At 56.1% G+C, this 115,343-nt stretch carries 99 protein-coding genes and 1 other annotated feature (1 of these 100 running past the window's edge); of the genes, 57 read left to right on the top strand and 42 right to left on the bottom strand.

Annotated features, from left to right (window positions below):
• Together ligD and NCHU2750_RS28490 are read left to right on the top strand one after the other, a co-directional pair.
• On the top strand, nt 1-1,032 hold the 3' portion of the coding sequence (ligD, locus tag NCHU2750_RS28495; RefSeq protein WP_045231743.1) for a non-homologous end-joining DNA ligase. 30 nt of this gene lie to the left of the window's left edge; the window shows 1,032 of its 1,062 coding nt (coding positions 31-1,062); its start codon lies beyond the left edge, outside the window; it ends in the stop codon at nt 1,030-1,032.
• A gap of 55 nt (nt 1,033-1,087) precedes the next feature.
• Nucleotides 1,088-1,861, top strand: coding sequence for an SOS response-associated peptidase family protein (locus tag NCHU2750_RS28490; protein WP_045231744.1), 774 nt, complete (start codon nt 1,088-1,090; stop codon nt 1,859-1,861).
• Between the two features lie 257 nt (nt 1,862-2,118).
• Here the strand turns inward: NCHU2750_RS28490 and NCHU2750_RS28485 are convergent, their stop codons facing one another.
• The 12 genes from NCHU2750_RS28485 to NCHU2750_RS28430 all read right to left on the bottom strand — a co-directional run bounded on the left by NCHU2750_RS28485 (nt 2,119) and on the right by NCHU2750_RS28430 (nt 15,790).
• A complete protein-coding gene (locus NCHU2750_RS28485) occupies nt 2,119-2,526 on the bottom strand; it encodes a VOC family protein (RefSeq protein ID WP_045231745.1) in 408 nt (135 codons plus the stop codon).
• Nucleotides 2,527-3,012: 486 nt separating this feature from the next.
• A complete protein-coding gene (locus NCHU2750_RS28480) occupies nt 3,013-3,507 on the bottom strand; it encodes a cupin domain-containing protein (RefSeq protein WP_012654853.1) in 495 nt (164 codons plus the stop codon).
• 13 nt (nt 3,508-3,520) lie between these two features.
• Nucleotides 3,521-5,122 carry a rhodanese-related sulfurtransferase gene (locus NCHU2750_RS28475; protein ID WP_045231747.1) on the bottom strand — a complete coding sequence of 534 codons (1,602 nt, stop codon included), beginning with the start codon at nt 5,120-5,122 and terminating at the stop codon, nt 3,521-3,523.
• Between the two features lie 31 nt (nt 5,123-5,153).
• Nucleotides 5,154-6,101, bottom strand: a complete 948-nt coding sequence (locus tag NCHU2750_RS28470; protein ID WP_045231748.1) for a LysR family transcriptional regulator — start codon at nt 6,099-6,101, stop codon at nt 5,154-5,156.
• Nucleotides 6,098-6,877 carry an ABC transporter ATP-binding protein gene (locus tag NCHU2750_RS28465; RefSeq protein WP_045231765.1) on the bottom strand — a complete coding sequence of 260 codons (780 nt, stop codon included), beginning with the start codon at nt 6,875-6,877 and terminating at the stop codon, nt 6,098-6,100. The genes NCHU2750_RS28470 and NCHU2750_RS28465 overlap by 4 nt, the downstream gene beginning before the upstream one ends.
• 48 nt (nt 6,878-6,925) lie before the next feature.
• Nucleotides 6,926-7,726: an aliphatic sulfonate ABC transporter permease SsuC gene (ssuC, locus tag NCHU2750_RS28460; RefSeq protein ID WP_045231749.1), complete on the bottom strand. Its 801-nt coding sequence runs from the start codon at nt 7,724-7,726 to the stop codon at nt 6,926-6,928.
• An 18-nt stretch (nt 7,727-7,744) separates the two neighbouring features.
• On the bottom strand, nt 7,745-8,677 hold the full coding sequence (locus tag NCHU2750_RS28455; protein WP_045231750.1) for an aliphatic sulfonate ABC transporter substrate-binding protein: 933 nt from the start codon (nt 8,675-8,677) through the stop codon (nt 7,745-7,747).
• Nucleotides 8,678-8,699: 22 nt separating this feature from the next.
• Nucleotides 8,700-10,052 carry an LLM class flavin-dependent oxidoreductase gene (locus NCHU2750_RS28450; protein WP_045231751.1) on the bottom strand — a complete coding sequence of 451 codons (1,353 nt, stop codon included), beginning with the start codon at nt 10,050-10,052 and terminating at the stop codon, nt 8,700-8,702.
• Between the two features lie 350 nt (nt 10,053-10,402).
• A complete protein-coding gene (locus NCHU2750_RS28445) occupies nt 10,403-12,913 on the bottom strand; it encodes a S8 family peptidase (protein ID WP_045231752.1) in 2,511 nt (836 codons plus the stop codon).
• 3 nt (nt 12,914-12,916) lie between these two features.
• Entirely contained in the window at nt 12,917-13,903 is a 987-nt protein-coding gene (locus NCHU2750_RS28440; protein WP_045231753.1) for an AAA family ATPase, read from the bottom strand.
• Nucleotides 13,904-14,152: 249 nt separating this feature from the next.
• Entirely contained in the window at nt 14,153-14,746 is a 594-nt protein-coding gene (locus NCHU2750_RS28435) for a DUF6088 family protein (protein WP_045231754.1), read from the bottom strand.
• Nucleotides 14,747-14,827: 81 nt separating this feature from the next.
• Complete coding sequence (locus tag NCHU2750_RS28430) at nt 14,828-15,790, bottom strand: LysR family transcriptional regulator (RefSeq protein ID WP_010974803.1); 963 nt, start codon at nt 15,788-15,790, stop codon at nt 14,828-14,830.
• A 171-nt stretch (nt 15,791-15,961) separates the two neighbouring features.
• Here NCHU2750_RS28430 and NCHU2750_RS28425 point away from each other — a divergent pair, with 171 nt between their 5' ends.
• The 16 genes from NCHU2750_RS28425 (at nt 15,962) to NCHU2750_RS28350 (ending at nt 35,159) form a co-directional block, all read left to right on the top strand.
• The gene (locus NCHU2750_RS28425) at nt 15,962-17,254 is read left to right on the top strand and encodes an NtaA/DmoA family FMN-dependent monooxygenase (protein WP_010974866.1); all 1,293 of its coding nucleotides are present in this window, start codon (nt 15,962-15,964) and stop codon (nt 17,252-17,254) included.
• Nucleotides 17,251-18,477 carry an LLM class flavin-dependent oxidoreductase gene (locus NCHU2750_RS28420; RefSeq protein ID WP_010974865.1) on the top strand — a complete coding sequence of 409 codons (1,227 nt, stop codon included), beginning with the start codon at nt 17,251-17,253 and terminating at the stop codon, nt 18,475-18,477. The genes NCHU2750_RS28425 and NCHU2750_RS28420 overlap by 4 nt, the downstream gene beginning before the upstream one ends.
• Nucleotides 18,478-18,487: 10 nt before the next feature.
• Complete coding sequence (locus tag NCHU2750_RS28415; protein ID WP_012655011.1) at nt 18,488-19,975, top strand: SidA/IucD/PvdA family monooxygenase; 1,488 nt, start codon at nt 18,488-18,490, stop codon at nt 19,973-19,975.
• Nucleotides 19,972-20,958, top strand: coding sequence for an ABC transporter permease (locus tag NCHU2750_RS28410; RefSeq protein ID WP_045023439.1), 987 nt, complete (start codon nt 19,972-19,974; stop codon nt 20,956-20,958). Before NCHU2750_RS28415 ends, NCHU2750_RS28410 begins: the two co-directional genes overlap by 4 nt.
• Nucleotides 20,958-21,899, top strand: a complete 942-nt coding sequence (locus NCHU2750_RS28405; RefSeq protein WP_010974806.1) for an ABC transporter permease — start codon at nt 20,958-20,960, stop codon at nt 21,897-21,899. Before NCHU2750_RS28410 ends, NCHU2750_RS28405 begins: the two co-directional genes overlap by 1 nt.
• The gene (locus NCHU2750_RS28400; RefSeq protein WP_045023436.1) at nt 21,896-23,566 is read left to right on the top strand and encodes a dipeptide ABC transporter ATP-binding protein; all 1,671 of its coding nucleotides are present in this window, start codon (nt 21,896-21,898) and stop codon (nt 23,564-23,566) included. Before NCHU2750_RS28405 ends, NCHU2750_RS28400 begins: the two co-directional genes overlap by 4 nt.
• Before the next feature lie 57 nt (nt 23,567-23,623).
• A complete protein-coding gene (locus NCHU2750_RS28395) occupies nt 23,624-25,219 on the top strand; it encodes an ABC transporter substrate-binding protein (protein ID WP_010974864.1) in 1,596 nt (531 codons plus the stop codon).
• Between the two features lie 88 nt (nt 25,220-25,307).
• The gene (locus NCHU2750_RS28390) at nt 25,308-26,522 is read left to right on the top strand and encodes an acyl-CoA dehydrogenase family protein (RefSeq protein WP_010974863.1); all 1,215 of its coding nucleotides are present in this window, start codon (nt 25,308-25,310) and stop codon (nt 26,520-26,522) included.
• A 79-nt stretch (nt 26,523-26,601) separates the two neighbouring features.
• A complete protein-coding gene (gene aiiB / locus NCHU2750_RS28385) occupies nt 26,602-27,432 on the top strand; it encodes a quorum-quenching N-acyl homoserine lactonase AiiB (RefSeq protein WP_045023430.1) in 831 nt (276 codons plus the stop codon).
• Between the two features lie 291 nt (nt 27,433-27,723).
• The gene (locus NCHU2750_RS28380) at nt 27,724-28,872 is read left to right on the top strand and encodes a sugar ABC transporter substrate-binding protein (RefSeq protein ID WP_234907590.1); all 1,149 of its coding nucleotides are present in this window, start codon (nt 27,724-27,726) and stop codon (nt 28,870-28,872) included.
• Between the two features lie 2 nt (nt 28,873-28,874).
• Nucleotides 28,875-30,455 carry a sugar ABC transporter ATP-binding protein gene (locus tag NCHU2750_RS28375; protein ID WP_233278969.1) on the top strand — a complete coding sequence of 527 codons (1,581 nt, stop codon included), beginning with the start codon at nt 28,875-28,877 and terminating at the stop codon, nt 30,453-30,455.
• Nucleotides 30,456-30,465: 10 nt separating this feature from the next.
• Entirely contained in the window at nt 30,466-31,500 is a 1,035-nt protein-coding gene (locus NCHU2750_RS28370) for an ABC transporter permease (RefSeq protein WP_010974859.1), read from the top strand.
• Nucleotides 31,501-31,656: 156 nt separating this feature from the next.
• Nucleotides 31,657-32,226, top strand: coding sequence for a peroxidase-related enzyme (locus NCHU2750_RS28365; RefSeq protein ID WP_010974858.1), 570 nt, complete (start codon nt 31,657-31,659; stop codon nt 32,224-32,226).
• Between the two features lie 53 nt (nt 32,227-32,279).
• On the top strand, nt 32,280-33,485 hold the full coding sequence (locus NCHU2750_RS28360) for an acyl-CoA dehydrogenase family protein (protein ID WP_010974857.1): 1,206 nt from the start codon (nt 32,280-32,282) through the stop codon (nt 33,483-33,485).
• Nucleotides 33,486-33,624: 139 nt separating this feature from the next.
• A complete protein-coding gene (locus NCHU2750_RS28355) occupies nt 33,625-34,248 on the top strand; it encodes a peroxidase-related enzyme (RefSeq protein WP_052816127.1) in 624 nt (207 codons plus the stop codon).
• Nucleotides 34,249-34,262: 14 nt separating this feature from the next.
• Nucleotides 34,263-35,159, top strand: coding sequence for a haloalkane dehalogenase (locus tag NCHU2750_RS28350; protein ID WP_049783284.1), 897 nt, complete (start codon nt 34,263-34,265; stop codon nt 35,157-35,159).
• A 134-nt stretch (nt 35,160-35,293) separates the two neighbouring features.
• On the opposite strand, the gene NCHU2750_RS28345 is transcribed toward NCHU2750_RS28350, so the two are convergent.
• The 9 genes from NCHU2750_RS28345 to NCHU2750_RS28305 form a co-directional block, all read right to left on the bottom strand.
• Nucleotides 35,294-36,919, bottom strand: coding sequence for a GMC family oxidoreductase (locus NCHU2750_RS28345; protein WP_010974855.1), 1,626 nt, complete (start codon nt 36,917-36,919; stop codon nt 35,294-35,296).
• Between the two features lie 159 nt (nt 36,920-37,078).
• Nucleotides 37,079-37,849 (bottom strand): SDR family NAD(P)-dependent oxidoreductase, encoded by a 771-nt coding sequence (locus tag NCHU2750_RS28340; RefSeq protein WP_012654998.1) that lies wholly within the window; start codon nt 37,847-37,849, stop codon nt 37,079-37,081.
• On the bottom strand, nt 37,846-37,998 hold the full coding sequence (locus tag NCHU2750_RS30735; RefSeq protein WP_154965369.1) for a hypothetical protein: 153 nt from the start codon (nt 37,996-37,998) through the stop codon (nt 37,846-37,848). The genes NCHU2750_RS28340 and NCHU2750_RS30735 overlap by 4 nt, the downstream gene beginning before the upstream one ends.
• Complete coding sequence (locus tag NCHU2750_RS28335; RefSeq protein ID WP_045231679.1) at nt 37,995-39,242, bottom strand: LLM class flavin-dependent oxidoreductase; 1,248 nt, start codon at nt 39,240-39,242, stop codon at nt 37,995-37,997. Before NCHU2750_RS28335 ends, NCHU2750_RS30735 begins: the two co-directional genes overlap by 4 nt.
• Entirely contained in the window at nt 39,239-40,114 is an 876-nt protein-coding gene (locus NCHU2750_RS28330; RefSeq protein ID WP_080803237.1) for an LLM class flavin-dependent oxidoreductase, read from the bottom strand. Before NCHU2750_RS28330 ends, NCHU2750_RS28335 begins: the two co-directional genes overlap by 4 nt.
• A 209-nt stretch (nt 40,115-40,323) precedes the next feature.
• Nucleotides 40,324-41,283: an aliphatic sulfonate ABC transporter substrate-binding protein gene (locus NCHU2750_RS28325; protein WP_045231682.1), complete on the bottom strand. Its 960-nt coding sequence runs from the start codon at nt 41,281-41,283 to the stop codon at nt 40,324-40,326.
• A 26-nt stretch (nt 41,284-41,309) separates the two neighbouring features.
• Nucleotides 41,310-42,113 (bottom strand): ABC transporter ATP-binding protein, encoded by an 804-nt coding sequence (locus NCHU2750_RS28320; protein ID WP_080803206.1) that lies wholly within the window; start codon nt 42,111-42,113, stop codon nt 41,310-41,312.
• On the bottom strand, nt 42,110-42,934 hold the full coding sequence (locus NCHU2750_RS28315) for an ABC transporter permease (RefSeq protein ID WP_233278968.1): 825 nt from the start codon (nt 42,932-42,934) through the stop codon (nt 42,110-42,112). The genes NCHU2750_RS28320 and NCHU2750_RS28315 overlap by 4 nt, the downstream gene beginning before the upstream one ends.
• Nucleotides 42,935-43,488: 554 nt before the next feature.
• Nucleotides 43,489-44,361: a PhzF family phenazine biosynthesis protein gene (locus tag NCHU2750_RS28305; protein ID WP_045231683.1), complete on the bottom strand. Its 873-nt coding sequence runs from the start codon at nt 44,359-44,361 to the stop codon at nt 43,489-43,491.
• Nucleotides 44,362-44,478: 117 nt separating this feature from the next.
• Here NCHU2750_RS28305 and NCHU2750_RS28300 point away from each other — a divergent pair, with 117 nt between their 5' ends.
• From NCHU2750_RS28300 to NCHU2750_RS28290, 3 genes are read left to right on the top strand one after another with little or no spacing between them, the layout of a single operon-like run.
• The gene (locus tag NCHU2750_RS28300; RefSeq protein WP_045023424.1) at nt 44,479-45,375 is read left to right on the top strand and encodes a LysR substrate-binding domain-containing protein; all 897 of its coding nucleotides are present in this window, start codon (nt 44,479-44,481) and stop codon (nt 45,373-45,375) included.
• A 25-nt stretch (nt 45,376-45,400) separates the two neighbouring features.
• Entirely contained in the window at nt 45,401-45,694 is a 294-nt protein-coding gene (locus tag NCHU2750_RS28295; protein WP_045231684.1) for a hypothetical protein, read from the top strand.
• Between the two features lie 3 nt (nt 45,695-45,697).
• On the top strand, nt 45,698-46,090 hold the full coding sequence (locus NCHU2750_RS28290; RefSeq protein WP_045231685.1) for a hypothetical protein: 393 nt from the start codon (nt 45,698-45,700) through the stop codon (nt 46,088-46,090).
• A 28-nt stretch (nt 46,091-46,118) separates the two neighbouring features.
• Here the strand turns inward: NCHU2750_RS28290 and NCHU2750_RS28285 are convergent, their stop codons facing one another.
• From NCHU2750_RS28285 to NCHU2750_RS28270, 4 genes are all read right to left on the bottom strand, one after another.
• Nucleotides 46,119-46,520 (bottom strand): hypothetical protein, encoded by a 402-nt coding sequence (locus NCHU2750_RS28285; RefSeq protein ID WP_012654983.1) that lies wholly within the window; start codon nt 46,518-46,520, stop codon nt 46,119-46,121.
• A 97-nt stretch (nt 46,521-46,617) separates the two neighbouring features.
• Nucleotides 46,618-47,445, bottom strand: a complete 828-nt coding sequence (locus NCHU2750_RS28280; protein WP_080803240.1) for a hypothetical protein — start codon at nt 47,443-47,445, stop codon at nt 46,618-46,620.
• Between the two features lie 167 nt (nt 47,446-47,612).
• The gene (locus tag NCHU2750_RS28275) at nt 47,613-48,113 is read right to left on the bottom strand and encodes an RES family NAD+ phosphorylase (RefSeq protein ID WP_234903667.1); all 501 of its coding nucleotides are present in this window, start codon (nt 48,111-48,113) and stop codon (nt 47,613-47,615) included.
• A gap of 92 nt (nt 48,114-48,205) precedes the next feature.
• Nucleotides 48,206-48,922 (bottom strand): antitoxin Xre/MbcA/ParS-like domain-containing protein, encoded by a 717-nt coding sequence (locus NCHU2750_RS28270; protein ID WP_045023415.1) that lies wholly within the window; start codon nt 48,920-48,922, stop codon nt 48,206-48,208.
• Between the two features lie 233 nt (nt 48,923-49,155).
• Here NCHU2750_RS28270 and NCHU2750_RS28265 point away from each other — a divergent pair, with 233 nt between their 5' ends.
• Both NCHU2750_RS28265 and NCHU2750_RS28260 read left to right on the top strand, forming a co-directional pair.
• Nucleotides 49,156-50,343, top strand: coding sequence for a phage exclusion protein Lit family protein (locus tag NCHU2750_RS28265; protein WP_045023413.1), 1,188 nt, complete (start codon nt 49,156-49,158; stop codon nt 50,341-50,343).
• A 202-nt stretch (nt 50,344-50,545) separates the two neighbouring features.
• The gene (locus NCHU2750_RS28260; protein ID WP_045023411.1) at nt 50,546-53,056 is read left to right on the top strand and encodes a DEAD/DEAH box helicase; all 2,511 of its coding nucleotides are present in this window, start codon (nt 50,546-50,548) and stop codon (nt 53,054-53,056) included.
• A 180-nt stretch (nt 53,057-53,236) separates the two neighbouring features.
• Here the strand turns inward: NCHU2750_RS28260 and NCHU2750_RS28255 are convergent, their stop codons facing one another.
• A complete protein-coding gene (locus tag NCHU2750_RS28255) occupies nt 53,237-54,346 on the bottom strand; it encodes an RHE_PE00001 family protein (RefSeq protein ID WP_045231687.1) in 1,110 nt (369 codons plus the stop codon).
• Between the two features lie 282 nt (nt 54,347-54,628).
• Here NCHU2750_RS28255 and NCHU2750_RS28250 point away from each other — a divergent pair, with 282 nt between their 5' ends.
• Nucleotides 54,629-55,570, top strand: coding sequence for a recombinase family protein (locus tag NCHU2750_RS28250; protein ID WP_045231688.1), 942 nt, complete (start codon nt 54,629-54,631; stop codon nt 55,568-55,570).
• Nucleotides 55,571-55,578: 8 nt separating this feature from the next.
• Here NCHU2750_RS28250 and repC read toward each other — a convergent pair whose 3' ends face one another.
• The 3 genes from repC to repA form a co-directional block, all read right to left on the bottom strand.
• Entirely contained in the window at nt 55,579-56,898 is a 1,320-nt protein-coding gene (gene repC / locus NCHU2750_RS28245) for a plasmid replication protein RepC (RefSeq protein ID WP_012654975.1), read from the bottom strand.
• Between the two features lie 214 nt (nt 56,899-57,112).
• On the bottom strand, nt 57,113-58,123 hold the full coding sequence (gene repB / locus NCHU2750_RS28240) for a plasmid partitioning protein RepB (protein ID WP_012654974.1): 1,011 nt from the start codon (nt 58,121-58,123) through the stop codon (nt 57,113-57,115).
• Nucleotides 58,124-58,352: 229 nt separating this feature from the next.
• On the bottom strand, nt 58,353-59,570 hold the full coding sequence (repA, locus tag NCHU2750_RS28235; RefSeq protein WP_041724029.1) for a plasmid partitioning protein RepA: 1,218 nt from the start codon (nt 59,568-59,570) through the stop codon (nt 58,353-58,355).
• Nucleotides 59,571-59,933: 363 nt separating this feature from the next.
• On the opposite strand from repA, the gene traI reads away from it, so the two are divergent.
• The 12 genes from traI to trbI are packed head-to-tail and all read left to right on the top strand — an operon-like array spanning nt 59,934 to nt 70,239.
• A complete protein-coding gene (gene traI, locus NCHU2750_RS28230) occupies nt 59,934-60,569 on the top strand; it encodes an acyl-homoserine-lactone synthase (protein ID WP_041723972.1) in 636 nt (211 codons plus the stop codon).
• Nucleotides 60,566-61,537 carry a P-type conjugative transfer ATPase TrbB gene (gene trbB / locus NCHU2750_RS28225; protein WP_012654971.1) on the top strand — a complete coding sequence of 324 codons (972 nt, stop codon included), beginning with the start codon at nt 60,566-60,568 and terminating at the stop codon, nt 61,535-61,537. The genes traI and trbB overlap by 4 nt, the downstream gene beginning before the upstream one ends.
• Nucleotides 61,527-61,934, top strand: coding sequence for a conjugal transfer pilin TrbC (gene trbC / locus NCHU2750_RS28220; protein WP_012654970.1), 408 nt, complete (start codon nt 61,527-61,529; stop codon nt 61,932-61,934). The genes trbB and trbC overlap by 11 nt, the downstream gene beginning before the upstream one ends.
• Nucleotides 61,927-62,226 (top strand): conjugal transfer protein TrbD, encoded by a 300-nt coding sequence (locus NCHU2750_RS28215; protein WP_012654969.1) that lies wholly within the window; start codon nt 61,927-61,929, stop codon nt 62,224-62,226. The genes trbC and NCHU2750_RS28215 overlap by 8 nt, the downstream gene beginning before the upstream one ends.
• Before the next feature lie 10 nt (nt 62,227-62,236).
• Nucleotides 62,237-64,705: a conjugal transfer protein TrbE gene (locus NCHU2750_RS28210; RefSeq protein WP_012654968.1), complete on the top strand. Its 2,469-nt coding sequence runs from the start codon at nt 62,237-62,239 to the stop codon at nt 64,703-64,705.
• Nucleotides 64,677-65,486 carry a P-type conjugative transfer protein TrbJ gene (gene trbJ / locus NCHU2750_RS28205; protein ID WP_012654967.1) on the top strand — a complete coding sequence of 270 codons (810 nt, stop codon included), beginning with the start codon at nt 64,677-64,679 and terminating at the stop codon, nt 65,484-65,486. The genes NCHU2750_RS28210 and trbJ overlap by 29 nt, the downstream gene beginning before the upstream one ends.
• Complete coding sequence (trbK, locus tag NCHU2750_RS28200) at nt 65,483-65,701, top strand: entry exclusion protein TrbK (protein WP_012654966.1); 219 nt, start codon at nt 65,483-65,485, stop codon at nt 65,699-65,701. Before trbJ ends, trbK begins: the two co-directional genes overlap by 4 nt.
• A complete protein-coding gene (gene trbL / locus NCHU2750_RS28195) occupies nt 65,695-66,891 on the top strand; it encodes a P-type conjugative transfer protein TrbL (protein WP_012654965.1) in 1,197 nt (398 codons plus the stop codon). Before trbK ends, trbL begins: the two co-directional genes overlap by 7 nt.
• Nucleotides 66,892-66,905: 14 nt before the next feature.
• Nucleotides 66,906-67,568, top strand: coding sequence for a conjugal transfer protein TrbF (locus NCHU2750_RS28190; RefSeq protein WP_012654964.1), 663 nt, complete (start codon nt 66,906-66,908; stop codon nt 67,566-67,568).
• Nucleotides 67,569-67,585: 17 nt separating this feature from the next.
• Nucleotides 67,586-68,440 carry a P-type conjugative transfer protein TrbG gene (gene trbG / locus NCHU2750_RS28185; RefSeq protein WP_041724026.1) on the top strand — a complete coding sequence of 285 codons (855 nt, stop codon included), beginning with the start codon at nt 67,586-67,588 and terminating at the stop codon, nt 68,438-68,440.
• The gene (trbH, locus tag NCHU2750_RS28180) at nt 68,440-68,916 is read left to right on the top strand and encodes a conjugal transfer protein TrbH (RefSeq protein WP_012654962.1); all 477 of its coding nucleotides are present in this window, start codon (nt 68,440-68,442) and stop codon (nt 68,914-68,916) included. Before trbG ends, trbH begins: the two co-directional genes overlap by 1 nt.
• Nucleotides 68,917-68,928: 12 nt before the next feature.
• Nucleotides 68,929-70,239 carry an IncP-type conjugal transfer protein TrbI gene (trbI, locus tag NCHU2750_RS28175; protein ID WP_012654961.1) on the top strand — a complete coding sequence of 437 codons (1,311 nt, stop codon included), beginning with the start codon at nt 68,929-68,931 and terminating at the stop codon, nt 70,237-70,239.
• Between the two features lie 231 nt (nt 70,240-70,470).
• On the opposite strand, the gene NCHU2750_RS28170 is transcribed toward trbI, so the two are convergent.
• Nucleotides 70,471-71,373: a LysR family transcriptional regulator gene (locus tag NCHU2750_RS28170; RefSeq protein ID WP_041723969.1), complete on the bottom strand. Its 903-nt coding sequence runs from the start codon at nt 71,371-71,373 to the stop codon at nt 70,471-70,473.
• A 253-nt stretch (nt 71,374-71,626) separates the two neighbouring features.
• Here NCHU2750_RS28170 and nocP point away from each other — a divergent pair, with 253 nt between their 5' ends.
• The 5 genes from nocP to NCHU2750_RS28145 all read left to right on the top strand — a co-directional run bounded on the left by nocP (nt 71,627) and on the right by NCHU2750_RS28145 (nt 75,862).
• Entirely contained in the window at nt 71,627-72,400 is a 774-nt protein-coding gene (nocP, locus tag NCHU2750_RS28165; protein ID WP_012654959.1) for a nopaline ABC transporter ATP-binding protein NocP, read from the top strand.
• Between the two features lie 65 nt (nt 72,401-72,465).
• Entirely contained in the window at nt 72,466-73,317 is an 852-nt protein-coding gene (gene nocT, locus NCHU2750_RS28160; protein ID WP_012654958.1) for a nopaline ABC transporter substrate-binding protein NocT, read from the top strand.
• Between the two features lie 72 nt (nt 73,318-73,389).
• On the top strand, nt 73,390-74,100 hold the full coding sequence (gene nocQ, locus NCHU2750_RS28155; protein ID WP_012654957.1) for a nopaline ABC transporter permease NocQ: 711 nt from the start codon (nt 73,390-73,392) through the stop codon (nt 74,098-74,100).
• A gap of 1 nt (nt 74,101) precedes the next feature.
• Nucleotides 74,102-74,827, top strand: a complete 726-nt coding sequence (nocM, locus tag NCHU2750_RS28150) for a nopaline ABC transporter permease NocM (RefSeq protein WP_012654956.1) — start codon at nt 74,102-74,104, stop codon at nt 74,825-74,827.
• A gap of 114 nt (nt 74,828-74,941) precedes the next feature.
• Nucleotides 74,942-75,862: a LysR family transcriptional regulator gene (locus NCHU2750_RS28145; RefSeq protein ID WP_012654955.1), complete on the top strand. Its 921-nt coding sequence runs from the start codon at nt 74,942-74,944 to the stop codon at nt 75,860-75,862.
• Nucleotides 75,863-75,980: 118 nt separating this feature from the next.
• Here the strand turns inward: NCHU2750_RS28145 and NCHU2750_RS28140 are convergent, their stop codons facing one another.
• Both NCHU2750_RS28140 and NCHU2750_RS28135 read right to left on the bottom strand, forming a co-directional pair.
• The gene (locus NCHU2750_RS28140) at nt 75,981-77,936 is read right to left on the bottom strand and encodes a hydantoinase B/oxoprolinase family protein (protein WP_012654954.1); all 1,956 of its coding nucleotides are present in this window, start codon (nt 77,934-77,936) and stop codon (nt 75,981-75,983) included.
• Nucleotides 77,937-77,939: 3 nt separating this feature from the next.
• Nucleotides 77,940-79,976, bottom strand: coding sequence for a hydantoinase/oxoprolinase family protein (locus NCHU2750_RS28135; RefSeq protein WP_045231689.1), 2,037 nt, complete (start codon nt 79,974-79,976; stop codon nt 77,940-77,942).
• A gap of 602 nt (nt 79,977-80,578) precedes the next feature.
• On the opposite strand from NCHU2750_RS28135, the gene NCHU2750_RS28130 reads away from it, so the two are divergent.
• The 7 genes from NCHU2750_RS28130 (at nt 80,579) to nos (ending at nt 88,420) form a co-directional block, all read left to right on the top strand.
• The gene (locus NCHU2750_RS28130) at nt 80,579-81,697 is read left to right on the top strand and encodes an NAD(P)/FAD-dependent oxidoreductase (RefSeq protein ID WP_045231690.1); all 1,119 of its coding nucleotides are present in this window, start codon (nt 80,579-80,581) and stop codon (nt 81,695-81,697) included.
• Nucleotides 81,694-81,987, top strand: a complete 294-nt coding sequence (locus tag NCHU2750_RS28125; RefSeq protein WP_045231691.1) for a (2Fe-2S)-binding protein — start codon at nt 81,694-81,696, stop codon at nt 81,985-81,987. Before NCHU2750_RS28130 ends, NCHU2750_RS28125 begins: the two co-directional genes overlap by 4 nt.
• Nucleotides 81,984-83,402: an FAD/NAD(P)-dependent oxidoreductase gene (locus NCHU2750_RS28120; RefSeq protein WP_045231692.1), complete on the top strand. Its 1,419-nt coding sequence runs from the start codon at nt 81,984-81,986 to the stop codon at nt 83,400-83,402. The genes NCHU2750_RS28125 and NCHU2750_RS28120 overlap by 4 nt, the downstream gene beginning before the upstream one ends.
• A gap of 47 nt (nt 83,403-83,449) precedes the next feature.
• Complete coding sequence (gene rocF, locus NCHU2750_RS28115) at nt 83,450-84,406, top strand: arginase (protein WP_080803215.1); 957 nt, start codon at nt 83,450-83,452, stop codon at nt 84,404-84,406.
• A gap of 75 nt (nt 84,407-84,481) precedes the next feature.
• Nucleotides 84,482-85,564, top strand: a complete 1,083-nt coding sequence (locus NCHU2750_RS28110) for an NAD/NADP octopine/nopaline dehydrogenase family protein (RefSeq protein ID WP_045231693.1) — start codon at nt 84,482-84,484, stop codon at nt 85,562-85,564.
• A 47-nt stretch (nt 85,565-85,611) separates the two neighbouring features.
• Nucleotides 85,612-86,676, top strand: coding sequence for an ornithine cyclodeaminase (gene ocd, locus NCHU2750_RS28105; protein WP_045231694.1), 1,065 nt, complete (start codon nt 85,612-85,614; stop codon nt 86,674-86,676).
• A 505-nt stretch (nt 86,677-87,181) separates the two neighbouring features.
• A complete protein-coding gene (nos, locus tag NCHU2750_RS28100) occupies nt 87,182-88,420 on the top strand; it encodes a D-nopaline dehydrogenase (protein WP_045231695.1) in 1,239 nt (412 codons plus the stop codon).
• Between the two features lie 424 nt (nt 88,421-88,844).
• On the opposite strand, the gene NCHU2750_RS31340 is transcribed toward nos, so the two are convergent.
• Nucleotides 88,845-89,522: a RolB family protein gene (locus NCHU2750_RS31340; protein ID WP_369809636.1), complete on the bottom strand. Its 678-nt coding sequence runs from the start codon at nt 89,520-89,522 to the stop codon at nt 88,845-88,847.
• A gap of 205 nt (nt 89,523-89,727) precedes the next feature.
• Between NCHU2750_RS31340 and NCHU2750_RS28090 the strand changes: the two genes are divergently transcribed.
• Both NCHU2750_RS28090 and NCHU2750_RS28085 read left to right on the top strand, forming a co-directional pair.
• Nucleotides 89,728-90,917 (top strand): IS3 family transposase gene (locus NCHU2750_RS28090; RefSeq protein ID WP_119945098.1). Its coding sequence is split into 2 segments (ribosomal slippage): nt 89,728-89,977 and nt 89,977-90,917, totalling 1,191 coding nucleotides; the frame shifts between segments, so codons are not numbered across the junction.
• Between the two features lie 336 nt (nt 90,918-91,253).
• A complete protein-coding gene (locus NCHU2750_RS28085; protein ID WP_119945097.1) occupies nt 91,254-91,892 on the top strand; it encodes a RolB family protein in 639 nt (212 codons plus the stop codon).
• A gap of 499 nt (nt 91,893-92,391) precedes the next feature.
• Here NCHU2750_RS28085 and ipt read toward each other — a convergent pair whose 3' ends face one another.
• Complete coding sequence (ipt, locus tag NCHU2750_RS28080) at nt 92,392-93,111, bottom strand: adenylate dimethylallyltransferase Ipt (RefSeq protein WP_032489582.1); 720 nt, start codon at nt 93,109-93,111, stop codon at nt 92,392-92,394.
• A gap of 702 nt (nt 93,112-93,813) precedes the next feature.
• Complete coding sequence (locus NCHU2750_RS28075) at nt 93,814-96,081, bottom strand: FAD-dependent oxidoreductase (protein WP_045231697.1); 2,268 nt, start codon at nt 96,079-96,081, stop codon at nt 93,814-93,816.
• Between the two features lie 339 nt (nt 96,082-96,420).
• Between NCHU2750_RS28075 and iaaH the strand changes: the two genes are divergently transcribed.
• Nucleotides 96,421-97,824, top strand: a complete 1,404-nt coding sequence (iaaH, locus tag NCHU2750_RS28070) for an indoleacetamide hydrolase (RefSeq protein ID WP_045231698.1) — start codon at nt 96,421-96,423, stop codon at nt 97,822-97,824.
• A gap of 508 nt (nt 97,825-98,332) precedes the next feature.
• Here iaaH and NCHU2750_RS28065 read toward each other — a convergent pair.
• The 3 genes from NCHU2750_RS28065 to NCHU2750_RS28055 all read right to left on the bottom strand — a co-directional run bounded on the left by NCHU2750_RS28065 (nt 98,333) and on the right by NCHU2750_RS28055 (nt 100,341).
• On the bottom strand, nt 98,333-98,803 hold the full coding sequence (locus NCHU2750_RS28065) for a RolB family protein (protein WP_247644996.1): 471 nt from the start codon (nt 98,801-98,803) through the stop codon (nt 98,333-98,335).
• A gap of 10 nt (nt 98,804-98,813) precedes the next feature.
• Nucleotides 98,814-100,042 (bottom strand): IS3 family transposase gene (locus NCHU2750_RS28060; RefSeq protein WP_119945096.1). Its coding sequence is split into 2 segments (ribosomal slippage): nt 98,814-99,748 and nt 99,748-100,042, totalling 1,230 coding nucleotides; the frame shifts between segments, so codons are not numbered across the junction.
• Nucleotides 99,645-99,761, bottom strand: a sequence feature (AL1L pseudoknot). (Overlaps the previous gene by 117 nt.)
• Nucleotides 100,043-100,092: 50 nt before the next feature.
• The gene (locus NCHU2750_RS28055; RefSeq protein ID WP_234887912.1) at nt 100,093-100,341 is read right to left on the bottom strand and encodes a RolB family protein; all 249 of its coding nucleotides are present in this window, start codon (nt 100,339-100,341) and stop codon (nt 100,093-100,095) included.
• Nucleotides 100,342-100,955: 614 nt separating this feature from the next.
• Here NCHU2750_RS28055 and NCHU2750_RS28050 point away from each other — a divergent pair.
• Entirely contained in the window at nt 100,956-102,212 is a 1,257-nt protein-coding gene (locus NCHU2750_RS28050) for a glycerophosphodiester phosphodiesterase family protein (RefSeq protein WP_065687546.1), read from the top strand.
• A 396-nt stretch (nt 102,213-102,608) separates the two neighbouring features.
• Nucleotides 102,609-103,379, top strand: coding sequence for an SDR family NAD(P)-dependent oxidoreductase (locus NCHU2750_RS28045; RefSeq protein ID WP_236762012.1), 771 nt, complete (start codon nt 102,609-102,611; stop codon nt 103,377-103,379).
• Between the two features lie 814 nt (nt 103,380-104,193).
• Here the strand turns inward: NCHU2750_RS28045 and NCHU2750_RS28040 are convergent.
• The gene (locus NCHU2750_RS28040; protein WP_256377721.1) at nt 104,194-105,135 is read right to left on the bottom strand and encodes a RolB family protein; all 942 of its coding nucleotides are present in this window, start codon (nt 105,133-105,135) and stop codon (nt 104,194-104,196) included.
• Between the two features lie 481 nt (nt 105,136-105,616).
• The gene (locus tag NCHU2750_RS28035) at nt 105,617-106,312 is read right to left on the bottom strand and encodes a RolB family protein (RefSeq protein WP_010974818.1); all 696 of its coding nucleotides are present in this window, start codon (nt 106,310-106,312) and stop codon (nt 105,617-105,619) included.
• A 238-nt stretch (nt 106,313-106,550) separates the two neighbouring features.
• Here NCHU2750_RS28035 and NCHU2750_RS28030 point away from each other — a divergent pair, with 238 nt between their 5' ends.
• Entirely contained in the window at nt 106,551-107,750 is a 1,200-nt protein-coding gene (locus NCHU2750_RS28030) for an IS256 family transposase (RefSeq protein ID WP_042477839.1), read from the top strand.
• Nucleotides 107,751-108,456: 706 nt separating this feature from the next.
• Here the strand turns inward: NCHU2750_RS28030 and NCHU2750_RS28020 are convergent.
• On the bottom strand, nt 108,457-109,173 hold the full coding sequence (locus tag NCHU2750_RS28020) for a RolB family protein (RefSeq protein WP_045231701.1): 717 nt from the start codon (nt 109,171-109,173) through the stop codon (nt 108,457-108,459).
• Nucleotides 109,174-110,227: 1,054 nt separating this feature from the next.
• On the opposite strand from NCHU2750_RS28020, the gene NCHU2750_RS28015 reads away from it, so the two are divergent.
• Nucleotides 110,228-111,799 (top strand): hypothetical protein, encoded by a 1,572-nt coding sequence (locus tag NCHU2750_RS28015; RefSeq protein WP_045231702.1) that lies wholly within the window; start codon nt 110,228-110,230, stop codon nt 111,797-111,799.
• A 455-nt stretch (nt 111,800-112,254) separates the two neighbouring features.
• Here the strand turns inward: NCHU2750_RS28015 and NCHU2750_RS28010 are convergent, their stop codons facing one another.
• Entirely contained in the window at nt 112,255-112,920 is a 666-nt protein-coding gene (locus NCHU2750_RS28010) for a RolB family protein (RefSeq protein WP_233283094.1), read from the bottom strand.
• Nucleotides 112,921-113,841: 921 nt separating this feature from the next.
• On the opposite strand from NCHU2750_RS28010, the gene NCHU2750_RS31025 reads away from it, so the two are divergent.
• Nucleotides 113,842-114,225, top strand: coding sequence for a glycerophosphodiester phosphodiesterase family protein (locus NCHU2750_RS31025; RefSeq protein ID WP_234903674.1), 384 nt, complete (start codon nt 113,842-113,844; stop codon nt 114,223-114,225).
• 30 nt (nt 114,226-114,255) lie between these two features.
• Nucleotides 114,256-114,957, top strand: a complete 702-nt coding sequence (locus NCHU2750_RS31020) for a hypothetical protein (protein WP_234887914.1) — start codon at nt 114,256-114,258, stop codon at nt 114,955-114,957.
• The last annotated feature ends 386 nt before the right edge of the window (nt 114,958-115,343 follow it).

The raw sequence follows: 115,343 nt of genomic DNA, 5'->3' as shown, positions 1-115,343 counted from the left end.
CTTCGCGACACCGAGCCGCCGATCCGCTCAAAGCCGCGCAGGAAGCGTAATCCAGCTCAACCACAGCTCCTCTTCGATCCCATACCTGATCGCGTCGAGCCGGCGCTGGCCCTATTGAAGGCTAAGCCTCCCACCGGAAACGAATGGAGTTGGGAGCTGAAATGGGATGGCTATCGCCTTGCGGTCCATATCGAGCCCCAGCGGATCCGGATCCTTACTCGCGGCGGCCACGACTGGACACATCGGTTTCCGGCCATAGAGCAGGCCGCCCGAGCGCTGGGGCCGGCGACGATGATTATCGATGGGGAAGCCGTCGTGCTCGACGATGAGGGGCGGCCGGATTTCGGGCTGCTGCAGCAATCGCTGGGTGCATTCGGCAAACAAGCTGGCAGGCGCGCCTCCCACGCCGTTCTTTACGCTTTCGATCTTGTTTATCTGGATGGGCACGATCTGCGCGGTGTTGAATACCGTTCGCGCCGACACCTTCTCGAGGACACGATAAACGGCCCAACGAATGAAGCCAGCGCCATTCGGATATCAGAAACATTCGATGCCGAGCCAGCTGTCCTGCTTGAGCATGTCTGCCGCCTCGGCCTGGAAGGCATCGTCGGCAAGCGCCTCGATCAGCCCTATCGTTCGGGCCGGACCGGGGATTGGGTAAAAGTCAAATGCATCCAGAGCGAGGCTTTCTTCATCGTCGGCTATGAGAGGTCCGCATCGTACCCAGCCGGCTTCGGCTCGTTAGCGCTCGCCGCCTACCGCGATGGCGATCTCGTCCACGTCGGAAGCGTCGGCACGGGCTTCAAGGGAGCCGAGATCATCCGGTTGCGGAAGATACTGGACACGCTGCGATGGAAGCGAAAGCAGCCGCCCCTGCCCCATTCCGGAACTGCCGACATTGTCTGGGTCCAGCCTACCCTGATCGCCGAGATCGAGTTTCGCGCCTGGACATCGGACGGGAAACTCCGTCATCCGTCGTACAAGGGCCTGCGGGAACGGCAAGACAATGCCGACGTTTACCAGCTCGACTAGCGAAACAAGCGACATGCGCTAGAGTAGCCGTATTTGGTCGAGCGGAGGGGGTCGCATGTGTAATCTCTATCGGATGGAGGACAAGGACTGGGTTTCAAAATGGGCTCAGGACGCCGAGAGCCTCATCAACCTCATGCCAGCCTATCAAATGAACCCCGATCAGATGGGACCGATTGTCCGCAACACCGCTGATGGGAGGAAACAATTGGCACATGCGCGATGGGGTCTTCCCTCGCCGCGGTTCACCTTGGAAAAGGCCGCCAAAGCCAAGGCCGAAAAACTGAAAGCCAAAGGGAAGCCCGCCGATCTTGAAGAGCTCATCCGCATGGAGGCGGACCGCGGCACGACCAACGTCCGCAAGCTCACCTTCCCACACTGGAAACGATGGTTTGGTGTTGAGCACCGATGCCTCGTCCCGGTCACCAGCTTCGCCGAACCCGATCCCGCCAGCCAGCAATCCGGGGGGAACGTGCCGAACGCCTGGTTTGCACGGGACGAGGAAAAGTCGCTGATGTTCTTCGCCGGCATCCATGTCCCGCAATGGCAGAGCGTCCGCAAGGTGAAGGATGGGCCGACGACCGACGACCTCTATGGGTTTTTGACCACTGATCCCAACAATCTCGTGAAGCCTATCCATGAGAAGGCGATGCCTGTTCTTCTCCTGACCGAAGAGGAGACCGAGGTGTGGATGCAGGCGCCATGGGACGAAGCCAAAGATCTGGCACGGCCTTTGCCAGATGATGCGTTGATCATTTCGTCGCGCGAACCATACGGATCTTCGATCGTCTCGAAATCGGGCGACCCACTAGAGCACAAACTGCTGCTTTAGCTGGGCCGACCCATCGCTGAAGCAGACGGGGTGCCCTCGCAAGCACAAGAGCGGCTGAAGCGAAATTTTACACCCGCCGCCACGACTCTCAAACGCACCCGCGAAAGGCTGTCTGGCAGTACGTATCCGTCCGGTTCTCACACGTCGGACGTAGCGTTGTGACTGAGCGCCAATATCTTCTGTATTCCGCCGATTGGATTGGCCTGGTGGATGACCAGCATGACCGGATCGGTACCGACTTCGATCCGGTCGTGACCTCACTCCGACTTCTGACACACGGCCTCGACGTTGACCCCGTCCGGATCGATCACGAACGCCGCATAATAGGCTGGATGATAGTGGGGCCTGATGCCGGGCGCACCATTGTCACGGCCGCCTTGCGCCATCACCGCCGCGTAAAAGGCATCGACCGTTGCTCTACTTTCGGCTTCGAACGCGATGTGGATGCCCGTCCCGCGCGGACCATCCGGGACGGCATGGCGGCTGTCGCTGGACAGCCAGAAGAAAGGCTTTCGACCAGTTCCATAGCCTATGCCGTGATAGCCGCCGGTCTGTCCGGGCTTCACTTCCATCACGGTCGTAATGCCGAGCGGCTTGAGTGCAGCATCGTAAAATTGCCGTGCGCTTTCGATGTCCGGGGGGCTGATGCCCATATGGTCAATCATAACTATGCCCTCTATGGCTATGTTCTTCCTGGCTTGTATCAGGTCTGGCTGAAGATCGGGTTGCGTTATATCAAGGCGTCGAGGCGACGACGGCAATGCTTCGCTCCGCCCGCCGGACGTCGGCCGCGGCGCGATAATTGAGCCCCTAGTTCCACGGCAGCAGTTCGCCGAGTCGGTTTGCCGGATGGACGGTATCCAACAAAATCAAACGAATTTCTGACACCAACCGTCGCCCGCAGCCGGAGTCTCGTAGAGTTAGAATGATCGCGACGCATCTGGAAAAATTGAACGGAGAGTCAACGCGCCGCAGTCCAACATGGGGGCGGACTGCCCGATGGAGCAATCGGCGGTCCGCTTTTGATCATCGCCGGCCGGTTTACGGCCAAGGAAACCTTCCCTGTCGACTTGTTCACGGCCGTCAACACCGAAGCGTCGCTGGACGAGGTCCGGCATGCGAGCAGCCCATGGTGGGCCGGTTTCTCTCTGTCAATCCGGATGGCGGTGTATTGGATCAACCCAATAAACCTCTTCCGGCTTCTCTACAGGATCGACATCCGTGATGTTGACGACGACTGCCTCGTTGTCCGATCGCACCAGGACGCACTCGAGCACGTTGTCAGGATCGGCATTGATTTCCTGGTGCGGTACGTAAGGCGGCACGAAGATGAAGTCGCCTGGTCCCGCCTCCGCGACATATTCCAAATGATCCCCCCAGCGCATACGGGCCTTGCCACGGATCACGAAAATAACGCTTTCGAGCGCACCGTGGTGGTGGACCCCGGTCTTGGCGTTCGGCTCGATTGCGACGGTGCCTGCCCAGATTTTCTGTGCGCCGACGCGGGCATGATTGACGGCTGCCTGCCGGAACATGCCAGGCGTCTGGGCCGTGTTGGAATCGAGCTGGTCGCCCTTGATGACACGGATCCCGTTGTGCTTCCAATGGTCCGAGTGATGGTGGTCGTGGTGATGGTCGTCGCTCATGGTGCGGTCCTGCTCAGATGACGTTGAAGAAGTGCGTGCCGTCGCGATCGAGCTGCGCGACCAGTCCGTATTCCCAGTCGAGATAGGCCTGCATAGCCTCCACGGGGGCGTCCGTGCCTTCGTAGGGCCGACGATAGCGATCGATGCGGGGTGATGCGAGGTGGGACTCATCGGTTTCCAGGATTCGACCGGCAGCCTTCCAGGCAGCGTTGCCGCCCTCAAAAACGAGGACTGGAACATCGACCAGTTTCTTAAGGTCGACGGCGGCATAAATGGCGAGCGCGCTTGTGCCGCATGTGACGACGTAGGTTTTTGCGGGAGGCGCGCGCTTGATCGCTTCCGGGAGCTGGGAGCGTAGCGCGAACCACGCACCCGGGATGTGCCCCTTTAGGTAGTTCGCGCTGGTCGTGAAATCGAGCACGACGATATCGGAATTCGGATTGGAGATCGCGGAAGAAAGATCGCGGACGCAGATCGTCGGGGTCGGCTCGACTTCGGGCGATATGCTCTTGAAGGATCCTTGTTCGCTGATGGCATCACTCGGAGCCTGTTCTACGACATAGACTTCCCAACCCATCTGCGCGAGCCACGACGCTGCCATATTGGCACGCGTTGTCTCGTCGTCGCTTAGTACGATACGCGCACCACGGACAGGCGCGTAGTGATCAGTCTCCTGTACAAGCTGTCCGCCTGGCACGTGCATGAAGCCCGGCAGGTGGCCTTCGAGGTATTCTGGTTCGGTGCGGACGTCGATCAGATAAGTCGTTCGGTCCGGGGTTTGAAGGCTGCCGATGTCCGACAGAGCAATGCTCCGAACACCCGCGCGCGCGGCGACGGCTGCAGCGGATTTTTGCGCCTCCGAGCGGTCCCTGGCTTCGACGTCAGCGAAGCTCCTGCTCGCTCCATGTTCCAGTGTCTGACCTGCCAAAGTCCATCCAATTGTTCCGTTGCGAAGACCGACGACCTTGTTCGGTATCCCGGCATTGATGAGAGACTGCGTTCCGATGATGCTGCGTGTGCGGCCAGCACAGTTGACGATCACAAGGGTCTCGGGATCGGGAGCAAGGTCCCGTGCGCGCAGGACGAGTTCACCACCGGGAACGTTGATACCCTTTGGAATGCTCATCGTTTGATATTCGTCAAAACGGCGTGCATCGAAAACGACCGCGTTGGCTCCTTCATCTAGAAGCGCCTTTACCTTGGTCGCGTCCCAGAGCGGCGTGTGCCTTTTCGCTTCGACCAGTTCACCGAATGACTTGCTCGGCACGTTGACGTCAATGAACAGTTCGCCGCCGTCGGCCTTCCACGCTTCCAATCCCCCTTCGAGGATATGGACATTCGTGTAGCCGAGCGATTTCAGTTTCTCGACGGCGATGGGAGCGAGGTCTCGTATGCCATCGTGACCATACAGAACGATCAGCGTATCGCGTTGTGGGATCCTGCGCCATGCATCCAGTTCAAGCCGGGCAATGGGAAAGTTGGCTGCCCAGAGGGGATGCCCTTGCGCGAAAGGATCTTCTTCGCGGACGTCGGCGAGAAGGATTTCCGAGCGGGCCAGAAGATGCTGCCGCACTTCGTCGTACCTGAGGCTGTGCTTCGTTGTCGGGGCTGACATATTTTCTCCTGCTATCGATCTCGTGAGCTATTCACGAGGTGATGGTCTGGTTGGCAGCTTCAAAGTCGACCAGCCTGCTCGGAGCTGCCGCCCCCTGAAACAGCGTTGCGGCTCTCGCTCCAAAAGCGCTGATGGGTGGTTCGAGAGCACCGAGAGTCGGCGCGTGACAGAGCCAGAGTTCTGCGCGCAACGAAAAGTCGCTGACCGTGATGATCTCCAGTTTGGTACGGTGGGGGCTCATCTCCAGAAGGGGCACGGGAACGAGTCCAAGTCCGAGACCTGCGGCAACCATCTCCAACTGCGTCTCTCGAGCAAAGGTGTCGAGATTGACTTTGAACGGAAGATTGAGCGCCGCATGCGCCCGCTGCAGTTCCGCCCGGAAACCGCATCCGTCGGGGTTCAGAATCCACCCGGATTTGTGAAGGGTGCCAAGGCGTTGGGCACGGTCTCCGCCCGATCCGAGCGGCCCCACGATCGCCATCTCGACCTGCGCCAGCGAAACGGCGGTCACTTTGTGCGGAAAGATTTTCCGTGTGGGCATCAATACGATCGCAGCATCGATCTGGCCGTCGACGAGCTTTTCAACAATCTGGTTCGCCCAGCCTGTGGTGGCACGTATAGACAGTTCCGGCCATCGCTCCCGTTGCAGATGGACTATGTCGGCAAGAATCACATCGCAGACCGCCTGGGTCAGTCCCAAGCGCGCACCACCCGTCAGGTTCGAGCGGGCACTCAACGTCAAGCGGAGCTTGTCGACTTCCTTGAGGATATTGAGGCACTGCTCGTGGACGCCGAGACCTACGGTGGTTGGAACGGGTGGCTTGACGCTTCTGTCGAGCAGGGTAACACCGAGGTCCTTCTCGAGGTTCTGGATGCGCTTCGAGATCGCCGACTGGGTCAACGAAAGAATAGCCGCCGCTTGGCTGAGCGACCTGGCTCCGACCACGGCGATGAAAGCTTCGATGTCGTCGAGGTTCATTTGCAATCGTCTCCGCTTGGTGCATTTCTGGAGTTCAGTACCCTGGAAAGAACCTTCTCCTCAATTGACGTGAACGCCTGCGAACTGCGCACACGAGGATGCGCAAGCTCGATATCCAGCTCGAGAACGATCTCGCCTTTCTCCATCAAGATGACGCGATCGCCAAGAGCAATGGCCTCCTCGACGTCGTGTGTGACGAGAAGGACAGTGAATCCGTGGCGCGCACGGATGCTTTCGATGAGGTTCTGCATTTCAAGTCTCGTCAGTGCATCCAGTGCGCCGAGCGGTTCGTCAAGCAGCAGGAGACGCGGCCGGTGTATAAGGGCACGGGCAAGGGCAACGCGCTGCCTCTGTCCACCTGATAATTGGGACGGCCATTTGTCAGCGTGTTCGGAAAGACCAACCTCGGCAAGCGCCTTGCGTGCGCGGTTCTGCCATGGATTGGGCAGGCCGATCCCGATGTTTTGGAGAACGGTTCTCCAGGGCAAGAGGCGCGCGTCCTGGAACATCATCCGCACCTCACCGGAGATTTCGGACAGGGGATTTCCGTCGATCTGGATTGTCCCGCCATCGATAGTTTCGAGGTCCGCGATCAGCCGCAGTAGAGTGGACTTCCCACAGCCCGAGCGGCCGACAATCGAAAGAAACTGACCGGCGGGTACGTTGAGCGAAAGGCCCTTGAGAACCTCCGTCCCGTCAAAGCCCTTCCACAGGCCGAGGATGTCCAGCGCGGCTCCGCCCGCGGAGGTGTTGCTTAACGAAACCTCTTTTGCCACGTTCGGCCGCGTCGATTTCAAGGAGACTAAAGTCACCAGAGACCTCTCTTACTTCTGATAGGATGGATGCCAGCGTAGCCAACGGTTCTCCGCGAGCCGCGCCAGCCAGTCTGTCAGCTTGCCGAGAAGCGCGTACAGGATGATCGAGAGCACCACGACATCGGCCTGAAGGAATTCGCGCGCGTTCGTAGCGAGAAGGCCGATACCCGAACTCGCTGCGATCGTCTCGGCGACGATCAGCACGATCCAGGCCACCCCGAGCGCGTACCGCACACCAACGAGAATAGACGACATGGCTCCAGGCAGTATGATGTCACGTAGAAGACCGGTTCGTGTCAGTCCGTAGTTCCGCCCCATCTCGATCAGACCCTGATCGACTGATTTGATGCCGTGGAAGGTGTTGAGGTAGATCGGAAACATGGTGGCGAACGCTACGAGGAAAATCTTGGCTTCCTCGCCGATTCCGAACCACATGATGACGAGCGGCACCATGGCGAGCGATGGAATGTTGCGGAGCATCTGAAGCGAGCTGTCGAAGAGCGTTTCCCCGGTTCGCCAAAGGCCGTTCACAAAACCGAAGAACAGCCCCAGAGCCGCACCTATACCGAAGCCGACGGCCGCTCGCCAAAAACTGGCTGCCATATGCTGCACAAGCTCGCCGCTTGCCGCCAGAGACCAGGCGGCCTCCAGGACGGCGAGCGGCGAGGGTAGAATGCCTTGGGAGAGCAGTCCTCCCGATGAGGCGATCTGCCAGAGAATGACGACGATTACAGGAAACGCCCACGGAGCAAATGCCTGGGCCAGATACCGTCCTGCTGTGATTGGAGTCTTCGCGCTGGTCGTCATCATCGTCAGCCTCTGCGTTCGTCAGTCCGTCTGCTTGGGAGAGAAGGAGTCGTCCAACAGGTCGCTGGCGTTCAGCTTCTTGTCGATGATCCCGGCTCCATAATAGAGATCGATCGTGCTTTGCTGGAGCTTCTCGACGTCTGCGTTGATCAGCTGGGGAGCGTGCCTTTCGCGGGTCTGCTTGCCGAGCGCCACGTCATCGGGAATTTTGACGAGCTGGGCGATAATCTTCGAGTATTCCCGCGGATGCTCGAGCCCCCAGGCGCGAGCCTTGGCGCTGCGGGCGACGAAGTCCTTGAGGATATCGCGCTTGCCTTCGATAGCAGCCTCGGAGGCGATGAAATAGGAAAGGCTGGGGTAGTTCTTGCCATCGACGATGATGCGAGCCCCGGACTTGAGCGTCGTGAAGGAGATGTAGGGTTCCCAGAGCGAGACGGCATCGACCGATCCGTTCGTCAAGGCGAGCGTCGCCTCCGCAGGCGGCAGGAAGACCGGCGTGATGGCGTCTTCCTTGAGACCAGCCTCTTTGAGCGACTGAAGGATAAGGGCGTGGCCCGCCGAACCCTTCACGAAAGCGACCTTCTTGCCGACGAGATCCTTGATGCCCTGATAAGGTGCGTCGTTCTTTACGATGATGGCGTTTCCTTCGTACTTTGTGGCGAAGATGGCCTTTGCCTTGACACCACGCGCAGCGGCAAAGGTCAGTGGCGCGTCGCCGACCGAACCAGCGTCAAGAGCTCCGGCAGCGAGAGCTTCGAGCAGAGGGGCGGCGTTGGCGAATTCGCTCCACTCGACTTGATAGGGGACGTCCTTAAGCACGCCGGAAGCGTCCATGACAGCGCGCGCGTTGCCGCGCTGGTCGCCAACGCGAAGAACCTCCTGGGCGGAGGCGACAGTCGCGGCGACGGAGATCGCCACTGACAGTGCGAGGCGAATGATTGACTTGGTCTTCATCACAATACTCCTTGATGCGAGGTCAGAGCGCAGCGCGCCGCTTCTCGGTTGTCTCGCGTGTTTCGAATTGATTGGCTGGCCGTTCGAGACCCAGGGTCTCGCGCAGGGTGGTTCCCGGATACTCCCGACGGAAAAGTCCGCGCTCCTGGAGAACCGGGACGACGCCTTCGAGGAAGAGGTCCTCGTCGCGACGGATGTAGGGAGGCAGGATGACGAAGCCGTCACACGCACGCTGGGAGTACCAATGGGCCAACTGACTGGCGACTTCCTCCGGCGTACCGACGGGCGCGAAGAATGACAGGCTTTCCGCATACCATTTTCCGACCTCGGCAACTGTCATTTTCTGTTCAATGGCGCGCTTGATGACGTACTGGAAGCGGCCGACGCTGCCGGTGATCTTGTCGGTGATATCGGGGAAGGGTGCATTCTGGGGGAACTGGGCGAGGTCGAAGTTCATGCTCGCCGACATGAAGCTGAGGCCTGCCTCGGGCAGAATGAGTTCCTTGAGCTCTCGTTCCTTGTCCAGTGCTTCCTTACGGGTGCGGCCGACCACGGGGACGATGCCGGGGAGGACCTTTACGGCGTTCTCCGAGCGGCCGCCTTCGACTACCTTTTCCTTGAAGTTCTTGTAGAAGCTTCGTGCGCGCTCCAGTTCAGCATGGACGACGAAGATCACCTCGGCATTCTGCGCCGCGATCCCCTGGAACCGGTCCGAAACGCCAGCCTGAATGAGGACCGGACGACCCTGCGGTGGGCGGGGTACGTTGATAGGGCCGCGGATTTTGAAGAAGTCGCCTTCATGGTCAATGTAATGGAATTTGGTGGGATCCGCGAAGACGCCGGACTTCTTGTCGAGGACGAGCGCATCGGCTTCCCAGCTATCCCATAGCTTGCCCATGACGTCCGCAAATTCGATGGCGCGGAGGTAGCGCTCCTCGTGTCCGAAATGTTGCTCCCGGCCGAAATTGCGCGCCTCGCCATCGCTGACGGAGGTGACGAGGTTCCAGGCGGCGCGACCGCCGCTGATATGGTCGATGTTCGCCAACATACGGGCGGCGGCATAAGGCGAGGCATATGATGATGAGATCGTGCCGCCTATGCCGATATGATCGGTGACGGCTCCGAGCGCCGCCAGTGTGGTCAACGGCTCGGGCCTGGTGACGAGACGATACTTCACAGTGTCGGCAAAGTGCTGGCCATAGTTGTCGTCGATCGAAAGCTTGTCGGCGACGAAAAGCATGTCCAGCTTCGCGGCTTCTGCGCGGCGGGCGACGGTCTTGTAGAGCGCCCAGTCGACGCCGCCTGAGGTGGCCGACTCCGGGAGCCGCCAACCGCCGAGATGTGTGCCGGCCTCGAGATAAAGAGCGAGATGCATCCGTACGCCTTCCTGAGATAATCATTCTCAGAAAGACTATTTATATAAAATCTACCGTCAATATAGAAATAATGGAATAATGCTTGGTATCGAAAGAAAGCCTCAGGGGTCTAATTGTCTGAGGTTTGCGGAAACAGTTTCCTCGTAGGCAACAGTTTTCGCGAATAGCTGCCTACCACGATGACGTCGAAATTGTCGCACGCGTGTCCTGATCTGTTGGGGAAAGCCACACATCCCTCCTTCAAGGCGGTGGGGCGGGAACCCGCCAATATGAGCTGCCGAGTCGGATGACTGACTGGGAGGCCCCCTCGTCTGGCACGTACACGGTCCAATGCCCCACGCGGGAGGGTTTAAGTCTCAATCAGAATTTCGGGCGCCACCTCTGGAAGGATGGGGGTGCTGATCGGGGTGTAGAGATCGACATCAGCCGCAGTTCGCAACGTTGCGACAAGTGCATAACGAACTGCTGTATCACCCCTTCTCTGACCCGTATTCTCCCGCCACCATCCGCCAGTCGGATAGATGGCGATAGCGTCACGCTGGGAGAGCTCGACGGCGTTTCCCTCCCAGATATCCCCATGCAGCGATCCTCGATTGCGAAGAACGGGACCAAGCGTCCAGCCTGTGTCTCCCGCCGCCCTTGCCGGCGGCCTTGCCCCGGCCGCGGCATTGATGCGACGCAAGAAGACATCGGGGCGCTCGTCGCCCGGTTTCAACGCAAACCGCAATCCATGCGAAGCGTAGCTGTGACGGCGTGTTTGGCCACGCTCCCCAGGATTGGGCTCAATGAAATAGCTGAGCGTGATCCGCAACTGGACCTGGGTTTCTCCAAGAGCCTCGAGCTCCTCCGTCGGCCAGGGAAGCGCGTGCAGGACCATGTCCTTGGTCTCGATCCTGCTGCCCACGGTCTTGAATGGTTGCATCTCGTTCTCAATGACCATGGTGACATCGTTATCGAGACTTCCAAGGGCGCGCACCAGTGATGGAACCCCGAAACCGTAACGCCGCATCAAGGCATTCTTGTTGATCCCGCCAAGATGGGCTTTCATCGTCGGTGTCCATTCCGCCGAATGGACGATCAGCGCCCTGACCGTCTCGGACCACAGATCAGGACGCTGCCCCAGGATCTGCGCGCCCATCCTTGCCGCGAGCGCAGTTGCTGCACTGGTCTCGCCGGTCGTCGTGAACGCCCGGTTCTCAGGCGTCCGATAGGTCGTCAGCAGCGCGAGATCGTCAAGGTGATCACCAATGAGCGTCGCCGGATCTACGCCCAGATTGCCACCCTCGAAGACGACATCGGGTTTGAGGGGCCAATCGTAGTTCCAAGTGACGGAGGTGCGGCTACGTGGCATAAGATCGCCGACCTGGGCCATGACACCCCACCCGTTGAAGACAGGGTCGGTGATTGTCGTCTTCTCGGTAAATGCTCCGACCGTCAGCACATTCCACGCCTGAGCAGGGCTTTCGATCGGCATGATATCGTTGCGGACGAGATAATCGTTCTGATGGATATCCTCACGAATATTGCCGGCGGAAACCGCAATCAGGCGCGGCGCATTGTCGGCGCCATAGGCAAGTGCGTCGAGAGCCGCAGACCATGACGACGGACGGCCGCGCCAGTGATCGCCGTCACTGGTCAGGGCAAGGCAGATCGCGCGAGGCCGGTTCGGCGCAACGATCTCGGCACGGGCGATTGATTGGGCGGTGATGGCGCCGAAGAGATCGGGGTCATTCGCGCCATGGTCGGGCAGAATCTTTACCGACTCCAGTCGGTGCGTCAGGATGATCTGCCCGGCTCCGGCGAGAACATCGGTCAGGTCACCGTATAGGGCGACGCCGGAAAGCTGGGTGCCATGTCCGCCGTGCCCCTGATTACTGGTGTCTTCGACGTTCCAGCCGGGATCGAATGCCTGCTGATCCACTGCTGCGAGCGCCGGGAGGATCAAAGGGTGACGTCGGGTAGAGCCTGAATCGAGAAGGCAGACGGCGGGACGGTCACCATCGGGGGCCACAATGCGGCCCGCCGTCTCCGCAGCCCAGGCGCGTTGCTCGGCGCCGTCCATCTCCATAAAGAAGGCCGGTGTATCGCGGGCGGTTCGTAGCTCTGCGATCGTGTCGGTGTGCGCAATGATCCGCCCGAGGGTTTCGGCGCTCGCGTGGACGATCAACACCTCGCGCTCCGGAAACTGAAGGGCATGTTCACGCACCGGAAGCTCCAGTCGCTCAGCCGCCGTCGCAAAGGTATCTCTGGTCCCGAGACGCAGCCAGACCTCCCACCAGATGGCCGTACCGGGCACCGGAAAGAACGCCTCGTCATCCGTATAGAGGGATCTGGCCACCGCAAGACGCGCGGTCTCAAGTGAGGCCACGAGCACTTCATTCTTGGGTCCGTTGTTTCTTTCGACGATCTCACCGTCCACCTCGACCCGTTGGATCCGGTCCTGGTCGCGATATTCGGCCACCTTCTTGAGGTAATAGTCGCGCTGGCGCTCGGGGACGAAGACGGTGGCGGCAATCGCGTTCCCTCCCTCCCCTATCGGGCGAACGCTAACAAGTTCGATCGGAAACCTGCCCTGGCGGTTTTCGAGCTTATCGACGATCTCGCTCTGGGATGAAGGGAGTTCGAACTCAAGATAGAAACCTGGCGTTCCACCCGCAAGGTCGGGCTCGCGGGCTCTCAATTGCGCTTCCGCGTCTGCCACTGCCCGGGTAAGGGCTTCTGTCAGCTTTACAGCATGCTGAGCCCTATCGCGCACCGGCACGGTTGTGCCGCCACCTCCGCCTCTGGCGGTGTAGTCCTGGATGTTCCCGTGACCGGGCAAATAAACGTGTGGGAGTGGACGCGGTGGTTCTTCTGCCATCGATTATTGCGACGCCGCTCCTTTGCGTTCGGCTATCGCGAGGGACAGATCGTTCTGGGTGATGCGGTCCCGGTCGGACAGGACGACGAGTTTCGCGGCGTCGGCCGCAGCGCGAGCAATCTCGGCCTGGCTCAAACCGGCAGCATCTGTAACCGCTTTTGTCCAGTTGATATCCCGGGTGTCGAAGCTGGAAAGGCGCGCTTGCAAAATGCCGGTCGCGACTTCAACGCTCGGCAATGCATACTCGATGACGTCATCGAACCGCCGAAAGAGCGCTGGATCGAGCAATTCCGGGTGATTAGTCGCCGCCACCACCAGACCGTCACTCTCATCCTCCTCGAGGAATTGAAGGAACGAATTGAGGACACGCCGGATCTCGCCCACGTCATTGCGTTCCGCGCGCTTCGCGCCGATCGCATCGAACTCGTCGAAGAAGTAGACGCCTTTGGTTTCAGCCATCGCCGAGAACACCAGCCGCAACTTTGAGGCGGTCTCCCCCATGAACTTCGTCATCAAGCCATCGAGCTGCACGGTGAACAACGGCGTATGGAGTTCACCGGCGAGCGCAGCCGCGGTCATTGTCTTTCCGGATCCGGGGGGACCGATGAGCAACAGTTTGCGCCGTGGGGCCAGCCCATGGCTGCGAAGCTTATGCTGTTGTCGCTGCTCGAGAATGACTCGTTTCAAACGAGCTTCGAGCTCCGCAGGAAGGATCATGCTCGACAACCGAACGTCAGTGTAGCGCACCGCAACCAGGTTCGCGAGATCACCGCGTGGCTGCGCAATAGGAACAGGGGCTTTCTTGCGCCCGGAGGTACGATCCTTGTTGGCGCGCGCTGCATCGACAAGCTCGCGGAGTTGCACAGCCACCTTTCCATGACCCCTGCGGGCCTCACTTGCTGCAGCCTGCAATGCAATCGTCAGGAACTGCTCGTCGTCGCCTTCGACGTGGCTCTTCAGCAGCGAGATCAACTGCTGCGCCGTGGTCATGACGACTGAGCTCGGTTCATAGATCGAGCTCCTTCTGATTGAATGGTCCACATTTGCGTCATCGTGTCCCTCTCGCGGTGACTTTTTGGCACTTTCGAGAGATAGACGCCTCTCCCAAAGAACTGGTTAAAATCCAGTTTAATGATCGCCATAGCGAAAAGCAATTTGAACGGAGCAACAGTTCCCAACATTTGAGACTGCAACGAGAGCAAATTCTTTCCTATCAGCTTGATGGATACATTCGCATGGTTATCCATCTATCTCACTCGGCATTGCGTTAGCGATCGAGACCAGCGTCGAACGCATCCAAGCGGGAGCCCGGACCGCATTGGATGCTAGCGTCTTCTTGTCGCTGGCCGACAGTCGACGCGAGGCGATCTGCGCAACGTCGGCGGCACGCACCGCCCCGACGTGACGAAGGGCCTGAACAACTGTGCCGGCAGCACTGTCCGGAGCAATAAGGTGCTTGGGCGAAGCGTGGCGCAGATCAACGACGCGCTTATCGAGCACAACACGGCGCGACGGGCCATCAGTCAGATAGATGCTATGTGCGGGGACCTGTGTTGACAGGCCAAGGGCATTCGCCGCGCGCGCACCGGCGATCTGCACCTGAGATCCGGTCTCCCGCGCCAACGCTTTCGCCACATCGTCAGGCCTAGGCGAAAGGGCCCCAAGTTGCGGATGAACCTTTGGGAAGTCGTACAGGCCTCGCGTCAGGCGCCGAAGCTTTCCATTCCTGGCCAACCGAGAAAGCGCTTGGTCGACGGCCGCGCGCGCGGCCACGTCCAGGAAATCACTGGGCGTGAAGACACTGCCGCGCCCGCCGGCACGGGCACGCTTCATAATTAGGTCTGGAACTGATGTCGCGAGGGGTTTCATGCGTCAGAAATTAGGCTATATTTTTCTGACATTCAAGAGCGCGCTTCATGTTCGAACAATATGAGTAGATCCAAGGCGACCATTCACACGGTCGTCGTTCAGTCTACTGCCGGCACGGCTCTGCTTTCTTACATACGAAAGCAATGCCTTGAGTGCGGCGGAGATATTCCGGTTCTTTGGATAACACAGCATGAACCCCGGATGGGGGGCGACCCAGCCTTCCAGGAGTGAAATCAGACTGCCGTCGTCCAGAAAAGGCTTCGAAATTGGCTCTATGCCATAGCCTATGCCCTTGCCGCTGAGAGCGGCTGAAAGTGTGTAGGTCGAATCCGACACGATGAGCGAACCGCTGACAGCAACCTCGAAGCGTTCTTGACCGCGCTGAAACTCCCAGGGGTAGATTGCTCCGGTGTGGGGGCCTCGAAAGTTGATGCAATTATGATGAACGAGGTCTCCCGGTTCAGAGGGCGCCCCGAAACGGGCGAGATATCTTGGTGAGGCGTAGACAATGCGCTTTAATTCCGGTCCTAACCGAATAGAGACCAGATCGTCCTGGATGCTCCGGTTAGGGATGACCGCAGCATCAAACCCGGACACCGCGATGTCGACGAGCACATCTCCAATCGTGAGATCGATGGTAATGTCCGTGTAAGCGGCTTCGAAGCCATTAAGAAGCGGTTCCATATAAAGCCGCATCGGCATACGCGGGACGCAAAGCTTCAGCGTCCCGGAGGGCTTTTCCCGAGGCTCCGTCAGGTCCTCCATCAAGGTGTCGAATTCGGACATCATTGGCCCGAGGCGCCGGGCCAATCGACTTCCAGCTTCGGTCAATCTGACCGTTCTCGTCGTACGCTGCAGCAGTTTCGTCCCAAGCCGCCCTTCCAGAACCTGGATTGTGTAGCTGAGAGTGGAAGGCGCGATTTTCAGGGCTGCTGCGGCCCGAACGAAACTGCCGGAATCCACGATCATCATAAAAGCACGCAGATTGCCAAAGTCGGTGCCCCGCATTCTTCGAACCTCTCGAATAGTGAAATCGAAAACAAACATATAATCGACAGGAATATGCACCAACGTCTATAGAATTAGTAGACTTTTGCTTCCTAAATAGGCCCGCCGCCCGCAATTTGAAACCGTCTGTCATGGGCGCGGCACCTCCTTATTCCTGAAGCAAAGAACGATATGCAACGAGAACTTCATTTCACCGCAAATTACAATCTTGGCCTCGGCTTGCACCCAGCGCGATGGCGCCTCATCGACAACCCCGCGCAGTTTCTCGATGTGAACGCTCACATCGAGGTCGCGCAGATCGCGGAGAAGGCAGGTTTCGACGCTGTTTTTCTATCGGACTTCCAAAGCCTTCCGATGGAGCCGCCAGTCGAACCGTGGCACGCACTCGATCCATTGCTGGCACTTTCGGCGATAGCGGCGAGAACTGAATCCGTGGGACTGATCGCCACTGTTTCCACGACATTTTCCGAGCCCTACGAACTCGCCCGCAAGCTCTCTTCGCTCGATCATATCAGCGGTGGCCGTGCTGCCTGGAATATTGTGACAAGCTATCTTCCGGAAGCAGGCTGGAATTTCGGCATGGACCTGCCGACGCATGACGAGCGTTACGACCGTGCGGAGGAGTTCGTGAGCGTTGCAAAGGCTCTCTGGGCAAGCTGGGGAGACGGTGCGCTATTACTCGACCAGGCTGGCGGCACGTTCGTCGACTGGAAGAAGGTCAGCCATCTCAACCATGTTGGAATGCATTTTAAAGTCCGTGGGCCCTTGCAGGTGCCGACCAGCCCGCAAGGAAAGCCCATCCTGGTACAAGCCGGATCCTCCGAGGTCGGCCTTAGCTTCGGCGCAAGGCACGCCGACCTGATCTATAGCCTCCAGACCAACCTCGAGGCGGCCCAGGCGGGTTACAGAAGGACGAAGGATGCGGTGCGCAAGGCGGGGCGCGATCCCGACCGGACGCTGTTCATGCCTGGAATCTATCCGGTCGTTGGCTCAACCGAAGAAGAGGCGCTCAGAAAAGTTGAACGACTCGACGCGCTTCGCGACCTCGCCGCCGATGCGCGCTGGTTCGGGATTCGTCTTGGTGTCCCTCTTGGTGGCGAGGACCTCGACAAACCGGCTCCGACCCGCGCTCAGGCTGACTTCACACCTGCGGTTTCAACCGGGATTTCGGAATCCACCTGGCAGATGATCGAGCGGCGGCCCGGCGCGACGCTGCGGGAAATCCTGCTCAGTTCGCAGGGACGCAACCGCTTTATTGCCGGGACGCCAGAGAAGGTCGCCGATGAGATTGAGTTGTGGTTCCGCAGCGGTGCGGCTGACGGCTTCAATGTCAGCGCCACGCATTTTCCCGATGGCTTCAGTTCGTTTACGGAAAGCGTCATCCCCATCCTGCAGCGACGTGGCATCTTCCGGTCGGAATATCGGCACAGCACATTGCGCGGAAACCTGGGGCTCGGTGAATGACGCGCGACCCTCACCACACGCTCACATCCACGGAACTAACGCAGAACGATCCGGTCCCGTCACCCGCTGATTTTGACGAAAGCCCAGTCGCGCGCATCTTCCGGCAGCCGACGATGCTCGGCCTCTTTCTGCCACTCAATGCCGGTGGCTGGAGTGCGTCGCATCTGCCACGCACGACGTCATGGGATTTCGGCTACAACCGCAACCTCGTACGAATCGCTGACGAACTCGGCTTCGACATCGTCTTTGGACTGTCGCAATGGCTTCCGAAAGGCGGGTTCGGCGAAGTACTGAACGGCACCTCTCTCGACCCCTTCGTCACCATGGCTGCGCTGGCGACAGAGACGAAGAATATCCTGCTCGCATCGACCGTGCATATCCTGTATGGACCTTGGCACCCGCTTCATCTGGCGCGCGCCGGCGCCACCCTCGATCACATCACAAATGGCCGCTGGGGCCTCAATGTCGTGACCGGTCATCGCCGGATTGAACACGAGATGTTCGGCGGCTCGCAGATCGAGCACGATCAGCGGTACAGGCTCGCCGACGAATTCGTCAATGCGCTGAAGGCATTGTGGCGCTCGGACGAGCCCGTCACCTTTTCCGGTAAATCGCCATGGCGGATCAAAGAGGGCTTCATCACGCCGAAGCCGCGTTTCGGCCGACCCCTTCTGATCAGCGCGACAGGCTCGCCCGCCGGCATAGACTTCGCTGCGCGGCAATCGGATATCGTCTTTGTCACTAGCCCCGGCGGGGGCAGTTTCGAGGCAGCGCGGGCGTCGCTCGGCGCCCATACCGCCACCGTCAAGGCAGCTGCGGCTCGAAACGGGCGCACAATCCGCGTCATCCTCAATCCAATCATCGTCTGTCGCGACACGGATCAGGAAGCTCAGGAATACTATGGCGCGATTGTTGCCGCCGTCGAGCAGAGGAATGTCGGCGGGCTGCATAACATTGCTGACACGAAGGATTTCGACAAACGGCTGGTCAGCGACGCGCAGGCGTGGGCGAAGAGCAACGATGTAAACTCGGTCGATGCGATCGCTGTCGGGGGGAATGTCCGGCTCGTCGGCTCGCCTCAACGGATCGTCGAACAGCTTGCCGCTTTGCATGCCGAAGGAGTGGACGGTTTCCACATCTCCTTCTTCGACTACCTGCCCGACCTCACCCATTTCGGACGAACCGTTCTCCCGCTGATGCGGGCAGCCGGTTTGCGGCTCTAGGGGTGATGAGATGACAGTTCAACAAAAAATCGCGTCGGGCCGATCAAGCGGGAGAACGGTGTCGCAAGAGCGTCTCAACCAGCTCAGTGAACAGACGCGTCGCGCAATCGCGCAGCTCGAACCGGTCACTCTGGATTGGGTTGCTCCGGTCGCCACAGATATGGACGTTGCCGTCATCGGCGGTGGTCAGAGTGGTGTTGCCATTGCGTTTGGACTGCGCCGTGCCGGCATCCGACGGGTGCAGGTTTTCGATGCCGCCACGCCGGAAACAGCGGGCGTCTGGAATACCATAGCCAGGATGCACACGCTTCGCGCGGGCAAGGGATTTACCGGTCTCGAACAGGGCATCCCTGAACTGACATTCGAGCACTGGTACGTTGCGCTTCATGGTGACGCCGCATTTGCCGCAATGGCGGAAATACCCCGCACCGTCTGGCTCGACTATCTCAACTGGTATCGCGAAACGGCGGGGATCGACGTGCGATGGCAGCATCGCCTGATTTCGATCGATCCGCGTTCGGACGCCGAAAACGCACCGCTCAATCTGCGCTTTGAACTGCAGGACAAGGGCGTGATAGATCTGTCAACACAGACGATCGTACTGGCAACTGGCCTGGACGGCTTGGGCGAACCCTATATACCGTCGGTTCTTTCCCACACTCTTCCTCCCGACCGCCTTGTCCACACGAACGACCTCATTAATTTCGCTAGCCTTCGCGGCTTGAGCGTGGGTGTGGTCGGAGCGGCCGCATCCGCGTTCGACGCAGCGGCTGTCGCGCTGGAACATGGTGCAGCGAGTGTGCATCAATTCGTCCGACACGGCGATCTCGTAGAGGCCAACGATCAGGCTGCCGCCAGACCCTCGGCTGACAAGCTGTTCTTTCCGGAATTCGATGATGCAATGCGATGGCGTTTGATTTTGGAGCGCCGGCGACGCAGCTCCGCGCCGGATGCGGCCATCGCCCGGGCCTGCCAGCATCCGAACCACTATCTCCATTTCAACGTTGCGGCAGAACAGATTGTAGCTCTTGGCGACGATATCGTAGCGAGAACGACGACGGGCGATATAATGCTGGACACGGTCATTGCCGCGACCGGCTATAGGCAAAACGTTTATGCCCGGCCGGAACTGACCGCCGCGGCTCCCCACATTCTCCTCTGGCAAGACCGCGTTGCGGCGGCGGAGAGGGAAAGCGGCTGGTCTTCGCATCCCTATCTTGGGAAAGGTTTTGAATTGCAGGAGATAGAGCCTGGTTCGGCGCCATGGCTTAAGCGTATCCATGTCTATACCTTCGCGGCGATCATCAGTCACGGCATCCATGCTGGCGATATCGGCAGCGCCGCGATCGCACTGCCCCGCCTGATCGCGGCAGTCGCTCGCTCACTCTTTATCCATGCTCGCGCGGACTACGAGCGGCTTGCGAGCCTCGGGCCGTCCATCGCGGTCGACCGCGTCGCTCCCTCACCCGTCTCCGGACCTTGGGAGGCAGCTCCATGAAGAGGCTTACGCGGGTTGGCCGCAGTCTGCTACGCAACCTCATTCAGGCGGTCCCGACGATGTTCGTCATCGTCACGCTCGGTTTCTTCGTGCTGCAGCTCGCGCCTGGGGATGCCGCCGATTACATGGCGGCCGAATCCGGTGCCGCCACGCAGGAAACGGTGGCCGACATTCGCCGGGCTTTCGGGCTCGATCTGCCGCTGCTCGATCAGCTTGCGAACTACTATACAAGTCTGGCGCATTTCAGTCTCGGCATATCTCCCCGCTACGGTGTCCCCGTCGCCGATCTCATCATGGAGCGTCTGCCGGGTACCCTGACGCTCATGGTTCTTGCGATCGTCATCGCCCTGCTGGTGGGGATCGCAGCTGGCACGATCATGGCACTGAACGCAACGCGCGCGGCCGATCGCATTCTTTCGGTGGCATCGCTGCTGTTCTACTCAGTCCCGACATTCTGGATCGGATTGATCTTCATCATCGTCTTCTCGGTGAAGCTCGGCTGGCTACCGGCTGGCGGCATGAAAACCATCGGCGCTTCCTCGGGGGGCTTTGGCTGGCTTATCGACCGCGCCTCTTATGCATTGCTCCCCGCGACGTCACTGGCGCTCTATTACATGGCGATCTACGCACGTCTCACCCGATCTTCTATCCTTGAGGTCATCGGGCAGGATCATGTCCGCACCGCAAAGGCGAAGGGTCTGGCGCCACGACAGGTTGTCCTTCGCCACGTGCTGCGCAACGCGCTCATCCCGATCACCACGGTGGCCGGTATCCACGTGGCCGGCATTCTTGGCGGCGCCATCGTCATCGAAACGGTCTTCAGTTGGCCAGGCATGGGTCGGCTTGCCTTTGATGCCGTCATGGCGCGTGAATATACGCTGTTGCTCGGCATCATGCTGGTCTCGTCTGTCCTGGTGATTTGCGTCAACGCTATCGTCGACATCATCCAGGCTGCCCTCGATCCCAGAATCGAGGTGCGCTGATGAGCGGCTTCGATATCGAATCCTCAACCGCACGCATGGCAGCCGGTGAAGCCCCCTGGAGCAACATCGGCAATCCTGTCATTGCGCGCTCGGTCCTGCGCGACTTTCTCTCGAACCCGGGCGCGACAGCCGGTCTCATGACACTCAGCATTATAATGCTCCTGGCGCTGTTGGCCCCGTGGCTGGCTCCGGGCGATCCGCAGTCGATTGTCGGCCCTGAGCGTCTTTGGCCCGGAGAAAATCCGGACTTTCTACTCGGCACGGATTCACTCGGTCGAAGCGTCTGGGCGGGACTGGTACATGGCGCCCGTGTCTCGCTGCTGGTGGGGATTTCCGCAACAATTCTCGGTCTGGTGTTCGGTGGACTTATTGGAGCCATCGCCGGCTATTGCGGCGGCTGGATCGACGATCTCATCGTCCGGTTCATCGAGATATTCCAGACCATTCCTAGCTTCGTCCTGCTGGTCGTTCTCGTCGCCTTCGCGACACCGACAATCGGTACGGTCATCGTCGGCATCGCACTTGTGTCCTGGGCGATGATCGCGCGTCTCACCCGCGCCGAGTTCCGCTCGATCCGGGAGAAGGATTTCGTCATGGCTGCCAGGGCGTCTGGCATTTCGGCGCCACGGATCATTCTGCAGGAAATCCTGCCCAACGCCCTGCCCTCGCTCATCGTGGTCTCATCGATCATGGTTGCCTCGGCGATCCTGATGGAATCTGCGCTGTCCTTCATGGGGCTTAGCGATCCGAATACCGTCACCTGGGGATCAATGATCGGCGCCAGCCGCGAGGTGATCCGCAGCCACTGGTACCTCACGCTCATGCCCGGTGGGTGCATCGTCCTCACCGTGCTGGCGCTCAACCTCATCGGGGATGGCCTCAACGACGCGCTCAACCCGCGGATCAGGCGCAAAGTCCGCTCGCGGAAAGCAGTGGAATGATGGCGATACCTTTGCTTGGTGTCCGCGACCTCTCAGTCCGATATCACAGCCGGAGCGGTGAAGCGGTTGCCGTCGAGAACCTTTCCTTCGACATCGCCGCCGGCGAGGCTGTCGCTCTGGTCGGCGAATCCGGTTGCGGGAAAAGCACGACTGCCCTTGCGCTGTCCAACCTCCTGCCGGACGAAGCGTCCAGCAGCGGCGAGGTGACCTTCGATGGCCTGGATCTCTTCCGCCTCCCACCCAAGGCATGGCGGCCCATTCTCGGACCCCGGATCGGCATGATCTTCCAGGAGCCGATGAGCGCTCTCAATCCGGTCTATACGGTCGGAGACCAGATCGCCGAGGTACTGCACGCCCATGAACGGCTGTCCCGGAAGGCTGCACGTTCGCGGGTTCTGGAATTACTCGATCTGGTGTCAATGCCGGAACCACACCGTCGTATCGCGTCCTATCCACACGAACTGTCCGGGGGCCAGAGACAGCGTGCCATGATCGCCCAGGCGATCGCGCTCACGCCGCTCCTGCTGATCGCAGACGAACCGACCACGGCTCTCGACTCGACGATCCAGAGCCAGATCCTCGAATTGATCGATCGTCTTCGGCGCGATCTGTCCATGGGCCTGCTTCTCATCTCCCACGATCTGACACTGGTGTCGCGCTGGACCGACCGCGTGGTCGTCATGCACAACGGCAAAAGGATGGAAGAGCTCAAGGCAGAGCATCTGTTTCAGGAGAGCCAGCATCCCTACACGAAAGGGCTGATCGGCGCATCGATCCGTCTCGGCGATGGGCGCCACGCTTCATCGGAGCGGCTGAACGAGATCCGGACCCACAGGAACAGCAACGGCACAACCAGCTTCGAGATCCGTAGCCCGCCGGTTGCAGCGGAACCGCGCACCAATGCAACGGCAGATGCGCTTCTGGAAGTCGAGGATCTCACGGTTCGCTATGACCCCGCTAGCAAGACACCGCCTGCCGTCGATCGTGTGACCTTCGAACTCCTGCGCGGCGAAACGCTCGGGCTGGTCGGAGAATCCGGTAGCGGCAAGTCTTCGCTTTCAAAGGCGCTCAGCCGTCTGATACCCGTTGCCGGCGGACAGATCCTGTTCGAAGGTCAGGACATCACCCACGCAGGTGGAGCCGACCTGCGCGCCTTCCGCGGGCGCGTGCAGATGATCTTCCAGGATCCTTATTCTTCCCTAAACCCGCGCCGGACCGTTGGAGATATTCTCGATAGCGTGCTGCATGCACACAAGTATCGCAATTCCGCCGACAGGCAATCGCGCATAAGCGAAGCTCTCGACCAGGTCCGCCTGCCACGTTCGGCGGTGGAGCGCTTTCCCCATGAATTCTCCGGTGGGCAGCGTCAACGGATCGCGATTGCCAGAGCCCTGATCGTGCGGCCCTCGCTCGTCATCTGCGACGAACCGGTATCGGCACTCGACGTGTCCGTTCAGGCGCAAATTCTCAACTTGCTTGCCGATCTCAAGGAGGAAGCCGGTCTTTCCTATCTCTTCATCTCCCACGATCTGGCTGTCGTGAAATACATCTCGGACAGGATCATGGTCATGAAGGATGGACACATCATCGAGCGCGGCAACCACCAAAATCTATGGAGCAATCCCTCCCATGAATACACGAGGAAGCTGATCGCAGCAGCTTCGTAACGGCAACGGACTCCCTAAAACAACAGAACCCGAAACTTCACGAGCCAGGAGAATTTCATGATCAAACTGTCGCGCCGGACGTTCAACGCCGCCCTCGGAATCGGCGCATTGGGTACCGCCATACCCGGTATTTCGTTCGCTCAAACTACGCCGGTGCGTGGCGGTACCGCCCGCATCGTCGCCGCCAGCGAACCCGCCATGCTCATCGAATTGTTCCAGAACACCGGCAACGCCGGCGTCGGTTCCCGTGTCATCGAAGGGTTGTTGAAGGTCAGTTTCGACCGGACCTTCAAACCACATCTTGCGGAGAGCTGGGATATCAGCGCGGATGGAAAGACCTACACTTTTCACCTGCGCCCGGGCATCAAGTGGCATGACGGTCAACCGTTCACCTCCGCGGACGTTGCATTCTCGCTGCTGACGTTGAAGGAAACCCATCCGCGCCGGCGTGTGACGTTTGCATCGCTCGAAAAGATCGACACGCCCGATCCACTGACGGTCGTCGCCCAGTTCAAGACACCGGTTCCATTCCTGTTGCCGGCCCTTTCCGGCATCGCTTCGCCCATCATCCCGAAACACCTCTACGAAGAGACGGATATTCGGGCGAACCCCTATAACGCAAAACCGATAGGCACGGGCCCCTACGTGTTCAAGGAGTGGGAACGCGGCAGCCATATCCTGCTCGAACGCAATCCCGATTACTGGATCAAGGATCTGCCCCTGCTCGATGCTGTGGTGACACGGTTTATCGTTGATGTCAGCGCCCGCGGGGCGGCTTTCGAGGCGGGAGACGTCGATGTAGGCTATCACACACCCGTGCCGCTCGACGAGATCAAGCGCCTTGGCGACGATCCGCGCTTCGGCGTCGAGACTCGCGGTTACGAGCTTGAAGGCAGTCTGAACCAGTTGTTTTTCCGTCTGGATCATCCGATTCTCAGCGATCTGCGTGTTCGCCAGGCTTTCGCTCACGCCATCAATATCGACGACTACATCCGTCTCGTCTGGAAGGGATATGCTGTGCCGTCCCCGACCGCGATTGCACCGTCGATGGCAGAATATCACGATCCAAGTATCGGCTTCTATGCCTTCGACAAGGCCAAGGCGGAAGCGCTTCTTGATGAGGCCGGCCACAAGCGTGGTGGTGATGGGAAACGGTTCGCGCTGCGCCTTACCTACAATCCTGTCTACGGGCCAACCCGTGTCGGCGCAGAATTCCTCCGATCCGCCTTCGGCGACATCGGCGTCGACGTGGCGATCCAGAGCTACGACTACGCGACCTACATCAAGAGCGTCTATACCGACGCGGCCTTCGATATCGACCTCCAGCATCTTGCCAACGGTTATGATCCGACGGACGGCATCCAGCGCGGCTACTGGTCGAAGAACATCAAGAAGGGCGTGCCGTGGTCCAATCACTCCGGCTACAGCAATGCCGAGGTCGATGAGATCTTCGAGAAAGGATCGATCGAAATCGATCCGGCGAAGCGCAAAGAATACTTCGTCAGGTTCCAACACATCCTTCACCGCGATCTGCCGGCGGTAAACCTCGTTCAGTTCCAGAACCTGACGCTCTATCGCAAGACGCTGCACAACCACACCGAGGATTCGTCCGGGCATTCGGTCGACTTCGCCGCTGCGTGGCTGGGAAGCTGAGCTTTATCCGGCAGGCGGGCTCCACAGGCGCCGCCTGCCACGTAGCGCGACAACACCGTCATTATTTCCAAATTGTAAGTGAACGCCCTTGACCCATCATCCTCATACCTGGCCGACAATCGACACACCCGCATTCCGCACACTCGTGGCAATTTTCCGGCCGGTGTTCGCCGAAATCGCCGAAGGCTCGCGCCAAAGAGATGCGACACGCACACTCCCGCGCGATGAAGTCGCAAGGCTGAAAGCGCTCAAATTCGGTGCGCTGCTTCTCCCCAAAGATAAAGGCGGTTTGGGAGCGACACCGCTGGAACTCCTTGCATTGCTCGTCGAGCTTGCAGAGGCAGACTCGAATGTCGCGCAGATCTTCCGCGCCCATTTCGGATTGCTCGGACAGCTTCTCGACGAACCATCCAACGCCTGGACGAGGCGTTGCATCGACATCATCGGATCCGGGGAGATCATCTCCGCTGCAGCGACGGAGGTTGGAAATGCCACGCTTGGCAAATTTTCGACTTCCATCATAAAAACCAATGAGGGCCATCGTCTCAACGGCCAGAAATTCTATACGACCGGCGCTCTGTTCTCGGAATGGATGACTGTCAGCGGCTTGAACAATGCTGACGAGCTGATCATAGCGCTTATAAAAACGACGGCGCCAGGAACGTCCATTGTCGATGACTGGAACGGTTTCGGACAGAGACTGACCGCCAGTGGGACCGCCGTATTCGATCAGGTCCTTCTGCACGATGACGATATTGCGCCATCGGCATCGCGGTGGCCGTTCCTGACGGCCTTCGCTCAATTGGCCCATCTGGCAACGCTTGTCGGAATCGGGCGGGGGGCGTCCACTGCCGTTGCGGACTATGTGCGGTCACGCAAACGGACATATTCCCACGCGGCTGCCAGCACCGCGAGCGACGATCCGCAGGTGCTCCAGCTCGTCGGTAAGGTGTTTGCCAATGCGCACGGGGCAAACTCGATCGTACTTTCAGCCGCCGACGCCTATCACCGCGCTGTTGCTAAAGGCTGCAGGGAAAGAACGGAGATCGGCAAACTCGAGGTGCAGATTTACCAGGCACAGGTCGTCGTCCACCAACTCATCCTCGATGCGACGACCGTCCTCTTCGACGGACTGGGAGCGTCTGCGCTCAGCAACGAGTTGGGGCTGGATCGCTATTGGCGAAACGCCCGCGCCATCTCCTCCCACAATCCGGTCATCTACAAGGAGCGTCAGATCGGTGATTTCGCGGTTAACCGCAGCCTGCCGCCGGATCTTTGGACCACCGGCATTGGAAAGGCCTAGCGGATGTTTCGCGTCGAGGCTGGTCAACCTCACCTCAGCCGGCGCTGAACCAGATCGCGTGACTTAATTAGGAGATCTTATGGGAAATAAGCTGTTCGTTCTCGACCTGGGTGAAATTCGTGTCGACGAAAACTTCATCATCGCCAACTCCACTTTTGTCACGCCGCAGAAGCCGACGGTGAGTAGTCGTCTGATCGACATTCCGGTCTCCGCCTACCTCATCCAATGCACCGATGCCACGGTCCTCTACGACACAGGATGTCACCCGGAATGCATGGGAACGAATGGCCGGTGGCCCGCGCAATCGCAACTGAACGCGCCCTATATCGGGGCGTCGGAATGCAATCTGCCGGAACGGCTGAGGCAGCTCGGCCTTTCACCGGACGATATTTCGACGGTGGTCCTGTCGCATCTTCACAATGATCACGCCGGTTGCGTCGAGTATTTCGGAAAGTCGAGGCTGATTGCACATGAAGATGAATTCGCAACCGCAGTCCGGTATTTCGCGACGGGGGATCATTCGTCGCCTTACATCGTCAAGGATATCGAGGCGTGGTTTGCGGCCCCACGAAACTGGGATCTTGTCAGTCGCGATGAGAGAGAAAGAGAACTCGCGCCTGGAGTGACCCTGCTCAACTTCGGAAGCGGCCATGCTGCCGGGATGTTGGGTATTGCCGTGGAGCTTGAGAAGCGGCCCGGGTTTCTGCTCGTTTCAGACGCTTGTTACACCGCCACAAATTATGGTCCTCCGGCCCGCCGAGCCGGCGTTCTCCACGATACGATCGGTTACGATCGGACGGTCAGCTATATCAGGAAATACGCCGAATCCCGTTCTCTCAAAGTCCTCTTCGGTCACGACCGGGAGCAGTTTGCGAGCCTGATCAAATCCACGGACGGATTTTATGAATAAGGAGCTCGCCAGGACTTCAACTGGCGGCGGCCGCGGCTGTGAAAACGCCAAGGCAACTACCCCAGTAGAACTGCCCAATTGCCTCTACCTCAAACCGCATAAGCCAATTCACCCTATGAAAGGATCCTTCAAATGACTTCATCTAAAGTAACTTCTTCACCCTTATCAAGCTCGCTTTCTCGCCGCCGTCTGCTCCAGGCAGGGGCGGGTCTTGCCGTGGCGGGAAGTGGATTTCTGCCCAGCTGGGAAGCACGCGCTCAGAGTTTTAAATCCGCTCCGCTGCATCAGCTTTTGCTGCTGAGCAATGAATGGAACACCATCATCAACGATGCGGCAAAGCGGGCCGCAGCTGTTCTCGGCCTTCCCTATAGTTCGACGACGTTCAACCTCAACGATGGCACGGCCGTTACGCAGGCGCAGTCCGCCGCTGCGGCAGGTGCAAAACTCTTCCTCATCGTCAGCGCCGACGGGAGCAGTCTGAAGCGGATTGCCCGGACAGCGCAAGAGGGCGGCGGCTATGTGGTCAATGTCGGCAACAACATTCCCTGGACATCTCCGATTGACGCCGGAACCGGCTTTGCGCAGGCAATCGTTGCGCGTGAGGACGGAAATCGCGGCGGTAATATGTATGAAGCCGTCAAATACACCATTGGCCTGGCGGTGAAGAAGTTCGGGCCGGACGCCAAATTCCTGCATATCACCGGTTCGAAGGGTTCATCCTACGACAATCTGCGCACGGCGGCCGTGAAGCGTGCGCTTGCCGAATTTCCCGGTGTAACGATCGCCGGAAGTCTGCCAGGCAATTGGAGCGCCGAGGAAGGGCAGAAAGCGACCGAGGACCTCATCGCCCGCCACGGCGTGCCCAACGGCATTATCGCCCAGAATGATGGATCGCTGACCGGGGTTCTGGCAGCGCTGCGCGGTCTCAAGATCGAGGCCGGTGAGGAAGTGCTCACGGTTGGAGCGGATGGCGCAACCGATATCTTCAGGGCAATCAAGGCCGGAAAAGTCGCGGCCACCGCGTTCCAGTCTCCGGCCTATTACGGTGTCCAGGCTGTCGCCCGGCTCTTCGATGCTCTGAACGGCTATGAGGCGTCCGCCCCGGAAAGGTTCGTGGGGTTCAATGGGCTTCTCGTCACCAAAGACAATGTTGATGGTGTTCTGGCGCGCTACGTGGACAATCCGAACCTGCCCTTCGATCCGAAGCTGCTGTCGCATGTCATCAGCGGCGACAAATGGGACCCTCAGGCGCCGCTCGCCCCGATCAGGTACGACGACTACTTCACTGCCACCGGCATCGAGAAGCCTGCAGATTACCGACCTCAGGCAGACTATGCCAAGTCTATCGAAACGGGCGAGTTCGACGCTGTCACGAAGCGCTACGAGAGCGCCTACAAACTCAAGCTGGACGACTTCAGCTTCAAGGGCATCAAGGCCTGAGAATGTCCATTCTGAGCGTCGAGAGCCTCACCCATTCCTTTGGTCCTTCGCCCGCCCTTCGCGATATAAACCTCGCGATCCGGTCGGGAGAGGTTGTCGGTATCGTTGGGGAAAATGGAGCTGGCAAGTCGACGCTTCTTAACGTGCTTTCCGGTACATTGAAACCATCCAGAGGAACCGTAGCGATCGGCGGCACGCCGGTCGCCCTGGAAAATTATTACGAGGCCAATCAGCGCGGGATCTGGCGGATCTTTCAGGATCCCGCGCTGATCGGGGCCCTGCCTGTCTATGAGAGCCTTTTCCTCGGCCATGAAAAGCGTTTCACGCGCTTTGGGGTGCTGAATAAGGCGAAGATGATTGATATTGCCCGCGACCTCGTGCGTTCCATGGGTATCGCGGTCGACGTCAAGCACCTGATGCTGAACTACGACTTCGCCACCCGGCAATCGCTGGAGGTCTGTCGGGCAATTCTGTTACCGAAAGTGCTGGGGTTGCCCTCCGGTTTCGTACTCTTCGACGAGCCGACAACCGGGCTTAGCCGTGCCGAGGTGGTCCGGCTTCTGGAAAGCATGGGCAGGCTTCGCAGGCAAGGCGCGGGCGTGGCCTTCGTTTCGCATCGCCTGCAGGAAGTTTTCGACGTCTGCGATCGGCTGATCGTCCTGAAGGATGGTGCGATCGTCGGAGAAGGGCCGATTTCTCAGTTCGATGAGGCCGGATTGCACCGGTTGATGGTCGGCCGGGCTTTCGAAAGCACGACGCCGGGCAAGAGGTCGACGCTCAATGAAGAGCCCTTTCTTGTCGTCAAGGGGCTTTCACGTTCCAGCCGACCGTCGGCAGGGCAACGCTTAACGCACCTCACCGACATTTCCTTCAACGTCGGAAAGGGCGAGATCGTCGGTATCGGCGGTCTTCTGGGATCGGGCAAGGGGCAACTTCTGCGCGTTCTGGCGGGCGTAACCTCCCATCGGGACGGCACGGTCGAGCTTGGGGGCATGCCGCTTGCAGGATCTATCGCCCAGCGGAAACAAAGGGGCATCGCATTCATTCCCGGTGATCGGTCGAACGAAGCGGTAGTCGTGACCGCGGATGTCGCATCGAACATTTCTCTGCCGAGCGGTCATGCCGGCGCTCGCGGTTTTTCCAACGCATTCGGCATCTGGCGTTCTGCTCGTGAGCAAAATGTCGCCAGACAGATGATCGTGTCCCTGCGGATCAAGGCCGTTTCAGGTCAACCCCTGCGTACACTGAGCGGTGGCAATCAGCAGAAGGTATCATTGGCGCGCTGGATCCATCGCGAGCCGGTGCTGCTTCTGATAGAGAATCCAACCGCTGGCGTGGATGTGGGAGCCAAGCGTGAAATCTACGCGCTTTTGCGAGATCTTACCGCTCATGGCACCTCGATCCTTTACGTTACAGATGATCTCCCGGAGCTGATCTCGCTCAGCGACCGGATACTGATCATGCGAGATGGTCGGATCGTCAGCGATATCGACAACCGCCAAACGCTCACGACCGAGCACGCCCTTGTCGCCGATATGATTGGTCCCGCCTCGAACGAGAAGACGCCGATTGTTGCGCCTTGAAGAGATTCCTATGATCCCGAAGCAGATTAGTGAAATTGAAGTTCCGCAGGCAACCGGCAAAATAGAAACCTGGAAGGCGCGTGTTGCAACGGCCATCGTTTCGCGCGAACACCGGGCGACCTGGCTGCCAGCATCGGCGCTTCTCATTCTTATTGGCTACTTCGCTTTCCAGCAGCCCGCATTCTTGTCGCCGCTCAACCTGACGGTCATGGGAGCCCAGGCCGGGCCACTGCTCTTGATCTCGCTCGGCGCGACCTTCATCGTGCTAATGGGCAGCATCGACCTCTCCGTTGCTGCTGTCGCAGCGCTCGCCTCCGCGATCAGCGCCGTTCTCCTGCAGAAATTTGGCACGGGTTACACAACGGCCCTCCTCGCCGTGCTCGGTTTCGGCATCGCTGCCGGCCTGCTCAATTCCGTTCTTTCGACAGTCCTGCGGCTGCCGTCGTTCATTGCAACTCTTGCGTCCAGTTCCATCTTTACGGGCATCATGCTGCACGTGCTTGATGGCACTGCCCTGTTCGTCAACGACGACGACTTTTCGATGCTCGCCAACGGGCAGATAATCCCGCGGGTGCCCAACGTCCTTCTCCTTTCGCTGCTGCTTTGGCTCGTGCTGAGCCTGACAACGTCCCATACCCGGTTCGGCCGGTACATCGTCGCGATAGGGGCTGGCGAGCGTGTCGCGAAACTGAGCGGCATCGCTATCAACCGCTACAAGACCTATGCGTTTGTGCTTTCAAGCACACTCGCTGCGATCGGTGGGTTCTTTCTGTTGTCGCGTTTGGGTTCCGCTACCCCCTCAATCGGGGACGGGTATCTTCTCGACACAGTCGCTGCAATCGTCGTTGGCGGCACGGCACTTACAGGCGGGGTCGGCGGCGCACAGCGCACCCTGCTCGGGGTCGCGCTTATCACTATCCTGAGCAACGGCCTGAACGTTTCTGGCGTCAGCACGTTCACCCAGGAAATCGTCAAGGGCGTTGTTATTGTGATTGCCGTGCTCACGACGATCGACCGCGTCAGCCTTCAAGACATCGTGAAATGACGACACAGTGCCCCAAGCAACGGCGATGAGAAAGTTTTTCTCCCCACGCGTGCGAAATTAGATTCGTCTAGTTCGTCTATATTTTTAATAGACAATATTAATAGAGAACTGACTTCCGTTTATTCAGTCGCCCCCTCAATATCGACGGAGAATGGCATGACAACGATCGACGGGCTGGCTCGGAGCCAGCGGATTTCCCGTTTGCGCATTCCGGACGAATCCGAACTGCCTGAAGATATTCAGGCTTTAGTTGATCGTCACCACCATGAGAACTGGGTTCGGGCGCTTTCGCTCAATCCTGACACAGCTCGCCGCTTCACCGGTCATTTCGAGCATCTGTTCGCGGCGACGGGCAGGCGGTTGCCGCTACAGGATCGCGAGTTAATCGCCGTGGTTGTCTCAGCGACGAACGGATGTGGCGTTTGCGAGATTCATCACACGCGCGCCTTTGGCGACCTGCTCAATGATCCGGGTTTTGCTCGTCGGGTCGCGCTCGACTACCATCTCGCCGACTTGTCAAAGCGACAGCGGGCTTTAGCTGATTTGGCGGTCAAGGTGACTCTAAGCCCCAAAACTATCTCGCAAGCCGACTTCGAGAAGCTCAGGGATCTTGAGCTTTCCGATGAAGAATTATTGGAGGCTGTTGAAACAGCTTCCTGGTTCAATCACACCAACAGGGTCACTATATCTTTGGGGATCCTTCCGGATGATAAATTCTTCTCATAATAACCGATTTTCCAATAGTCCGTTTAAGACTCAAGGAGGACTAAAGGATCAGTATGGGCACTTATTCCCTTGATACAAAATTGGAGGCAGGCCAACATCTCCTTGATGAAGTCTTGCTTCACACTTTTCAAAGTCGCGCTGCGGATTATGACCGGGAAAACCGCTTCTTTTTTGAGGATCTCGCCGATCTCAAAGCAGTCGGGTACCTACAGGCAGCACTGCCGGTGGAATTCGGGGGCCGGGGGCTGACCCTGTCACAGGTACTGGCCGAACAGGCGCGGCTTTCTTATCATGCACCCGCCACGGCACTGGCAATCAACATGCACCTCTATTGGATCGGTACTGCTGCTTATCTCTGGCGCCGTGGCGATCACTCAACCGACTGGATCCTCGAAGAGGCGGCAGCGGGTCGGATCTTTGCAGCCGGCCATGGCGAGCCAGGCAACGATCTTGGCCTCGCAGGCTCCAACGTGGTGGCCGAACCACTCGCCGACGGTGGCTACCGCTTTCACGGACGGAAGATTTTTACCTCTCTTTCACCCGTCTGGGACTGGCTCGGAATCCATGCACTCGATGCAAGCGATCCAGCCACACCAAAAATTGTCCATGCTTTTATTCGCCGGCAGGATCCCGGGCACCACACACGAGAAACCTGGGATTCGCATGGCGTGCGCGCGACGCGGAGTGATGATACAATCCTGGAGGGAGTGATCGCGGCAAAACCTTATGTAACGCGCGTGCTTCCAGCCGGCCCGCCGAACGATCCTTTTGTTGACGGCATCATTGCTTCGGCTGTTCTTCCGATCGGTGCTGTGTACTACGGCATTGCCAATCGCGCGTTCGACATCGCGGTGGAAACGGCTAAATCCCGCGTTTCTCCGGCACTCTCCGGTCGGACCTATGCCCATCATCCGCAAACACAGGTCGAAATCGCCAAGGCTTCTATAGAACTCGATAGTATTTGGGCTTTTCTCAGCCGCGTAGCGGCGGAATGGACCGAGGGCGTGGATCACGGGCTACTCTGGCCAACCAAATTGCTTGGCGCCAAACAGCACGCTGTCGATGGGGCACTCCGGATCGTTGATCGCGCCAGCAAGGTTGCCGGCGCTAGCTCGTTGCTCCGTCGAAACGAACTGGAGCGGCTGACGCGCGACGTCCGTTCCGGCCCCTTCCATCCGCCGAACAGCGACGCGACCCACGACCTCATTGGCCAGATCCATCTCGGCGTCTTTCCTCCGGCAGCGCAAGCCGCCGAATGACATGGCGATCTTTGCAAGATTCGTTGGCGTGGCGGACTCATTGCTACTCGACGCATCGTGGCGATCGGGGACGTAGTCGCCGCAAAGGGATTTTAACAGCGATCTCGACTTCAACCCCACAATCGGGAGACTTTCCATTATGAGCCAGGCAACAGCGCCCCATTCCGTCACTTCATCTCCCGTATCGACCGGGCAGTTGGAAGAGCCCATTTCGCGTCTTCGCGTTCCGACAGAGGACGAACTGCCCCAGAAATTGCGCGACATCCATATGAGGATTCGAAAGAAGTTCGGTTTTGTCCCGAATTTCCTGACGGCGCTGTCTGCCAATCCGGGTACCGCTCTGCGTATTATGGCCTTCTATGAGCACCTGTTCGACCAGAGCAACAGCCATCTCAGCGCATCCGAGCGTGAGTTGATCGCAGTCGTGACGTCTGTAGCGACAGGCTGCAGCTATTGCGTGTTCAACCACCGCCCGGCGTTGGCAGCCGCCCTTGGAGATCGTGTGTTGGCGGACCGGATTGCTCGAAACCATAATGATGTGACGTTGGCACCACGCGAGCGAGCGCTGGCCGATTTGGCGCAGAAGCTGGCCACTACGCCCCATAGTGTGGGCAGTGACGACTTCGCCCGGCTCCGAGCAATTGGCTTCAGCGAACCCGCGATTCTGGAGGTGCTGGAAGTCTCTGCTTTCTTCTCCTACGGCAATCGTTTGACCATAGCATTGAACGTGCTTCCCGACCCTCAGTTCTTCGTTTCGGCTTGAAGGAACACCGTCACATGACTGAGAAATCACCACATTCCGCCTTTGGTGACGGCGCGAAAGCGTATGATGTGCCGGCATTCGGCCTGCAAATCCACACGGTTGAACATGGTTCAGGTGCGCCAATCGTCTTTCTCCACGGCAATCCCACGAGTTCCTATCTGTGGCGCCACATATTCCGCCGTCTCCATGGACACGGTCGGCTATTGGCCGTCGATCTGATCGGGTACGGCCAATCTAGCAAGCCTGATATCGAATACACATTGGAGAATCAGCAGCGTTACGTTGACGCTTGGTTCGACGCCCTCGACCTAAGGAATGTGACGCTGGTTCTGCAGGATTATGGCGCAGCGTTTGGACTAAACTGGGCCAGCCGGAATCCAGACCGCGTCCGAGCCGTGGCCTTTTTCGAGCCAGTGTTACGGAACATTGATTCGGTGGATCTGTCACCGGAATTCGTCACCCGCCGGGCGAAGCTGCGCCAACCGGGCGAAGGTGAAATCTTCGTTCAGCAGGAAAACCGCTTCCTGACTGAGCTTTTCCCCTGGTTTTTCCTTACCCCTTTGGCGCCGGAGGACCTAAGGCAATACCAAACGCCGTTTCCGACGCCGCACTCGCGCAAGGCGATACTCGCAGGACCACGCAATCTTCCTGTGGATGGCGAGCCAGCAAGCACTGTGGCATTCCTGGAACAGGCGGTAAACTGGCTCAATACGAGCGATACTCCCAAGCTACTGCTGACATTCAAACCTGGTTTTCTACTCACCGATGCCATATTGAAGTGGAGTCAGGTTACCATCCGTAATTTGGAAATAGAAGCAGCAGGCGCTGGGATCCATTTCGTACAAGAAGAGCAACCCGAGACGATCGCACGCCTCCTGGATGCATGGCTAACACGCATTGCAGGAAATTAGGCAGAACGTTACCAATCATCCCTAATCAAACAGAAAAGTCATTGCGAACCAGGTCCAGGTCTCGGATCAAAATATTCTCCTTCTGAATTTGGGCGGCACCCACAGACGCTGAACCTGTCAATGTCGAACGACTATCACGACAAACTATCCTCCAGGATCATTGCCGCCCCCTTCTCCCCAATCATGACGGTGGGTCCGTGCGTGTTGGAGGATGGCATTGTCGGCATGACGGACGCATCAACGACTCTCAGTCCGTCAACACCGATCACTCTCAGTCTCGGATCGACGACGCTTGCGGAATCCGTACCCATCTTGCACGTTCCGATGGGATGGTAGGACGTCAGACCGGTTGTTTTTGCCCATTCCAGGATGTCCTGATCGCTCTGCAGACCCGCGAGGTCGTTGTCCCGTGAGACCATAAGATCATCAAAGACCGAATCCGAGGCAATTCTGTTGATGAATCGAAAGGCACCGAGCATCGAGCGGAGATCCTCCTCGTGTGAAAGGTAGTTCGCAACGATCGCCGGCGGCTCCGCGGCGGCGCCCGACCGGATGTGGCTGGAACCCGTCGAATTCGGCCTCAGGACGAACGTCGAGATGCTGAAGCCGGGAAACTCATCCAGACGTCCGCTGATATTTCCGGTATTGTGGGGTGCACTGAAATGCAGCATCTGGATTTTCACGTCCGCCCGTTCGAGGTCCGACCGGGTTCTCACAAATGCATGGGCTGTCGCCCCTATGGTAGATAGGGGACCGCCGCCTCGCGCAAGCCAGCAAAGCATGGCGCGTACCTTCCAGACGTAGCTGTGTTGGACATCATTCAGGGTGCCGCGGAAACGGGTACGAAATCCGACGCGCACATTAAGGTGATCGCGCAGATTTTCTCCGACGCCCGGGAGGTGCACCAGTGGCACGATACCTGCCCGGCCAAGCACCTCACCGTCCCCTATACCCGAAAGCTCAAGCAGCTTCGGGGATTGGACGGTGCCGCAGGATAGAACGACCTCCCGCCGTGCGATGGCACATCTCAGGCCATCAGCCGCGCGATACTCCACCCCGATCGCTCTCTTCCCTTCGAAGAGGATGCGGTTTGCAACAGCGCCTTCGCGAATGGTCAGGTTAGCACACCTGCTGGCGGGCGAGAGATAGGCACGGTCTGTGCCATGACGCAATCCCCGGCGCTGGTTGAACTGGAGATAGCCTGCGCCTTCCGAAATACCCGCATTGTAATCATCCTGCTGTGATACCTGCATGTTACCGCAAGCCTTCAGGAAGGCATCAGAGAGAGGATCTGCTGGACGGTGCCTGGTAACCGTCACAGCCCCGCGCTGCCCTCTGCTCGCCGGATCACCGGGAATGTATGTTTCGCTGCGCTTGAAGAAATCCAGCAGATCGCCATAAGACCAGCCGGTACAGCCTGAGGCAGCCCAGAGGTCATACTCCACCGGGTCTCCCCGTACCCAGAGCATGCCATTGATGAGAGAGGAACCCCCAAGTCCCCTGCCGCGCGGCCAGACAAGTTCCCTGCCATTGAGGCCGGGTTCAGGCAATGTCGTGAAGTTCCAGACTGCATCCTCTTTCGCAAGCGCGAACGGAGTCAATATCGGCAGCCGGAACCGGATGCCGGACTGCTGTCGACCAGCTTCCAGGAGCAGAACCCGCAAGTCCGCACGCTCAGCCAATCTTGCAGCGACGGCAGCGCCAGCGGATCCTCCTCCGACGACGATGAAATCGAATTCATCAGCTTCTACTTGCTTCAAGATTTTCTTCCCACGTGTTGAGAATGAAACTTTACCGGCGTTCCTGTTGAACCGTTTCGCCTCGAACGAGCCAGCGCTGCGTGGATTGAGACCACTTCATCAGTTCCTGTTTTCCTTTGGTCCGGTCTCTGCTTTTCCAGAAAAACGTGTTTCGCTCGATTAACCGGCAAGGAACCCCCCGTCGCAGGGGATGATTGCACCAGTGACATAATCGGAGGCGTCGCTGGCCAGGAAGATCGCCAGGCCCGCCACATCGGCGGGCGATCCCCATCTTCTGGCAGGGATGCGCTCGATGAAGCGGGTGACCACTTCAGGATCGTGGCGCAGCTTTTCAGTCAGGGCGGTGACCATAGCGCCGGGCGCTATGGCATTGACCCTTAGTCCTGAAGGTGCCCATTCATTCGACAAGGTCTGAGTGAGCAAGGCGATCCCTCCCTTGCTGGCTGCATAGGCAGCCGCATTGTGGCCTCCCCTCAGACTGCGGATGGAGCCAATGTTTATTATTCGTCCGCGGCCTCGGGGAAGCATCAGCCTGGCTGCATGCCTGCTCAGCGCGAAGGCCGCAGTCAGATTGACCTCGATGATCCTGTCCCACATCTCAAGCTCCATATCGAGCGACGGCGTGTCGTCCCAGATGCCTGCGTTGTTGACAAGGACATCGATCTGGCCCCCCAGTCGCTCCACAGCTTCATCGAATCCGCGCTTCAGGTCGCTACGGTCGCTAAGATCGGCCGTGACAATCTGCCGGTTATCGGCCGGGAGGTCAGAGCTTTCCCATCCACGGTCGATGCAGACGACATCAGCTCCCACTTCTAAGAAGCCGTCAGCGATAGCGCGCCCGATCCCCCGAGCGCCGCCCGTGATGACGGCCCTCCGACCGGAAAGGTCAAACAGCGTCGAGATGTTGGGGATTTGCGAAGGATATGTCATGACAGGCCCACCATCATGGGATGCGAACGCGAGCCCTGCACGCCGCTTGCAAGTCCGTAATCGACTGACAGGTCTTTAAAGACGTGCGTATCCCGAACATGCTCGGAATTGTGCCGCCGCTGTCCGGTGGAACCCTGTTCGATATTCATGTCTGGAATGCCCATGACGGCGCGGGCGGGCTGATGGGCAGCCCAAGGTTCTCGCGAAGCGTATGTCCACGATAATCGCGATCCACGAGGCCTCGACGACGCAGGATCGGGATGACCTCGTCCACAAACAACTCGAATTCCGCAGGCAATTCATGGGGCATCACCATAAATCCGTCCGTCGCCCCTCCCACAAACCAGGTTTCTGCCGCATCAGCGATTTGTTCCGGCGTGCCGATAACAAGATGATGGCCGCGGCTTCCGGCCAAGGCGCTGGCCAGTTGCCGGATGGTTAGTGGCGATGTGCTGTCAACCAGGGATGAAATGACCGAAAAGCGGCTCTTGATGCCCTCATACAGATCGATGTTCCCGAGTGTCCGCGGCAGGGGCTCGTCGAAATCGAACGCGGTCAGGTCGATACCGAAACTCTGTAACCAGCCATGTGAGGCGTGGGGCAGGATCAAGTCGTCAAGCGCCTTCTTCTTGCTGCGGGCCTCTGCCTCGGTGGAGCCGATGACAAAGCTGAGGCCCAGGATAAGACGCACATCATCGGGGTTTCGGCCATGCGTCACGGCGCGGCGCCTAAGGTCATTTCTGAAGTCCCTGCCAGCTTCGAAATTCCATTGGGCGCTAAACACCAGTTCGGCGAAACGGGCCGCGAAATCTCGCCCCGTGGCGGAAGACCCGGCCTGCACCAGAACCGGGCGGCCCTGGACCGGACGGGCAATCGGTGCAACATCGTCGGGGACCGGTGCGCCGTCCCAGTATGCGAGCACCTGTTCTGTGTTGCGCGCGCCCAATTCATAGCGCTCGGCATGGGGGATCGGCTTATCGAGGCCGTAGTTGGCACCGGCCGCCGGCTCGCCCGAGGTCACGATGTTCCAGGCAGCGCGGCCTCCAGTGGCATGGTCGAAGGTCGAAAAGACCCGGGCGACCTCAACCGGATCGGAGAAGATCGCCGAGCCCGTGGCGATGAAACCGAGATTCTCGGTTGCTTGAGCGACCGCAGACAAGAGCGTGACGGGTTCGACTTCCCAACGCGGGCTGTACATGACCGCAGGATTGAAGATGAAAAAGTCGGCCATGAACACGGCGTCGAATCGTCCACGTTCGGCAGTCCGGGCGAGTTGCTGGAAGTAATCGAGACTGTGAATCCGCTCGGGCTGTGCGCGTTCCGTCCGCCAGGCTGCCTCGTGGTGGCCGCACAGCAGGGGATTGACCAGAAGAGCGAGAGGACGGCTGGTCATGCGGAAACTCCATTTCTTCTAAGGGCAAACAGGCTTTCCGGACGGGATAACCCAAGCGTGTCACGCAAATTGCTTCCGCGCGGCTTTGACCATAACCCAATATCTCTCGCCGCCCGCGCGACGGCATCGATCCGTGGCGCTACACGGACAGTCGCTCCATCAACGTCCCCATCGTTGAGCAGTGCATGCATCGACGCGAGATCGCCAGTGTCTGCAACGATACTTAGGAGGGTGGTATTTCCCTCGGCACGAGGTGCGAGGGGCTTGTTCGTGCTCTGACCGGGGACCGGAACGATTTCAATGATGTCCGCCGTGGGCCATGCGCCTTCGGCAAGATCGGCAGCGAGGACCTCTCGAACCAGGACCGGTCGACCTTGAGGGGCGCGTGGTATATCGAGCGGGCCAGCTACCCTATAATATTCCCCGATGTGATCGAGCCGATGAACCTTGCTGATGTCGACATAAATTCCACTCTCCTTGTCGTAAACGGCGGCATCGTCATCCCAGCTATCCAGGAGGTGGCTGACGGCATGCACGAACTCCGCGATCCGGGCTTCGTCAGGCTCATCGGCAGTCGAATATGGCTTCCAGCCTGCCCGTCCACTCGAGAGGTGATCAAGAGACGCCAGACGGCGTGCAAAATCATAAGGCAGAGCCGTATCGACGTTCACCGCCGCAACCAGCCCGATCTGCTCGGTCCTGGCCGCCAGCGCGGCCAGGATTGTTGTTGGATCCAGGATGGTTTCCCTGCCCCCGATAGTCAGTGTCGTGAACCCAGCCTTTTCAGCCGTTCGGGCGACCGTAACAAGATCTGCCGTAGTGATTGGGTCTGATATCATCAGCCCAAGACCGAATACTTGGCGAACGCCCATCAACATACCCTTCTCATTTCGCTGAACGCGTGTTCGTATTGCTGACCAGACCCAAGTCGCGTGAACGTGCGTTTTTGGTCGAAAAATCAAGATCGCAATAGTTCCGGGTCTGATCCTCCGGATGCCGCCAAAGCCTCGGAACGAGGTGACCGGTGGTATTCATAAGAAACGCATTTGACCTGATTTTCTCGGGCATCCTCTGCCTCGCGTTAGAAATTGAAAAAGGCCTGATCCGCGAAGTTGGATACTTCGAAGGTTTGCCTGATGAAGTGGTTGTCCAGGAGGAACTTCACGGAATCCGCCAGCTCTGCCTGATCCGCCTCGGTTACGGTCGGTTTCCACTCGAAACGGGAGAAGGCGAGCTCAGTCTGCTTTGGCGTCAGGCCCACTACCGGCGCGAGGACCTGGGCTGAACCGGCCGGATCAGAGCGCAATGCCTCGGCCCCGCGCTTTACCGCCTGCAAATATGCCTTCAGCACATCCGGATGCTTGGCGGCGAAGCTGCCTAAGGCGACTATCGGGTTGAGGTTACTCTTCAGGCCGGCGCCGTCTCGCAGGGTACGCGAGACACCCTCGCTGTCCAATTTGGTAAGTAGCGGTTCCCACACCAGGACGGCATCGACGTCGCCCTTGGTAAGGGCGATGCCCATGTCCTGCAGGCCAAGATTGAGAAACTCCACGTCGGAAATCTTCAGGCCGGCCTCGGCCAGCACCAGCACCAGCAGCTCATGTACATTGCCGCCGCGCAGGGTGGCGACCTTCTTGCCCTTCAAGTCTTTCACTGTCTTCACCGAACTGTCCTTGAGCACTACCAGCGCCTCAGCCTTGGCCCCCTTGCAGGCGAGGCCTACAAAGCGAGTATCGATGCCATTGGCGAAGGCGATGAGGGAGGGCGTGTCGCCCAGCGCGGCAATGTCGAGAGCGCCCGAGGCGAAGGCCTCGTTCACCGGCGGACCGCCCGCGAACTGGTGCCACTTTACCTCCACGTCCTTCAAGCCGGCCTTGGTAAACTCCTCATCTACCCAACCTTTTTGTTTGGCCAGCAGGATGGCGGAATAAGGCACGAACGGCATGAATCCAATGTTTACGGTCTCCGCTGCAGCGGAACCGGACCAGAGAAGTGCGGCGGCGACCAAGGCAGTGGCAGTTTTGGCAATGTTTTTTAGCATCTTGGACGACTTTCTTTCAAAATGAGCTAATTGCGGTGGTGGAAAAACTGGGCATGCAACTCATGGCGCAGACGGGCGAAGGCGGGATCGCCGCGGTCGCGCGGATGGGGCAGCTCCACGGTAAACCGCGCACGTACACGGCCGGGACGATCAGAGAACACCACGATCTCGTCTGCGAGATAGATGGCCTCCTCGATGTCATGTGTGATGAGCACGGTGGTCAGATTGTCAGTATGGCGGATGCGCAGCACCTCGTCCTGCATCTGGAGGCGGGTCAGCGCATCGAGCGCACCGAAGGGCTCGTCCAGCAGCAGCAACTCCGGCTGGTGCGCAAGCGCGCGCGCGATGGCGACGCGCTGCGCCATACCACCGGACAGTTGGTGCGGATAGGACCGCCCAAATCCTTCAAGGCCCACCAGCTTCAACTTCTCAGTCACGACTCGCCGCTGCTCCGCCTTGGGCAAACGGTGGAGACTGAAGGCGATGTTCGCCTCCACCGTCATCCAGGGAACGAGGCGGTGGTCCTGGAACACGATGCCTCGGTCGAGGCCCGGTCCCTTCAGCGGCCGACCGCCCAGCAGCACCGTCCCGCCGAACTGTGGTTCCAAGCCAGCGACGATGCGCAACAGGGTACTCTTGCCGCAGCCGCTTGCACCGATGATGCAGGTGACGCTGCCGTCCCGTACAACGAGATCCACATGGTCCAGAGCACGCACTTCCGACCCGTCAGGCCGACTGAAGCTTTTGGAGACGCCCTGGACCAGCAGCGTATGATCGGTAGCGGCGGGGGGTGTTGTAGGGAATGCGGCAGCGGTCATATCACCCCTCATAACCCGCTGAAGCCGGCGCGCCAGCGCACCAGACGTCGCTCAGCGAAGCGTAAGGCATCGTCGGTCAGCTTGCCAAGGACGCCGAGGGTAATCATTCCCGCAAGCACAACGCTGGCATTCGACATTACGCGGCCGTCCATGATGAGGAATCCGATGCCACTCGATGCTGCGATCAGCTCGGCTGCCACAACACACATCCAAGACATGGTGATGCCGAGCCTGAGCCCCGACATGATCTGCGGCAGGGCGCCGGGGATCATCACCTGACGGATGAAGTTGAGCCGTGGCACTTCCAGCACCCGAGCTAGTTCCACATAGCGGACATCAGTCTGATGGACAGCGTCAAGAGTGCTTACTAAAATGGGAAAAAAGGCGCCGAGGACGATGATGAAAATTTTGGCCTCCTCCCCAATACCGAACCACAGGATGGACAGCGGGATCCAGGCAATAGGCGGGATGGGTTTTAACACCTGCACCATTAGATCAGCCAGCCGGTTCAACGGCCCGATGAGCCCCATAACGATGCCAAGCGCGAGGGCGAGCACAGCGGCGATGCCGAATCCTTGGAGCACACGGGCGCTGCTTACCGCCACATGCTCGGCAAGCTCCCCACTCAATGTCATGTTCCATATGGTGCGAACGATGGTTGATGGGGCCGGCAGCAACACGGGTCGCACGGCTCCAAAATCACATGCCACCTGCCAAACGGTGACGAGCACCACAAGCGGCCCCACTCGAACGGCGAACGCGGAGAGGAGCGCGAACGGGCGATACGACGGAACTGAATGACCAATGGTGGTAGAGACAGCTTGCTTACTCACGATCCCTCCGCCCTCCCGGCTGCCACGACGTTGCGTTTGGCGTCCAGGAAATGAGAGCCGAGGAGAAGGGCGTCTCTCGAATTGAACGCACCAGAATGGACAGACCGTTGGCTGTCATCCAACCTCCTCGTCGCAATTGTAGGGTGAACCTCGTTTTCCGCGTGCCTTACGGTATGGACTTAAAACGAGCCTGAGCCTGCCAGTCTATAAAATCTATGTATAAAGTCATGAAATGTTGTTCTCTTTTATGGGCACGAGGAAGCAAAGTGAGTTTTCTAAGTTGTTCAAATGCAGATTTTTTGCTGCGGGCCATCACGTACTGGCTTTGGGGAGCGGCAGGGCAAAAGTCTCGCGTCGGCGCCGCCGGTACAGTCGTTATGGAAAATGCCGCGATCCTAAAGAATTGGCATCACGTGTTCGAGGAAGAGAGCGCCGTTGGCTCGCATAAAGGGCGGCAGCACGATAAAGTCGTCGCCCCAGAACCAGGAGACGTCACAGCGCCGGCTTGCTGGAGTTTGAAGGATCGGTACGGGCGCTAGGACCGGGTGCAAGCATTAAAGCCGGATCACGCCTCTCAACACGACAATGCCTGTCCCGGAGAGTTCCGGTTCGGGCTTCAGCCGGATATGCAGAATGCTGCGGCGGCCCATCTTGGTACCTTGTTCGATCACCAATTCGTTGTTCCTGAGGTTTCCCGTGGCTGCAAGATACGCCGCCAGAGGGCCAGCGGCGGTTCCGGTCGCAGAATCTTCCCACAGGCCAACGGTTGGATTGAAGAACCGGGCGTAGGCAGTGTTCGGTGCTTCGGCATCGAACGCATAGACATAGCAGCCTTCCGCCGCCGTCTTTCTCAGAACGGCGAGGAGCTTGCCGGCATCGGGTCGCGCCTCGTCAACCGTGCCGGCATTGCGAACGCGCACCATCAGATGAGCCGCGCCGGTGTCAGCGGGACGTGGCGGCGGTTCTGACAGAATGTCGCCCAGACCGAGGCCAAGGGCGTCGGCGAGAGGCGCGACATCACTGAGCGGGTCCGACAAGCGCAGCGGCGCCTGGCGCATGCGGCCGTGGACGCGACCGCCGATCAATTCGAGCTCGATCGGCAGAACATCCTGACCGATCTCCTGCTGAAAGGTCCGGGCGGTCGTCAGCGAACCGAGATTCCCATGTTCTCCTAGCCAGAGCCACGCACCGAGTGCGTTGTGGCCCGCACCGAACACTTCCGCACCGCTTGCGGTGAACGACCGCAGTTTCCAATCGGCACGTGCGCTCCGAAGTATGAAGGTGGTCTCGGCCTGATTGAATTCACCGGCGATCCGCCGCATCACATCATCGGTAAGGTCGTCGGCGTCCTGCACCACCGCGAGCGGATTGCCGGTCAATGGCGCGTCTGCGAAGACATCAATGAGACCTGCGACCAGTTCGACCATTTTCCCTGCTGCCTTGAATGAGTTTATTTTGATAGGGTTTGACGATCAGCACTGTACAGCCGCTTATACAAATAGAAAAAGTCAAATTACTCAGCTTCAAGGTGAACTGGATTCAGCATGAGTCGCTCTCGCTTGCCGCCATTGTCCGCCCTTCGCGCTTTCGAAGCCGCTGCACGGCGGGCGAGTTTCAAGGCGGCGGCTGAAGAACTCTCGGTGACGCCGACGGCCATCAGCCATCAGATCAAGCAACTCGAAGCCCATATGGGCCTGCGCGTCCTGGACCGGTCGCCGAGAGCGGTGACGTTAACGCCGCAGGGCAAGACCCTGTACGAGGCGACGGCCTCTGGTTTCGGCGAAATCGAAAGAGCAGTCACGCGACTGCTGGCAGATACGACCCCGACGACAGTCACCCTCTCATCCACCACTGCTTTTCTCAGCCACTGGCTGGTGCCGCGGATGGACACGCTCCGCCAGGCTGTTCCGATGATCGATCTCCGGCTGCATACGTCGAACTCCGTCGAGGACTTGCGGGCGGGTGGTGTCGAGACTGCAATACGTTACGGGCGTGGTCCCTTCCCCGGCGTGGTCAGTACCTACCTTTGCCGTGACGTGATGACACCCGTTTGTAGCGCACGGCTCGGTCTGTCCCACCCTGATGATCTGCGGCGCGCTATACTGATTCATATCGACGGACGAAACCGGCCCTCGCCGGAACCAGACTGGTTGCGCTGGTGCGCGCAGGCCGGTGTGGCCGACGTCGACACCAGTGTCGGACCCCGCTTTCCCGATAGCATGCTAGCCGTCCAGGCGGCTATCGCGGGACAAGGCGTGGTCATAGCCAGCCGGGTTCTGGTAGCGGATGCGCTTGCTGCGGGCTTGCTGATAGCGCCTTTTTCCGGGGAGCTTGCCGGAGATGCCTATCACTTTGCCTGCGCTATTGGGTTAGAAACAAGAGCTGACATCGTCGCACTTAGGGAGTGGTTTCAGGCATCGCTCGGGCCAATGTGTCATTAACGGACCTCTTTCGGCAGACGTGTCCATGGTCGATATGATGATCGAACTTGGTCCGGATTCTTTTGCGCCAACTCAACGCAATCTGAACGCCGGCAGTGGCGGCAATCTCAATCCGCGGCGCGCCATCATGAGAAAACCGCATATGGCGCTCACGTCACAGGCAGATAAATGGATATTCGATCGGCTCGAGAAGCCTCTGATGCGGTCTGGCGCGCTCGATCTCACTGATCCGCGTTTCGACCTACCGGCGGTGCAAGACAGCTCCCCGGGTGTGTTTGCGACCGTCCCACAGGTGCCAACGCAGTCTCCAGAGGAGTAGAAAATGGATATACCGCACGTCTCTCGTCAGCCACCTGAGATCGGCAGCCGAGTGAAAATCTACTTTGACCGCACGTCTGGTGATCTCATCATTGAGACCCCTAAAGGCCAGCGCAGCAGGGATTTCATGGGCGTTTGCATCAGCGACGCCGTCTTCGACACCGAGGCCACTGTAAGGGGCAGCACCCGTTGCATCGTGACGGGAACTTTTCTTGCTGTCCCGGGTTCACGTGAGAGCCGCGATATCGAGTCGGAAATCCGCGCGCAGGGCAGATCGCATCTGGAGTTTTACTGGTGGCGAGATAAGACGTGGCCACTCCGCAAAGCGCGCCTAGCGTTCATTGCGAAGCCTCATGGTGGCTTCCCGACTTCGATGGTCGTCGACGGAGGAGTCTGACAGGGGGCGCCTCGGCGCCGTCTGTAGTCTACAGATCAAAGATTTCGAGGCCTGGAATTATCATTTGCGCCGTTCCCAGCATTGGTCTGGGAAGTCTCGCTGCAAAGGCCTGCCGACCGCTATCGACAATTGCCATTATGCGATGTCGGCCGTCCATGACTGAGATCCAGCCCTCCTCTTTTGAGGTCGATGTCAGCACCGGAAAACCTATTGGTTGGTTGGAACCGACCCGGCGCACCCAATAGTCATATTTCCCTTGCTTGAAATCCACGCCGCCGCCTCTCCTATCGATCGACCAAAACCATGGTGAATGATTTCCGAGGTGCTGATCAAACCCAGCACTCGGCACGTGGACGGTTACATAGTCGTCCAGGTCCGCGAGCGGCACTTTTTCATTTGAGATATAGGTGAGGCCGAGAAGGGTCGTCATGGAGCGAGCATCTCTGATGGAATTATAGGGTTGTCGTAAATCACATGAAATTGCTGGTCAGGAGGTGAAACCAACACCCCGACATAAAGTCGGCCATTTAACCCTGCGTCCGGAAGCGTCGAAGGGCGCGCGGCGAACGGCGGTCAAGAAGCAGGACCCCGTCAAGGCCGGACGAAACACTTCTATCCTGCCGACCCGCATAGTTCTGCGACCGATCTTCAAGGGCAGAGAAGACCTGGGCGACACGCCTGCGACGCGTTGCTTCAGTCGGGGGCCGCTCTTGTACCAAGGCAAGGATTTCCTTGTCGATACCCAAGAACACACCATCATCGATCTCGCGGCCGACATAACCCGCACCAACCTGATCGGATAGATCAAGTACCGGCTGATCGAGGATAAAGGAGTAGGCTCGTGTAATCGCTTCGAAGAGATCAAACGTCACGGTGATGCCGTCACCCTTTGCCGGCGGATCCAGCACTCTGCCCTCTGCACCACCGGCCTTGAACATGAAGAAGCTTGCACAGCGCGTGGTCGGCGCCCGTCCGTTGACCGTGTGAAGCGCCGAAACCTGCCCCAGTGCCTTCGCAACGGTGCTTGCGGCTGGCGCTCGGATGCGACCCTTACTCTCGAACACGTGGCGTTCCCTTCGCTTGATGCCGATAAAGTCGGGACGCGATTTTGGAGGAGGAGGCGCTGCGCCAGCCTTCGGCACGACCGGAGCCGATGGGGATCCCCATCGGCAGGAGGCAAGACCGGCGACATGCACGAGATACTGGACGCTCATCTGACTCTGAGCATACCAGTGCGTGAATGCCTCGCCGAAAAGGAACGAAACCCCCACCTTCTCCGACTGCTCCAAACTCCGAAAATAGGCCGTCGTGTTCAAGGAGGCATCCAGATAGCCCGTCGCCATCGCGACCAGCATTTTCTCCCGCCAGGGGCCAACGGTACGGACAGCGGCTCGACGGCTGGGATAGCCGACGGTCAGCAACGAGCGGATGATGTCGGCATGTGTCGCTGGCAACGTTTTCGTGCCATTCAACGCCGTAAATCGCCCCGAGAAGTTTGCGGAAGTGACTGTAACGGGCATGCCTAACGCCCAGCCCGGATCGACACCCCGATAGACCGCAGGGCGGGTATCAGGTCGGCTTGACGAACCAACTCGACCGCCGGAGAGGCGACAAGTTTCTCACCGACAGCTCGATCGTAGACCGCCACGCAATCTGCCGCCGTGAGGCGTGAGGAATAGAGCAATCCATCGACAGCATAGGATCGAAAGATCGACTCGCTCAGTCTCTGCCCTTCCTGATGTTCCTTGCCCCGGGCTGCGTCCGTGCTGACGCCCAACCTCAGGAGGCCGGTCGTGCGCAGGTCGAGAAGAATGAGAGCATCCGTGGCCGTCACCTCAGTGACCGACCAGTCCTCGATTTCGCTCTCATCCAGCACTCGCTCCTGGGTCCCCTCGAAGCGGTCGCGCACAATCGTCTCCGCAATCGCGGTCGCGAGATCATATGCGGCATAAAGCAGTCGGAACATCTGGTTGGGGCTCGAGAATCGCGATTGGCCGAAACCCATGCCAAGCGGGGTCGACATGTGGGCTACAGGTATAATGCGGACATAAGATTGCGGGAGAAAGGCAAGCGCGAGCTCCCGAACCGTTTGGGGATCAAGTTTCACGATTCAGCTCAACCAAAATCGCGCTCAGCTGCATCCAGAACCTCGTCCAGATTGCCCATCTTGAGATTGTCGAGCGGCGTTCCGCCTATGCTTGGCTTCGGCTGGATCAACCATTGCCACGCTACACGCGGATTGCGGATGATTTTGGTGACCTGAGGCATGCCCTCGACCGGCCGACCATCCACAAACTGAGCCAGGGGAAAGACATGCTTTCGCTCGCCCCTGAGCAGACCGACGACAGCTCCGCGCTTGTGCCAGTCGTGCAGGGTCGATCGCTTCGTGCCGAACTTCTTCTCGATATCGCCCGGACCGGCGACCGGACCGGCCCAGTCTTCGATGCGGGTTGGCGTCGCAAATTCGTCGAGCCTGCGGCGCCCTTCCTCAATGTCTACCGATTGCCCCAGACCACCACCTCGGCTGACCTCCACAGGTTTTTCGACCGATACCTCCGCGAGCACATGACCTGGCTTCGCAGCCAGTTCGGCGACGGCGGCTTCCACAATATGGGCGAGTTCCGTTTCGTCGTCGGCAATCCGACGCTGTTGCTCGACAGAAAGGCGCGCTGCTACCGCAGAGACCACGGCCATGACCCTGCCAGTCGCTGCAAGAGCCGGCTTTGAAAGGCCTGGATTGTGTCGGGCCAGAACCTTGAGAACATCGGCTACCGCAGCTGGATTGACTTCTAGCTTTGCGCCCATCTGCGTTTTACGGGTGACAGCAACCATCTTCGTCTTCCTTCTTGACTACAGCCAAGATAATGCGGATTGTCCGATTTGTCCAGATTGTTGCCCTCAGATTCGGGAGCGGCCAGCACTGAGGCCCTTAGAGATTTGATGGCAAACTTACCCTCTTTTTATCGACCTGATTTACAGACGGGCAGTTAGGCTTATTCGCGTATTACTATCGGACTTTTTAGTTTGCGTATTTTTCTACTTGGCACGAGGGTTGTCGTTTCGCAATGGAAGAGCACGAAATACGGAAATGGCTGAAGGAATTTCCCGGAGCGCGCCGCGCCGCGAATGGTTTCATCATCGGCGATGAACGTGGCGAGTTCTACGTCACAGGGATCGAACCACGCGATCCAGATCTCAGCAACGAAGAACTGGTTTATGCGCCCTTCTGCTCTAAGAATGAGATTCTCCGGCTGAGGTCGTTGAGAAGCGCGCATGACTACTTGCTGCGAATTCGGGCTAACTCCGTTGCCGATTCTCCTCGAGTTACGAGGGTGCTTGCCCACCGGAAGCGTGCATTCCAGCAGAACGGTCGCCCTTGGACTCTGACGTCCTATTACGAAACCGTCAATTTGGCTCCGAGACGCTATCTTGAGCGACTGCCGAAGGCCTTACGAAAATCCGCTCGCTCAATCCCATATGGCTACGTCCCAACCCTGGAAGTGAACGCGGCTTGCTTAAAATCCCTGGTAGGCGAGGTGATCATCGTCTCCGAAGCGTTGCGCTACTTCCTCTATTTCATGACTGTATGTTTTCATGGCGCACACTATGAATTTCCGATGGGCGACCGGATTGATGCAGCCTTAATCGCCCTGCGGACGATGATAGGGTCAGAAGCCCAGGACTTTGACATCGATCCGCGAGCTAAACTTCCAGCGAGTGTGGACGCTGCTATCAAGCGCGATGTAGACGACATGCTCGAATTCACATTCGGGCATGAGTTTAGTCATTTGCTTCTAGGTCATATGGAAGAAGCATCTTCGACCGAAAATCTGGAGGATCTAAAAACCTATAACCACGATCTAGAATTCAGTGCTGACCTCCACGCGATTACAGCCATCGGGTCGGATAAAGATGCAAAACTCCGCCTTTCCAACGGCGCCTATCACATATTTCTCTTCCTCCACTTAATTGAACTTTTGGGCTCCCGATTTCTCGACATACCTCGGTTTTCGGTATCCGAGACCCATCCAGCGCCGCTTGAACGGCTGTATGCGCTGAAGGCAGCGCTTGGAGATAGGAACCAACCAACAAAGCAACATCTGGACGCACTCGTAAAGCACGTCGGCGTGGTGGCCGAGGCGCTAACACAACGAATCGACGGTGCGCCGCGGAGCGATCTGTTGTCATTTTATGGCTCCATGTATTTATTTGGCCTTGGTGGTGAAATGCGAGAGGACAGAATTGATTTCTGACTTTCAACCTTGGACGTCTGTGAATTAGTGGATGCAGAAAACATGGTTTGTCATCCTGCTCCTGCCATATCGTTAGGCGTCAGTAACGCCCGCCGAAAAAATAACCTGCAACACGTCTTTCTAAGTAGTAGGTATTTTCAATGCCTCTCTCTTGGGCATACATCTGTTAAAGCAGAACTGTCGGTAAAATGGGGGGCAAGAGGTGGTCGATTTCAAAAAGCTTCGCGAGGACAAGGCAAAGCCGAAGCCCGTCGCCCCACGAGATATCTTTCATTCCCTGCCGAAAGCCGTCGGGATCAATGACCTTTATGTTAGCCAAGCCGAAGCTCTCGATGCTTGGTATCCATCCCGGAGAAACGACAAGGATGTCGTTGTAAAACTGCATACGGGGGGAGGAAAGACCCTGGTTGCGCTTCTCATGGCACAATCAACCATGAATGAACTCGGTGAACCCGTTCTTTATCTCGCACCAACTACCCAGCTCGTCGAACAGGTTATTGCCAAAGCGACTGAATATGGAATCCGCGCGGTGCCCTACACGAGGGGGCAGCCTTTAGCCTCCGAGTTTCTTGATGGTAACGCCGTTCTCGTGGGGGCCTACGAGAGCCTTTTCAGTGGTCGCAGCAAATTTGGTGTTCGAGGTTCCGCCAAACCGGCAGTGAAAGTCGGAGGCATCATCTTAGACGACGCGCACGTCGCGCTTTCCTCTGTTCGTAAAGCATTCAGCCTGACGATCACATCGAAAGACCACCTCGAGGTCTATCAGGAGATGGCGGATCGTTTCAGGGGCGCGTTCGACGAGGTCGGACGAGGCGGCGCCTTTGCTGACATCACGAGGGGGAAGGACTTCGGCGTGATCGAGGTCCCCAGCTGGGCTTGGCTGTCCAAGGTCCCCGAAGTTCGGGAATTTCTTTCACAGCATGTCGAGGGCGTCGATCCCTACATATGGCCTCTCCTACGTGACAATCTGGCCATGTGCCACTGCCTCTTCAGCCGCAAATCGGTGACGATCACCCCCACCTTTCCGCCGGTTGATCTTCTTCCGACGTTCGATGACGCTAAACGCCGGATCTACATGTCTGCTACGATTTCGGACGACAGCGAGATTGTTCGCACATTCGGTGCCTCCCCTGCTGCAGTTGGCAGACCGATTCAGTCTTCATCGCTCGCGGGTGTAGGCGAGCGCATGATCTTGGTGCCCGAGCTGATGCCGCTCGGCAATGTCGCTATCACACCGATGGTTAAACAGATCGCGAAATGGATTGCCGGTTACGCCGGCGTCGCGATTTTGGCGCCGTCCGGGACCGTTGCCAAAGGATGGTTGGATACTGCGGAATATCCAGAGACAAGTGAAGCGGTTAGCCACCGTATAAAAGATATGCAGGCCGGATCGTTCAAGGGTCCGATCGTTCTTGCTAACCGGTACGACGGCATTGATTTGGCTGGTCAGTCTTGCCGCCTGCTGATTATGGATGGCCTGCCACAGGGTACGACCGACTACGATATGTTTCGGACGAGTGTTCTTGCAGATTCCGCGGTCAACTCGTTGTTGGCCCAGCGGATCGAGCAGGGCCTAGGGCGCGGCTCTAGGGGGGGCGGCGATTTCTGCGTGGTCGTCCTGACGGGAAGCGATTTGGTTGCATGGATCGGACGCAAGAAGAACCTTGAGCATCTGACCGCGAGCAGCCGGGTACAACTCAACGTGGGACAGGAAGTGAGTGAGGCTGTCGCCAGCTATCAGGAAATTGGCGAAACGATGCTCAAGTGTTTGAACAGGGATCCGGATTGGGTTGCCTACCATGCGTCAGAGTTGGCAGCCGCCACCCGGCCCCCGGGGATCGACGAACTGTCGCTGAAGGTCGCCGGTGCTGAGCGCAGGGCTTTCCGGCTGGAAAGAGTGGGACAGTATGAAAGCGCCATTCAAGAACTCGAACACCTGATTTCCTCACCAGACCTTGCCCAGGATGGTCAGAGAAGGGCATGGCTTTCCTCGTTGGCAGCTCGCATCGCTTTCCATATGAATGATGATCACAAAGGTCAGCGACTTCAGACGTCAGCTTTCGCAACCAACAACAACCATATCCCACCTCGCATCCGACCGGCCTACATTCCGCGACCAATGGCTGGTCCACAATCCATGGCGATTGTTAGCCGAATCCTCGAATATCAACGTCGTGGATCGCTCATTCCTGCTTATAACGAAGCGGTCTCGGCTTTAGTGCCCGACGCCTCCCCTTTCCAATATGAGGAAGCGTTAAAGAACCTTGGAGCATATCTTGGTTTTGACGCCGAGCGGCCGGAAGCAGTGCACAAAACAGGGCCTGATGTTTTGTGGCGAACGAGCGGTTTGTTCGATTTCGTCATAGAAGCCAAAAGCGACAAGGAGAAGGACAACCCGCTCTACAAGAACGACCATGCTCAACTCCTAGAAGCCGAGCAATGGTTCAGGCGATGCTATCCCGGAAGGCAGTCTTTGCGGGTTTCGGCGCTTCCGGAGCCCATCGCCGATCGGAAAGCAAGCACCCAGGGAACGTACGCCCTCAAATTGGAGGAAGTGACAAAGCTCGTCGGAGCGGTCCGCAATCTCTATGTCTATCTAATTGGGCAACCCGGAGACAGGGAGGCTCTTCAAGAGCGCTGTGAGGCTGAATTGCGTCGTACTGGCCTAACGCCGGACGGCATCAAGACGATCTATTTAACTGAGTTCAAATGAACGTTGCCGCCCTCTCCTGCGGATTTTTACGGCGGCGAATGCGTGTCGTTTGCGACATGCGTCGCCACGAATGAGCCGCGAAACAAAAGGAATTCTATGACCAGAAACATCTAAACGCGCGAGGACGCGACCGCCTCAATTCGTTCAATTCTCGCACCGACCATGTTTGCCGCCTTCACATCAAATCACACCCCATGCACGGAAGCTTCCTCTCCCCGTCACTTCCCGAACGCCGAGTTCGGCGACGAGATCGAGCGCCGCACGATGGCTAACCTTCAATTCCTTGACTATCATCGACGAGGACACGATCGGTCGCGTCATCAGCAAGTCCACAACGCGCGGCAAACTGCTGGACGAGCGCTTTCCCTTCAGTTTTCGCTCGAGGTGCTCCCTCGCCTGTCCCAGCCGAATGACTTCCTTCATGGCCAGTTCAGCGCTGCTCGCCATTGCATCCAGCCCGGCAAGCACTCGTGATACGCGATTGTGTGATCGCCGCCGTTCCCGCGGCACAGCTTTAAGACCGGAGCAGATGCCAAACAGGTGCGAGGACACCTTTCCGCGCACCCGGAAATATGAATTCACGAGTTGGGTACCAAGCCAATGCTGCCGCTGCAATGGCTCCATGCTTTCCCATGCGTCCCATATCACTGCGGCCGCCAAGGTAGTCGGCAAGGCGTCAGCCTGAGCCAGAACCGCTCTCCAAGCCGAAAGGCGCCCTTCCTCGTCCCATCCCGGATCCCGGACAACGAGCTCACCGACCATCAGAGGATCCGCCTTGCTGCCCTCCACCGTTACCACCGCTTCGAGTGCGCGGGTCGACCGATCAAGAACTGCATCGATTTCGGCCATCTCCGCGGCGAAACAGTTGTCCTCTTCGTTCAGCGTCAGTTCGGCGGGCAAGGGCGATCTCCCCTTCCCTACCGACTCTCGTTCCGCAGAGCCCTCTGACCGCCCCACCAGGTTTACGATCCCAGCCCTGCTCGTCGCCCAGTCAGGGTCAGCTTTTTCGATGCGCCGCCGCGCTCTCAGGATCGAATGTGCGATGGTGATTTCGTGGGTCGGGGTACGCACATCCCGATTTGCGTCGTGGAGAACGAGATCCTCGATGTGGACAAGCTCGCCTGCGATCCACATGCTTGCGGCCGCCTCGGTGAAGTGAGACCTTTCGGTAAAGCCCTGCCTGACGGGGCTGCGACGAACAATTTCGTCCAGACGCGCGATTTGATCTTCTGCCCTTGCGATAGCCGGAAGCAGCACTGTCAAAGGCAAATCGCCAATTTCATATCTCATTGTTTTAACGTATCTATTTAGACCATCTTGAAGCTATAATAGCATACACTTCAATCATAGCAGATACTTTTTCTCGCGCGCGTACTATTTAGAGCTGCCAAGGCGTTCGAACTGTACAGGATTAGCGCCGATGGACGTGACATCGATGAAAACCACTGTTTTCCAGCCACTTGCGACGTGTTTACTTTGACTCCAAAGGACCAAGAGACGTTTACAAACGATCGTTTATCCTTATCCTCTACGTTTGGAAAAATGCTCTTTAACACTCCTCAGGCACTGCAAATGGCTGCTAACACCAAGAATAAGGCTTCCCGTCGACCACAGGGCCGGCTGATCGGCTATGCACGCGTGTCTACGGACGAGCAAGCGACGGAAGCCCAGGAAATCGATTTGCGATCGGCGGGGTGCGATATGATCGTCCAAGAACACGGATCCGGCGCCTCCCGTGCCCGGCCTGCCCTTTCCAAACTCGTTCGCGAGATCGTCGCCGGCGACACGCTTGTTGTGGTACGGCTTGATCGTTTGGCGCGCTCGGTCAGCCATCTGCTTGAGGTTATCGAGGATCTGACGGTGAAGGGCGCGCATTTCCGGTCGTTGCGCGATCCCATCGACACGTCGACGCCGCAGGGAATGTTTTCCCTTCAGGTTCTCGGCGCCGTGGCGCAGCTCGAACGCGCGCTCATTTCCGAACGAACGAAGGCGGGTATCCGGGCAGCCAAGTCCAAGGGAAAGCTTTCCGGCAACCCCGGCATCCGGGAAAAACGCCCCGAGGTGTTGGCCAGGATGACCGCGGCCCAGAAAGCGGCATATGGCGATCGCATCCAGGCCTCGGCGAACCAATGGCTTCCGACCGTTCGGCGCATGCGGCCGGATCACACATGGGACGACATCGCACGAGTGCTCAAGCAGCGCGGCCTCGAATGGACGCCAGAACGTCTTCGCCGAGCTGTGAAGTGGATGGTGTCTGAACGCATGGCGGATCCGGCGCTGCTGAAAAAATCTCTGCCCCGTCTTCCCGAAGACCGCCTGATGACGCTTGTGGCTGGCATTCATTCTTCGAACCCGGACCTCAAGCTTCGTGAGATCGCTGTCCAGCTTGAAAGATTGCACGAACGTACGCCGCGCGGTGGATCCAAATGGTCGCCCTCGTCCGTCAAGAACCTGATCGATCGCGCCCGACGTTCCGGGTTGATCACCGAGGTCGACATCGCGGCGGCTGAATAGCGAGGGGATCACCATGATCTCGGCTTTCGCAGGTTTTTCAGCAGCGATTCCGATACGTGGAGGCGGCTGTCATCCTCGACCTCCTCATCAGTTCGCGGCTTTCCAGCGCCGGCTGCATTCTTCTGCTCGTCCAGCTTCGCCCGGAGCAACGCCATAACCATCGGCCAAGTCGAAAACTTCCCGTCCTTGGCCCGGTCGGTCAGGCTTCGGAGATAACCGCCGGCGTTGTTGATCTGACCGGCCCGCTGATAGATTGACGCCAGCGTGATCGCAGCGTGTTGCTCGCCCATGGTTTCGCGGGCCTCCCGCCAGGCGCTCGGACTAATCCCCAGCATCGGCCGGGCAAGCTCAGCCGCCGCCAGCAAGTCCCGCCAATGCCGGATTGTCCCTCCCTGGGCCAGTTCCTGAATTTCGGGGCAGGCATCCATCACTATCCCCAAAGGCAGCTCGCGTTTCGGCAAGCTCCGCACCTTGTCGGTTTCCGCAACGCTGCCGCCCGCTTCTACATTTTTTCCAGAGCCGTATTCAGATTCAGATTTAGAGTCTGGTTTTGAATTCTGTTTGTGGCGACCGAAATGGGACTCATTGCCGTCCAGTTTCATTGTTTTTGCAAATGATTCCAATACGTCACGTATCTCGGTGCAGAGATCCTGAAGTTCGTGACCAATACTCTCGACAAGCTGACGGGGTGCAGAGCGCGGCAAGCGGCCGATGATCCCCTGATAGGTCTGTGTAACTCTTCCCCAGTCTCCGGGAACGCCTTCTTCGACGCCAGTCTCGATCATTTTGACGATGTCGCGGCGAAGCAGAGTCAGCCGTTCCTTGGAGACCCGGAAGGCCTTCTTTTCAGCTTGCACCGCCTGGGCCAAATCTCGGAACTCTTCGGCCCGCGCTACGATCGGCGACAGATCGAAGCCGTAGGCCTGCTCGATCTCCCCTCCCCTTCCCTTGCGAGCGAATCGCTTGCCGTTGGGACTGTCGCGGCGAATGATGAGCCCGCAATCAACCAGTACGGCAAGATGCCGGCGCAGTGTCGTGGCGGGCATGCCGTTGGCGCGAGCCATCAGCTGCTCGTTAGAAGGCCATACGACCAGTTCGGCGCCACCAGTCAAGGTGGTCTCCGGGTAAAACGTCAACAGCGCGTTCAGGATCGAGAGCGAGCGGTCCGTGGCTCCGATCAGTTCCCGGGATTCACGGATGTGCTGGAAGACCTGCCATTTGTTGGCGACAGCGTCTGATGCGACCGCTTTTGCGACCATCTGGCTTGCAAGATGGCCGAGTGTCATCGGCCGCCGCCCAAAGGACGTCGTTGAGATATGCGTCTGCATTTCCTTTTACCTTTTGTTAGGCAATAGAAATCCGCCCGTCGAAATGACGCTTTCCCTTACGGGACCCTTGACTACGATTTCTGGAAATGCGATTCTCTTAGCTGCGAGACTACAGAGAAGGTCTTCCGGAACGCCGTTTCGGGGGCCTTTTTCTTTTGCGGTGAGAGCCAGTCCATCTCAATCGAGCGAAGCTTTGAATTGGATGAAACCCTGGCTATTGGTCGAGCTTGCCTCCTCCGGTTGTTTCAATAAATTGGGCGTACAGACTATCCAACTGGTCAGCGACATATTCGCCAAAAGTTGGCACCAGTCTCTCGTCGAAAACCAGAGCTGTTCGTCCGGTTTCTTGTCGGATCGTCGCAGCCTTTTTCCCCTTTGGCGTGCTCCAGGCCCTTACCTTTTTTGGAGCCTTAGCGGGCGGCTTTGAAACGGCGTTAAAAATGAGGGCAAAGCGGGCATCGCTATCGGAGTGCTTGAACTGCTCTGACTCAAGCACCGCTTCGATTGCGTCCGTTGCCTTGGCCTTCCCAAGCCCCTCGGCAAGTGCGACCCAACGCGATCGACCCGCTTTCGACGCTGGACCAATTTGCGTGGCAAGGTTCAGCGGTATGCCCCTGGCTACCGTTATGTAGCGGCTGAGGTCGGCCTTGTCAGTGGAAAGCGCGGCAATGATGGTGGCCCGATCAAAACCCGCATCTTCGAGGCGCAGGGCGAAGAGAGCCTTCTCAATGAACGAGAGGTCAGCACGGTCAAGATTTTCGCGGCCCTGGGCCACGACCAGTTCACGGTCCGTGAGATTTCGGACAATTGCAGAAACCTCTCTGCGCAGATTTACTGCCGCGCGCAGTCGCCGCCTTCCATATACGATTTGATATCGACCGGCAGCCTCAGGATGCGGTCTGACAAGAATCGGCACCTGCTGCCCCTCCTGCGAAATGCTCGCCTCAAGCTGCTCGAACTTCGGATCGACGTCCGCGGGCAGCCGATCCGCGATCGGCGACCCGTCGATCATGGATGGATCCAGGAACACGACGGCTTCGCCCGCAGCCAGTTGATCCTGCAGCCGAGCTGCAGCTTTTGCTCCCTCGGCCATCTCTTGCAATGACGAACCCATGGCCGAAATCGCTCCGGTACGAACACGAACGGCTGACTTGTCGACTGCTGTTCTATCGGTCGCAGGTTGCTTCTTGAGAAACAAGGAGTCGATTGCGTCTTTACGGCTCATAATGTCGGCCTCTTGGTTTTGGGTGCGTGCCGTCGGATTTTTGATTGCACACGCGCCTGGTTGGGAGCTCCCAACAGGAAAAGGCGACTGAGCCCTGGCCAACTAGCTAGGGGCATACGTCGGTGTCTCAAACCAACGCGATATTTCCAGCTCCCGTTTCCCAGTGGGCGATTCAACACATCACGGTTGGGAGCTCCCAACAGCCCCACGGGAAGCGCGCCACCCATCATCATGCTCGCCCCCACGCAGTCTTGATCAAAGCCTCGATCTCGGAGTTCACGGCATCCAAAGATTCCATCGCCCGGTCGTATGTCGAGCGCGTAAGGTTCTCTCGCCCTATCTCATAGAGGGTCTGCTTGGTTAAACCGGCATCAGACACCGCTGCCGACTTGACCATAGGATTTGTAAGGACGTGATCCTCGAACATGTTGCGCAGCAGTGCCGCCACTTTCGTCTGCGGCGCGTCCTGGGGTTCATAGCGCGTCAAGAGATAGCGTATGAAATCGTACTGGAGATTGCCCCCCGCCTCTTTCACGACACCCAGAAGGTCGCGTGTCATGAGGAGAAACTGGCTCATGGAAGCGATATCCAGCATCTGAGGATGTACGGTGATTACCATTGATGTTGCAGCACACAACCCGCTGAGAGTCAGAAACCCAAGCTGAGGAGGGCAGTCGATGACCACGACATCGTAATCGTCGGCGACCTCATCAAAGGCTTGGGCCACGCGAGTGAAGAACAATCCGTCGCGCGTACCTTTGTCAGTCAATGCTTTCGGGGTGGTATGCTCGAACTCCATAAGCTCGAGATTTCCAGGAACAAGGTGAAGACCATCAAAATACGTCGGTCGGATCACATCTCGCAACGGACGACGTGTCTCGTCATACCGAATAGCCGCATAGAGCGTTTCGTTTGCACCGACATCAGTTTCTGGCAGAACGCCGAGGAGTGCTGAAAGACTAGCCTGCGGATCGAGATCGACTGCGAGAACCCTGTAACCTTGCAACGCCAGATACTGTGCAAGATGAGCGGACGTCGTCGTCTTCCCAGAGCCACCTTTGAAGTTGGTTACGGCAATGACTTGCAAATGCTCAGAACCTCGGCGATGAGGCACAAAATCAATGCTTTCACGTCCTCGAGTCGAGCCGGCAAGCATCTGCCGGATTTCATTTATCTGACCGAGGGTGTAAAAGCGCCGCCCGTTGCTGGCGAGTTCAGGTTGCGGCCCTTCGCCAGCCAGTGTCATCTTGCGAAGCGTCGAGTCAGATATTTTCATCAAACGTGCGGCTTCACCCGAGGTAAATTTGCGCAAGCTCTTGTGTGATGTCGGAGGAAACAAAGCCTCGCTCATCGCTTGAAGCTGAGAGCTGAGCTGCTCAGCATGCTCACCAATGGTGACATCTACCGACGGGCGATCATTTCGGGATATGGCAGCGGCTTTGCTCACGGTGTAATCTCTTGTCACGGTTAATTGGCGCGTATTGCCATTTATCCGTGACGATTACCTAATGCGGGTGAGGTTGCAAGACGTTTTTGGTTAATGAAAGGTTACGCCCGTTTCAATCGAAATCACACTAAATGCCGATTCTTCAAATGCTATCTGTGAGTTAGACCGATTCTCTTCTTCTGTGCGACGTGGCACCAAGTGCAGATTCGCACAACCTTGATGGTGTCTGGCCGGCCTCACCCGCTCGCATTTCGCGCCCTGGAACGCCGACTCGGTAGAATCACCTGAGGTGCAAATCTGCACGTAGGCAAACGCGCCGTGAGATGATTTCTGTCCGCATGACCTGTTCATGCGGAGATCATGATGCGGATACTGACAGTCTCGCCGGACCAATACGAACGTAATCGAAGCTTCCTCAAACAAATGCACCGTCTTCGCGCGACGGTGTTCGGCGGCCGCCTGGAATGGGAAGTCTCCATTACAGAAGGGGAAGAGCGCGACCAGTACGATGGTTACAAGCCAACCTACCTTCTGGCGATTACCGATAGTGGACTTGTCGCAGGCTGCGCCCGTCTTCTTCCGGCTTTCGGCCCTACGATGCTGGAGCAGACTTTCCCCCAGCTCCTCGAAACGGGTTCGCTCGTCGCGCATTCCGGGATGGTCGAGAGCTCGCGCTTCTGTGTCGATACCGCGCTTGTCTCGCGGAGGGATGCAAGCCAGTTGCATGTCGCTACGCTCACCCTGTTCGCCGGCATCATCGAATGGTCTATGGCCAATGGCTACAACGAGATCGTCACGGCGACCGATCTTCGCTTCGAGCGTATCCTGAAGCGGGCGGGCTGGCCTATGCAACGGCTCGGCCAACCGGCCGCAATCAGCAACACCATCGCCATTGCGGGAAGCCTGCGGGCCGATCGTGCCAGCTTCGAGCAGGTTTGCCCTCCAGGCTATTATTCCATCCCCCGGATCGACGTGGCAGCGATCAGGAGTGCCGCGTGACCCAGCTGCGCTCCCATTCGCGTCTGGTACGCAAACTCCAGGACGCCCTCGGCGACCAGCTCTGCGTCGCCCTCGATGATGCGACAGTGGTCGAGATCATGCTGAACCCCGATGGCAAGCTCTTCATCGAGCGCCTGGGTCATGGGGTTGCCCCCGCAGGCCACCTCAGCCCCGCCGCGGCGGAAGTGATCATTGGCAGCGTCGCCCACGCACTGCAATCCGAAGCCGACGACGAGCAGCCGATCATCTCCGGCGAATTGCCAATCGGCGGCCACCGCTTCGAGGGCTTGCTGCCGCCGATCGTTTCCGGACCGAGCTTCACGATCCGGCGTCGCGCGTCGCGCCTGATCCCGCTCGACGATTATGTGAAGCACAAGATCATGACGGAGGCGCAGGCCTCGGTTCTGCGCAGCGCGATTGCGTCTCGCATGAACATCGTGATTTCCGGTGGCACGGGCTCGGGAAAGACGACGCTCGCCAATGCAGTCATTGCCGAAATCGTCGCCAATGCGCCGGACGACAGGATCGTCATTCTGGAGGACACCGCCGAGATCCAGTGCGCGGCTGAGAACGCCGTTGCGCTCCACACAAGCGACACAATCGATATGGCTCGGCTTCTCAAGAGTACGATGCGCTTGCGACCCGATCGCATCATCGTCGGCGAGGTCCGCGACGGCGCGGCGCTTACGCTGCTCAAGGCATGGAACACCGGGCACCCGGGCGGGGTCACCACCATCCATTCGAATACGGCGATGTCGGCTCTTCGCCGGCTCGAGCAACTGACCGCGGAAGCGAGCCAGCAGCCCATGCAGGAGGTGATTGGCGAGGCTGTCGATCTGATCGTCTCGATCGAACGAACGGGGAAGGGGAGGCGGGTCCGCGAAGTCATCCACATCGAGGGTTTCGCAAACTCCCGTTACCAGACCGAACACTACGCCCAAATCGATGAGGATAGCCATGTCGCGTAAGACCCAAATCACCCTTGCGCTTGCAGCGCTAGCCGCCTTCTCCTGGATCAGCATTGTCAATCCGGCGTTCGCCTCTTCGGGCGGGGGTGGGTTGCCGTGGGAATCTCCGCTGCAACAGATCCAACAGTCGATCACGGGACCGGTGGCTGGATTCATCGCACTCGCAGCGGTGGCGATCGCCGGTGCCATGCTGATCTTCGGGGGAGAACTGAACGACTTCGCCAGGAGGCTTTGTTACGTCGCCCTTGTTGGCGGCGTGTTACTCGGCGCGACCCAGATCGTCGCTCTCTTCGGTGCGACGGGCGCTTCGATCGGCGAGTTTGAGGGGCGAGCCGGATCTTGGAATGTCGAACTGTCTTCGGAGCTTCGAACGGAAGGGGAGGGGGCTCATGGCTGAACCCGGCTCCAATCTTGCCCGCTCTCGAATACATCGGGCGCTATCACGCCCGAACCTGCTAATGGGCGCCGACCGCGAGCTGGTTCTGCTCACCGGCCTTGCCGCCGTGATCCTGATCTTCGTGGTGCTGACCTGGTACGCCGCGCTGTTCGGCTTGGCTATCTGGCTGGTTGCGGTTGCTGCTCTCCGCATGATGGCGAAGGCCGATCCGCTGATGCGCCGCGTCTATCTGCGGCACGTGTCCTATCGATCCATCTACAGGACGACCTCGACGCCGTGGCGCAAGTTCTGAAGAGGCGGACATGGTGGCACTGAAACTCTTCCGACACTCCGGACCGTCATTCGCCGATCTGGTTCCTTATGCGGGCCTGGTCGACAATGGCGTGATCCTTCTGAAGGACGGCTCACTGACGGCCGGCTGGTATTTTGCCGGCCCGGACAGCGAAAGCTCGACAGACTCAGAGCGCAACGAGGTGTCGCGGCAGATCAATATGATCCTCTCACGTCTGGGCTCGGGCTGGATGATCCAGGTCGAGGCTTTGCGGGTCCCGACGATCGACTATCCGGCAGAGGGCGCCTGCCACTTTCCCGATCCCGTCACCCGCGCCATCGATAAGGAGCGCAGGTCGCATTTCGAGAGGGAGAGCGGGCATTTCGAGAGCCGACACGCGCTGATCCTGACCTGGCGGCCGCCCGAGCCTCGGCGCTCCGGCTTGGCGCGCTACGTCTATTCCGACACTGCCAGCCGTTCGGCCACCTATGCCGACACGGCGCTAGAGTCTTTCCGGACCTCGATCCGCGAGGTTGAGCAGTACCTTGCCAATGTCGTCTCCATCCGCCGCATGGTGACGCGCGAAACCGAAGAGCGCGGGGGTTTCCGGATAGCCCGCTATGACGAGCTGTTCCAGTTCATCCGCTTCTGCATCACCGGTGAGAACCATCCAGTCCGGCTCCCGGATATCCCGATGTATCTTGACTGGCTGGTCACGGCCGAGCTGCAGCACGGTCTGACGCCGACGGTCGAGAACCGCTTCCTCGGCGTCGTCGCCATTGACGGCTTAGCCGCGGAGAGCTGGCCGGGGATCCTCAACAGCCTCGACCTGATGCCGCTCACCTATCGGTGGTCGTCGCGCTTCGTTTTTCTCGACGAGCAGGAGGCACGCCAGAAGCTGGAGCGCACCCGCAAGAAATGGCAGCAGAAGGTGCGGCCGTTCTTCGATCAGCTTTTCCAGACCCAGAGCCGTTCGGTGGATCAGGACGCCATGATGATGGTGGCCGAGACGGAGGACGCAATCGCCGAGGCATCGTCGCAGCTCGTCGCTTATGGATATTACACGCCGGTCATCGTGTTGTTCGATGAACAGCAAGAACGGCTTCAGGAAAAGTGCGAGGCGATCCGTCGATTGATCCAGGCCGAAGGATTCGGCGCCCGGATCGAGACGCTGAACGCGACTGACGCCTTTCTGGGCAGTCTGCCGGGTGTCTCCTATGCCAATATCCGCGAGCCGCTCGTCAATACGCGCAATCTCGCTGACCTCATTCCGCTGAACTCGGTCTGGTCCGGAAGCCCCATCGCACCGTGCCCGTTCTATCCGCCGGGATCGCCGCCGCTCATGCAGGTCGCCAGCGGCTCGACGCCGTTCCGCCTGAACCTGCATGTCGATGATGTCGGGCATGCGCTGGTCTTCGGCCCGACCGGCTCGGGCAAATCGACTTTGCTGTCGCTGATCGCCGCGCAGTTTCGGCGCTATGCGGATGCGCAGATATTCGCTTTCGACAAGGGGCGGTCGATGTTGCCGCTGACACTCGCCATCGGCGGCGATCACTACGAAATCGGCGGGGACGCGTCCGGAGAAGGGGAGGGGGCTTCGCCGCGACTGGCCTTCTGCCCGCTCGCCGAACTCGCGTCGGACGGCGACCGCGCCTGGGCGGCGGAGTGGATCGAGACGCTCGTCGCCCTGCAGGGCGTCACGGTTACGCCTGACTATCGCAACGCCATTTCCAGGCAGTTGGGCCTGATGGCGGAATCGCGCGGCCGCTCGCTCTCGGACTTCGTCTCCGGTGTGCAGATGCGCGAGATCAAGGATGCGCTGCACCACTACACGGTCGATGGACCGATGGGCCAGTTGCTTGATGCCGAACAGGACGGACTGGCGCTCGGCGCTTTCCAGTGCTTCGAGGTCGAGGAGCTGATGAATATGGGTGAGCGCAATCTCGTCCCGGTCCTGCTCTATATGTTCCGGCGGGTCGAGAAGCGGCTGACGGGGGCGCCCAGCCTCATTATTCTCGATGAGGCCTGGCTGATGCTCGGTCATCCGACGTTCCGCGACAAGATACGTGAATGGCTGAAGGTTCTGCGCAAGGCCAACTGCGCAGTCGTGCTCGCCACGCAGTCGATCTCCGACGCCGAGCGCTCCGGTATCATCGACGTGCTGAAGGAATCCTGCCCGACCAAGATATGTCTGCCCAACGGCGCGGCACGCGAGCCAGGGACGCGCGAGTTCTATGAGCGCATCGGTTTCAATGAGCGACAGATCGAGATCGTCGCCACCGCACTGCCGAAACGCGAATATTACGTCGCCTCGCCGGAGGGCCGCCGGCTGTTCGATATGTCGCTCGGTCCCGTAGCGCTTTCCTTCGTCGGTGCGTCCGGCAAGGAGGACCTGAAGCGCATCCGCGCCCTTCACTTCCAACACGGGGCGGATTGGCCCAAGCACTGGCTCCAGCAAAGGGGGATCGCCCATGCCGAAACACTTTTCCAGGCCGCTTGAAGCGGCGCGCGCCGCCATGATCACGGCCATCATCGTCCCGGTCGCTCTGCCGTTTACCGCATATGCCGGCGGCGTTACCGGACAGGCCACCGAATGGACCCAACTCGCCAACAATGCGGAGCTCATTAGTCTCGTCGGCAAGTCCGCCGAGCAGGTGAACAATCAGATTACCCAGATCAGCCAGCTTGCCGAGCAGATTCAGAACCAGATCAACATCTACAAGAATCTGCTGCAGAACACCGCGCAACTGCCGGCCCATATCTGGGGCCAGGTCGAGAACGACCTCAACAAGCTCCAGAACATCGTCGCGCAGGGGCAGGGCGTCGCCTTTTCGATGGGCAACATCGACGACGTCGTGAAGCAGCGCTTCCAGAGTTTTGCCGACATGAAGAGCAACCTGCCGGGCGGCCAGAGCTTCTCAACGACCTATCAGAACTGGTCCGACACCAATCGCGACACCATCGCGGGCACACTGAAGGCGGCTAACCTCACGGCCGAGCAGTTTTCTAGCGAGGAATCCACCATGTCCTCGCTGCGCTCGATGTCGGAGAGCGCCGACGGCCAGATGAAGGCCCTGCAGGTGGGGCACCAAATCGCCACCCAGCAGGTGGCACAGATGCAGAAGCTGCGTGGGTTGGTGTCGCAGCAGACCACGATGATGGGAACATGGTTTCAGTCGGAACAGGCGAGACAAGACCTCGCCCAGGCCCGACGCGAAAAATTCTTCAACGCGCCGACCAATGACATTCGCGGCGGCCAGACGATGGAGCCGCGCTGGTGAGCCCGCGCATCCTCATCGTCCTCGCAGTCGCGGGTCTGGTCGCCTTCGGAGCCGGCATGATCGTCTGGGTGGTGGTCCAACCGGATGCTGCGACTGAAACACCGGCCGGGACGTCCGGTTCTGGCGCAGCGCAGCGCGACCACCGGGAGCGCTTCCTCGGCGGCGACCCGGATCGCGACGTGCGCGGCGGGCAGGAAATGAAGCCGCGATGGTAGTCGTCCGCCCGTCCCGCAAGCTCGAAACCGCTTTCATCGTCATCGCGATCCTGGCTCTTGCGACAGCGCCGACGCTCGCACAGCAAGGTTCCGTGCTCACCACGTTGGAGAACCAGGTCGTCACCGCCGCCAAGGGCTGGGAGACGACGATCATGAACGCGGCACGGTCCCTGTTCTGGATCCTCGCGGGGATCGAGATCGGTATTGCTGCCGTGTGGCTGGCTATCAATGCGGCAAGCCTCGACGCGTGGTTCGCCGAGCTCGTGCGTCGGATCATGTTCATCGGTCTCTTCGCCTTCATCCTCGATCGCGGCCCGGCGCTCGCGAAGGCGGTGGTGGACAGCCTGTTCCAGATCGGCGCCGGCGGGGGCTCCGCGTCGCCGGCCAACATCTTCGATGCGGGTATCCGCGTAGCCTCCAAAATGTCGGAACAGGCGAAGTTCGGGCTGTGGGAGGACAACGCACTGGCGATCGCCGCGGTCTTCGCGATGATCGTTGTCGTCGTCGCTTTCAGCCTCGTCGCCGCGATCTTTGTCGCCGTCATGGTCGAGATGTATGTGGGCCTCCTCGCCGGCATGATCATGCTCGGCTTGGGTGGCAGCTCCTATACCAAGGATTTCGCGGTCCGTTACCTTGTCTATGCCTTCTCGGTCGGCATGAAGCTGATGGCGTTGGTGATGATCGCGAAGATCGGATCCGACATTCTGATAGGGCTGGCCGAGGCGCCGACGGCGACCTCCGACCAGTTCATCACCACGATCGGCATCGCCGGCATCTCCGTTGTGGTTTTCATCATCGCTATGTATGTGCCGCCGATCATCCAGGGCGTCGTGCAGGGCGCATCGGTCTCAGGCGGCATGGAGGCGATCCGCCATGGTGGTCAGACGGCCGCCTTCGCCGCCGGTGGCGCCTTCCTTGGCGCGGGCGCCGCGATGAAGGGGGCAGAATCAGCGAGCTCGGCGAGGGCAGGGGGATCGTCGATGGCGGGAGCAGCCCTTCGCGGCATGGCGTCCGGCATCGGCAACGCCGGATGGGCGGCAAGCTCTGCGGCACGAGAAAAGGCGATCGCTTCGCCCGGCGCCTATGCCGGCTCTCTGCTCGGCCTCGCCAATGCCAAGCTTGATCAGACCCGGCAATCCGGCAGGCCCTCGGCGCCTCCTCCGCCTCCACCCGTCAACGAAAACAAGTAAGAGGCTGACCGCGCATGGCCGGACGCACCCCGCCCGACAATCCCTATATCGCAGCGAGAACGGAATGGAACGAGCGCTACGGCTCCTATGTGAAGGCCGCCGCGGCCTGGCGTCTGGTCGGCGTCACCGGGATGACCATGGCGGTGGTCGGCTTCAGCTACGCTCTCTACCAGAGCACTCAGGTCAAGCTGGTGCCCTATATCGTCGAGGTCGACAAGCTCGGCACGGCCTCAAGCGCCGGTTTCCCGCAGCAGATCGAGTATGCCGATCCGCGTGTGGTGCGCGCCACGCTTGGCAGTTTTGTTTCGAACTTCCGGTCGGTGTCGCCGGATGCTGTCGTGCAGAAACAATATATCGACCGCACCTATGCGCTGCTTCGGACCTCGGACCCTGCGACAGAAAAAATCAATGCCTGGTTCCGCTCCTCCTCACCCTTCGAGAAGGCGAAGAACGCCACCGTCGCCGTCGAGGTCAACAACATTGTCGCGCTGTCGAACCAGTCCTACCAGATCGACTGGACCGAGTTCGAGCGCGATCGCCGCGGCAAGGAGACCGCCACGCGCCGGTTCCGCGGGATCGCCACCGTGACGCTTACACCGCCGCAGGACGAGGGCGTCATCCGGCTTAACCCGATCGGACTCTATCTTAGGGATCTCGACTGGACCGCGCAGCTTTGAAAGGCATGGCCCCGAACATGAACATTCGACTGAGACGTTTTCCGGCCAGGCTGGCTGCCGCCGCGATCGTTGCCGCAATCGTGCCGTTGCCGACTTCTCTTTCCTCCCGCGCGCTCGCAGCTGATGGCGTCACCGCCAATGAAGCGAAGGGGATGGGGATTTCCACCCAGTGGCGCGACTCACGCGGGCTTGTCACGAAAGGACCGGACGGGAAGGTGATCTTCCTCTATGGCGAAGTGCAGCCCTCCGTCGTCTGCTCACCTTTGCAGGTCTGCGACATCGAGCTCCAGGGCGGCGAGGTCGTTCGCGACGTACTCGTCGGCGACACCGTTAGGTGGAAGGTTGAGCCCGCAACATCGGGAGCGGCAGGAGGGCAGGCGATCCACCTGATCGTCAAGCCATCGGAGTCCAACCTTGTCACCTCGATGGTGGTGACCACCTCGCGTCGCACCTACCATATCCAGCTCAAGTCGCACCAGACACAATACATGGCACGTGTTGGCTTCGAATATCCGGAAGACGTGTCCATCAAGCTCGCTGACATCAACGCGCGGATGGAAGCCAGCACCATTCCCGGCGCCGGCGTTCCCGCCGAGCAACTGAATTTTGCCTATTCTGTATCGGGCAATGCAGGGTGGCGGCCGACGCGCGTCTATTCGGACGGGGAGAAGACTTACGTCCAGTTCCCGCGCACGATCTCCGGCCAGGATGCGCCCGTGCTGTTTGTCGTCTCCGGTGGTCAGAACCGCATCGTCAACTATCGGATGAAGGGCGACATGATGGTGGTCGACTACCACGTCGACCGCGCGGTCCTGGTCTCCGGCGTCGGCTGGAGACAGGAGAAGGTGACGATCCGGCGGGGAGGGCGGTGATGCGAAGCTTCCCCTTTCTCGCGCGCGCCTTGCACACCCTCCGCGGCCCTGCCGCCGCCTGCGCCCTCGCCCTTCTCCTTTCCGGATGCCAGTCGCGCGGAACGGAAGAATTGACCTCCAGCAATGCCCCTGCCGAGATCTCAGGCCAGGCGGCGAGCGCGATCGCCGGCGATATGGTGAGCAGGCTCGCCGAGCAGATCGGCCCCGGGACCACGACTGTCTCGCTAAAGCAGGACAGCTCGCCTTTCGGGCAGGCGCTCGAGGCAGCCCTGAAGGGCTGGGGTTATGCGGTGGTGACCGACCAGAAGACGGATGGTGCTGCGCGCACCGTGCCGCTCGCCTATGTCGTCATTCCGTTCGAGGGGCAGCTCCTGGCCCGCCTTTCTACGAACAGCGTCGAGCTTGGCCGCGCCTACACCGTCACAACGACGGGTGCGCAGCCGGCGAGCGCACTCTCAGTCATGAAGCGCGGTTAGGGGAGGGCGGTCATGGTTCAATCGCTCAAGCTCGGCGGCACTGCCAACGACGAGACAGGCTCTGGCATGCGCCGGATTAACCGTCTGCCGATCATCGTCGTGGTCGTGCTGGTCGTCGCCTTCCTTGGTGTCATCTTCTACGGTCTGACATCGAGAGGGCTATATTTCCGCGACACCGGACCGGACACAAGCTCCGGCAATCCGGCGTCAACCTTCGCCGACCAGATCAAACGTGGGGTCTCGGACGGCATCATCGGCGAACCGCAGCAGGTGACGACGCTGCAGCCGACGCCGGTCGAGACGCAGGAAGAGAAGCGCTCCGTCAATCCATTCACGCCGCAGCCCGGTCAACGGGAAGACGCGCGGCCGGAACCGCAACTGGAATCGGAACAGGTCTGGCGCGCCCGCTTGCAGCGCGAGCAGGAAGAGCAATATCTTCGTGAGCGGCAGCGCCAGAGAATGGCCCGGCTGCAGGCCAATGACGCCGCCTATGATTCGCCGATCGCGGTCGACCGCGGCAAGTTCGCTGGGCGAGGAGCGGACACAAACGACACGGCAGCAGCGACAACGAACGGGGTTTCCACTGCGGTGACACCCGGAGCGCCCGACCTCTACGCGGCCGCTCTTCGTGCCGGTCTCGGCGGGCAAAATGTTGATCCGAACGGCCAGAAGTCGAAGGAGGATTTCTTCAATGCCGACCTCAAGGAACTTGGCTACCTGCCGAACCGTGTCGTCCCCCAACAGTCGCTCTACGAACTCAAGCGCGGCTCAGTCATTCCCGCGACATTGATCACCGGGATCAATTCCGACCTTCCCGGGCGCATCACCGCCCAGGTGAGCCAGAACGTCTACGATTCAGCGACGGGACACCGCCTCCTGATCCCGCAGGGTACGAAACTGTTCGGCCGTTACGACAGCAAAGTGTCGTTCGGCCAGAGCCGGGTGCTGGTCGTCTGGACCGACATCATCTTCCCGAATGGCTCGACGCTGCAGATCGGCGGCATGTCCGGGACGGACGCGCAGGGCTACAGCGGTTTCCGCGATAAGGTGGATCGGAAGTGGCTCCAGACGTTTGGTTCGGCCATCCTCATTGCCGTGATCGGCACGGGGATTGACATGGCGGTTCCGCAGAGTTCGACACTGGCGACGCAGGATACGGCCTCCGATGCGGCGCGTCGGAACTTTGCCGAAACCTTCGGTCGTGTCGCTGACCGGACCATCGAGAGAAACATGGACGTACAGCCGACGATCGAGATCCGGCCTGGTTACAAATTCAATGTCCTTGTCGATCAGGACATTGTTTTCCCCGGAACATATCGATGAGACGCGTGCCCAGTCTCAACGACCCTGCCGCGTTCGGGGAAATAACACCGTGACAAAAGTGCCCAACCGATCGCATCACACCCCGGGAGCCAGAGATGTGCCAAGTCCAAACAATTTCGTTGCTTTCGGGAAAGCGATACCATCCACGGCCATCGCGATCATCGCCAGCCTTTCCGGCCACGACACCGGGCTGAACCCGATTTCTTTGACAACTTGCGGCGAACCTGACGATCAAATGGTTTCATAGGGTAAGGCTTTCAAAGCATCGAGCAACGCTGCCCGGAATTCGCTAACCAAGCGCGGCGGCGGGCTGTCAGTCGGAAGAACTATAGCAAAATGGTAGGGGACAACCGGATCAAAGGAGCGCTGAATAACCTGATTTGCACTGTAGTAGTCGGCAGTGAAGGGGTCGACAATGCCAACCCCCATTCCCCTGCTTACCAGATCGCAGAGATTCAGTGCCAGACTACTTTCTATCCTGCGGTTACAGTGGACGCCGCAGCTGTCCAGTGCGGCGTCTGTCTGCATCCGTAGAAGGCTCACCGGAGAGAGGCAAATCAATGACTCTCCTTCAAGGTCCGTCGCATGAACAGTTTCCTTGTCTTCGAGACGATGCCCCGGCGGCAGCAGGCAGACGGCACGAAACGAAGGGACAGGTTCAATGGTGAGACCAGGATAGTCGCCAGCCAATATCGATATTCCGAGATCGTAGTGCTGGAGCGAGACCAATTCGAGGACCGTCTGGGAGGGAACCGTGTCGAGGTAGACCGACACGTCGGGCCGATCGGCGATGAACGTCTGGATGACGCCGGACATAAAACTCAGAGCCGGCGCCGTATAACAGGCGACCCTTAGAGACCCCATGTGAGACTTCTTCAGTTCAGCCGCGACTTTGTCGATGTGCTGAATCCCGTTGAAATGTCGCGACACTTCCTTGAACAGAATACCGGCCTCCCGCGTAGGACGTAACCGGTTGCCCGTTCTTTCGAAGAGGCTGATCCCAATTTCCTCTTCGAGATCCCTGATCAGCCGGCTGATCGCGGGCTGCGTGATCCTCACCAGATTCGCTGCTGACGTCATACCTCCTGTCAGCATGACTGCCCGGAACGCTTCTAACTGACGCGATTGAATCATTGCTTTCTCCATAACAAATACACATGGGCGCATGCCTATTACTGCCCTTGCGATATGGAAGGCAAGCTTTTAGTAACAATAGAAAACTGGGTCCTACTCTCGAAGAATGTACCGCGGTGGCCACGTGAACACGTGTTTCACCTTTGAGAATGAAAGCCGGACAGGTGCCGGCTGCGCCATTCTCGGCCGTGCTAACGGCACGGTTTTTCGCTGCATCGCAAGGGATAGGGAATGATAGAACAAGGGAACGCGAATGGACGGTACGCAGCCCACCCTGGTGGCAGAAGATATCCATAAGAACTTCGGAACGCTTGAAGTTCTGAAGGGCATTTCACTCACGGCCAATAAAGGCGATGTGGTTTCGATTATCGGCAGCTCCGGGTCCGGTAAGAGTACTTTCCTGCGCTGTATGAATTTCCTCGAAACCCCGAACAAGGGCCGTATCGCTGTCGGGCAGGAAGAGGTCGTCGTCAAAACGGATGCGGCTGGCCGATTGATCGGCGTCGATCGCAAAAAGATCGAACGCATGCGGATGCAACTCGGCATGGTGTTTCAGAGCTTCAATCTGTGGGGACATATGACTGTCCTGCAGAACGTCATGGAAGGCCCCGTACACGTTCTCAAGCAGCCCAAGGGCGACGTGCGCGACCGTGCAATGGATTTCCTGGACAAGGTCGGTATTGCCGACAAGCACGACGCCTACCCGTCTCAATTGTCAGGTGGGCAACAACAGCGCGTCAGCATCGCACGCGCACTGGCTATGCAGCCGAGCGCGCTTCTCTTCGACGAACCAACCTCTGCCCTCGATCCGGAATTGGTGGGTGAAGTCCTGAAGGTGATCAGGAAGCTCGCCGAGGAGGGGCGGACGATGGTCGTGGTGACGCACGAAATGGGTTTTGCTCGCGACGTATCGAGCAAGGTTCTCTTTCTCGAAAAGGGGCAAATCGAAGAGCAGGGAACGCCGCAAGAAGTGTTCCAGAACCCGACGTCACCAAGGTGTCGGGCCTTTCTCTCCAGCGTTCTGTGAGCGCGCAAGCGCGCAGAAGAGTCAACACTCGAAATAAAAAAATAACAGCAACAGAGGTGAACGTTATGAAATTCTTCAACTTAAATGCGCTTGCGGCAGTTGTGACCGGCGTCCTCGTCGCGGCAGGCCCCTCACAGGCCAAGGACTACAAGAGCATTACGATTGCAACCGAAGGATCCTATGCGCCGTACAACTTCAAGGATGCGGGCGGAAAACTGATCGGCTTCGACATCGATCTCGGAAACGACCTTTGCAAGCGCATGAACATCGAATGTAAATTCGTCGAGCAGGCTTGGGACGGGATCATTCCTTCTCTCACGGCGGGTCGTTACGATGCCATTATGGCGGCGATGGGAATTCAGCCGGCGCGCGAAAAGGTCATTTCGTTCTCCCGCCCGTATCTCCTCACGCCGATGACGTTCCTGACGACAGCGGACAGTCCACTTCTGAAGACCCCGGTGGCACTCGAGAACCTTCCGCTCGACAATATCACCCCCGAGCAGAAAACCGAGTTGGATAAGTTCACCAAGGTTTTCGAAGGCATGAAGTTTGGCGTTCAAGCCGGTACATCTCATGAAGCGTTCATGAAACAAATGATGCCGAGCGTGCAGATTTCCACCTATGACACCATCGACAATGTCGTAATGGATCTGAAGGCCGGCCGTATCGACGCGAGCCTGGCTTCGGTCAGCTTCCTGAAGCCGCTAACGGACAAGCCTGACAACAAGGACCTGAAGATGTTTGGTCCGAGGATGACGGGGGGAGTGTTCGGCAAGGGTGTCGGCGTTGGCATCCGCAAAGAGGATACCGATCTCAAAGCCTTGTTCGACAAAGCAATTGATTCCGCGATTGCCGATGGGACCGTTCAGAAGCTGTCTCAACAGTGGTTCGGTTACGACGCGTCTCCCAAGCAGTAATTACTTTCAATAGGAGCGTCGGCACTCGTGTGGCCGGCGCTCTATCTGTTTAGCAAGCTTGAGGCGTGGTCGATGGACTTGACACTATTGCAATGGGGAGATGCCGGCTGGGGCGATGAATTGGTGCGCGGGGCGATGATGACTGTTGTCGTCGCAGCCTGTTCGTACCTTTTCGGAATCATCTTTGGTTCGATTTTCGCTGCGGCAAAACTATCCCGTTTCTGGTCACTACGCCTGCTCGGTGACGTCTATACGACGGTCGTTCGCGGCGTCCCTGAACTGCTCATCATCTTTTTGGTATTCTTCGGTGGCGGCACACTCCTGCGCACCATCGCCAATGGACTGTTCGGATACGAGGGGTACATCGAGCCTCAAATCTTCGTGATCGGCGTACTCTGCATCAGTGTGAGTGCCGGAGCATATGCCACCGAGGTCATTCGCGCTGCCGTTCTCGCTGTTCCCCCCGGCCAGATCGAAGCGGCGAAGTCCATTGGGATGGGTCCGTGGCTGCGGCTGCGGCGGGTGCTGATCCCACAAGCGGCTAGGTTCGCCCTCCCAGGCCTTGGAAATGTCTGGCAGTTCACGCTCAAGGACACGTCGCTAATTTCCGTTGTCGGCCTGGTCGAAATCATGCGGACAGCGGCGATGGGGGCAGGTTCGACGAAGCAGCCCTTTACCTTCTATATCACCGCCTTCGTGATCTTCCTTGTTCTTTCCTCCGTGTCAAATCGGGGCTTTCTTAAAGCTGAAAAGTGGGCGAACCGCGGTGTGAGGAGCCAATAATATGGATATTCAACTCATCATCGAGTCGTTCCCCAAACTCATTGCTGCCGTCCCCACGACGCTGGCGCTCGCGTTCATATCGCTCCTCATCGGATTTGTTGTTTCGGTACCTGTCGCGCTTATGCGGCTTTCGAAAAACCGCATCGTTTCTTCGGTAGCATACGGCTACGTCTACCTGATCCGATCGACCCCACTTCTGGTGCAGATGTTCCTGATTTACTACGGGTCGGCTCAGTTCAGAGGGTTTCTCACGGAAATTGGTCTGTGGTCGTCGTTCCGCGAACCGTGGTTTTGTGCGATCCTCGCTCTGGCCCTCAATACCGCGGCCTATACCAGCGAAATCATCCGGGGCGGCATACAGGCGGTTCCTCTCGGGCAGATCGAAGCGGCGCGCGCTGTCGGCATGTCCACAGTTCTCCAGTTTAGGAGAATCGTGTTCCCGATCGCCATCCGGCAAGCGTTGCCGGCCTATGGCAACGAAGTCATGCTCATCATCAAATCGACGTCGCTTGCTTCGACAATCACTATCGTCGAAGTGACCGGTCTGGCGAAGCAGATCATCTCGGCCACCTACAGCCCGGTCGAAGTGTTCATCGTCGCCGGTGCGATCTACCTGTTCATCACGTTCATTGTCAGCCGCCTGGTCATTCTGGCGGAGTGGTGGCTCAATCCGCACATGCGCGCCCGGGTGGGCGGAACGGCTCCGAAGGCCGTGGAGACGCATTAGAACTTGGAAATCCCCGTTGGATTACCGATCGAAAGAGTGCGCTCGGGCGAATGTCGACGTAACATTCAAATCTTAGGGTTTGAATGTTACGTCGCTTTGTATTGGTGAGCGGAGATGTCGTATCAAATAGAAATTGGAAGCATCCGCTGTTTTGTCGTTGCCGCTGAAGAACTACATTTCCGCAGAGCCGCGATCCGACTGAACATGTCGCAGCCAACGCTCAGCCAGCAGATCAAGCGGCTTGAAGAGCTTATGGGGGTGCAACTGTTCATCCGCTCTACGCGGCGCGTGGAGCTGACGCGTGCGGGAGCATCATTCCTTGATCACGCGCGCGAGATCCTTTTGAAAATCGACGAGGCGATCCTCAATGCCAAGCTGGAAGCCGGCGGTCTCAGTCCCGGCGGAGAAGAGCTGATCATCGGAGCGATCAGCCCGGCCACCAGTCAATTGCTCCCCTTGATCTTGAGCCGTTTCCGGCAAAGGTTTCCCAGGACTAGGCTTGTCATCAAAGAGGTCGATTCCATAGAGCTTCTGCGAGGGATCGAGCGCGGTGACTTCCATGTCGGGTTGATGCGACCGCCATCCAACAGCAATCTGGTACGGTTTCAGCACCTGTTGTCGGAACGATTTGTTGCCGTCATGCCCCGCCAATCGGTACTTGCGAGAAAAACCGCGTTGAAATTATCAGATTTCGCCGGACACGGTGTTTTCGCGCTCAAGCGCTTCGAGCTATCGTGTTTTGAGACTGTATACGAACAACTTGTCGGCGCCGGCCTGCTGATCGAGAACGACATAGCGGTCTCCGACACCAATACAGCTCTGGCCCTGGTGACTGCCGGCGTCGGGATCACGTTCCTGCCGGAGTGGGTGTCTGCGATGGCCCCCGACGGCGTTGTTACCCGAGTTGTGGACGATATGTCCGTCGAGATTTCGATGGCCGTGGGCTGGAATCCAGATTGCCCGGTTCCAGGGATACTGCCTTTCGTCGAGTTTGCGACGTTGGCTGCGCAAAACCTGATTTCAGCACGAAAATAGCGGCGCTTGTGAAATTCTGAATGAACAAAGGGAGCCCCTGGAGGAGGCATCCCTTCCAATAGCCGCACTTTCAGACGACCGTTCATACTAACTGATTACCATCACAGGACCATTGCCGCTACAACCGGCCGGCTTCTTCGGCGATGACTTGATCCAGTTTCCCGGCATCAACCCGTTCACCTTTCGCCAACAGGCGGTGATGAACGCGATCGACGAGCTGGCTGCGGATGCGCTGTTCATAGGTCAATGCCCGCGATGCCAGTTCCCTGCGTGTCTGCTGCGACCACACCTGGTCCTGACGCTGGCGTTCGATGCAGAAATTGAAGTCGTCTGACTTTCGGTTCCCGCGTTCGCGGCGTTGTTCCGCGGTCGCCGCCTCGTCGATCTTACCGTCCCGGTCGAAGACGACAGCATAGACGTCGGCGGCCCGCTCCGGGGAAATCATGCCGTTTTCGATCTCGCGCGCGATCGCCGCCACATCCCGCTCAAGAGGTTCGCCGAACGCCCCGCCTGTGGAACTGGTGATCCTGAGAATATCGCCCTGTCCGAGCTCCAGCACCGAGATCTTGCCGACCGATCGCTCATCGGGTCGGCCAGGATTGACGATTGCCTTACCCAGAAGACCGATCTCTCCCCCCTTGAAGCCCCACGGCGCGAACACAAACCGGTTCAGGTTTCTGACCGTTATGACCGCGCGATTTGACGTGTTTTCCATTTCGATTTCGAGCGCGGCGCCGCTGGCGAATCTTCCCGCGCGGCGACTGTCCGGCACGAGGCGGAGCGCCCGCATGACCAGCACCGTTTCGATCTCGATGACTTCGACTGGCACGCTGCGCTGTGAGTAGCGTACTTCCGATCCGTCCAGGCCGTCAACGCCACGGCGGGCACCGCCGCCGCCGTCGATCGTACCCACCACGTTGACACGGTCACGGCCTGTACGAGGATCGGGAGCCGAAACGACGATAACCCCGCTCATACCGCCACCGGCTGCGGCAAGGCCCTCCGGTAGTGCCTGATTGAGGCACCCCAGGATAACGTCGTAGGCGCGTGTCGCTGATGCAGCACGAGACCCGCCGGATGCGGGATAGACCGCGTTGAGAACCGTGCCGCGCGGAGCATGGCCGTGGATCGCCCGCAAGATACCGGAGTTGCGCGGCGTCAGCGGATCAACGGTCAGGATGTAGGCGTAAAGGCACTGGATAATGTAGGGGTGGGTGGTTGCCCCCGTTACCAGGTTGTAGGCGGCCGCCAATTGCGGATCCGTGCCGGTAAAATCAACCTCGATCTCGCTGTCCTTCACCGTCATGGTCACGCTGAAATAGGCCAGCTGACCATCATGGATCCCTTCAAGATAGTCCGAGAAGGTATATACACCGTCCCGAATCGTCCTGATCACCGCGCGGGCCTTGGTCTCCGCGTAGTTGATGACGTCCTGCATCCCCTCCTCGACACTCTCACGATCATATCGCTCGCAAAGCTCGCTGACGCGCCGGTCCATGCTCTTCAGGCCCGAGATCATGGCCTGAATGTCGCCCCACAACTCGGTCGGAATTCGGCTGTTGTCCTGGAAGATCGACTTGATCGCTTCGTTCAACACCCCTCCTTCGTAGAGCTTCATTGGCCTGACACGGAGGCCCTCCTGGAATACTTCCGTGAAGGCTGGCGAGATACTTCCTGGAACGGCGCCGCCGATATCGGACGCATGGACAAATGCCCAGCCGATCGCGATCAGCTTCTCGTCGTAGAAGATCGGATAAAGCAGCGTAACGTCCATCAGGTGCGTCACCAGACCGTCCGTGGCAAAGGGATCGTTGGTGATGATGATATCGCCTTGCTTCAGGTTCTCCCGGCCGATGGCATCCAGCGTCGGCTTCAACGGGGAGCCGACGAAGACATTGACGCCAGACAACATCGGATAAGCGAACATTTCGCCTTCGGCAGTCGCAATCGCACACTGATAATCCTGCACGATCTTAACGAAAGTCGTGTGGGCGGTGCGGTAGATCGCGGCAGAGGCTTCTTCGACAATCGCGTTGAATCGATTGTTCATGACGGCAGTACGAACGGCATCCATTGATCAGCTCCGGGTCATGAGAATTGCGCCAAAGGCTCCAACGCGGGCAACGAACTCTGGCGGAACGACGATCGTCGCATCACGCTGCTCGATGACGGCCGGCCCCTGGATCGCATCGTTGGGGGTGAGAGATGCGCGATCGAAGACGCGTACCTCGGGAATGAGTTTGTTGTGGAAGCGCATCGAACGAACCGTTTTGAGCGCACCGCCAGCCCCGAACGTTTCAGGTGTTGTGGGCTGAGGTATCGACATCGATCCACGCACGCGCATGCGCAGGTCGACGAATTCGACTGGCGCCGCTTTGTCGGCATGGCTGTAGATCCGTTCGTGCTCTTGGTGGAAGGCGGCATGCATTGCGGCAATGTCGTGCGCTTCGATCGCCGTATCCGGCAGCCGCACGTCAACCTGGAAGGACTGCCCGACGTAGCGCATCTCAGCCCAGCACTCGAACGTTTTCGACACGAGACGCTCCGGCGGTGCCTGCCGCGATAACCATTCGGCTCCCTGCTCGCGAAGGACCTGAAACTTCTTCGCGATGAGAGAACCATCGATATCAAGGCCGTGGACGGTTTCGAGCGCGTCATTGCTCAAATCAGAGACAAGGCCCCCGAGGGCACAGAATACGGAAGGTGTCGCCGGCACAAGAACGCGGTTCACGCCGATCTCGGCCGCAAGGAGCGGCCCCTGGATCGCGCCAGCTCCGCCGTAAACGAGCACCGTCAGATCTTCGGGATCGACGCCCTGGCGTGCGAGATAAGGCAAGACACCGGCCACCATGTTGGAGCTTGCGACGGTGACGCACATTTCCGCGGCGCTGAGCACGTCCGTCTTGAGAGTCTCCGCAATCGGCGCCATAGCGCGTTCGGCGGCATGACGATCGAGCTGCATATCGCCGCCAAGAAGGGCTTCAGGCAAATAGCCCGCAAGTAAAAAGGCATCGGTCAGCGTGGGTTCCGTGCCGCCTCGGCTGAAGCAGGCAGGGCCAGGATAGGACCCAGCACTGCGCGGGCCGATACGCAACACCCCGCCATCAATCGTGACGACCGAACCGCCGCCTGCGCCGATCGCCTCGATGCTGGTAACTGGCATGACAACCGGAAACTCACCCACCTCGGCCGAAGTCGAGGTGAGAGCTTCGCCATCGCGCACGAGCGAGATGTCAGTGCTGGTGCCACCCATGTCCATGGTGAGGATGTTGTGTTCGCGCAAGGCGCGGCCGAGATATTGCACAGCCGTCACGCCAGACGCCGGACCCGACAGAAGTGTATGGATGGGGAAGTTGCGCGCCTCACTGGCGGCCATCGCACCACCGTTCGAGCGTGTGACGAAAAGTTGCGACCCTGGCAACCGTTCAGCCACATAAGTTTCGACCGCGCCGATATACTCGTTCATCCGGCGCTTCACGAAAGCGTTGAGCACACTGACGATCGCTCTTTCGTATTCTCCGATCCGCGGCCAGATCTCGCTGGACAGGCTGACCTCGGCATCTTCGCCGACCGCTTTACGGATAGCCCGCGCGACCGCTTGTTCATGCTGCGGGTTGGCGTAGCTGTGAAGCAGCGCGACCGCATAGCCGGCAGCACCTGCGTCGGCTACACGACGGGCAAGTGCCTCGACTGCTGCCTCGTCGATCGAGGTTCGAACCAAGCCGCCGCGCAGCAGTCGTTCCTCAACCTCGAAAACCATCTCGCGATCGATCAGCGGCCTGGTTCGGGTCTCGAACAGGTTCAGAGGGTTGCGGACGCCGATCCGCTGCAGTTCGAGCAGATCCCTATATCCCTTCGTTACGAAGAACGCGATCTTCGGGCCTTTTCGCTCGATTACGGCATTCGTGCTGACCGTGGTGCCGTGCATGACGAAGGCCGCCTCGCCCGGCTCGGGCGCGAGCCGTTCCAGTAGTTTTTCAAATCCCTCGCGGAAACCGTTTTCGAAAGCGGGAGGAGTCGAAGGAACCTTCAGAGTGACGATCCTGTCCTCTCCTTCACGCCACCCGCAAAAATCTGTGAACGTCCCACCGATATCAACGCCGATTCTAAGCATCTGCCGCTCACCCTCGCTTCTTCAGTTGGTCGGCCTGCGGGGTATTTCGATCTATTCTGATCTGCATGAAACCTGTCTCCGTTCTGGAATGATCATCGCGATATTTCAGCGATGAATACGCTGCTCACTCCGCTTGGAGAATTTGCATATCCCACCGATTGATTGGCAACGGCAATCAATCGGAACGGATGAGACTCGCCTGCTTTATAGAAACTGAGGGCGACGAAGGTGACTGAGATCGCGTCCTGTCGCTCGCGACGGCCCTAGGACCATGCCGCCTTCATAACATTTGAACATCGCCGTATGCCTATTACTACCCTTGTAGCATGGACGGCAACGCCTTATCCCTAAGCTGGAAGGCAAGAATTCCAAGATAGCCAGATCTGCAATCGACCCGCTTCACATGGTGATCATCTGTTCAAGACTGATGAAACCGAAGCAAAGAAGGTCCTCAAAACTTGGCCGTCAAACGGCGACAGCTGGACACACTGTATAGCCGACCGCACGAGGATTGAAGGATGCGTCTGGCTCACTGGGGGCTAATGGCCACGGATCGAACGTTTCGCCCGGGCACGGAAGCCTTCGTATTGTGAGAAGGTTAAATGGATCACGAGTTCGAGACGGCCATTGTTGGCGGCGGCGTAGTGGGCGCCGCAATTGGATACGGGTTAGCCAAGTTGGGGCGCCGGGTGATCATCATCGATGGCGCGGACGATGCGCTGCGTGCGTCCCGAACAAATTTCGGCCTGATCTGGGTTCAAGGCAAGGGCGACGAATATCCTGAATATCATCGCATCACGCGGCAAAGCGCTGAGCTGTGGCCAGGTTTTGCCTCCGAGTTGAAAGAGCTGACCGGTGTCGACGTAGAGTACCGCCGCAACGGTGGTTTGCTCTTTTGTGTGTCGGAAGCTCAGGCGGAAGAAGAAAAAGCCATCGGCGAAAAGATGGCTGCCATTCATCCTGACTATCGTTTCGAGATGCTGGAGCGCTCGCGCCTTGAGCGCATGCTTCCCGACATCCGTCTCGGGCCGAAGGTGTGTTCAGCGTCGTTCAGTCATATGGACGGTGACGTCAATCCTCTCCTGGTCCTTCGCGCTTTGCTGGAGGGATTTGTGCGCCTCGGTGGAACCTTGGTGACGGGCGAACACGTCGACAGCATCGCGCCCACGCTTGGTGGCTTCCGACTGGCAACGGATGGCCTCACGATAGAAGCGGAGCGGGTGATTATTGCAGCGGGAAATGACTCCATGGCTTTTGCCAAGAGCCTGGACCTTCCACTTCTGCTCGTTCCGGAAAAGGGGCAGCTTCTCATCACGGAACGGGTCGCCCCGGTATTTCCTTACGCCGCCAGCGGTATTCGTCAGACTATGACGGGCACGTTTCAGCTCGGCGTTACGAATGAACGTGTGGGCCGGTCTACCGATGTGACAGCTGGCGGCGCACGTCATATCGCCAATCGCGCGATCAGTGTGATGCCTGACGTCGGCGCGTTGCGTGTCATAAGGCAATGGGCGGGACTCCGCGTGCTGACCCCGGATGGGGTGCCGGTCTACGATCGGTCGCGGCGATACCCCGGCATCCATGTCGTCGCATGCCATTCCGGCGTCACCCTTGCCGCTCTGCATGCGGGTCCTTTTGCCGATTGGTTGGCAGCCGATGGAAGGGAGCCATCCTACGACGCTTTCCGCGGCAGCAGATTCAAGATGGGGATCGCGGCGTGACGAGTGAAGTTCTCTTTCCCTCCGGCCCAAGCGTGGAAATCACCATCGACGGTCGAACTGTGACCGCTCGTGATGGGGAGCCTCTGGCCGCCGTCTTTCTGCGTCTGGACGACATCCATACGCGGACCTCCTTTCCTTCCGCCCAGCCCAGGGCGCCCTACTGCATGATGGGCGTCTGTTTCGAATGTATCGTGTACATCGAAGACATCGGCACGATCCGAAGCTGTCAGCAAACGGTTCAAGCCGGCATGAGGGTCGAACGCCATGACCATCCGAAGAGGCTGAAATGAACCCGAATTCGAGCGCCGACCTGTTAATCGTCGGAGCTGGCCCCGCTGGCATGGCCGCCGCGAGGCGAGCTGTGCGCGGCGGCCTATCCGTCGTCTTGCTGGATTCGCAATCACAGCCCGGAGGTCAGATCTGGCGTAATGCCGGCAGCAACGCGACGAGCCCGGTCATAAACGTTCTGGGGGCGGAATATCGACGCGGCATCCGGCAAATCGAAGCATTCCTGGCCAGCGGCGCCGACTACATTCCGGAGGCTCAGGTAAGCAGGCTCAGCCAGGGTTGGACGGTGGAATATGTAAAGGGTGGAGAAATTCGTTCTGTCATGGGACGGCATCTCTTGCTCGCTATGGGCGCACAGGAACGCCCGGTTCCGTTCACCGGCTGGACGCTACCCGGCATCATGACGGTCGGCGCCGCACAGATTCTCCTTAAGACGGCGGGCCAACTGCCACGGGGGCCAGTTGCCGTGGTCGGGAGCGGACCTCTTCCCCTACTATACATGCAGCAGATGCGGCTCGCCGGGACAAAGCCCGTCGCTTATCTCGATACGACCCCTCGGGGTCTCATCAGCCGTTCGCTGCGCGGTTTTCGCGGGGCGCTAAAGGAGCCCGGCCAAATCCTGAAAGGGATTGCCTGGTTACCGCAGTTCAGTGGCGTTCGGCACGTACGCAACGTGGTCAAAATCAGCGCCGAAGGAAGCGGACGACTGGAAACTGTACGGTTCGAAACTTCAAACGGCAGGTCCGACCGATTGGAGGTCAAATCCCTTCTTGTACACGAGGGGCTGGTGCCAAGCCATCAGTTGGCCGTGTCGGTCGGCGCGCAACTGATGTGGGATGTCGGCCAGTCAGCGTTCCGGCTTGAGCGCGACGAGTGGATGAACGCAGGTCCGGACGGACTGTACATAGCCGGGGACGGTGCTCGGATCGGCGGCGCCGTCAATGCCGAGATCGAAGGAGAGATCGCCGCGACCGGTATCCTTCTTCGTGACGGCGCCCTGACGGCCGCTCAGGCGAATACCGAGACAAAACCGCTGAGAGCACAGCATGGCCGGCAAAAGTCGTTCCGGCGATTTCTGGATGGGGCCTACCCGCCGAATATTGCGCGGACCCAGCCGGACGACGAAACGATCGTCTGCCGGTGCGAGGAGTTGAGCGCGGGCGTGTTGAGGGAAGCTGCTGTCCGTGGCGCTTGCCGAGGCCCTAACCAGCTGAAGAGTTTTACACGCGCGGGCATGGGTCCCTGTCAGGGAAGGCAGTGCGGCTACCCGGTGCACGAACTGGTGAAGTCCGTCGCCGGTCTGACCGCTGGCGAGGTCGGCCTGTTCAATCCGCGGCCTCCCTTCGTTCCCTTAACGGTATCGATGCTTGCAGCTCAGCAGGCCGAGGAAGTCGTTTCAGCGTCGATACATGAGTGATCGTTCTGACATCGCCACAGCGTGGTGACCAGATTTGCAGTCAAGAAATGAACGCCTCACGGCGTCGCAAGGAGAATGAGTTGAAGACGTGCCAAATCCCGGGAGCCCCCGTTCAAAGCGGCGCATCCCAACCCGGATGCCTGATGGGGCCTGATGCGTTTCGGACTGCCGGCTTGTCGCGAGCTTTGACGGAACTGGGCTGGGCCGTCACTGATCTCGGAGATGCGACGCCGACGGCGGAGCCCGAAATCAGTCACACCAATTCCGCGGTGAAGAACCTCGATGCTCTGGTGGGATGGACGCGCAGTCTCTCCAAAAAGGCGCTGGAGATGGCCCGCAGCTGCGATCTTCCGGTTTTTCTCGGCGGCGATCACTCAATGTCTGCCGGTACCGTTTCCGGGGAGGCCGAACGAGCGGCCGAACTCGGCAGGGAGCAATTCGTCCTCTGGCTGGACGCGCACCCAGACCTGCATACCCTACACACGACTGCAAGCGGCAATCTTCATGGCACGCCGGTCGCCTACTATACGGGCCAGCCTGGCTTCGAAGGACTACCGCCGCTGGCCGCGCGTGTGGATCCCCGCAACGTATCCATGATGGGAATTCGCTCGGTCGACCCGGAAGAAAGGCGCCGGGTTGCCGAGATCGGTATCGAAGTCTCCGACACGCGGGTTCTGGACGAGCAAGGGGTCATACGCCCGCTGGGCGTCTTTCTTGACCGCGTGAGCAAGGCCAAGGGCAGATTGCACGTCAGCCTCGACGTCGACTTCCTCGATCCCGGGATTGCGCCGGCGGTGGGCACCACGGTTCCGGGCGGGGCGACTTTCCGAGAGGCACACCTCATCATGGAGATGCTCCATGACAGCGGTCTCGTCACCTCGCTCGACCTTGCGGAGCTCAATCCGTTTCTGGACGAGCGAGGGCGCACGGCCCGACTGATGACCGATCTTGCCGCGAGCCTGTTCGGCCGGCGCGTGTTCGACAGGGTGACAACAGCATTTTGACCACCGGGTGTGGCCCGGTGCGATCGAGGTTTGCCTCTCGCATTGAGACAACCCTTCGAAACCAGGAGGAAGAAGATGAAGGTTGGAATCGCCGGAGCAGGATCGATCGGCATTGGGTATGCGGCGTTCCTCTTGCAGAATGGACATGAGCCATTGATCTGGTCGCGTTCACGCGAAAGAACTGCTGCTTTCTCTGCCGGCGCACCGGTGAAGATCACGGGTGCGATCATCACGGAGTTCCACCCGCATATCTGCACGAACGCCCAGGAATTGGCCGAAGCCGATGTGATCGTGCTGGCGCTGCCCGCCTATGGTCACCGCTTTGTTCTCGACGCTCTTCTGCCGCACCTCAGCGCACGTCATTCGGTGATCATCAGCGCCCATCTTTCCTTTGCGGCGCTCTACCTCGCCAAAGGGTTGGCCGAGCGTGGAATCGAGATCCCAATCACGGCATGGAGCACAACTGTGCTGACATGCAAGCTGCGGGAGGCGGATACGTTCAACATCGGCGCCATCCGGGCAAAGGTCGATATGGCGACCGTGCCGGCACGTTTCGCAGGACGGGCGCACGAAACCTGTGTCGCTCTGTTCGGTGATCGCTTCGACGTGAAGGACGATATCCTCACGATCGCATTGAGCAATCTCAATCCCCAGGACCATATGGGCATCGCGCTGTGCAATCTGTCACGTATCGAGCGAGCTGAGGAATGGGGTCAGAACACCAACGTCACGCCTGCCGTCGGCCGCTTCCTTGAGGCGCTCGATCTGGAGAGGCTGGCAATCGCTTCCGCCTTCGGCAAGACGGTCCGATCCACCTTCGATCACTTCCGATTGTCGTTCGACATATCCGGCCAATCCGTTTCGGAAATATCGTCGATCCTGGTCGAGCGCGGAAGCGACCCGGCAGGCCCAAAGAGCGTTGATACTCGCTACGTGCTCGAGGACGTTCCCTTCGGTCTGATCCCGACCCTGCATCTGGCAAAAGCAGCCGGCCTGTCTGCACCCTTGCATGAAAGCGGCGTGCAGATCTTAAGCGCCTGCTACGGACGCGACTTCTCCGAAGAAAACGACCTGCTTCCAGACCTCGGCCCGCTCGATCTGCCCACGCTCAGGAAACGGGTAATCGCCGGGTACGCGATCACGGACGAACCCGTGTGATCCGGGCTCGTCCGACAGTCTATCAAACCAATGAAGGGGGCCAAAAGATGCCCGCAATTGCCAACCTCAACATCGTTCCGTTCATCAGTGTTGAGAACATGATGGACCTGGTGGTCAGCACCGGGGTCGAGAACTTCCTTGTTCAACTGGCCGGCTACATTGAAGAAGATTTCCGGCGCTGGGAAAGCTTCGACAAGATTCCACGCATCGCCTCGCATTCGCGGGACGGCGTGATTGAACTCATGCCGACGAGCGACGGCACCCTCTACGGCTTTAAATACGTCAACGGCCACCCGAAAAACACGAAGTCGGGACGCCAGACGGTGACCGCGTTCGGCGTGCTCTCCGATGTCGATAGCGGCTATCCGCTGCTGCTGTCGGAAATGACAATCCTGACGGCCTTGCGAACGGCCGCAACCTCCGCGATCGCGGCAAAATATCTGGCGCGTAAAGATGCGCGCACGATGGCGCTGATCGGCAACGGTGCCCAGAGCGAGTTCCAGGCGCTCGCCTTCAAGGCGCTGCTCCATATCGATCGGATACGGCTTTACGATATCGACCCGGAGGCAACAGCTCGCTGCAGCCGCAATCTCCAGCGGTTCGGGTTTCAGATCGAGGCGTGCACCTCTGCGGAACAGGCGGTCGAAGGTGCCGATATCATTACGACAGCGACGGCCGACAAGCACAACGCCACGATCCTGAGCGACAATATGATCGGGCCCGGCGTCCACATCAACGGCGTCGGCGGCGACTGCCCAGGCAAGACCGAGATGCACCGCGATATCTTGCTGCGTTCGGATATTTTCGTGGAGTTTCCGCCACAGACCCGGATTGAAGGCGAGATCCAGCAACTCGCGCCAGATCATCCTGTGACGGAACTTTGGCGCGTAATGACTGGCCAGGACGTCGGCCGAAAGAGCGACAAGCAAATCACGCTTTTCGACAGCGTCGGATTTGCGATCGAGGATTTTTCGGCGCTGCGCTACGTCCGCGACCGCGTTGAGGGATCAAGCCACAGCAGCCCACTCGACCTAATAGCCGATCCGGACGAGCCTCGAGATCTCTTTGGAATGTTGCTGCGTCGTCAGGCTTTCCGAACTTTGGGAAGTTGAAGAGATGCCAATAGCGCGTGGACCGTCGAGCATCTAGAACGGGCTCTATGGGGCTTGCACATACAAACGAACGATCGAATGAGTCTTTCACGCTCTTACAAACATACAAATATTCTAATAAATGCTCTTTTCTCTTAGGTTTACCCGCCAATATATCCTGTCAAACACTGGATATTTACAATTGATTACGGAAAATGACAAACCGATCAGGAGCGCAAAATTTAAGGCAGCCACGCTATTGACCGGGGCGATGACGTTGGACAAGCCGTTTTAATTTTGGGATGGATTGAACTTTAAAGTTGAAGGAGCCACTCAGCCGCCGGCTGCTAGAGTTTTAATGAGCTAAGCACGTACGTCAGAAACCACTGTTGGGCGTACAAAAGTCGCCTCAGGTCACTGTCAGCCAGCAAGAGTTTCTTGCCACAACGCAACTGACGTTTGACATAAATTCCTTTCGGAACTCAATCAGATATCTCATATTCTCTCTCAACCAAAATATTCGATAATGGCTCTCGCTTCATCCTCAACTTCTCTACCTGTCCCAGCCGCAGGTCATCATCCGCTTCCCTTGACTGTAGGTGTCCTCGGTTCTGGTCACGCTGGGACTGCATTAGCGGCTTGGTTCGCCTCTCGGCACGTTTCCACGGCTCTGTGGGCACCAGCGGATCATCCAGGATCGATCTCAGCAATCAAAGCCAACGAAGGAGTCGTCACCACCGAGGGAGTGATCAACGGTTCATTTACGGTCTCAGCCTCTGATGATCTGCTCGCAGTTATTCGCTCCAGCCATCTACTGATTATTGTCACCCGTGCGGACGTTCACGACAGCTTCGTCAGTGAACTAGCCAACTTCAACGGTGAACTCGCAGAAAAGGATATTCTCGTCGTCTGCGGCCATGGGTTTTCCATGAAGTACGAGAGGCAGCTGCAATGCAAGCGAATACTCGAGACGGATAATTCGCCCACAACGTCTAAGCTATCGGATAAAAAAAAATGTAAGGTCAACATCAAGGAAATGAAAGCTTCTTTCGGACTGTCGTGTTTCCCAATTCATCGAAATGATGTTGGCGTCATCGATTTACCCGAAGATATCAAGATCATCTTCGCCCAGCTATTTACGGCTAGGATCATCCCCATCCCACCATTGCAGGTGCTGTTCTTTTCCAACTATATCACTCATGCGATTGCCGCTGTTATGAACATCGGAAGATTGCGCGACCCTGTCAATTCCCTTACCAAAAGAGCTGAGCAGTGGCTTCTTGAACTAGACGAGCGAACCCCACGAGCCGAGACGGACTTTTTCTTTTATGGTGAAGGATCCAACACTTACGTTTGCAATGTTCAAGAGCAGGTAGACCAAGAGCGCCGGAAGGTTGCCAAAGCGTGTGGGTTGCATCTCAATTCTCTCTTGCAGGAATGCAATGATGAATATGGCACTAATTATGCGACCCTAAGGGAATATTGCCTCGCACCATCACCTCATAACGTGCATTATGCATGCCCTGACAACATGGAACATCGTTATTTTTCTGAGGAATTATGCTCATTGGAGGATATCGCGGCAATTGCAACTATTACCAAAATCGAGATGCCCCTCACCCGCGCGTTCATCAATATTATTCATGCGGGAAAGGCAAACTTTCCGCCAACTGACAAAACATCCAGCGTGATTGGTAACTTCAGGTCAGGAGACTTGATCCGCTTTGGTGCCACCATACTTGTTAAGGATGAGATGATGAAGTAAAGAAGACGTGCGCCACGCAGTTCGTTCCAACCTCTTGTAATAAAGTTCATAAGTCCGCACCCCTATCACCGTATTGCGATGCATCTAATATAATTTCTGTTGAATTATCATATTTATGTAAAATGTAACGCGTATTTTTCTTATCAAGTGTGTTTTTTGTGCTTTCGACTTTGTTATTTTTATGTTTTCTATATTAATCTAGCAACAAAATAAAGGATGTTAATTTCGTATAAAATCAAATTTTTCCTAGAGGAAATCCCCTCACACAGACATTCTTAACTACTAATTATCACAATCCGGAATTACTTTATATTACAATACAAAAACCCCATGATATAATATAACGTTAAAAACACACTCAAGATTCAGTTAACATTAATATTTGAAAAGCAATACACATCCACAATCAACACTCTGCGCTAATCTAACACCGGAAACAACTACCGTAGGACCACTTAGAAAGCCTCTCAACGCTGACAATCTTCGCATCTGGTACGAGCTTAGGCGACGGCGGAAAGGCCTCACCAAACGCGACAACTTCGCATCTAAACCGTGAACTTGGGATTGGGGCAAGAAACTTGCGCTGATGCATGCCATGGATTTCGAGAAGTGAATAGTTCGTCTTGAAAAACGATACATTCGGCAGGAAAGCGAAAAACGCCTCCACATCCTTCAGGGAAAGCCGAGAGCCAGGTGAGATCTGGTTGTGCCATTTCCATATCGTCTGGGATGTCACTCCGTCGGTGTAAGGCGATTCAGTACAGGCGACAAATCTGGAAGCCGTAGTGCACAAAAATTTTCCGCACTCCACAAACCGATGAATTTCGTCGGAACTACCGTAGACGTACCACAAATCAGTGCCGGGAAGCACTGAATACAAGGTGTCAAAAGAAGGACCCCGCAGACACGGCGCTTCAGAAAAATGCGCTAACCTCCCGTCGGCTGCGCAAACCTTAGTTTTTAGAATTGATTCCTCCAACACTTTCTGAGCACTAGCTAATGTACTATTGATAAACCCTACATATGCGTCCCTAGATTCCCTAAGACGGAAATCTCCCAACGATGAATCAGATACAAATTTGACGTATCTCGGTCGGAACATTGGACGATTGTATTCCATTTCCAACTTGTAATTGAGAAGTAGAAACTTGCCTCAGACGGAACAGATATCTTCTCTGAAATCTGAAATTTGCACCAAGCGCTCTTTAAAAAAGACAAAAATTCGTGCCGACGGTGGCCCACCTGACCTTGCCCCGTTGAAATAATCCATTTTGAAGTAAGCTCTGGCCTATCGAAAGGACCAGAGAATGAAGCGCACACGTTTCACGGACGAACAGATTATCGGCATTCTGAAGGAGCACGAGGCTGGCACGCCGGTCTCGGAACTTTGCCGCAAGCACGGCGTCAGCGATGCCAGCATCTATAAATGGAAGGCCAAGTTCGGCGGCATGGACGTATCCGAAGCCAAGCGGCTGAAGACGCTTGAAGACGAGAACACCAAGCTGAAGCGGCTCTTGGCGGACGCGATGCTCGACAATGCTGCTTTGAAAGACCTTTTGGGAAAGAAGTGGTGACGCCCGCAGCGAGGCGGAAAGCTGTCGCGCATCTGATGGGTCACCACGAGATGAGCGAACGGCGGGCGTGTAAAGCCATGGGCTTTTGCCGAATGACGATCCGCTACGAAACCAGACGCAGCGATGATCATGACCTTCGCGAGCGGATGAAGGCGCTGGCGCATGAGCGCCGTCGCTTCGGATATCGACGCCTTCATGTGCTGCTCAGGCGTGAGGGTCATTTTGTGAATCACAAGCGGCTCTTCCGGCTCTATCGGGAGGAGAAGCTGACAGTGCGCAAACGTGGTGGCCGGAAGCGAGCAATCGGCACACGCGCGCCGATGCTGATCCCGATGGCAGCCAATGATCGCTGGTCGCTGGACTTCGTCTCGGATCAATTGACCGATGGCCGCAGGTTCCGGATTTTGACGGTCGTCGACGATTGCACCAGAGAATGCCTGGCACTCGTCGCCGATACCTCACTTTCCGGTCTGCGGGTTGCTCGTGAGTTGGACCGGATCATCGAGGGGCGTGGCAAGCCGAAGATGATTGTCAGCGACAATGGCAGCGAGTTCACCAGCAACGCGATCCTGCAATGGACGGACCGGGCCAAGGTGGACTGGCACTACATCGCGCCGGGCAAGCCGATCCAGAACGCCTTCATCGAAAGCTTCAATGGGCGGCTGCGAGACGAGCTCCTGAATGAAACTCTCTTCTCGTCACTGACCCATGCTCGATCAGCGCTTTCAAACTGGCGCAGCGATTACAACGATCATCGACCACACTCAGGCCTCGGATGGCTGACACCTGCCGAGTTCGCTCAGACAATCAACCCGCGACGTGATGCGGTGCTGCGCAGCCGGAATGGCTCCGCACCGCAACACGCCGCTACCCCCGCGAATACAACAACCCAAAACCGCCGGAGCGAACTCAAAACTGGATAAAACTTGGGGGCAAGGTCACACCGAAGAAAAAGTTGGGGCGTAAATGTCAAAAAGCAGTTCGGCGCAGAATTGCCACATTCTGCGATCTAATTACCCAATCCACGACTTTTGGGACAAAAAAGACAAAAAATATGACACATTTAGCGAAAAATGCTCCTGATTGGAGAAATATTTCCACATGCGGCGACTGTTGCGCGCTGATTGCCTGACGAGGCTACCAAGTGCACTCACGAAAATGCTATCGAGTCGGCCACAATCGCTTGCCCATTCACTATAAGAACACGAACCATCACTCCATTTCTGTCACAGCCCCTCGGCAAATCGGCAATATACGAAATGACGGTTCCTACTTGGCAGGTTCGCGATCTTAGACGCATCCTACGAGTTAGTGAGTTGAGGCAACACTTGCGCCAGGCTCGTACCGATTTCAGATCCACCCTGTCACAATTCGTATACTTTAACCGCTCCGTTGTTAACCCAAATGCGTACGATGACGAGTATCTCCTTTCAGACCAGAGGCTCACCTATGTTTACGTCGATGAAGTAACAGCGCAATTGTGTGGTCTCAATCGCCTATTACCGTCCAACTCTCCGGCCTTCGGGACAGTAGCTACCGCAATGCCCCCATGGCTATTGGATCCACAAGAAATGAACGCAATCTTGCAACAGAGTTGCGGTCAAGGAGGCTTCGTTAATTACCACCACGGTCCGAGTACAAACAGCTTTTTTTTGGCGATCCTGATGAGCCAGTTGTTCATACGGATCAGGACTGATGTAATCCGCGGTCAAGGTTATGGTTGGTACGCCAGGCTAGGTAATTATGTTGAGGAAGGAGAGGATAACGAAGGTATCGAAAACGAGGAAGAGGAAGAGGAAGAGGAAGAGGAAGAGGAAGAGGAAACGAGAGAGTTCCAATTATCCGATCTCATTCATTATCCCATTGTCGCATTGGGATCGTGCCATCTCACACGTTAGGTGTCGCGGTTACCAGAAAACTTGATCTATCAACGCGTGCTTTGAATCTTGTTATTTTTCATGTTTCTAATATCATCCAGTACCGAAATAAAATTCGTCATTTTCGTCTCTCGCAATGCAATTAATATGGTCTAAATACAGCAATTGTGGCCCAAACACATATTATTATTACTATTATTAGTCGTGCGTAATTTTATTTATGAAACGTCTCGTTTCAAAACTATGAAAATACAATACAAAATGAAACACGCCCATGAAAAATAAAACATCTACAAATACCAATCGAACATTCCATAATATACTTAATCGTATTTTATTATGCAAAGATAGATCTATCTTTGGCATTGCGTAGCGGCGATGCTGCAGGCGAGCATAGCTGAGATACTCCTGGGCTATACCTTCCACCAACTCGTCCTGCGATTTTTGTCTTCATCGGATAGGGCTGTTCGTCGTTGCCAATCGCAAACATAGCGAATCCCCAGGGCGCCAGGAGATCCTATTACATTCCGAACGGATGACCCTCGAATCCTTCGAAAGCGACTGCGTTAATTGAAGGGAATTCCTGTTCCTGTCGGCGCGCATGGATGAGATACTCCTGAGCGATCCCATGAGCCAACTTATCCTCCATGTCTGCGCCAAGCTGCAATAGCATATCGGGTGTGATCTGGTTTTGGCTAGCAAACAACATGGCGTATCGATACCCATCAATCCCTTCCAGTATGGGCCTCAGCTGAGGCTGATTCCAAAGATGAACCAACTCTTCGATGATAGAAAGGCCTGCAGCGGGGTGCAACATCTGCTTAACTCTGGCCTTGGCCGCTTTCATGAAGGTCTCCTCGTCTGCTAACTTGTGGCGAATAATACGCCAACGAAAATCGTTGCTCCAATAACTGCTCTGCACCATGCACTTGAGCAACGAGATAGATCCTCCCTCAAGAATAAGCCCACCGTGAGCCTCATTATTATAAACCTCCGCGATCAGCCTCTCGTGAGCTTGCTTGGCTGAGATGATACCCTTCACAAGAGGCTGTTCATCAAGGTATAGACGGGTCGTGCCCTTCAGTTCTTCCACTGTTGGTCGTCCGCTTCCGGTTGACAGTTGAGGACAGCATTGGACCCGGTCGAGAGAAAGGACTGGCTGCCCGGTTTGCTGGGCAAGAGCTATCGCGGTCGATGTCTTTCCTGTACAAGTTGGACCGAAAATTAGACGGAGATCCATAAGTGTTTTGCGATATCTTGAATACAAATTGATATTTTTTGGGTTCGAGAAGTGTATCATCACAGGCTGTTATATTGTCTTCCTCGAGATTCCTTATTGAAGAGCAAATGGCTTTAGCGTCTCTCCAAAGGGCAACTTGTTTTTCAACAAAGTGTGGGGCACGGCTGTTTCCTTGAAAGCAATTTGTCACCAACGAAGGCGCCTTTAAGTCAAAATAAGGCTGACTAAATCAGCACTATAGAGGCAGCTATTCATGCCACTTGAGGACGTTTTTCCGCGCTTTACTGCCACTTGTCTGCGCTGATTATCATCATTGCTGGCGAGAGAGTGAAATCGTTTGTAATAGTTGATTAGGTGAGACGTCAAAATAAGGGCGACTATTTCATATTTGACTTAAATATGTCCATATTGTTAGGCACATGTGATAGCAATTCCTTAACAACGGTGTCTATTATTTACTTCTTGCAGTCGTTGTCATTGTGACAAAATCAAAGATATTCTACCGTTGGAATAATATTACCATTCAATAAACGCGACAGTTGATATTTTAACTATACCTCAACATATTACTGCGCACCTCAACATAATGGAGGTTAATAGAATTACAGAAATTTTATTTACACCATCATATTCGTTGTTAAACATCAATATTCATTAATAGCAATTTATAAAACGTGCAATACTTGTAACAGGATACGCAGATTAATTTCTATTGCGGTAGTTATATCTCCTCCAAGAGTGTTCGAGAGGATTGTCCTTTGCTAAAACACCTCCACAATTGTGGATAATTGCACAGACGGCATTACACGCGGTCTGAATAGCGCCCTCCACCCATCCACCGGTAAAGGAACAACTGCAACCCGCCAAGTAAACTCCAGTATCATTAGTCATGTCCAGCGCTTGAAAGAAAAGTTCTTCAGAATAAAAATCCTCGCCACGCCGGTTGAGTTTGAAAGCTCCGCCGGCATTCTCGTCTGTAAGCCAATCATGTTGAACAACATTTTGGTCGTAATCAGCGCAAGCGGGAACTAAATGCCGGGCAAACGCCGGGAACGATTTCGAAATTGCGTCCCGTAGCAGACATAATCGCTCTTTTTTGTCGGGGATCGCCAATAGCTTGTGGGAGTCGTCCTCCCATGTATAACTGATGAGCACCACACCTTTACCGTTCGGATCCTGCGGCTCATAGTCCAGACAATACACTGCTTTTGCGACCCCGTCCATGAGGACACAGGACGGGAGCATATGGTCAAACCAAAATTTACGTTCAGTCAGCAGGAACAATTTTGAAGAGCCCGTCATGTGGCTGTTATCAACGGCTTGGTTCACTGGTGCACGAAAAATGGTGGTATCGGATGTCAGACGATGCCTGAGTTGGATATTTGCGAGTCCAGATGTAACCACCACCTTATCATAAAGTTCAGATATCCCGCTCTTAAGCCTTATCTTTATTTTTGTCTTTTCCTTCTCAACCGCCCTGACTTGAACATGGCGTATACGCTGGCTTACAGACACGCCATTAACCACTTGAGAGGCGATCCGACGTGGAAGTTCTGAGATTCCTTCAGAGCACATCCGCTGATTTTCTTCATATCCGTTTATGACCAAGCGAAGGATCTCAATAAACCCGCTTTCAAAAACTGGACCAAACCCGCCAGATCCTATTCCCATTAGCTTGAATAGGTCCCAATCATGAGGGAAACTCCATGTTTCACCACCGGGAGGATGCGTGCCCAGAAAGATCCTCTCTATCGCTGAAGAGAACGACTCCCTCCCGAAACGGTTCAGCCAAATTTGCCAGGCGTCATGAGCCCGCCTAATGTCCCCTAATTTCAAGGCCTCAGTGATAGCATCAGGCGAAGCCAACACAATATCTCCCTCAAGGAAACCGTCCTTCAAGAACGCATGCCACCCGCTATAAACGCGATGGAACAACTTCGGTGGCTGCTGCCCGGCTTTCCACATGTATCGGCAACCCTCGTAGACCAAGTCAGTGTCGACTGTGCCGGGATTTGGGAACGGCCTCATCGAAGACAGACCGTACCGCTCGAGGAAGAAAAACAAGCACGATGCAGCAGGAGGAAATCGCATCGCCCCCATTTCGGCCACGACGCTCGGAGCGTCCTTGAAAGCATGTGACCAAAGCTTGCCTCCAACCCGATCACCTGCTTCATATATTGTAACATCGTCTACGCCAGCATGAAGCAGTTCGCTTGCCACCACGAGCCCGGAAATGCCAGCCCCAATGACCGCTACTTTTGGCCTGGGAACATCTTCTGGAAAGAAGCCGATCCGCCCACTATCTGAACATTTGTCGAGAAACAATCTGTAGTCGTAGAGCAAGTCGATCGTTGGAAAGGACCCTGCCGAAGCCTTCAGCATCAGGTTTCGACCATAAGCTACCATGTCAAATGGTACTGCCTCTTCAATGATTACGGTAAACCCGGTAACGCTTTTCAACGAGCCTTCTTCGTACGGCGCCATTTGCAGGGTTCGGGAGCGGGCAGTCTCAGAGATTGAAATGGCCACGAAATGACTAAGGTCGCTGGGTGCACATCTTTTACCACTCAGCAAATTCATGGTTTGGAGAAGTTGAGCTCTGGAGATATCCATGCAAGATGGTGCAAGGTCGATGGCAACGAGACCACTCACTCTTGTTCGCACCGAAGCTTCTGGTTCGAGTATCCACCTCAGAATTTCCTCGCCAACATAGATGTAAGCGGAGAGGACTGCGACCCTCTGACCGGCTGAGATCTCCGGAAAGCGACCGTCGGCCAGCCTTTTGCAAGCTAACCCAGCGCGGCACTCGCCGGAAATTTGAGTAATTCTTCTTTCCCTCGAAGCTTCTCGTTCTGAGAAGGCTGCGGCAACGCGGCGGTCCAATTCATCAGGCTTGTCGACCATTATCAGATCCACAATTTTGGTAGAGAAATGATCGCATTGTTTATCAAAAAGAGATGAGGCTGACATTGCTAGGGAAGATTGGTCTTTGTGTAGATAACTAAAGACATCAACCGTTTCTATTTAAGTTGAAAATCGGGGAACATACTGTGCATTGACATCCCAATGGAAAGCGACAATTTTGGCGTTTTTCAATAGAATATTCACGCGGGTCCAACTCGCCGCTCAATCAGGTTGAATATTGATTGATACAATACTGTTTCCGTTTGAAAAAGTGCCCTTAATACCTCCAATAATTCGGATCATACGCCGTGATTGGGAAATTCCCTCCAATAATCGCGCAATTTGGGCCCAAGCGCGGTATATTTATTTGATCTGAAATGGGCTTAAAATCCCCAATCCAGAAAGATGGTGCCCATTACCTCGTTAGCACAAACCCTAGAACGCCTAAGACGGAAAGACTACTCATGCTTAGAACTAGTAGAAACTCTAATCGCGCGTTGTGAAGCTGCAAAAGCATTGAATGCCCTTCTGGCTACAGACTGGGATGGCTTGCGGCGAAGCGCCAAAAAAATTGATCGCCATGGAAACGCCGGAGTAGGTCTTTGCGGCATTCCACTCTGTTTTAAGGCGAACATCGCGACCGGCATATTTCCTACCAGCGCTGCTACGCCGGCACTGATAAACCACTTGCCAAAGATACCATCCCGCGTCGCAGAAAGACTTTTTTCAGCTGGAGCCCTGCCGGGTGCTTCGGGAAACATGCATGAGTTATCGTTTGGAATTACGAGCAACAACTATGCCACCGGGGCGGTGCGGAACCCGTGGAATCCAGGTCTGATACCAGGAGGCTCAAGCGGTGGTGTGGCTGCTGCGGTGGCAAGCCGATTGATGTTGGGCGGCATAGGCACCGATACCGGTGCATCTGTTCGCCTACCCGCAGCCCTGTGTGGCGTAGTAGGATTTCGACCGACACTTGGTCGATATCCGGGAGATCGGATAATACCGGTTAGTCCGACCCGAGACACCGCCGGAATCATAGCGCAGTGCGTAGCCGATGTTGTAATTCTCGACCAGGTGATATCCCGAAGGCCGGCGAGAATTCCGCCCGTGCCACTGAAGGGGCTTCGGATCGGCCTCCCCACTACCTACTTTTACGGTGACCTTGATGCTGATGTGGCCTTGGCAGCTGAAACGACGATTCGCTTGCTAGCCAACAGAGGCGTAACCTTCGTTGAAGCCAATATTCCCCACCTGGAGGATCTGAACAACGGGGCCAGCTTGCCAATTGCACTTTATGAATTTCCACACGCTCTAAAACAGTATCTCGACGAGTTTGTGGGAACAGTTTCTTTTTCTGACGTTATCAAAGAAATTCGTAGTCCCGATGTAGCGGACATTGTCAACGCACAAATTGAGGGACATCAAATTTCCAACGCTGAATATGAACTGGCGCGTCACTCCTTCAGGCCAAGGCTCCAAGCCGCTTATCGCAACTACTTCAGACTCTATCGGTTAGATGCAATTCTCTTCCCAACTGCACCCTTGGCGGCCAAAGCCATAGGTCAGGATTCCTCAGTCATCCACAATGGCTCAATGGTGAACACTTTCAAGATCTACGTGCGAAACGTGGATCCAAGCAGCAACGCAGGCCTACCTGGGTTGAGCCTTCCTGTTGGCCTTACACCTGATCGCTTGCCTGTTGGAATGGAAATTGATGGATTAGCGGGTTCAGACCACCGTCTGTTAGCAATCGGGGCAGCATTAGAAAAAGCCATAAATTTTCGTTCTTTCTCAGATGTGCCGAACTAGCTGTTTACCACGCCAATTATTGTCTAATAAATCTGCGCTTCATTTATAATTATTCTTGAAATTCATAGAATACTCAGCGCGTCTGTGTCGCCACCAAGATCGAAACATCTGCTTGATATAATAAAAATCGATATATAAAATTTTTAGTTAATCCTTCTCACAGCTTAGAATAAGCATTATATTATAATTCAGTGGTAAATTAGATTCTAAAGCAAAATTAAATTAGCAATTTACATAGGCTGCACCTTTAATTTGCTTTGATTGATAGAACGGCTCAAAAGTTATACTGCGACTCGAGACCAAAATATTAATCAGATACATCTATGGTAAATAATTTATTATTCATAAAGCACACAACGATACGACATCGGTAATTAAAGTACATATTGGAAATACACTGATTATCTGCATGCAGGCTACATCATCTTATTATCATTACATAGACTTGACACATTTCGTTACGATCGGACACTGTTGCTTCATTCCCGCTCACACACAGATGTGCGTATTAGACCAAGCGCTTCAACAAGGAGGTGAGAGCCATTGTCCACCCCGCCTTGGGTGCCTTTTTCAGCCCGTTATCCTGAAAGAGAGCTTTGCCGACCGCGACTATTTCAACACAGAAAGGGTCAGCCCGGGATGGCGCCAGGAAGGTATCGCCGCCGATCTTCACGTGCGAGAAACTTGTGTTCTGAAGCGAAGTATTCGGAAGGAAAGCAATATAAGCATCCAAGTCATTTTTTTCATTGTTTGTAATTTGACAGACCTCGTTCTGCCACCACCTCATAGTTTCTTTTGTTAATCCTTGGGCATAGGGTGGAACGGTGGAGATGACCACGCCTTTGCCGGAAAAGCCCTCATAAAATCGCTCGCATGCATACCTTCGCATTTCTTGAAACGAACAATAAACGTACATTAGAGAATCTTTTAGTATAATATTCAGGGGTATATGAACCGCGCCGGGTTTGCCGGAGGCTATTTGGTTTAAGTTATGCGGCCATGGCTGGTTCGTCCAGCATGGCGTAGTGCTGCTCCTCGGCTTCGGCTGGCGGGATGTTTCCGATGGGCTCCAGAAGCCGTCGATGGTTGAACCAATCGGCCCATTCGAGGGTGGCGAATTCAACCGCTTCGAAACTCCGCCATGGTCCGCGCCGATGAATGACCTCGGCCTTGTAGAGACCGTTGATCGTTTCGGCGAGTGCATTGTCGTAAGAGTCACCGACACTTCCGACGGAAGGCTCGATGCCCGCCTCGGCCAGTCGCTCCGAATACTTGATCGAGACGTATTGGACACCGCGATCGCTGTGATGGACAAGGCCGCCGCCATGAATGGGACGCCGCTCATGAAGCGCCTGTTCCAAAGCATCGAGTACGAACCCGGCGTGCGCCGTTCGACTCACCCGCCAGCCGACAATCCGGCGGGCGAAGGCGTCGATGACGAAGGCCACGTAGACGAAGCCTTGCCAGGTGGCGACATAGGTGAAATCCGAAACCCAGAGCCTGTTCGGCGCGGGAGCCTTGAACTGGCGGTTCACCCGATCGAGCGGGCTGGGAGCCGTCTTGTCCGGGATCGTCGTGCGGATCGGCTTGCCCCGGATGATACCCTGAAGTCCCATCGATCGCATGAGCCGGGCGACGGTGCAGCGGGCGATATCGATGCCTTCCCGCTTCAATTGCCGCCAGATCTTGCGCACGCCGTAGACGCGGAAGTTCGCCTCGAACACACGGCGTATCTCGATCTTCAATGCAATGTCGCTGCGGGCGCGGACCGACAACCGGTCCACGTCCAGGCGTTTGGCAACGTTCTCGTAGTAGGTTGACGGGGCAATCGGCAGCAGTCTGCAGATCGGCTCGACCCCGAACACGCCACGGTGTTCGTCAATGAACGAGATCATCGCTTCAACGGGCGGTCGAGCTCCGCCATCGCGAAATAAGCAGACGCCTTGCGCAGTATCTCGTTGGCCTGCCGAAGCTCGCGGTTCTCCCGCTCCAGAGCCTTCATCCTCTCGGCCACTTCGCTTGGGAGCCCGGGCCGGGAACCATCCTCCACTTCTGCCTTCTTTACCCATTCATTGAGCGTCTGCGCCGTGCAGCCGATCTTGGCGGAGATCGAGGAAACCGCTGCCCATCGCGAGGAATATTCGCCTTGGTGATCCAAAACCATCCGCACGGCTCGGGCGCGGACTTCCGGTGAAAATTTGTTTGTTGTCTTGCTCATATCGGCTCCACTTTCTCAGAAGTTGGAGCCTCCGGCAAACCCGGCGCGGTTCATATACCTGCTGGGCCTGGCAAGCAAGCAACTTCGCAAAAGCGCTTGACCACTTCATCTATAGCTGGATCAATGGGAACATCAGTATTAATGATGGAATTCATCCAGGAACGTCGAACAGGTATGAGATCCTCTTGTGCAAAGCTGCGATAAGCAATCTCTGTGTGACGTAGGACGAGTTTAAGTTGACGCCGATCTTGTATATTCGAGCTACCGATAATGTTGAATATCGGTCGACTGTGATACATATCGAACTAGTTACTTATTTTTGAATGTAAATTTCAGTCACAGTCAATAATTAAACGCGCTTCAGTGCCCCTTATATTGGGTGACTCTATAGCATCAATCACGGGATTGGTTTGAAATTAATTGAGTCGAATCTCAACACCGAAGTATTTCGTCCTTTTACCCTATTAAACTATTTATCTTGATGGAGGATTTTTCAAAAATGGGACCTGCCTTTCGCTGAAAACACCGACAAAGGTGTGATGTGAGGTCGAAAATTTGAAGATTTGCGCAACTAATCGGATAGTGGCCGACAAATTGACGCCGAAAATAACAATGACTGATTATCCGTGGAGTGATTCCAGCTAAGTTATGCCCCACAATAAAATATTAGCTAAAACTGTCAGCATTTGTGCATTATTTAAGTACTCCATTTGGCAATATCTATATACTCCACGACAAATTTTGCTTGTCACTTTTAGATCGAAATCGCTGCAATTCCCGCCGTGCACCCGGCAATTCGCTTTAGCTCGCAAATGGCTGTGAATGTAAGAGTACTTTATATTTTACTCACCATGTCGTTTCGTAACCTCCCGTTTTTTTTGCGCAGGTCCTTTGTCAACGTAAGCCACTCAAGGTGGAAGGAACCGTTTGGCCGGCTTGGACACTCCATTGGGATCTACCAGAAAACGTTACTCCCCCCGAGGTTCTCGCACGCCATTCTGTCCCAAGGCTTCTAGAACGGCTCGAGGAAGACCTGCCCTTACAGGTCATTGAGCACAGAGGAATGTTCAATTTAGGGAAACGAATTCAAGAATGCACCGCGAGCTCATTGTTGGCCGCGCTCGGGCAAGGAGGACGCAATCTGAGCGAGTTGGACGTCTGTTTAACTTCAGATAATGTAGCTATCGTTTCTCATGATCTTAACACTTGGCGAGTGTCTGAAAAGTTGGGAGATAAGCTTTTCAATGAAATTCACTCGTCAAAAATCAAGGATGTACCTGTTATTATCCGAGAGGTATCAAATGGGATAATACAAGACAAGTATCTTGAAACCATTGATCATATTCCTTTGTTAACTGAAATATTCAGCAAGGTATTTTTGGCTAATCCAGATGCCACCATTTTCCTAGACGGTAGGAACTACGATGCTCACGTGATTGTGGCTTGGCTTAGCCACCGGCCGGAATACCATCAAAGAGTTGTTGTACTTTTCTATACATTTGAATACCCACACGGCGGTGCCTTCGTTGATGCAGTTTTAAATGCCCAGCCCGCATCTGCTTGGAGGAAATCAATCTCCCTGATGCCCGCTCTTTTTCCTGAAGAACTGTGCCGACTGGCCCGTCTGCGTCAAGTTACTGAACCCACAGTCGATGATTTGTATTTGGCAGGCAAAGCCTGGTTTGATTCCATGCTAATGCAAGACATGAGGATCGTGGCGGCACATGTTGTTTTCTCCGGGGTGACCAGAAATTTGCTGGGCCAAGTTGTCGATAAAGATGTCTTGTTGGCTTTCGATTCAGATCAAGCCGCAGTGAGACTCGCGTATTACCTCAAGGAGGATACGATGATTAGAGCTAAACGCCCTCACCTGAAGTTTGCTGCGGTCACTAGATGCTATGACTTCGCAGCCCTCCTGGATTCCGGCGAGCGGGGTGAGTTCTCCATCGACATTAAAACAGGCAGGGCCCGACGTCATGAGACAGACGAGCGGAAACACATACGTTGGAGAAAAGGAACACCAGGAAATTCGGCAACAATTGCGGACTGGGTAATCTCAGATCGACCTGAAGATGAAATGGCTATCTGGGAATGGCGAAATCAAGGAATCGATCGTGAAGTTTCTCATCTAAGTCCACACTTGGATCTTAATATAGAAACGTCAAAATAAAAGTCTCGTAATTGAAACAATATGTTTATTAATTTCGATATATCAATGTGTTCACGCGTATTCTATCTTTTTATTCGAGATGTATGTTGTCCATTATAATGAATATGTAATTTTCTACATTTCGAAGATAACTTTAGACGTGTTAAATCTCTGTTATTTCGCGCCAGATTTACAATAATTCTCATTGGTGGCGAGCGCCACTTTGGCATGCATGAGGGTGGTCTCGGTCCACGGAAAATGTTTGTTGAAAATTACCCTGATTGTGAAAAAACTGAACTCTTTTCCGCTCGAGAGGCGGGAGCACTGACTCATGCCCGCCGGTCGAATATTCTTTTCGTTTCTCATGGCGGTGTACTCTCAGTAGTTGCTACACTGCTCGGGGTTGAGCTGACCGCGATGCAAAGATGTAACGCGTGTGTTCTCCACTTCAAATTCGATGGTTCATCTTGGAACGTCCACACTAGAGACAGCGGGGTGTTTCTGGTCACTGGTGCATCTGGAGGCATAGGCAAGGCCATCGTCGACAACCTGATGCGGCGTGGTTTTCGTTTGAGCTTAGGAGCGCGTAGCGTGGAAAAACTGGAAGCCACTTTTGGGTTTCAGAATGAATCTCTTCACTTCGCACGTTTTGAAGCTGAGGACCTCCAAACGATGGAGGAGTGGGTATCGACGGCCATGATAAAATTTGGGAGGATAGATGGCCTTGTTAACAATGCTGGGGATGGAACACGGGTAGCGCTTGCGGAGGGAATTGACTATGAGCAGCTTGAGAGACAGTGGAAGATCAACGCTGGGGCTCCGCTGAGGATGATCATGCTGTGCCTGCCTCAGCTCGCGAAAAGTGGATCTGGCCGGATCGTCAATATCAACTCCATGTCAGGCCAGCGGGTTCTGAACTCGTTCGTTGGTTACAACATGACAAAACACGCCCTCTCAGGTCTCACGAAAACAGCCCAGCATGTTGGGTGGGAGTCCGGCGTTAGAACAATGGAAATATGCCCAGGCTATGTGGCGACAAAAATGAGTGCTTGGACTGATGAGATTGAGGATGATGGTAAGATCCAGCCCGAGCACATAGCTGAACTTGTTCGACAGGCTATCGAGCGTCCTAACAACGCTTTTGTCCCAAAGATTGAGGTGCTGTGTATGAAAGAAGCCACGCGTTAAACGAAATCGGAGGAGATATAGGTTGCGCGGGTCGCGTGCTCTGTTTGATTAACTCTTGATGTTTTCTTTATGTCTGTTCCCGTGTAATTTTAAATATTATGATGAATAAAACCTTTACTCCTCAGTGTTTTTATTGATTTAATCATTTTCCTTTTGTATTGAGACAGTACGGATTTTAGTTAATTAAAATGAAGGCCTCTGGGAAAATCAAAACCCTGATGACCTAAGTTTTGTCTACAGCTTTAACGACTAGAACCTTATGGAAATAATTATTCCGAGGGCCTTTCATAGAAAATCAAACAAGCTAAAATAATGATTGAACAGAGTCACCATCTGCCAAGATGAAAAAGTCAATGGGATTGATCACCAACTATGGGGTACTCGATTGATAATTTCCCCTAGCAGGGTGCCGAATGAAAATTGCAGTGGCATAATTGGAGACCAGATTTCTATTTTTGCGGCACGCCGCACTCGGTGACCCTTGGCCACGTCCATTTGTCTTTACGATTTTTTCAAAAATGCGATAATTTCGGGAAATCACTTCAAACTTAGTCGCTCGGATTCTCGATATTCAATAATTGAACTGCGAAATTATCGGGTTTGTGTTCGACAAATAATACCTGTTAAATACCTATCTGATTACCTGTAGCAAACAACCATGTTCTATCAATATAGCATGATCGCTATTTTAAAATTTTTATTGGTGGCCATATCAGCCAATAAAACATTTGTTTCAACAACATCACAAGGACCGCACTCGAACATAGATAATTATTTAAGCGAAAGCACAACCAGACAGCAAATTAATACAGATTCAGCGATTAAAGTAGAAATGCTTTGAAACAGATCGGAGCTTCTTGAAGAAGCGCTTCCAAGGTCTATGACGTTCATTCGGCACTCGATTTCCCGAAAGCAAGGGTTTGCAAGGATGATCTTGCGTCGGGGTCAGATTTGGAGGCCGCACGGGGTACACGGCGTCGGCTCCTAAAGCCGCTTCGGCCCAATTATCAGTTGTCTCCGCCGTTGGAACGTTGCGTGACAATTCGACACTGGCCCGAACATGATTCAAACGAGAACTCTCCCCGACGCTTTTCCAGTCCCAGGACGAGCCATCAGCTAGTATTTCGCTGAACAACGCTCTACCGAACGCGATGATGTGGCAAGGGAGTTCCAACCCTCCTTCTCGTAGAAAGAATTGGACACTTTCGCCACCCAGGTAAAACCGCGGCCCTCGCCGGAAAGCCGTGGTGGGAAGGAAGGCCACAAAATGACTCAAGTCTTCTTCGCCGGTTCCAGCTTCGACGCGATTTCCATCGTGTAAACGCTTGAACAAACATCGCACCATTTCGATTGTAACTCCGGTTCGGTAAGGAGCTAACGTGCATGCGAGAAGGTTCGCCCTTCCGAATTGGCAAAGATCCTTAGACTGCACATGACTCAGCATAGCTTCCCGGGAACAATAAACATAGATTGGCGCCGCGTCTTTACAGATCACCTCCTGCTCTGCGATGGACTGAAGCGTCGGCGGACGAGGAAATGGGAGACGAAGAAATAACGCGGAAATTTCGTTTTTTAGCGCGCTCTCTGCCAATCGTCCCCGCCAGTATTTCGTCCAAATCTCCTGATAAATCAGGAGATTATCGCGGATATAGATATGATATAGGATGCATGCACTGGTCAAAAATAGATGCATTTCCATTCTGTCATTAATAGATTCAAGAGTAAGCGGAGCGAAGCCTGGACGTGGTGGAACCATCATATCTATTTGCAGAAATGGTCTTCACCTCATCCGCTCAAAAGGCTTTAAATAGACCCTGCATCCAATTACACAGTTCGTCACACACAAGATAACTTTCGCTTACGACTATTTCCCGCTATTCATTGACTTTGTGTGGCATCAAAACGTATATGTCGTTATATGTATTGTATTCTTTTAAAACTATAGGTATCCGAGGCAATTGCCTGGGGATAAGAACTTTGAACAGCATGTTTACTATTTTACGACATATCGCACTGTTCTGTATGAATATTTGTTTCAAAAACACAAACAAACGAGATAATTTATTTCGCTTAGAAAGATGCTACAGTGCTTGAAAACAGAACGTAGTACATACTGGCAATAGCCCACGATCTGCTGCCGATGTGCAACAGCAGATTATCATAACTTAAAAGATATTTCACAATAAACCGGTAAACGGCGATGCGGACCTTCTGGCTTCATTCCAACGCTTAGTTTCTTACAGGCAGGTGTTTGTCTTTCCGGTGAAGCAACAACGCAGAATTCCAAGACCAGAAGGCCTTTTTTTAGCAGCGGGATAGGCCAAACCAACCGCTACGACTTCAAAATGAAAGCGGGATCCTGGGAGCAGCGCAAAGAACTTATGAACATAACGATCATTGTGAACCTCATAAACGCTATATGGCAATTTCAGAAACGACTTGCTCGGGAGAAAGGCGACATAGGCTTCCAAAGCATCCGGAAGGAGGCAAGACCCTGGGGATATCAGGTTATGCCCATAGCGGACCTTCTCACGCGTCACGCCTGCATCGAAGGGTGACATGGAGCACACGACCGAGCCGATCTCTGAATGAAAAGACACAATACGTTCTTTTGCATATTCCTCAAGCTTCCTGCGAGGACAGTAAATGTAGAGCGGATTATCATTCACGGCGATTGTGTCCAACGGCCCCAACCTCGGTCCGTGCAAGCATGCATACCTGCTGAACCATGTCAGGATTCCGGTCACAGCATCACCCGGATCGTCGTAGAGTACGAGTGACTTGACCCAATTTTTTTGGGCATCAGCCAAGGTTTGTTCCACAAAATTGCGATAAACCACGACTGCTCCGATCAGCACGAGCTTGGCCTCTTCGCGGTTCCGGATCCGCAGCAGGCTAATCACCGTGAAAACAGGACGCTGATATACCATCATTAAGCTTTATGCGGGGTGTAAGCATCCGGAGCTCTTTGGAGCCCCAGAGATTGAATCTTGCTTTATAGCTGAAAAACGGATCGTGTCCCGGCACGTGGTGTAGGTGGCGGGAGGTAGCAAAGCCGAGCAGCCGCGCGCTTTTCATAGCGCTGTAGCGGGTGATTGGGTTTGCGGGCGGCCATCAGTGTTTTCCGCTAGGGTCGGGTTGTTGAAGACCAACCTGACGGAAAGACCACCGATGACCAATGACATGATGAACGTGCGCTCGCTTGTTGAGAAGAGCGCCGATGCAGATTTATTGCGCGAGATGATCGGTTTTGCAGCCGAGCGGCTGATGGAGCTGGAGGTCGGCTCAGCCACCGGTGCTGACTTCGGCGAGAAGAACCCGATGCGCCTTGCTCAACGCAACGGCTACCGTGACCGCGATTGGGAGACACGGGCCGGAACCGTTGAACTCCGCATTCCAAAGCTGCGCAAGGGAAGCTATTTTCCGAGCTTTCTCGAGCCGCGCCGTATGGCAGAGAAGGCCCTGACGGCGGTTATCCAGGAAGCGTATATCCAGGGAATCTCGACCCGTTCTGTCGACGATCTGGTCAAAGCCATGGGCATGTCGGGCATCTCCAAGAGCCAGGTGTCGCGGCTGTGCGAAGAAATCGACGTCAAGGTAAAGGCGTTTCTCGACAGGCCGATTGAGGGCGAGTGGCCGTACGTCTGGGTGGATGCGACCTATCTCAAAGTCCGCCGTGGCGGTCGCATCGTCTCCGTCGCCGTCATCATTGCTGTCGGCGTCAACAACGACGGGCGGCGCGAGGTCCTGGGTATGGAGGTCGGTACATCGGAGGCAGAACCGATCTGGACGGAGTTTCTGCGCAGGCTGACACGTCGAGGATTGCGTGGCGTCAAGCTCGTCGTCTCCGATGCCCATGAAGGTCTCAAGGCGGCCGTCACCAAGGTTCTCAACGCCACCTGGCAAAGGTGCCGGGTTCACTTCATGAGGAACGTGCTCGCGCATGCTGGAAAGAGCGGCAGGCGGGTCGTCTCCGCCTTTATCGCAACGGCATTTGCTCAGGAGACGCCGGAGGCAGCAAGCGCTCAATGGCGCAGCGTCGCCGATCAGATCAGACCGAAAGTGCCGAAGCTCGCCACCATCATGGACGATGCTGAAGAGGATGTGCTCGCCTACATGACCTTCCCGAAAGAGCACCGGGCAAAACTGCACTCGACGAATCCAATTGAGCGTCTCAACGGCGAAATCAAGCGACGCACCGAGGTCGTCGGCATCTTTCCGAACGACGAAGCGATCGTCCGTCTCGTTGGCGCACTGCTGCTCGAACAGAACGACGAGTGGGCCGTCCAACGCGCCAGGTATATGACGCTTGAGACCATGGCCCAAATGAGCGATGATCCCCAAATCAGTCTGCCCGCTGTGGCTCGCTGATATCCGCTCCGACCCATGTCGGAAAGCACGGCCATCAGCCGTCAGCTACACCACTCCCGTGGACACGATCGAAAAACGCATGTGCAGGGAAGGTGATCATGGTAATTTTACGGATTTCTACTGTTGAAATACCTTTTGGAAACAGAATTTCTGTCTGTTAAACTACAAACAGGACCCGTTACTTAACTATTGGATGAGCGTAGGGCCGTTTTTTCGATAATTGACATGTGAATGACATAAAGCAGGTTTCGAGCTTATCGAGGTGATCCTTATCGCCACATTGTCAAAAAGCATCCACCATAGTCCTATAATTGCTGACAGACACGTAGCGTGCCTCCCTGGCTCATCGCAAAATTGAGGCTTGTGCCTTCGCTTGGCTCGTGACGAAGCCAGCTTTCGATGCCCGAAAACGATGGCCCACATTGTCTCACGAATCATTACGATTCTGTCAAAAAAATACGCTGTTTCACCAGGATGAATTTTCAATTTGTGTAAAATCTGTTCAATAAATAATACTTCCTCAAAGATGTTTCAGAAAAGCATCACGGACTTATTTTTATCAAATTATTTTTATCGCATTCTTATCCTTGCATGAAACATGCATCCATATCATTACATGTCTCATCGGGAGATACACAGTGGCACTAGCATGGTTATATTGATCCCATACACTAGGGTTGTTTTCTATCCATGAATAGAAAACAGATTAAGTGCTGATAAGGTTCTGTAGTTCATCGAAGCTGAGATTTGGCAAACCAAATTCCTCGTCCGACTGGGAGAACAGCGTCTTCCCCACTGCGACGATGTCGTATGGGATTATGTCGTTCTCTTCTCTACTGAAAACGACAAAATGCTCCTCCGCGCCACCACGGGTGGTGATTTTGGACATGCTGATCGTGAATTTCTTACTGGGCAAAATGGCCACGAAGCAGCTTACGGCATGCGGCATGCTATAGGCGCCTGGCAAGATACTGTTGAGTACGTTCTTGAGCTCCTCTGCTGGAATATCCGTTCGGTATGGTGGGAGTGATGAAGCCAGCACAAATTTGCGATAGCACCGCAATAGGGTTTTTCCTTCGACGTATTGCGATAATAAATTCAGGGAGGTGTAGATGTAGATTGGTGAGTCATGTTGGCAAATTCTATCTGGCTGGACGGCGCCAGGAATGCTGCAACACGGCGTGAAGACACAGCTTTTGATTGCGCGCAGAGTCTCTTCGTCTAGGCCGGATTCGGAAAGGACTCGGACAACCCACGATTGCTGGAAGGGGAGAATCTTTCGAGTGAGGAAATCCCTATAATTTGCGACCGCCGCGCATAGGCTCTGCTGAAGTTCTTCCAGGGAGGTGTTTGCGAACAAATCAATTGTCGGAAAAACGGGGCGATCATCCCCTGAGGGTATCATATTTTGATTGTAAGACATTAGTGAGGTGTGCATGGCCGAAGGCTAATGGCCCTCTATTATAACACTCACCTGCCCAGTGATTGTCAAACATCGCAATAATGAAAGATTAGGTTACTATTTCGCTCGTGCCGCACTTGTCAAAGTGGGAAGGAGCATATCAACATTTTCAAACGCTTGTTCCCAGAACACCGACGAATTCATTTGACCGTCACCAGAGCTTTGATGCTACTCAGATATTTGGGCACCGCGATGGGACCCGTGAAACAGCCTGGGTCCACTTTTGAATTGCGTTGCTCCTGAACATCATACCAACTGCCACGATAAGGACTTGTTTTTCACACTTTCGTGTAAATCAATAGTCAGCAATCGAACCTGCCGACAAATTTGAAAATCTCTCAACAAGTCTCCCAATGAGGTGAAACTGCTGTGTTCGAAACACGGAAGCAACCATGTTTCGGTTGGGTTGGAGAGGTTTATCTTAGCGACTCTCTTTCAAGAACGCGTCCCATGCCATACAGCCAGTCATTCAGGCAACGTCGCGCAGTTTGTCATTTCGCCCTACAATCACAGCGGCGCTAGAGGAAGCGACAGATTTTCGAATGATAGCTGGCTTTCCGAGAGTCGAGTTAAACTGTTGATGTGGGTTCTGCGTGCCAGATTGAATATTTCAATTTCATTGATACAGTTAAATATTCCGCGTATATGCCTCCCCTTTCCTTTAACGTTATGAACGTGCTGTTATACCATTCCAAATGGAAAAATACAAATTCGCTGAAATACCAACAATTGAAATTCATTGAATCGCACTTGGCTCTATAATATTACACGATCCGTCGTACAGATTAAGTCATTGGCATCATTATTAGGCGAACGGCACATTTTCTTTTCGAATAGAAAACTCGTTTTCCTTTAAAAAAACAACTGACTATCGTCTAGTCGACGCCGCTGCTTTGACTTATAGGCCAAAACAGGACCGAGACCCACGCGGTGCATTTTTATTCGGTGGATCCGAGCACAATTAATAAAGGAGCTTTTGCATTCCCTGGATGCCTCAAGCTGTGCCAAGTTATCAATGGAGAACCAGAACACTCCGGTTGAGGCGATAGAAAGAAAGCTCAAAAGCAGCTGGCTTCACTCCCTCCATGTCAGAAAAATCCTCCCTTCACCCTTCTTGGGAGGACCTTACTCTTACATCACTGAGGAAACCGATGTCGGCCAAGAAGCAGACTGCATTCGAGGCCATTCCGTCACTCCACTGCCAGAAGATGAAGGCATGGTATCACATCATATGCAGCAGGTCTTTTGTTCAACGCACCAGCCAGCGGCCCATGACCATGTAGATGCGTTTGCTTTAAGAGCAGCACCGGAACCGGCCGTCATTCCTGATGAAGATATTGCCGACAAATCTTATCGTCCATTCGCCAGTTCGGAGAACAGCTTGACGGATATCCTCATGCGCATGCCCCTATCCACGCGAAACGCTTGGGCCACTCAAGCGCGCAAGGAAAGAGACGACGCCTTTCGAGTTATTCTTGAACTCCCCAGCCTGCCCAAAGAAGTTAAAAAGTACCTGCGTCGCAGCGCGCAATCCATTCAAACGCAAGAAATGAGGTGGCAACTAAAATGCCACCTACCCCTTTCGGAGAGGGGTCTGTTCTGGCTTTGGTTGGTCATAATGCAGTTGGCGGTTGTCCTGCCCGACATAGTATCTGCCTCACTTGGAGCGGAAGTTGCCGTCTTGCGCTCTGGGCCTATTACTCTGCAAACACAGCTTATGGTGCTTGCGATTTTTGATTATCCTTGGGCGGACACGAGGCTCGCCGCTCACCTGGCTTGCGAAGTCTTCCTCGGAGGATTGCCAGTTTTAATTTTTGGCTTATTCGCCATTGCTATGCCCCAACATGAGGGAACCACATTTCACACCGCCAAAGATGTAGCATGGAAGGCGTCACTATGCATTCTGTGGCAAATGCTGATGCAGAACAGGAAGAACATCCGGGATTTATTAAAATACTCTTTCTTGCGGATGAAAAGGATTTCTACAGCTCAGAGTTCCGATTTCACTTCTGAATACACAAGATTGAGGAATTCCAGCACCATCATCTATTCCTGGCTCGACACCTTTGAGGTGAGTAACCGTCTCCGTATTCAGATCGGTTACCACAAACAAGACCATGAAGATGCCCTGAGGGTTCTCCGGTGGGTCGGCCATATTGCCGACGATAAAGACCGCAATCCTCGGGGAGGCAAAGCAGGCATACTAGTAGCAATCCTGACGATGGCTGGCCTGATATGCCTCTCTACGTTTCCAACCGATGCCTATTCAGGCCTTATTGCGGCGGCCAATCTTGTGCCGTTAGCTGCGCGGGCCGCTGTTGACGTTATGGATAATTCGCAAAGCTCGCACGATCTGTTGCGCCTTTTCACCGCAACCGCCGGCGTAAGTTTTCCAAGCACTTTATTCGTGCTGGGCAATTCGAGTTACTGGCTTCTGACGAAAAAATCTTTTCTTGCTGGGTTCGCCAACATTCATTTCTGGATAGCCTTCGTACTGATCTTTTTCCTGAGCCTTTTTCCCAAACTTTGGGGGAGACTATTCATGCACGTTGGCTCGAGACTCCTCAATGATCGTTCAGGAGCTTAATATTTTGTTGGTCCACTTCACCTGGAGGGAGAAAAACGCGTGATCCAAAAAAACCACCGCACAATGTATCTTCACACAAAAGCATCACGGCAGTCATTCACGTTTTAAAAAGATTCTATTATTACTTTACATATACGGAGCTCATTACATCTTCCTCTAAGAGAAACTGTCATTGCATCAGCATAAAAGCGTCTTGTTTATGGGCCGTTGCTCATCTCATTATGATTACATAACGTTATACGCAATACAAAAATCCATATGCAAAAGACATACAATAAAATAAACACCCAGCGTACAGATCATAATACGCAGATTGAAAATCTGACATTACAATTTATTTATAGTGAATCCGCGGGCAAAAAGCCGACCAAGCGTAAGCGCCATTAGATATATTCGGACCTTTTAACTTCACTCCCTTTCAGCCCCAGATATTGGGCCAGTAAACTCATTTGCCATCAAAATAACAGCTTGAGACGGTAATTGAGAAGCTTCAACAAACAATTTCTGAGTTTCTCTTTACGGCTCCTATCTTCAAAAAGAGCCCGCCCCACACAAAGTATTTCGCAGCAAAAGGCATCCGTTTGCGACGGTGCCAAGAAACTATAGATACCATTCTTCGTGTGCCAATAGCTCGACTCCTGAAGCGAACTGGTTGGCAAGAATGCGATGTATGCATCCAAATCGTTCTTCCCGCTGCAGGTATTCACACAGGCCTGATTTTGCCAGACACTCATATCATCTCTCGTTACCCCCTCAGCATAGGGTGGAACTGTGCAAATCACCACGCCGCGATTCGAAATGCCCTCATAGAATCGTTTGGTTGCACAACTTCTCATCTCTTCGAACGAGCAATAAACATACATCGGAGAACCTTTGAGTATCAGGTTCATCGGCTCGAGTGTCGGCCCATGCAAGCAGGGCGCGTCTGCAAAGCGATTCAGCGCGTCATCAATGTCAGAATCTGGAGAGTTAAAAAGATTGGCGACTAAATCAACCCAGGAGCGCTGCGCGGAGGCAACCGTGTTCTGCACGAAATAGCAGTAATCTTCTTCAGCTACGCTCAGGACGGGTTTAAGTACCTCCCGTTCTCTTATCTCCCAGGTATCGACTATGTCGAACACGGGTCGTTCGTAGTACATTCTGCACTTTGGAGGTGCTTCCCAGGTCCCCCTGCCAATCTAGCGACTTTAACTGCAGAGCGCGCGTCCGTAAAGTATGAGGCTTCTATACACTGCCGCAGATAATAAAAATTAGTAATGTCGGCAAAAATACAGGGCCTCTAGAATAATAATTCAACCATAACGCAATAATTTCAAGAAATTTCCTTAGTCATAATAGCCGATATTATAATATTAGTCTCTTCTTTATAGGCATCATCCTTTTATAATTATGCACCTCCATCTGCCGACAGCGAAAACGTGTTTGTACTAACATCAAATGATAAACGTGCTCCTATATAAGAAATACTTTCGGCGGCCTAGATTGAAAGAAGTCAGACCCGTCGAACAGTACGATTTGAAAATTCTGGTATCCACTGCCATTGCGGCCGACACTGACCTTAGCTTTCAAAAAAGGAGCGGGATTCCCGCGCATGCTTATATCATGATGAATTTAAGACGCTATTCCTCAACTTCCAGCTGGCAGTCTTGTCTTATACATTTAAACTGGGCAAACGACCTGTGTAGCGCTTGCTATAACAAACTAAACCGCGCTCTTTCTGTGCGGCTGCGATCATTCGGTACCCTCCTGCTCTAGCCCGAACCGACGTTTCGAACACACGCTTTTCTCGAAATATGGATGTAGGTTCATCTTTTTCTTTCTTTTGATTTCCGGTTCATTCCGAGTTTTTAACCGGTTTTTTTCAGGTACTCTGTCAGCGCAAACCCTTCCCAGTGAAGGATACAGGATGGCCCAGGTGGGAAATCCAGTGGGATCTCCCAGCAGGCGTAACTTCAGACGAGGTGCTTGCTCGTCATTCGGTACCACACCTTCTTGAACGCCTTGAAGAGCAACTGCCCCTTCAAGTCATAGAACACCGGGGCATGTACAACTTGGGGAAGGGCGTACAGGAGTGTACCGAAACCTCATTACTGACTGCCCTCGGAGGGATGGAACGGCGAAATCTTTCTGAATTGGATACGACACTAACTTCTGACAATTTGCCCGTTGTGTCTCACGACTTCAATACCTGGCGGATTTCCACGTTACCGGATAGACTGATCCGAGAACTCCATTCAGCAGATGTTAAGAATATACCGGTGATCATTCGAGAGGTTTCAAATGGTGAGATCACAGAATCATACACCGTAACAAACGACATCATCCCTTTTCTTGAGCCTCTTTTGGATAAGGTTTTCGACGTCAATCCAGGCGCAACCTTCTTTTTAGATGGTCGCGACTTTGAAGCCCACATTATCACTGCTTAGCTAAGCCGCCGTCCGAAATACCGTCAACGTGTGGTCCTTCTCTTTTACACCTTCGAGTACTCCAGCGGCGAAGCGTTCTTTGACGCGGTCAAACAGGTTAGCCCTGAGCCTGATTGGAGGGAAACCGTCGCGCTCATGCCGGTGATTTTTCCTCAAGAACTTCCGAGGTTGGCAAAACTGATCGATCTTAGCGACATCGCCGTCGAGGACCTTTATGAAGGCGGCAAAATCTGGATCGATTCGATGCTCAGGCAGCCGATGAGAGTGGTCGCAGTTCACATTGTGATGGCCAGGGTAAAACCTGAGCAGCTGGGCCTCTGTGACAAACCGGAAATCGTTAGAGCCTTCAACGCAGATTACGCCGCAGTACGCCTTGCCTATTATGTGAAGGACAATCCAGAAGTGCGAAAGATGCGTCCACACCTTAAGCTGGCAACTGCAACAAGATGCTACGATTTCTCCGCTCAACTGGAAAATGGCGAGAAAGCAGAATTTTCAATTAACATCAGGACAGGGAGACCGATGCCACGCGAGACAGATGAACGAAAGTACATTCGCCGTGGCTATGGAATACCCGGCAATGCAGCAGCGATTGCCGACTGGGTTATATCAGACCGATCTGAGGATGAGATGTCATTCTGGGAATGGCGTAACAAAGGCGTTCCCCGCAGGGTTGATCACCACTGCCCCCATCTCGACGTTATAGAGCAAGATGGAAAATCTGTACCGTGATATTATTATAGAATCCCGTATATCAGACATAGGAAGTAAATTATGTTATCTATCTATTCTCTGTAATATTGAATTACTTATATAATTTTCATATTTTATAATAGTCTATATATCTTGGTATATAAATGTATTTATAACTTTAAATAACTCGTAAAATAATTATAACTGTAATGACTCCGCGCAATATTTACACATAGACACACACATCATCTCATTGATGCTTGGTAATAATTGTCATTAGATTGTTTTTATGCATAGATGCACTCGAAATCAGCCAATTTTAGACAAGTATCAAACGGATGTGAATTCAGTACATTAAAAACGTCCGCAATGTGTTATTAAGTTGTCTAAGCGTCAATTTGTTTACACCACAATATATCCTGCCA

The organism is Neorhizobium sp. NCHU2750 (assembly GCF_003597675.1).
Lineage (GTDB): Bacteria > Pseudomonadota > Alphaproteobacteria > Rhizobiales > Rhizobiaceae > Neorhizobium.
The sequence above is the reverse complement of the archived record's forward strand: the minus strand, read 5'-3'. Positions and strand labels throughout refer to the sequence as shown.

Coding starts and splice junctions, on each gene's coding strand:
- NCHU2750_RS28415 (WP_012655011.1), top strand. CDS start 18,488: ATGACAGTTCAACAAAAAATCGCGTCGGGCCGATCAAGCGGGAGAACG.
- NCHU2750_RS28120 (WP_045231692.1), top strand. CDS start 81,984: ATGAACCCGAATTCGAGCGCCGACCTGTTAATCGTCGGAGCTGGCCCC.
- NCHU2750_RS28480 (WP_012654853.1), bottom strand. CDS start 3,507: ATGAGCGACGACCATCACCACGACCACCATCACTCGGACCATTGGAAG.
- NCHU2750_RS28435 (WP_045231754.1), bottom strand. CDS start 14,746: ATGAAGCGTGCCCGTGCCGGCGGGCGCGGCAGTGTCTTCACGCCCAGT.
- NCHU2750_RS28140 (WP_012654954.1), bottom strand. CDS start 77,936: ATGGATGCCGTTCGTACTGCCGTCATGAACAATCGATTCAACGCGATT.
- NCHU2750_RS28255 (WP_045231687.1), bottom strand. CDS start 54,346: ATGAGATATGAAATTGGCGATTTGCCTTTGACAGTGCTGCTTCCGGCT.
- NCHU2750_RS28300 (WP_045023424.1), top strand. CDS start 44,479: ATGAGTCGCTCTCGCTTGCCGCCATTGTCCGCCCTTCGCGCTTTCGAA.
- trbJ (WP_012654967.1), top strand. CDS start 64,677: ATGCCGAAACACTTTTCCAGGCCGCTTGAAGCGGCGCGCGCCGCCATG.
- NCHU2750_RS28320 (WP_080803206.1), bottom strand. CDS start 42,113: ATGAGGGGTGATATGACCGCTGCCGCATTCCCTACAACACCCCCCGCC.
- trbG (WP_041724026.1), top strand. CDS start 67,586: ATGAACATTCGACTGAGACGTTTTCCGGCCAGGCTGGCTGCCGCCGCG.
- NCHU2750_RS28420 (WP_010974865.1), top strand. CDS start 17,251: ATGACGCGCGACCCTCACCACACGCTCACATCCACGGAACTAACGCAG.
- NCHU2750_RS28355 (WP_052816127.1), top strand. CDS start 33,625: ATGAGCCAGGCAACAGCGCCCCATTCCGTCACTTCATCTCCCGTATCG.
- NCHU2750_RS31025 (WP_234903674.1), top strand. CDS start 113,842: ATGTACAACTTGGGGAAGGGCGTACAGGAGTGTACCGAAACCTCATTA.
- repC (WP_012654975.1), bottom strand. CDS start 56,898: ATGCAGACGCATATCTCAACGACGTCCTTTGGGCGGCGGCCGATGACA.
- NCHU2750_RS28110 (WP_045231693.1), top strand. CDS start 84,482: ATGAAGGTTGGAATCGCCGGAGCAGGATCGATCGGCATTGGGTATGCG.
- NCHU2750_RS28215 (WP_012654969.1), top strand. CDS start 61,927: ATGGCTGAACCCGGCTCCAATCTTGCCCGCTCTCGAATACATCGGGCG.
- NCHU2750_RS28085 (WP_119945097.1), top strand. CDS start 91,254: ATGACGGTTCCTACTTGGCAGGTTCGCGATCTTAGACGCATCCTACGA.
- NCHU2750_RS28430 (WP_010974803.1), bottom strand. CDS start 15,790: ATGCGGGGCACCGACTTTGGCAATCTGCGTGCTTTTATGATGATCGTG.
- NCHU2750_RS28470 (WP_045231748.1), bottom strand. CDS start 6,101: ATGAACCTCGACGACATCGAAGCTTTCATCGCCGTGGTCGGAGCCAGG.
- NCHU2750_RS28305 (WP_045231683.1), bottom strand. CDS start 44,361: ATGGTCGAACTGGTCGCAGGTCTCATTGATGTCTTCGCAGACGCGCCA.
- NCHU2750_RS28360 (WP_010974857.1), top strand. CDS start 32,280: ATGGGCACTTATTCCCTTGATACAAAATTGGAGGCAGGCCAACATCTC.
- ocd (WP_045231694.1), top strand. CDS start 85,612: ATGCCCGCAATTGCCAACCTCAACATCGTTCCGTTCATCAGTGTTGAG.
- aiiB (WP_045023430.1), top strand. CDS start 26,602: ATGGGAAATAAGCTGTTCGTTCTCGACCTGGGTGAAATTCGTGTCGAC.
- NCHU2750_RS28340 (WP_012654998.1), bottom strand. CDS start 37,849: ATGACATATCCTTCGCAAATCCCCAACATCTCGACGCTGTTTGACCTT.
- NCHU2750_RS28290 (WP_045231685.1), top strand. CDS start 45,698: ATGGATATACCGCACGTCTCTCGTCAGCCACCTGAGATCGGCAGCCGA.
- trbC (WP_012654970.1), top strand. CDS start 61,527: ATGTCGCGTAAGACCCAAATCACCCTTGCGCTTGCAGCGCTAGCCGCC.
- NCHU2750_RS28400 (WP_045023436.1), top strand. CDS start 21,896: ATGATGGCGATACCTTTGCTTGGTGTCCGCGACCTCTCAGTCCGATAT.
- NCHU2750_RS28270 (WP_045023415.1), bottom strand. CDS start 48,922: ATGGTTGCTGTCACCCGTAAAACGCAGATGGGCGCAAAGCTAGAAGTC.
- NCHU2750_RS28020 (WP_045231701.1), bottom strand. CDS start 109,173: ATGTCTTACAATCAAAATATGATACCCTCAGGGGATGATCGCCCCGTT.
- NCHU2750_RS28455 (WP_045231750.1), bottom strand. CDS start 8,677: ATGAAGACCAAGTCAATCATTCGCCTCGCACTGTCAGTGGCGATCTCC.
- NCHU2750_RS31340 (WP_369809636.1), bottom strand. CDS start 89,522: ATGTTCCGACCGAGATACGTCAAATTTGTATCTGATTCATCGTTGGGA.
- NCHU2750_RS28265 (WP_045023413.1), top strand. CDS start 49,156: ATGGAAGAGCACGAAATACGGAAATGGCTGAAGGAATTTCCCGGAGCG.
- NCHU2750_RS28250 (WP_045231688.1), top strand. CDS start 54,629: ATGGCTGCTAACACCAAGAATAAGGCTTCCCGTCGACCACAGGGCCGG.
- nocP (WP_012654959.1), top strand. CDS start 71,627: ATGGACGGTACGCAGCCCACCCTGGTGGCAGAAGATATCCATAAGAAC.
- trbI (WP_012654961.1), top strand. CDS start 68,929: ATGGTTCAATCGCTCAAGCTCGGCGGCACTGCCAACGACGAGACAGGC.
- NCHU2750_RS28325 (WP_045231682.1), bottom strand. CDS start 41,283: ATGCTAAAAAACATTGCCAAAACTGCCACTGCCTTGGTCGCCGCCGCA.
- NCHU2750_RS28445 (WP_045231752.1), bottom strand. CDS start 12,913: ATGGCAGAAGAACCACCGCGTCCACTCCCACACGTTTATTTGCCCGGT.
- NCHU2750_RS28055 (WP_234887912.1), bottom strand. CDS start 100,341: ATGTATCACAGTCGACCGATATTCAACATTATCGGTAGCTCGAATATA.
- NCHU2750_RS28190 (WP_012654964.1), top strand. CDS start 66,906: ATGGCCGGACGCACCCCGCCCGACAATCCCTATATCGCAGCGAGAACG.
- NCHU2750_RS28135 (WP_045231689.1), bottom strand. CDS start 79,976: ATGCTTAGAATCGGCGTTGATATCGGTGGGACGTTCACAGATTTTTGC.
- nocQ (WP_012654957.1), top strand. CDS start 73,390: ATGGACTTGACACTATTGCAATGGGGAGATGCCGGCTGGGGCGATGAA.
- NCHU2750_RS28045 (WP_236762012.1), top strand. CDS start 102,609: ATGCAAAGATGTAACGCGTGTGTTCTCCACTTCAAATTCGATGGTTCA.
- rocF (WP_080803215.1), top strand. CDS start 83,450: ATGAACGCCTCACGGCGTCGCAAGGAGAATGAGTTGAAGACGTGCCAA.
- NCHU2750_RS28040 (WP_256377721.1), bottom strand. CDS start 105,135: ATGGTTCCACCACGTCCAGGCTTCGCTCCGCTTACTCTTGAATCTATT.
- trbL (WP_012654965.1), top strand. CDS start 65,695: ATGGTAGTCGTCCGCCCGTCCCGCAAGCTCGAAACCGCTTTCATCGTC.
- NCHU2750_RS28285 (WP_012654983.1), bottom strand. CDS start 46,520: ATGACGACCCTTCTCGGCCTCACCTATATCTCAAATGAAAAAGTGCCG.
- NCHU2750_RS28335 (WP_045231679.1), bottom strand. CDS start 39,242: ATGACCAGCCGTCCTCTCGCTCTTCTGGTCAATCCCCTGCTGTGCGGC.
- nocM (WP_012654956.1), top strand. CDS start 74,102: ATGGATATTCAACTCATCATCGAGTCGTTCCCCAAACTCATTGCTGCC.
- ssuC (WP_045231749.1), bottom strand. CDS start 7,726: ATGATGACGACCAGCGCGAAGACTCCAATCACAGCAGGACGGTATCTG.
- nos (WP_045231695.1), top strand. CDS start 87,182: ATGGCTCTCGCTTCATCCTCAACTTCTCTACCTGTCCCAGCCGCAGGT.
- NCHU2750_RS28485 (WP_045231745.1), bottom strand. CDS start 2,526: ATGATTGACCATATGGGCATCAGCCCCCCGGACATCGAAAGCGCACGG.
- NCHU2750_RS28275 (WP_234903667.1), bottom strand. CDS start 48,113: ATGTCGACCCCGCTTGGCATGGGTTTCGGCCAATCGCGATTCTCGAGC.
- NCHU2750_RS28350 (WP_049783284.1), top strand. CDS start 34,263: ATGACTGAGAAATCACCACATTCCGCCTTTGGTGACGGCGCGAAAGCG.
- NCHU2750_RS28030 (WP_042477839.1), top strand. CDS start 106,551: ATGACCAATGACATGATGAACGTGCGCTCGCTTGTTGAGAAGAGCGCC.
- NCHU2750_RS28035 (WP_010974818.1), bottom strand. CDS start 106,312: ATGATGGTATATCAGCGTCCTGTTTTCACGGTGATTAGCCTGCTGCGG.
- NCHU2750_RS28405 (WP_010974806.1), top strand. CDS start 20,958: ATGAGCGGCTTCGATATCGAATCCTCAACCGCACGCATGGCAGCCGGT.
- NCHU2750_RS28210 (WP_012654968.1), top strand. CDS start 62,237: ATGGTGGCACTGAAACTCTTCCGACACTCCGGACCGTCATTCGCCGAT.
- NCHU2750_RS28015 (WP_045231702.1), top strand. CDS start 110,228: ATGGAGAACCAGAACACTCCGGTTGAGGCGATAGAAAGAAAGCTCAAA.
- NCHU2750_RS28450 (WP_045231751.1), bottom strand. CDS start 10,052: ATGCATCTCGCTCTTTATCTCGAGGCCGGCACACATCTCGGCGGTTGG.
- NCHU2750_RS28145 (WP_012654955.1), top strand. CDS start 74,942: ATGTCGTATCAAATAGAAATTGGAAGCATCCGCTGTTTTGTCGTTGCC.
- nocT (WP_012654958.1), top strand. CDS start 72,466: ATGAAATTCTTCAACTTAAATGCGCTTGCGGCAGTTGTGACCGGCGTC.
- NCHU2750_RS28370 (WP_010974859.1), top strand. CDS start 30,466: ATGATCCCGAAGCAGATTAGTGAAATTGAAGTTCCGCAGGCAACCGGC.
- NCHU2750_RS28075 (WP_045231697.1), bottom strand. CDS start 96,081: ATGTCAGCCTCATCTCTTTTTGATAAACAATGCGATCATTTCTCTACC.
- NCHU2750_RS28170 (WP_041723969.1), bottom strand. CDS start 71,373: ATGATTCAATCGCGTCAGTTAGAAGCGTTCCGGGCAGTCATGCTGACA.
- NCHU2750_RS30735 (WP_154965369.1), bottom strand. CDS start 37,998: ATGAATATCGAACAGGGTTCCACCGGACAGCGGCGGCACAATTCCGAG.
- NCHU2750_RS28475 (WP_045231747.1), bottom strand. CDS start 5,122: ATGTCAGCCCCGACAACGAAGCACAGCCTCAGGTACGACGAAGTGCGG.
- NCHU2750_RS28295 (WP_045231684.1), top strand. CDS start 45,401: ATGGTCGATATGATGATCGAACTTGGTCCGGATTCTTTTGCGCCAACT.
- NCHU2750_RS28395 (WP_010974864.1), top strand. CDS start 23,624: ATGATCAAACTGTCGCGCCGGACGTTCAACGCCGCCCTCGGAATCGGC.
- ipt (WP_032489582.1), bottom strand. CDS start 93,111: ATGGATCTCCGTCTAATTTTCGGTCCAACTTGTACAGGAAAGACATCG.
- NCHU2750_RS28410 (WP_045023439.1), top strand. CDS start 19,972: ATGAAGAGGCTTACGCGGGTTGGCCGCAGTCTGCTACGCAACCTCATT.
- NCHU2750_RS28365 (WP_010974858.1), top strand. CDS start 31,657: ATGACAACGATCGACGGGCTGGCTCGGAGCCAGCGGATTTCCCGTTTG.
- iaaH (WP_045231698.1), top strand. CDS start 96,421: ATGGTGCCCATTACCTCGTTAGCACAAACCCTAGAACGCCTAAGACGG.
- NCHU2750_RS28490 (WP_045231744.1), top strand. CDS start 1,088: ATGTGTAATCTCTATCGGATGGAGGACAAGGACTGGGTTTCAAAATGG.
- NCHU2750_RS28130 (WP_045231690.1), top strand. CDS start 80,579: ATGGATCACGAGTTCGAGACGGCCATTGTTGGCGGCGGCGTAGTGGGC.
- traI (WP_041723972.1), top strand. CDS start 59,934: ATGCGGATACTGACAGTCTCGCCGGACCAATACGAACGTAATCGAAGC.
- NCHU2750_RS28280 (WP_080803240.1), bottom strand. CDS start 47,445: ATGCTGGTCGCGATGGCGACGGGCTATCTGGATGCCTCCTTGAACACG.
- NCHU2750_RS28440 (WP_045231753.1), bottom strand. CDS start 13,903: ATGACCACGGCGCAGCAGTTGATCTCGCTGCTGAAGAGCCACGTCGAA.
- repB (WP_012654974.1), bottom strand. CDS start 58,123: ATGAGCCGTAAAGACGCAATCGACTCCTTGTTTCTCAAGAAGCAACCT.
- NCHU2750_RS28375 (WP_233278969.1), top strand. CDS start 28,875: ATGTCCATTCTGAGCGTCGAGAGCCTCACCCATTCCTTTGGTCCTTCG.
- trbH (WP_012654962.1), top strand. CDS start 68,440: ATGCGAAGCTTCCCCTTTCTCGCGCGCGCCTTGCACACCCTCCGCGGC.
- NCHU2750_RS28330 (WP_080803237.1), bottom strand. CDS start 40,114: ATGGGCGTTCGCCAAGTATTCGGTCTTGGGCTGATGATATCAGACCCA.
- NCHU2750_RS28425 (WP_010974866.1), top strand. CDS start 15,962: ATGCAACGAGAACTTCATTTCACCGCAAATTACAATCTTGGCCTCGGC.